The 107,052-nt window shown below is 67.2% G+C and carries 120 protein-coding genes, 1 tRNA gene and 3 pseudogenes (2 of these 124 cut by a window edge); 41 read left to right on the top strand and 83 right to left on the bottom strand.

Going from position 1 to position 107,052, the window contains the following annotated elements; genetic code table 11:
• Window positions 1-35 carry the 5' portion of a [protein-PII] uridylyltransferase family protein gene (locus tag JCM7685_RS04740; RefSeq protein WP_074965752.1) on the bottom strand. It extends 2,806 nt beyond the left edge of the window, so only the first 35 of its 2,841 coding nucleotides appear in the window; its start codon is at window positions 33-35; the stop codon falls past the left edge of the window.
• Between the two features lie 229 nt (window positions 36-264).
• Between JCM7685_RS04740 and JCM7685_RS04735 the strand changes: the two genes are divergently transcribed.
• The 3 genes from JCM7685_RS04735 (at window position 265) to ilvN (ending at window position 3,617) form a co-directional block, all read left to right on the top strand.
• On the top strand, window positions 265-1,107 hold the full coding sequence (locus JCM7685_RS04735) for an arginyltransferase (protein WP_074965751.1): 843 nt from the start codon (window positions 265-267) through the stop codon (window positions 1,105-1,107).
• A 172-nt stretch (window positions 1,108-1,279) separates the two neighbouring features.
• Window positions 1,280-3,034, top strand: coding sequence for an acetolactate synthase 3 large subunit (locus tag JCM7685_RS04730; protein WP_170848875.1), 1,755 nt, complete (start codon window positions 1,280-1,282; stop codon window positions 3,032-3,034).
• 22 nt (window positions 3,035-3,056) lie between these two features.
• Entirely contained in the window at window positions 3,057-3,617 is a 561-nt protein-coding gene (ilvN, locus tag JCM7685_RS04725) for an acetolactate synthase small subunit (RefSeq protein ID WP_074965749.1), read from the top strand.
• A 6-nt stretch (window positions 3,618-3,623) separates the two neighbouring features.
• Here the strand turns inward: ilvN and JCM7685_RS04720 are convergent, their stop codons facing one another.
• Both JCM7685_RS04720 and JCM7685_RS04715 read right to left on the bottom strand, forming a co-directional pair.
• Window positions 3,624-3,965, bottom strand: a complete 342-nt coding sequence (locus JCM7685_RS04720) for a hypothetical protein (protein ID WP_074965748.1) — start codon at window positions 3,963-3,965, stop codon at window positions 3,624-3,626.
• A gap of 253 nt (window positions 3,966-4,218) precedes the next feature.
• Window positions 4,219-4,962 (bottom strand): M48 family metalloprotease, encoded by a 744-nt coding sequence (locus JCM7685_RS04715; protein ID WP_074965984.1) that lies wholly within the window; start codon window positions 4,960-4,962, stop codon window positions 4,219-4,221.
• A 130-nt stretch (window positions 4,963-5,092) separates the two neighbouring features.
• Between JCM7685_RS04715 and JCM7685_RS04710 the strand changes: the two genes are divergently transcribed.
• Complete coding sequence (locus JCM7685_RS04710; protein WP_074965747.1) at window positions 5,093-5,344, top strand: hypothetical protein; 252 nt, start codon at window positions 5,093-5,095, stop codon at window positions 5,342-5,344.
• Here the strand turns inward: JCM7685_RS04710 and JCM7685_RS04705 are convergent.
• Window positions 5,323-5,589 (bottom strand): DUF167 domain-containing protein, encoded by a 267-nt coding sequence (locus JCM7685_RS04705; RefSeq protein WP_074965983.1) that lies wholly within the window; start codon window positions 5,587-5,589, stop codon window positions 5,323-5,325. The two genes, JCM7685_RS04710 and JCM7685_RS04705, sit on opposite strands and share 22 nt — an antisense overlap.
• Before the next feature lie 101 nt (window positions 5,590-5,690).
• On the opposite strand from JCM7685_RS04705, the gene JCM7685_RS04700 reads away from it, so the two are divergent.
• Together JCM7685_RS04700 and JCM7685_RS04695 are read left to right on the top strand one after the other, a co-directional pair.
• Entirely contained in the window at window positions 5,691-6,257 is a 567-nt protein-coding gene (locus JCM7685_RS04700) for a nitroreductase family protein (RefSeq protein ID WP_074965746.1), read from the top strand.
• Window positions 6,257-6,958 (top strand): EI24 domain-containing protein, encoded by a 702-nt coding sequence (locus JCM7685_RS04695; RefSeq protein WP_074965745.1) that lies wholly within the window; start codon window positions 6,257-6,259, stop codon window positions 6,956-6,958. Before JCM7685_RS04700 ends, JCM7685_RS04695 begins: the two co-directional genes overlap by 1 nt.
• On the opposite strand, the gene JCM7685_RS04690 is transcribed toward JCM7685_RS04695, so the two are convergent.
• Window positions 6,924-7,184: a DUF1467 family protein gene (locus JCM7685_RS04690; protein WP_074965744.1), complete on the bottom strand. Its 261-nt coding sequence runs from the start codon at window positions 7,182-7,184 to the stop codon at window positions 6,924-6,926. The genes JCM7685_RS04695 and JCM7685_RS04690 overlap by 35 nt on opposite strands.
• Window positions 7,184-7,588 (bottom strand): methylmalonyl-CoA epimerase, encoded by a 405-nt coding sequence (gene mce, locus JCM7685_RS04685; RefSeq protein WP_074965743.1) that lies wholly within the window; start codon window positions 7,586-7,588, stop codon window positions 7,184-7,186. The genes JCM7685_RS04690 and mce overlap by 1 nt, the downstream gene beginning before the upstream one ends.
• A 136-nt stretch (window positions 7,589-7,724) precedes the next feature.
• On the opposite strand from mce, the gene JCM7685_RS04680 reads away from it, so the two are divergent.
• On the top strand, window positions 7,725-8,456 hold the full coding sequence (locus JCM7685_RS04680; protein WP_170848874.1) for a response regulator: 732 nt from the start codon (window positions 7,725-7,727) through the stop codon (window positions 8,454-8,456).
• A 15-nt stretch (window positions 8,457-8,471) separates the two neighbouring features.
• Here the strand turns inward: JCM7685_RS04680 and JCM7685_RS04675 are convergent, their stop codons facing one another.
• From JCM7685_RS04675 to JCM7685_RS04650, 6 genes are all read right to left on the bottom strand, one after another.
• On the bottom strand, window positions 8,472-9,155 hold the full coding sequence (locus tag JCM7685_RS04675) for a GNAT family N-acetyltransferase (RefSeq protein ID WP_074965742.1): 684 nt from the start codon (window positions 9,153-9,155) through the stop codon (window positions 8,472-8,474).
• Window positions 9,156-9,173: 18 nt separating this feature from the next.
• The gene (locus JCM7685_RS04670; RefSeq protein WP_074965741.1) at window positions 9,174-10,355 is read right to left on the bottom strand and encodes a DUF1501 domain-containing protein; all 1,182 of its coding nucleotides are present in this window, start codon (window positions 10,353-10,355) and stop codon (window positions 9,174-9,176) included.
• Between the two features lie 3 nt (window positions 10,356-10,358).
• On the bottom strand, window positions 10,359-11,726 hold the full coding sequence (locus JCM7685_RS04665; RefSeq protein ID WP_074965740.1) for a DUF1800 domain-containing protein: 1,368 nt from the start codon (window positions 11,724-11,726) through the stop codon (window positions 10,359-10,361).
• A 131-nt stretch (window positions 11,727-11,857) separates the two neighbouring features.
• On the bottom strand, window positions 11,858-13,633 hold the full coding sequence (aspS, locus tag JCM7685_RS04660) for an aspartate--tRNA ligase (protein WP_074965739.1): 1,776 nt from the start codon (window positions 13,631-13,633) through the stop codon (window positions 11,858-11,860).
• 60 nt (window positions 13,634-13,693) lie between these two features.
• A complete protein-coding gene (locus tag JCM7685_RS04655; protein ID WP_074965738.1) occupies window positions 13,694-14,359 on the bottom strand; it encodes a CPBP family intramembrane glutamic endopeptidase in 666 nt (221 codons plus the stop codon).
• Entirely contained in the window at window positions 14,326-15,111 is a 786-nt protein-coding gene (locus JCM7685_RS04650) for a glycoside hydrolase family 25 protein (RefSeq protein WP_083412510.1), read from the bottom strand. Before JCM7685_RS04650 ends, JCM7685_RS04655 begins: the two co-directional genes overlap by 34 nt.
• A 335-nt stretch (window positions 15,112-15,446) precedes the next feature.
• Here JCM7685_RS04650 and JCM7685_RS04645 point away from each other — a divergent pair, with 335 nt between their 5' ends.
• Window positions 15,447-15,878: a PRC-barrel domain-containing protein gene (locus JCM7685_RS04645; protein WP_170848873.1), complete on the top strand. Its 432-nt coding sequence runs from the start codon at window positions 15,447-15,449 to the stop codon at window positions 15,876-15,878.
• Window positions 15,879-16,010: 132 nt separating this feature from the next.
• A complete protein-coding gene (locus JCM7685_RS04640; RefSeq protein ID WP_331716679.1) occupies window positions 16,011-16,688 on the top strand; it encodes a calcium-binding protein in 678 nt (225 codons plus the stop codon).
• On the opposite strand, the gene JCM7685_RS04635 is transcribed toward JCM7685_RS04640, so the two are convergent.
• Entirely contained in the window at window positions 16,651-18,030 is a 1,380-nt protein-coding gene (locus JCM7685_RS04635; RefSeq protein ID WP_074965736.1) for an FAD-binding oxidoreductase, read from the bottom strand. The genes JCM7685_RS04640 and JCM7685_RS04635 overlap by 38 nt on opposite strands.
• Window positions 18,031-18,092: 62 nt before the next feature.
• Entirely contained in the window at window positions 18,093-19,061 is a 969-nt protein-coding gene (locus tag JCM7685_RS04630) for a DUF808 domain-containing protein (RefSeq protein ID WP_074965735.1), read from the bottom strand.
• Between the two features lie 150 nt (window positions 19,062-19,211).
• Here JCM7685_RS04630 and cobS point away from each other — a divergent pair, with 150 nt between their 5' ends.
• The 5 genes from cobS (at window position 19,212) to JCM7685_RS04610 (ending at window position 25,787) form a co-directional block, all read left to right on the top strand.
• Window positions 19,212-20,186 carry a cobaltochelatase subunit CobS gene (gene cobS, locus JCM7685_RS04625; protein WP_074965734.1) on the top strand — a complete coding sequence of 325 codons (975 nt, stop codon included), beginning with the start codon at window positions 19,212-19,214 and terminating at the stop codon, window positions 20,184-20,186.
• Window positions 20,186-20,707 carry a hypothetical protein gene (locus tag JCM7685_RS19820; protein ID WP_139218055.1) on the top strand — a complete coding sequence of 174 codons (522 nt, stop codon included), beginning with the start codon at window positions 20,186-20,188 and terminating at the stop codon, window positions 20,705-20,707. The genes cobS and JCM7685_RS19820 overlap by 1 nt, the downstream gene beginning before the upstream one ends.
• Window positions 20,704-22,566 carry a cobaltochelatase subunit CobT gene (cobT, locus tag JCM7685_RS04620; RefSeq protein ID WP_074965733.1) on the top strand — a complete coding sequence of 621 codons (1,863 nt, stop codon included), beginning with the start codon at window positions 20,704-20,706 and terminating at the stop codon, window positions 22,564-22,566. Before JCM7685_RS19820 ends, cobT begins: the two co-directional genes overlap by 4 nt.
• A gap of 80 nt (window positions 22,567-22,646) precedes the next feature.
• Window positions 22,647-23,945 carry an exopolysaccharide biosynthesis GT4 family glycosyltransferase EpsE gene (gene epsE / locus JCM7685_RS20520; protein ID WP_074965732.1) on the top strand — a complete coding sequence of 433 codons (1,299 nt, stop codon included), beginning with the start codon at window positions 22,647-22,649 and terminating at the stop codon, window positions 23,943-23,945.
• 24 nt (window positions 23,946-23,969) lie between these two features.
• The gene (locus JCM7685_RS04610; RefSeq protein ID WP_074965731.1) at window positions 23,970-25,787 is read left to right on the top strand and encodes an aminopeptidase P family protein; all 1,818 of its coding nucleotides are present in this window, start codon (window positions 23,970-23,972) and stop codon (window positions 25,785-25,787) included.
• A 104-nt stretch (window positions 25,788-25,891) separates the two neighbouring features.
• Here JCM7685_RS04610 and JCM7685_RS04605 read toward each other — a convergent pair whose 3' ends face one another.
• Window positions 25,892-26,962 (bottom strand): DUF475 domain-containing protein, encoded by a 1,071-nt coding sequence (locus JCM7685_RS04605; RefSeq protein WP_074965730.1) that lies wholly within the window; start codon window positions 26,960-26,962, stop codon window positions 25,892-25,894.
• Between the two features lie 88 nt (window positions 26,963-27,050).
• On the opposite strand from JCM7685_RS04605, the gene JCM7685_RS04600 reads away from it, so the two are divergent.
• A complete protein-coding gene (locus tag JCM7685_RS04600; RefSeq protein WP_074965729.1) occupies window positions 27,051-27,725 on the top strand; it encodes a DUF1045 domain-containing protein in 675 nt (224 codons plus the stop codon).
• Here the strand turns inward: JCM7685_RS04600 and JCM7685_RS04595 are convergent.
• Genes JCM7685_RS04595 through JCM7685_RS04580 form a run of 4 tightly spaced genes read right to left on the bottom strand, consistent with a single transcriptional unit; the run spans window position 27,722 to window position 30,391 of the window.
• Entirely contained in the window at window positions 27,722-28,681 is a 960-nt protein-coding gene (locus tag JCM7685_RS04595; protein WP_074965728.1) for a magnesium transporter CorA family protein, read from the bottom strand. The genes JCM7685_RS04600 and JCM7685_RS04595 overlap by 4 nt on opposite strands.
• 52 nt (window positions 28,682-28,733) lie before the next feature.
• Window positions 28,734-29,066: a tRNA-binding protein gene (locus JCM7685_RS04590; RefSeq protein ID WP_074965727.1), complete on the bottom strand. Its 333-nt coding sequence runs from the start codon at window positions 29,064-29,066 to the stop codon at window positions 28,734-28,736.
• Window positions 29,063-29,866 carry a pyrroline-5-carboxylate reductase gene (proC, locus tag JCM7685_RS04585; RefSeq protein WP_074965726.1) on the bottom strand — a complete coding sequence of 268 codons (804 nt, stop codon included), beginning with the start codon at window positions 29,864-29,866 and terminating at the stop codon, window positions 29,063-29,065. Before proC ends, JCM7685_RS04590 begins: the two co-directional genes overlap by 4 nt.
• A 24-nt stretch (window positions 29,867-29,890) precedes the next feature.
• Complete coding sequence (locus JCM7685_RS04580) at window positions 29,891-30,391, bottom strand: type III secretion system chaperone family protein (protein WP_074965725.1); 501 nt, start codon at window positions 30,389-30,391, stop codon at window positions 29,891-29,893.
• Window positions 30,392-30,623: 232 nt separating this feature from the next.
• On the opposite strand from JCM7685_RS04580, the gene cobD reads away from it, so the two are divergent.
• Window positions 30,624-31,586 (top strand): threonine-phosphate decarboxylase CobD, encoded by a 963-nt coding sequence (cobD, locus tag JCM7685_RS04575; RefSeq protein WP_074965724.1) that lies wholly within the window; start codon window positions 30,624-30,626, stop codon window positions 31,584-31,586.
• On the opposite strand, the gene JCM7685_RS04570 is transcribed toward cobD, so the two are convergent.
• Genes JCM7685_RS04570 through JCM7685_RS04560 form a run of 3 tightly spaced genes read right to left on the bottom strand, consistent with a single transcriptional unit; the run spans window position 31,570 to window position 33,360 of the window.
• Window positions 31,570-32,613, bottom strand: coding sequence for a 5-(carboxyamino)imidazole ribonucleotide synthase (locus JCM7685_RS04570; protein ID WP_074965723.1), 1,044 nt, complete (start codon window positions 32,611-32,613; stop codon window positions 31,570-31,572). The two genes, cobD and JCM7685_RS04570, sit on opposite strands and share 17 nt — an antisense overlap.
• Window positions 32,606-33,091, bottom strand: a complete 486-nt coding sequence (gene purE / locus JCM7685_RS04565; RefSeq protein WP_074965722.1) for a 5-(carboxyamino)imidazole ribonucleotide mutase — start codon at window positions 33,089-33,091, stop codon at window positions 32,606-32,608. Before purE ends, JCM7685_RS04570 begins: the two co-directional genes overlap by 8 nt.
• A gap of 50 nt (window positions 33,092-33,141) precedes the next feature.
• Window positions 33,142-33,360, bottom strand: coding sequence for a YdcH family protein (locus JCM7685_RS04560; protein WP_074965980.1), 219 nt, complete (start codon window positions 33,358-33,360; stop codon window positions 33,142-33,144).
• Between the two features lie 157 nt (window positions 33,361-33,517).
• Between JCM7685_RS04560 and JCM7685_RS04555 the strand changes: the two genes are divergently transcribed.
• The 4 genes from JCM7685_RS04555 (at window position 33,518) to JCM7685_RS04540 (ending at window position 35,922) form a co-directional block, all read left to right on the top strand.
• A complete protein-coding gene (locus JCM7685_RS04555) occupies window positions 33,518-34,099 on the top strand; it encodes a hypothetical protein (protein ID WP_074965721.1) in 582 nt (193 codons plus the stop codon).
• Window positions 34,100-34,211: 112 nt separating this feature from the next.
• Window positions 34,212-34,622 carry an Hsp20 family protein gene (locus JCM7685_RS04550; RefSeq protein ID WP_074965720.1) on the top strand — a complete coding sequence of 137 codons (411 nt, stop codon included), beginning with the start codon at window positions 34,212-34,214 and terminating at the stop codon, window positions 34,620-34,622.
• Window positions 34,623-34,635: 13 nt separating this feature from the next.
• Window positions 34,636-34,872: a DUF1150 family protein gene (locus JCM7685_RS04545; RefSeq protein WP_074965719.1), complete on the top strand. Its 237-nt coding sequence runs from the start codon at window positions 34,636-34,638 to the stop codon at window positions 34,870-34,872.
• Between the two features lie 315 nt (window positions 34,873-35,187).
• Window positions 35,188-35,922, top strand: a complete 735-nt coding sequence (locus tag JCM7685_RS04540) for a Crp/Fnr family transcriptional regulator (protein ID WP_170848872.1) — start codon at window positions 35,188-35,190, stop codon at window positions 35,920-35,922.
• Window positions 35,923-35,925: 3 nt separating this feature from the next.
• Here JCM7685_RS04540 and JCM7685_RS04535 read toward each other — a convergent pair whose 3' ends face one another.
• The 4 genes from JCM7685_RS04535 to trxB all read right to left on the bottom strand — a co-directional run bounded on the left by JCM7685_RS04535 (window position 35,926) and on the right by trxB (window position 39,393).
• The gene (locus tag JCM7685_RS04535; RefSeq protein WP_074965717.1) at window positions 35,926-36,870 is read right to left on the bottom strand and encodes a glycosyltransferase family 8 protein; all 945 of its coding nucleotides are present in this window, start codon (window positions 36,868-36,870) and stop codon (window positions 35,926-35,928) included.
• A gap of 28 nt (window positions 36,871-36,898) precedes the next feature.
• The gene (locus JCM7685_RS04530) at window positions 36,899-37,621 is read right to left on the bottom strand and encodes a hypothetical protein (protein ID WP_231964686.1); all 723 of its coding nucleotides are present in this window, start codon (window positions 37,619-37,621) and stop codon (window positions 36,899-36,901) included.
• A 93-nt stretch (window positions 37,622-37,714) separates the two neighbouring features.
• Entirely contained in the window at window positions 37,715-38,374 is a 660-nt protein-coding gene (locus tag JCM7685_RS19815; RefSeq protein WP_074965715.1) for a bifunctional sulfate adenylyltransferase/adenylylsulfate kinase, read from the bottom strand.
• Window positions 38,371-39,393 (bottom strand): thioredoxin-disulfide reductase, encoded by a 1,023-nt coding sequence (trxB, locus tag JCM7685_RS04520; RefSeq protein WP_074965714.1) that lies wholly within the window; start codon window positions 39,391-39,393, stop codon window positions 38,371-38,373. The genes JCM7685_RS19815 and trxB overlap by 4 nt, the downstream gene beginning before the upstream one ends.
• A 161-nt stretch (window positions 39,394-39,554) precedes the next feature.
• Here trxB and JCM7685_RS04515 point away from each other — a divergent pair, with 161 nt between their 5' ends.
• A complete protein-coding gene (locus JCM7685_RS04515; RefSeq protein ID WP_074965713.1) occupies window positions 39,555-40,055 on the top strand; it encodes an Lrp/AsnC family transcriptional regulator in 501 nt (166 codons plus the stop codon).
• Window positions 40,056-40,146: 91 nt separating this feature from the next.
• On the top strand, window positions 40,147-40,566 hold the full coding sequence (locus JCM7685_RS04510; RefSeq protein WP_074965712.1) for a hypothetical protein: 420 nt from the start codon (window positions 40,147-40,149) through the stop codon (window positions 40,564-40,566).
• 157 nt (window positions 40,567-40,723) lie between these two features.
• On the opposite strand, the gene pgeF is transcribed toward JCM7685_RS04510, so the two are convergent.
• The 3 genes from pgeF to lgt are packed head-to-tail and all read right to left on the bottom strand — an operon-like array spanning window position 40,724 to window position 43,415.
• Window positions 40,724-41,488, bottom strand: a complete 765-nt coding sequence (gene pgeF, locus JCM7685_RS04505) for a peptidoglycan editing factor PgeF (RefSeq protein ID WP_074965711.1) — start codon at window positions 41,486-41,488, stop codon at window positions 40,724-40,726.
• Window positions 41,488-42,531 carry a class I SAM-dependent methyltransferase gene (locus tag JCM7685_RS04500; protein WP_074965710.1) on the bottom strand — a complete coding sequence of 348 codons (1,044 nt, stop codon included), beginning with the start codon at window positions 42,529-42,531 and terminating at the stop codon, window positions 41,488-41,490. Before JCM7685_RS04500 ends, pgeF begins: the two co-directional genes overlap by 1 nt.
• Window positions 42,528-43,415 carry a prolipoprotein diacylglyceryl transferase gene (lgt, locus tag JCM7685_RS04495; protein WP_074965709.1) on the bottom strand — a complete coding sequence of 296 codons (888 nt, stop codon included), beginning with the start codon at window positions 43,413-43,415 and terminating at the stop codon, window positions 42,528-42,530. The genes JCM7685_RS04500 and lgt overlap by 4 nt, the downstream gene beginning before the upstream one ends.
• A 130-nt stretch (window positions 43,416-43,545) precedes the next feature.
• Between lgt and JCM7685_RS04490 the strand changes: the two genes are divergently transcribed.
• Window positions 43,546-43,788 (top strand): accessory factor UbiK family protein, encoded by a 243-nt coding sequence (locus JCM7685_RS04490; protein WP_074965708.1) that lies wholly within the window; start codon window positions 43,546-43,548, stop codon window positions 43,786-43,788.
• On the opposite strand, the gene JCM7685_RS04485 is transcribed toward JCM7685_RS04490, so the two are convergent.
• Window positions 43,779-44,084, bottom strand: coding sequence for a DUF6476 family protein (locus JCM7685_RS04485; RefSeq protein ID WP_231964685.1), 306 nt, complete (start codon window positions 44,082-44,084; stop codon window positions 43,779-43,781). The two genes, JCM7685_RS04490 and JCM7685_RS04485, sit on opposite strands and share 10 nt — an antisense overlap.
• Here JCM7685_RS04485 and JCM7685_RS04480 point away from each other — a divergent pair.
• The 3 genes from JCM7685_RS04480 (at window position 44,083) to JCM7685_RS04470 (ending at window position 47,336) form a co-directional block, all read left to right on the top strand.
• Window positions 44,083-45,108, top strand: coding sequence for an RluA family pseudouridine synthase (locus JCM7685_RS04480; RefSeq protein WP_074965706.1), 1,026 nt, complete (start codon window positions 44,083-44,085; stop codon window positions 45,106-45,108). The genes JCM7685_RS04485 and JCM7685_RS04480 overlap by 2 nt on opposite strands.
• A 68-nt stretch (window positions 45,109-45,176) precedes the next feature.
• Complete coding sequence (gene rpoH, locus JCM7685_RS04475) at window positions 45,177-46,082, top strand: RNA polymerase sigma factor RpoH (RefSeq protein WP_074965705.1); 906 nt, start codon at window positions 45,177-45,179, stop codon at window positions 46,080-46,082.
• Window positions 46,083-46,316: 234 nt separating this feature from the next.
• The gene (locus JCM7685_RS04470; RefSeq protein WP_074965704.1) at window positions 46,317-47,336 is read left to right on the top strand and encodes a hypothetical protein; all 1,020 of its coding nucleotides are present in this window, start codon (window positions 46,317-46,319) and stop codon (window positions 47,334-47,336) included.
• A 4-nt stretch (window positions 47,337-47,340) separates the two neighbouring features.
• Here the strand turns inward: JCM7685_RS04470 and JCM7685_RS04465 are convergent, their stop codons facing one another.
• From JCM7685_RS04465 to JCM7685_RS04440, 6 genes are all read right to left on the bottom strand, one after another.
• Entirely contained in the window at window positions 47,341-48,522 is a 1,182-nt protein-coding gene (locus JCM7685_RS04465) for an SPOR domain-containing protein (protein WP_074965703.1), read from the bottom strand.
• 71 nt (window positions 48,523-48,593) lie between these two features.
• Window positions 48,594-49,226 (bottom strand): uracil phosphoribosyltransferase, encoded by a 633-nt coding sequence (upp, locus tag JCM7685_RS04460; protein ID WP_074965702.1) that lies wholly within the window; start codon window positions 49,224-49,226, stop codon window positions 48,594-48,596.
• Window positions 49,223-50,191 (bottom strand): adenosine deaminase, encoded by a 969-nt coding sequence (locus JCM7685_RS04455; protein ID WP_074965701.1) that lies wholly within the window; start codon window positions 50,189-50,191, stop codon window positions 49,223-49,225. The genes upp and JCM7685_RS04455 overlap by 4 nt, the downstream gene beginning before the upstream one ends.
• On the bottom strand, window positions 50,188-51,372 hold the full coding sequence (locus JCM7685_RS04450) for a phosphopentomutase (protein WP_074965700.1): 1,185 nt from the start codon (window positions 51,370-51,372) through the stop codon (window positions 50,188-50,190). Before JCM7685_RS04450 ends, JCM7685_RS04455 begins: the two co-directional genes overlap by 4 nt.
• Window positions 51,365-52,648, bottom strand: coding sequence for a thymidine phosphorylase (locus JCM7685_RS04445; RefSeq protein WP_074965699.1), 1,284 nt, complete (start codon window positions 52,646-52,648; stop codon window positions 51,365-51,367). The genes JCM7685_RS04450 and JCM7685_RS04445 overlap by 8 nt, the downstream gene beginning before the upstream one ends.
• Window positions 52,645-53,040 (bottom strand): cytidine deaminase, encoded by a 396-nt coding sequence (locus tag JCM7685_RS04440; RefSeq protein ID WP_074965698.1) that lies wholly within the window; start codon window positions 53,038-53,040, stop codon window positions 52,645-52,647. Before JCM7685_RS04440 ends, JCM7685_RS04445 begins: the two co-directional genes overlap by 4 nt.
• 161 nt (window positions 53,041-53,201) lie before the next feature.
• Between JCM7685_RS04440 and JCM7685_RS04435 the strand changes: the two genes are divergently transcribed.
• Both JCM7685_RS04435 and JCM7685_RS04430 read left to right on the top strand, forming a co-directional pair.
• The gene (locus JCM7685_RS04435) at window positions 53,202-55,481 is read left to right on the top strand and encodes an NADP-dependent malic enzyme (protein ID WP_074965697.1); all 2,280 of its coding nucleotides are present in this window, start codon (window positions 53,202-53,204) and stop codon (window positions 55,479-55,481) included.
• Between the two features lie 196 nt (window positions 55,482-55,677).
• Window positions 55,678-57,582: a propionyl-CoA synthetase gene (locus tag JCM7685_RS04430; RefSeq protein WP_074965696.1), complete on the top strand. Its 1,905-nt coding sequence runs from the start codon at window positions 55,678-55,680 to the stop codon at window positions 57,580-57,582.
• A gap of 130 nt (window positions 57,583-57,712) precedes the next feature.
• On the opposite strand, the gene aroA is transcribed toward JCM7685_RS04430, so the two are convergent.
• From aroA to uvrA, 30 genes are all read right to left on the bottom strand, one after another.
• A complete protein-coding gene (gene aroA / locus JCM7685_RS04425; RefSeq protein WP_074965695.1) occupies window positions 57,713-59,047 on the bottom strand; it encodes a 3-phosphoshikimate 1-carboxyvinyltransferase in 1,335 nt (444 codons plus the stop codon).
• A 57-nt stretch (window positions 59,048-59,104) separates the two neighbouring features.
• On the bottom strand, window positions 59,105-59,806 hold the full coding sequence (gene trmB, locus JCM7685_RS04420) for a tRNA (guanine(46)-N(7))-methyltransferase TrmB (protein ID WP_074965979.1): 702 nt from the start codon (window positions 59,804-59,806) through the stop codon (window positions 59,105-59,107).
• A 37-nt stretch (window positions 59,807-59,843) separates the two neighbouring features.
• A complete protein-coding gene (locus JCM7685_RS04415) occupies window positions 59,844-61,520 on the bottom strand; it encodes a ribonuclease J (protein WP_074965694.1) in 1,677 nt (558 codons plus the stop codon).
• Window positions 61,513-62,292, bottom strand: coding sequence for a type III pantothenate kinase (locus JCM7685_RS04410; RefSeq protein WP_074965693.1), 780 nt, complete (start codon window positions 62,290-62,292; stop codon window positions 61,513-61,515). The genes JCM7685_RS04415 and JCM7685_RS04410 overlap by 8 nt, the downstream gene beginning before the upstream one ends.
• A 4-nt stretch (window positions 62,293-62,296) precedes the next feature.
• On the bottom strand, window positions 62,297-63,055 hold the full coding sequence (locus JCM7685_RS04405) for a biotin--[acetyl-CoA-carboxylase] ligase (RefSeq protein ID WP_170848871.1): 759 nt from the start codon (window positions 63,053-63,055) through the stop codon (window positions 62,297-62,299).
• Window positions 63,048-64,550 carry an NADH-quinone oxidoreductase subunit NuoN gene (gene nuoN, locus JCM7685_RS04400; RefSeq protein ID WP_074965692.1) on the bottom strand — a complete coding sequence of 501 codons (1,503 nt, stop codon included), beginning with the start codon at window positions 64,548-64,550 and terminating at the stop codon, window positions 63,048-63,050. Before nuoN ends, JCM7685_RS04405 begins: the two co-directional genes overlap by 8 nt.
• Before the next feature lie 9 nt (window positions 64,551-64,559).
• Window positions 64,560-66,101, bottom strand: coding sequence for an NADH-quinone oxidoreductase subunit M (locus tag JCM7685_RS04395; RefSeq protein WP_074965691.1), 1,542 nt, complete (start codon window positions 66,099-66,101; stop codon window positions 64,560-64,562).
• Window position 66,102: 1 nt separating this feature from the next.
• A complete protein-coding gene (gene nuoL, locus JCM7685_RS04390) occupies window positions 66,103-68,232 on the bottom strand; it encodes an NADH-quinone oxidoreductase subunit L (protein ID WP_074965690.1) in 2,130 nt (709 codons plus the stop codon).
• Window positions 68,233-68,238: 6 nt separating this feature from the next.
• Window positions 68,239-68,544: an NADH-quinone oxidoreductase subunit NuoK gene (gene nuoK, locus JCM7685_RS04385; protein ID WP_018000823.1), complete on the bottom strand. Its 306-nt coding sequence runs from the start codon at window positions 68,542-68,544 to the stop codon at window positions 68,239-68,241.
• A gap of 75 nt (window positions 68,545-68,619) precedes the next feature.
• On the bottom strand, window positions 68,620-69,102 hold the full coding sequence (locus tag JCM7685_RS04380) for a hypothetical protein (protein ID WP_139218053.1): 483 nt from the start codon (window positions 69,100-69,102) through the stop codon (window positions 68,620-68,622).
• 17 nt (window positions 69,103-69,119) lie between these two features.
• On the bottom strand, window positions 69,120-69,722 hold the full coding sequence (locus JCM7685_RS04375; protein ID WP_074965687.1) for an NADH-quinone oxidoreductase subunit J: 603 nt from the start codon (window positions 69,720-69,722) through the stop codon (window positions 69,120-69,122).
• Window positions 69,719-70,123, bottom strand: coding sequence for a carboxymuconolactone decarboxylase family protein (locus tag JCM7685_RS04370; protein WP_074965686.1), 405 nt, complete (start codon window positions 70,121-70,123; stop codon window positions 69,719-69,721). The genes JCM7685_RS04375 and JCM7685_RS04370 overlap by 4 nt, the downstream gene beginning before the upstream one ends.
• The gene (gene nuoI / locus JCM7685_RS04365) at window positions 70,120-70,611 is read right to left on the bottom strand and encodes an NADH-quinone oxidoreductase subunit NuoI (protein WP_018000820.1); all 492 of its coding nucleotides are present in this window, start codon (window positions 70,609-70,611) and stop codon (window positions 70,120-70,122) included. Before nuoI ends, JCM7685_RS04370 begins: the two co-directional genes overlap by 4 nt.
• Window positions 70,611-70,793: a hypothetical protein gene (locus JCM7685_RS04360; protein ID WP_074965685.1), complete on the bottom strand. Its 183-nt coding sequence runs from the start codon at window positions 70,791-70,793 to the stop codon at window positions 70,611-70,613. The genes nuoI and JCM7685_RS04360 overlap by 1 nt, the downstream gene beginning before the upstream one ends.
• 3 nt (window positions 70,794-70,796) lie before the next feature.
• Window positions 70,797-71,834, bottom strand: coding sequence for an NADH-quinone oxidoreductase subunit NuoH (gene nuoH / locus JCM7685_RS04355; protein WP_062562597.1), 1,038 nt, complete (start codon window positions 71,832-71,834; stop codon window positions 70,797-70,799).
• 18 nt (window positions 71,835-71,852) lie between these two features.
• Window positions 71,853-72,629, bottom strand: coding sequence for a hypothetical protein (locus JCM7685_RS04350; RefSeq protein WP_074965684.1), 777 nt, complete (start codon window positions 72,627-72,629; stop codon window positions 71,853-71,855).
• 4 nt (window positions 72,630-72,633) lie between these two features.
• Window positions 72,634-74,652: an NADH-quinone oxidoreductase subunit NuoG gene (nuoG, locus tag JCM7685_RS04345; RefSeq protein ID WP_074965683.1), complete on the bottom strand. Its 2,019-nt coding sequence runs from the start codon at window positions 74,650-74,652 to the stop codon at window positions 72,634-72,636.
• An 87-nt stretch (window positions 74,653-74,739) separates the two neighbouring features.
• Window positions 74,740-75,201 (bottom strand): hypothetical protein, encoded by a 462-nt coding sequence (locus tag JCM7685_RS04340; RefSeq protein ID WP_231964684.1) that lies wholly within the window; start codon window positions 75,199-75,201, stop codon window positions 74,740-74,742.
• Window positions 75,198-75,596, bottom strand: a complete 399-nt coding sequence (locus JCM7685_RS04335; protein WP_083412501.1) for a DUF5333 domain-containing protein — start codon at window positions 75,594-75,596, stop codon at window positions 75,198-75,200. The genes JCM7685_RS04340 and JCM7685_RS04335 overlap by 4 nt, the downstream gene beginning before the upstream one ends.
• A 149-nt stretch (window positions 75,597-75,745) precedes the next feature.
• Complete coding sequence (nuoF, locus tag JCM7685_RS04330) at window positions 75,746-77,041, bottom strand: NADH-quinone oxidoreductase subunit NuoF (RefSeq protein WP_074965681.1); 1,296 nt, start codon at window positions 77,039-77,041, stop codon at window positions 75,746-75,748.
• A gap of 4 nt (window positions 77,042-77,045) precedes the next feature.
• Window positions 77,046-77,309: a DUF5337 domain-containing protein gene (locus JCM7685_RS04325; RefSeq protein ID WP_074965680.1), complete on the bottom strand. Its 264-nt coding sequence runs from the start codon at window positions 77,307-77,309 to the stop codon at window positions 77,046-77,048.
• Window positions 77,309-77,878 carry a hypothetical protein gene (locus tag JCM7685_RS04320; RefSeq protein WP_074965679.1) on the bottom strand — a complete coding sequence of 190 codons (570 nt, stop codon included), beginning with the start codon at window positions 77,876-77,878 and terminating at the stop codon, window positions 77,309-77,311. The genes JCM7685_RS04325 and JCM7685_RS04320 overlap by 1 nt, the downstream gene beginning before the upstream one ends.
• 32 nt (window positions 77,879-77,910) lie before the next feature.
• Window positions 77,911-78,630 carry an NADH-quinone oxidoreductase subunit NuoE gene (gene nuoE / locus JCM7685_RS04315; protein ID WP_074965678.1) on the bottom strand — a complete coding sequence of 240 codons (720 nt, stop codon included), beginning with the start codon at window positions 78,628-78,630 and terminating at the stop codon, window positions 77,911-77,913.
• Window positions 78,630-79,868 (bottom strand): NADH-quinone oxidoreductase subunit D, encoded by a 1,239-nt coding sequence (locus JCM7685_RS04310; RefSeq protein WP_074965677.1) that lies wholly within the window; start codon window positions 79,866-79,868, stop codon window positions 78,630-78,632. Before JCM7685_RS04310 ends, nuoE begins: the two co-directional genes overlap by 1 nt.
• 2 nt (window positions 79,869-79,870) lie before the next feature.
• Window positions 79,871-80,302: a thioesterase family protein gene (locus tag JCM7685_RS04305; RefSeq protein ID WP_074965676.1), complete on the bottom strand. Its 432-nt coding sequence runs from the start codon at window positions 80,300-80,302 to the stop codon at window positions 79,871-79,873.
• Window positions 80,299-80,913, bottom strand: a complete 615-nt coding sequence (locus tag JCM7685_RS04300) for an NADH-quinone oxidoreductase subunit C (protein ID WP_074965675.1) — start codon at window positions 80,911-80,913, stop codon at window positions 80,299-80,301. Before JCM7685_RS04300 ends, JCM7685_RS04305 begins: the two co-directional genes overlap by 4 nt.
• 4 nt (window positions 80,914-80,917) lie before the next feature.
• Window positions 80,918-81,451, bottom strand: coding sequence for a NuoB/complex I 20 kDa subunit family protein (locus tag JCM7685_RS04295; protein WP_074965674.1), 534 nt, complete (start codon window positions 81,449-81,451; stop codon window positions 80,918-80,920).
• Window positions 81,442-81,807, bottom strand: coding sequence for an NADH-quinone oxidoreductase subunit A (locus JCM7685_RS04290; RefSeq protein ID WP_074965673.1), 366 nt, complete (start codon window positions 81,805-81,807; stop codon window positions 81,442-81,444). The genes JCM7685_RS04295 and JCM7685_RS04290 overlap by 10 nt, the downstream gene beginning before the upstream one ends.
• Window positions 81,808-81,989: 182 nt before the next feature.
• Window positions 81,990-82,358, bottom strand: a complete 369-nt coding sequence (locus JCM7685_RS04285; RefSeq protein WP_074965672.1) for a DUF4260 domain-containing protein — start codon at window positions 82,356-82,358, stop codon at window positions 81,990-81,992.
• On the bottom strand, window positions 82,355-85,228 hold the full coding sequence (uvrA, locus tag JCM7685_RS04280) for an excinuclease ABC subunit UvrA (protein WP_074965671.1): 2,874 nt from the start codon (window positions 85,226-85,228) through the stop codon (window positions 82,355-82,357). Before uvrA ends, JCM7685_RS04285 begins: the two co-directional genes overlap by 4 nt.
• A gap of 138 nt (window positions 85,229-85,366) precedes the next feature.
• On the opposite strand from uvrA, the gene JCM7685_RS04275 reads away from it, so the two are divergent.
• Entirely contained in the window at window positions 85,367-85,720 is a 354-nt protein-coding gene (locus JCM7685_RS04275; protein WP_074965670.1) for a GFA family protein, read from the top strand.
• Here JCM7685_RS04275 and moaA read toward each other — a convergent pair.
• Complete coding sequence (moaA, locus tag JCM7685_RS04270; RefSeq protein WP_074965669.1) at window positions 85,717-86,751, bottom strand: GTP 3',8-cyclase MoaA; 1,035 nt, start codon at window positions 86,749-86,751, stop codon at window positions 85,717-85,719. The genes JCM7685_RS04275 and moaA overlap by 4 nt on opposite strands.
• Before the next feature lie 115 nt (window positions 86,752-86,866).
• Here moaA and JCM7685_RS04265 point away from each other — a divergent pair, with 115 nt between their 5' ends.
• A complete protein-coding gene (locus JCM7685_RS04265) occupies window positions 86,867-87,424 on the top strand; it encodes a hypothetical protein (RefSeq protein WP_074965668.1) in 558 nt (185 codons plus the stop codon).
• A 45-nt stretch (window positions 87,425-87,469) separates the two neighbouring features.
• Window positions 87,470-87,658, top strand: a complete 189-nt coding sequence (locus tag JCM7685_RS20695) for a transposase domain-containing protein (RefSeq protein ID WP_197701076.1) — start codon at window positions 87,470-87,472, stop codon at window positions 87,656-87,658.
• A gap of 32 nt (window positions 87,659-87,690) precedes the next feature.
• Here JCM7685_RS20695 and JCM7685_RS04255 read toward each other — a convergent pair.
• The 3 genes and pseudogenes from JCM7685_RS04255 to JCM7685_RS04245 all read right to left on the bottom strand — a co-directional run.
• A pseudogene (locus tag JCM7685_RS04255) lies at window positions 87,691-87,872 on the bottom strand (DDE-type integrase/transposase/recombinase); the annotation flags it as partial.
• 173 nt (window positions 87,873-88,045) lie between these two features.
• Window positions 88,046-88,327: pseudogene (locus JCM7685_RS20195) on the bottom strand (peptidoglycan-binding protein); the annotation flags it as partial.
• Between the two features lie 790 nt (window positions 88,328-89,117).
• Window positions 89,118-90,464 carry an IS5 family transposase gene (locus JCM7685_RS04245; protein WP_074968338.1) on the bottom strand — a complete coding sequence of 449 codons (1,347 nt, stop codon included), beginning with the start codon at window positions 90,462-90,464 and terminating at the stop codon, window positions 89,118-89,120.
• A gap of 327 nt (window positions 90,465-90,791) precedes the next feature.
• Here JCM7685_RS04245 and JCM7685_RS04240 point away from each other — a divergent pair, with 327 nt between their 5' ends.
• Entirely contained in the window at window positions 90,792-91,058 is a 267-nt protein-coding gene (locus JCM7685_RS04240; protein WP_074968340.1) for a hypothetical protein, read from the top strand.
• 14 nt (window positions 91,059-91,072) lie between these two features.
• On the opposite strand, the gene JCM7685_RS04235 is transcribed toward JCM7685_RS04240, so the two are convergent.
• The gene (locus JCM7685_RS04235) at window positions 91,073-91,342 is read right to left on the bottom strand and encodes a hypothetical protein (RefSeq protein WP_074968341.1); all 270 of its coding nucleotides are present in this window, start codon (window positions 91,340-91,342) and stop codon (window positions 91,073-91,075) included.
• 130 nt (window positions 91,343-91,472) lie between these two features.
• Between JCM7685_RS04235 and JCM7685_RS04230 the strand changes: the two genes are divergently transcribed.
• The 3 genes and pseudogenes from JCM7685_RS04230 (at window position 91,473) to JCM7685_RS20190 (ending at window position 92,997) form a co-directional block, all read left to right on the top strand.
• Complete coding sequence (locus tag JCM7685_RS04230; protein ID WP_074968343.1) at window positions 91,473-91,742, top strand: BrnT family toxin; 270 nt, start codon at window positions 91,473-91,475, stop codon at window positions 91,740-91,742.
• Window positions 91,720-91,974, top strand: coding sequence for a BrnA antitoxin family protein (locus tag JCM7685_RS04225; protein ID WP_074968345.1), 255 nt, complete (start codon window positions 91,720-91,722; stop codon window positions 91,972-91,974). The genes JCM7685_RS04230 and JCM7685_RS04225 overlap by 23 nt, the downstream gene beginning before the upstream one ends.
• Window positions 91,975-92,160: 186 nt before the next feature.
• Window positions 92,161-92,997: pseudogene (locus JCM7685_RS20190) on the top strand (glycosyltransferase).
• Window positions 92,998-93,511: 514 nt separating this feature from the next.
• Here JCM7685_RS20190 and JCM7685_RS04210 read toward each other — a convergent pair.
• The 3 genes from JCM7685_RS04210 to JCM7685_RS20185 all read right to left on the bottom strand — a co-directional run bounded on the left by JCM7685_RS04210 (window position 93,512) and on the right by JCM7685_RS20185 (window position 94,716).
• Window positions 93,512-93,712 (bottom strand): phage tail protein, encoded by a 201-nt coding sequence (locus JCM7685_RS04210; protein ID WP_074968351.1) that lies wholly within the window; start codon window positions 93,710-93,712, stop codon window positions 93,512-93,514.
• Window positions 93,713-93,955: 243 nt separating this feature from the next.
• On the bottom strand, window positions 93,956-94,420 hold the full coding sequence (locus JCM7685_RS04205) for a hypothetical protein (RefSeq protein ID WP_074968353.1): 465 nt from the start codon (window positions 94,418-94,420) through the stop codon (window positions 93,956-93,958).
• Entirely contained in the window at window positions 94,420-94,716 is a 297-nt protein-coding gene (locus JCM7685_RS20185; protein WP_231964727.1) for a hypothetical protein, read from the bottom strand. Before JCM7685_RS20185 ends, JCM7685_RS04205 begins: the two co-directional genes overlap by 1 nt.
• Here JCM7685_RS20185 and JCM7685_RS04200 point away from each other — a divergent pair.
• Entirely contained in the window at window positions 94,628-94,942 is a 315-nt protein-coding gene (locus tag JCM7685_RS04200; RefSeq protein ID WP_074968357.1) for a tyrosine-type recombinase/integrase, read from the top strand. The two genes, JCM7685_RS20185 and JCM7685_RS04200, sit on opposite strands and share 89 nt — an antisense overlap.
• Before the next feature lie 24 nt (window positions 94,943-94,966).
• Here JCM7685_RS04200 and JCM7685_RS04195 read toward each other — a convergent pair.
• Window positions 94,967-95,043: transfer RNA gene (locus JCM7685_RS04195), tRNA-Arg, on the bottom strand.
• A 95-nt stretch (window positions 95,044-95,138) separates the two neighbouring features.
• Here JCM7685_RS04195 and JCM7685_RS04190 point away from each other — a divergent pair.
• Window positions 95,139-96,158, top strand: coding sequence for a LacI family DNA-binding transcriptional regulator (locus tag JCM7685_RS04190; protein ID WP_074968359.1), 1,020 nt, complete (start codon window positions 95,139-95,141; stop codon window positions 96,156-96,158).
• A gap of 182 nt (window positions 96,159-96,340) precedes the next feature.
• Here JCM7685_RS04190 and map read toward each other — a convergent pair whose 3' ends face one another.
• Window positions 96,341-97,144, bottom strand: a complete 804-nt coding sequence (map, locus tag JCM7685_RS04185) for a type I methionyl aminopeptidase (RefSeq protein ID WP_074968361.1) — start codon at window positions 97,142-97,144, stop codon at window positions 96,341-96,343.
• Between the two features lie 108 nt (window positions 97,145-97,252).
• Between map and JCM7685_RS04180 the strand changes: the two genes are divergently transcribed.
• Together JCM7685_RS04180 and JCM7685_RS04175 are read left to right on the top strand one after the other, a co-directional pair.
• On the top strand, window positions 97,253-97,993 hold the full coding sequence (locus tag JCM7685_RS04180; RefSeq protein ID WP_074968364.1) for a competence/damage-inducible protein A: 741 nt from the start codon (window positions 97,253-97,255) through the stop codon (window positions 97,991-97,993).
• A complete protein-coding gene (locus JCM7685_RS04175; RefSeq protein WP_074968366.1) occupies window positions 97,990-98,712 on the top strand; it encodes a GNAT family N-acetyltransferase in 723 nt (240 codons plus the stop codon). Before JCM7685_RS04180 ends, JCM7685_RS04175 begins: the two co-directional genes overlap by 4 nt.
• A 4-nt stretch (window positions 98,713-98,716) precedes the next feature.
• Here JCM7685_RS04175 and JCM7685_RS04170 read toward each other — a convergent pair whose 3' ends face one another.
• The 4 genes from JCM7685_RS04170 to cls form a co-directional block, all read right to left on the bottom strand.
• Window positions 98,717-99,103: a hypothetical protein gene (locus tag JCM7685_RS04170; RefSeq protein ID WP_074968368.1), complete on the bottom strand. Its 387-nt coding sequence runs from the start codon at window positions 99,101-99,103 to the stop codon at window positions 98,717-98,719.
• A gap of 14 nt (window positions 99,104-99,117) precedes the next feature.
• Entirely contained in the window at window positions 99,118-99,903 is a 786-nt protein-coding gene (locus JCM7685_RS04165; protein ID WP_074968370.1) for a DUF6478 family protein, read from the bottom strand.
• 135 nt (window positions 99,904-100,038) lie between these two features.
• A complete protein-coding gene (locus tag JCM7685_RS04160) occupies window positions 100,039-100,362 on the bottom strand; it encodes a 4a-hydroxytetrahydrobiopterin dehydratase (protein WP_083412770.1) in 324 nt (107 codons plus the stop codon).
• Window positions 100,363-100,372: 10 nt separating this feature from the next.
• A complete protein-coding gene (gene cls, locus JCM7685_RS04155) occupies window positions 100,373-101,800 on the bottom strand; it encodes a cardiolipin synthase (protein ID WP_074968372.1) in 1,428 nt (475 codons plus the stop codon).
• An 87-nt stretch (window positions 101,801-101,887) separates the two neighbouring features.
• Here cls and accD point away from each other — a divergent pair, with 87 nt between their 5' ends.
• Together accD and JCM7685_RS04145 are read left to right on the top strand one after the other, a co-directional pair.
• The gene (gene accD, locus JCM7685_RS04150; protein WP_074968374.1) at window positions 101,888-102,823 is read left to right on the top strand and encodes an acetyl-CoA carboxylase, carboxyltransferase subunit beta; all 936 of its coding nucleotides are present in this window, start codon (window positions 101,888-101,890) and stop codon (window positions 102,821-102,823) included.
• Between the two features lie 10 nt (window positions 102,824-102,833).
• The gene (locus JCM7685_RS04145; RefSeq protein WP_074968376.1) at window positions 102,834-104,102 is read left to right on the top strand and encodes a bifunctional folylpolyglutamate synthase/dihydrofolate synthase; all 1,269 of its coding nucleotides are present in this window, start codon (window positions 102,834-102,836) and stop codon (window positions 104,100-104,102) included.
• 202 nt (window positions 104,103-104,304) lie between these two features.
• Here the strand turns inward: JCM7685_RS04145 and zapE are convergent, their stop codons facing one another.
• From zapE to JCM7685_RS04130, 3 genes are all read right to left on the bottom strand, one after another.
• Window positions 104,305-105,408 (bottom strand): cell division protein ZapE, encoded by a 1,104-nt coding sequence (zapE, locus tag JCM7685_RS04140; RefSeq protein WP_074968378.1) that lies wholly within the window; start codon window positions 105,406-105,408, stop codon window positions 104,305-104,307.
• Between the two features lie 71 nt (window positions 105,409-105,479).
• Window positions 105,480-106,088: a DUF6778 family protein gene (locus tag JCM7685_RS04135; protein ID WP_074968380.1), complete on the bottom strand. Its 609-nt coding sequence runs from the start codon at window positions 106,086-106,088 to the stop codon at window positions 105,480-105,482.
• Between the two features lie 244 nt (window positions 106,089-106,332).
• Window positions 106,333-107,052, bottom strand: the 3' portion of a protein-coding gene (locus tag JCM7685_RS04130; protein WP_074968382.1) for an MFS transporter. Its footprint extends 591 nt past the window's final position; 720 of the gene's 1,311 nt are visible here — the last part of the coding sequence; its start codon lies beyond the right edge, outside the window; it ends in the stop codon at window positions 106,333-106,335.

The raw sequence follows: 107,052 nt of genomic DNA, 5'->3' as shown, positions 1-107,052 counted from the left end.
ATCGGAAGGCGGGTGATGCGGGCGGCGAAATCCATGGCCGCAGCCTAGCCGCAGCCGGCGCCGCGTCAATGCCGCGCGGGCCGGGCCTCCGTGTCGAATCTTACGGTTTTCGGTGCTTGGCACGAGGGGGCATCTGTTGCTAGGCTCTGGCCCCAGTGCAACCAGAGATCAGGCCAGGCTGCCGCCCATGCGCGCCGAAACCGCAATGAACCGACCGCGTGCAGCCGCCAGCGCGCTGCGTCCGGGCCTCTGGGGGCGCGGCTGATGCGGCACAGCCTTCCCCATGCCCCGCAGTTCTATGTCACGGCGCCGCAGCCCTGCCCCTATCTGCACGGCCGGGCCGAGCGCAAGCTGTTCACCGCCCTGGCCGGCGATTCGGCCAACGAGTTGAACAACGCGCTGTCGCGGCAGGGTTTCCGCCGCTCGCAGAACGTGCTGTATCGGCCCAGCTGCGAAAGCTGCGTCGCCTGCATGTCGGCCCGGATCCGAGTCTCGGAATTCCAGCCCTCGCGCACGCAGCGCCGGGTGGCGCGCAAGAACGCGCATCTGCGCCGGCTGGCCACCAGCGCCTGGGCGACCGAGGAGCAATACGAGCTGTTCCGCGCCTATCTGGACGAACGCCACGCCGACGGCGGCATGGCCGACATGGACATCTTCGAATTCGCCGCGATGATCGAGGAAACCCCGGTCCGCACCCGCGTCATCGAATATCGCGCGCATGAGGGCGGGGGCCAGATGCCGCCGCCGCCCGGCGCGGACCGGCTGGTCGCGGTCTGCCTGACCGATGTGCTGGATGACGGGTTGAGCCTGGTCTACAGCTTCTACGATCCCGCGCACGAGGATCACAGCCTGGGCACCCATATCATCCTGGACCATATCGAACTGGCGCGCAGCGCCGGCTTGCCCTTCGTCTATCTGGGCTATTGGGTGCCGGGCAGCCGCAAGATGGATTACAAGGCGCGGTTTTCGGCGCTGGAGATCTACAAGGGCGGGGTCTGGCAGCCGATCGGCGACCCCGAGCAGCACAGTTCGGACATCCATCCGCTGTCCATCGACCCAATCGTCGAGCAAGTGGCGCGCATCACCCTGCCGCAAAATCCAAAATGATTGCTGAAAATCGGCCATTCCGGTAATTATATTTCAAGATCTGCCGGTGCCCGGTCATTTTCTTGGATAATCGGCATTGACCCTGCCGCGCCGCGCCCATAGTTTCCTGCGGCGCAGCATGGCCGGGTCGGCCCGGCCCCGTCTGCGCATGGCTTACAGATGGAGAATGGGCATGTCCCGACAAATGACCGGTGCAAGGATGGTTATCGAAGCTCTGCGCGATCAGGGCGTCGACACCGTATTCGGCTATCCGGGCGGGGCGGTGCTACCCATCTATGACGAGATCTTCCAGCAGAACGACATCAAGCACATCCTGGTCCGCCACGAGCAGGGCGCGGTGCATATGGCCGAGGGCTATGCCCGCTCGACCGGCAAGCCGGGGGTGGTGCTGGTCACCTCGGGACCCGGGGCGACCAATGCGGTCACCGGCCTGACCGACGCCCTGATGGATTCGATCCCGGTGGTGGTGCTGACCGGCCAGGTCCCGACATTCCTGATCGGCACCGACGGCTTCCAGGAGGCCGACACCATCGGCATCACCCGCCCCTGCACCAAGCACAACTGGCTGGTGAAGGAGACCGACCAGCTGGCGGCGACCATTCACAAGGCGTTCCATATCGCGACCTCGGGCCGTCCGGGGCCGGTGCTGATCGACATCCCCAAGGACGTGCAATTCGCCACCGGCGAATATGTCGGCCCGAAGCAGATCGAGACCCCCAGCTACCAGCCAGCGAAGAAGGGCGACCTGGCCACGATCACCCGGCTGGTCGAGCTGATGGAAACGGCCGAGCGGCCGATCCTCTATACCGGCGGCGGCGTCATCAACTCGGGCACCGGCGCCAGCCAGCTGCTGCGCGAACTGGCCGAGGCCACGGGCTTCCCGGTGACCTCGACGCTGATGGGCCTGGGCGCCTATCCGGCCTCGGGCGGGAAATGGATCGGCATGCTGGGCATGCACGGGCTCTACGAGGCCAACATGGCCATGCACGACTGCGACCTGATGATCGCGGTCGGCGCCCGCTTCGACGACCGCATCACCGGCCGGGTGGCGGATTTCAGCCCCGGCTCGGTCAAGGCGCAGATCGACATCGACCCCAGCTCGATCAACAAGGTGATCCATGTCGACCTGCCCATCGTCGGCGATGTCGGCCATGTGCTGGAGGACATGCTGAAGATCTGGAAGGCCCGCGGCCGCAAGACCAACGCGGCCGGCCTGCAGGCCTGGTGGGCGCAGATCGAGCAGTGGAAGGCCCGCGACTGCCTTGGCTATCGCAACTCGGACAAGGTCATCAAACCGCAATACGCCCTGCAGCGGCTGCAGGCGCTGACCGCGGCCCAGAAGCCCTATATCACCACCGAGGTCGGGCAGCACCAGATGTGGGCGGCGCAATTCCTGCATTTCGACGACCCGAATCACTGGATGACCTCGGGCGGGCTGGGCACGATGGGCTACGGCCTGCCGGCCTCGATCGGGGCGCAGGTCGCGCATCCCGAATCGCTGGTGATCAACGTCGCCGGCGAGGCGTCCTGGCTGATGAACATGCAGGAAATGGGCACCGCGGTGCAGTTCCGCGCCCCGGTCAAGCAGTTCATCCTGAACAACGAACGCCTGGGCATGGTCCGGCAGTGGCAGCAGCTGCTGCATGGCGAACGCTACAGCCAGAGCTGGTCGGAAAGCCTGCCCGATTTCGTGAAGCTGGCCGAGGCCTTCGGCTGCCGCGGGCGCACGGTTTCGGACCCGGTCGAGCTGGACGCGGCGATCCAGGAGATGATCGACTACGACGGCCCCTTCATCCTGGACGTGCTGGTCGAGAAGCACGAGAACTGCTTCCCGATGATCCCCTCGGGCAAGCCGCATAACGAGATGCTGCTGGGCGAGGCCGCGACCGAAGGCGCCATCACCGGCGCCGGCGGCGCCCTGGTCTGAGTTTTAGGAAAGCGAGAAGAACATGGCGGCACTGAACATCCAGAAGGGCGCGTCCAGCCATTCGGCCTATGACCTGCGCGACCCGAATGCCGAGATCATCGAATCCCACACCCTGGCCGTGCTGGTGGAGAACGAGCCCGGCGTTCTGGCACGCGTGATCGGGCTGTTTTCCGGACGCGGCTACAACATCGACAGCCTGACCGTGGCCGAGGTCGATCACTTGGGCCACCGCTCGCGCATCACCATCGTGACCCGGGGCACGCCCGCCGTGATCGAACAGATCAAGGCGCAGCTGGGCCGCATCGTGCCGGTGCACGAGGTCCACGACCTGACCGTCGAGGGCCGCAGCGTCGAGCGCGAGCTGGGGCTGTTCAAGGTCTCGGGCAAGGGCGACAAGCGGGTCGAAGCGCTGCGCATCGCGGAAATCTTTCGCGCCAGCGTGGTGGATTCGACCCTGGAAAGCTTCGTCTTCGAGATCACCGGCACATCCGAGAAACTGGACGCCTTCGCCGATCTGATGCGGCCCCTGGGCCTGTCCGACCAGGCCCGCACCGGGGTCGCCGCGCTGGCGCGCGGCGCCTGATTCGGTTCAGCGGGCGGCCGCGAGCTTCAGCGGCCGCTCTTGCGTCTCGCAATCGTGATTCGAGATCACCCGCAGCACCGGACGGGCCGGCGCGGGCTTTTCGCCCATGCCGCGCAGCAGGCCGGGCAATTCCGAGCGCCGGTTGCCGGAGACAAGGCTGACGCAGCGCGCATGGCGCAGTTCCTTCATGCTTTCGATCTCAAGCTCGACCAGATCGCCAGCCTCGGGCCAATCTCCTGGAAAAGCTAGATTTTCCCGCCCTTGCAGATAGGCCAGGGCGCCATGGTCCTCGCACCAGATCACCGCCTTTTCCTTGGCAGAACTGCTCCACAGAATGACCCCGATCATGAAAGCTCCTAAACACCAATCCGTCCGCCGACCGGGACGTTGCACAACCCAGGACGGAAACTATCGGCAGTTTCTCGCCTATAAAAGCAAATTTTTTCCGGCACCCCGAGGTCGTTTCCGCGCGCCTGGGCAAAACGACCAGTCATTGGGCAAATATGTCTGCCAAAAGCCCGAAAAGAACCGGCAAGATTGGTTAACCCACTGTTTTGGACAATCACGTTCCAGTGATGCAGGAATACCACAATCGCAGAATTTATCGGGTCCGTCCGGCGCGATAGTCCGACACCGCGCGGGCCACCTGCGCCATGCGGGCGGCGTTCGAGGGATGGGTGCCCAGAATCTTGTCACCCGGATCGGGGATTCGGGCAAAGAACTGCGCACCGTGCTGCGGGTTGAATCCGGCGTTCAGGGCGATGACCGCGCCCAGGTAGTCGGCCTCGAGCTCCCAATCCTTGGAATAGTAGCGGGCGCCGAACTGGGCGCCGAAGTCCTGCGCCGACTTGATGGCCTCGGAATTGCCGCCATAGGCGCTGGCCAGCCCGCCCAGGATCACGGCGCCGACCGAGGCGGCGCTGGTCTTGCGGTTGATATGGCCAAGGATGTGGTGGCTGGCCTCATGCCCGACGACGAAGGCCAGTTCGTCGGCGTTGCGCGCCTCGCCGATCAGCGCCAGCGTGAAGCCGATCACCGGCCGCCCGGTCGCATCCACGGTCTGGAAGGCGTTCGGCTCCAACCCCGGCCGGTCGTCGACGACGAACTGGAAATCGCAGTTGATCGGCTGCTTGCGGCGCGCGACGCATTCGCGTTCCACCGCCGGCTCCATCCGGTTGATCACCGAGATGAAGGCCCGGGCCGAGGCTTGCGCGCCCGCCGGCGTGTCGGGCGCGGTGGCCAGATCCGGCAGCGGCCGCGTGCCCCCGGGTTGCGGGACCGGGGCCGCGACGCAGCCCGCCAGGACCAGCAGGATCGCCGCCGCCGCTTGCCAGGTTCTGCCCATCTGCCGCCTCATACCCGCTTTTTTCATTCGCGCCACTTTAGCCGCGCCGCCGCCGCGCCGCCAAGCCCCGCTCTTGCCCTGCCAGCCTTATCACGCGATTGTTGAGAAAAGCTGAACCGGGAAGGGCCGCATGTTCACCATCGAGCACGATTTCGACGCCACCGTCATCACCCTGATCGACGAACTGCCCGAAGGCGCCGCCGGCTCGCGCCCGCTGAACGAGGACGTGGTGATCCAGAGCTTCGACGACCGCGTGGTGGTCGAGCAGTTCGACCCCGACACCGGCGAGCTGGCGCAGATCGTGCTGACCATCGAGCAGCTTGAGGAATTGCGCGCCGCGCTGAACCTGCCCGAAGGCAACTATCGGCTGGAACGCGGCTGATCCAGGCGGAACAGCTTGTCGCGCGAGGTGGCCCCGCGCACCAGCGCCAGCCGCGATTTCGTCACCCCCAGCGCCTTGGCCAGCAGCTTGACCACGGCGGCATTGGCCTTGCCGTCCTCGGGCACCACGGTGACGAGGACGCGGATGATCTCGCCGTCCAGCACCACCGCATTGCGCGAGGCGCGCGGCGTCACCCGCACGGCGATCTCGGCCCCGGGAAGGGCAAGGTGGCTGAGGTCGGTCATGCGCCCGTTGAAGCGCCGCGCGGCGAAAAAGGCAATCCCGGCTGGCATCCCCCGTCGCCCGTGTCTATCTGATGGGCAACAGCGCGAACCGGAGACGACCGATGCAGCACACCGACCCCGCCACCCTGGCCTTCCTGCGCCATCGCCGTTCGCATCCGCCGAAGCTGCTGTCCGGCCCGCCGCCCGAGCGTCAGGAACTGATGAACCTGCTGGAACTCGGCGCCCGCGTTCCCGACCACGGCAAGCTGGAGCCCTGGCGCTTCCTGGTGCTGGAGCGCGCGACGCTGGACCGGCTGGCGCCGCTGCTGGCCGCACAGGTGCGCGCCGCGGGCGGGGACGAGGCGGCGGCGGAAAAGGCGCGCTCGGCCTTCGATTCCCCGCTGATCGTGGCCGTGGTTTCGGCCCCGGTCGCCAGCCCCAAGGTGCCGGAATGGGAACAGTTCCTCTCGGCCGGCGCGGTCTGCCTGGAACTGCTGAACGCCGCGTTGGCGGCGGGCTATGGCGCGGCCTGGCTGACCGGACCCGCGGCCGAGCCGGAATTCGCCCGCGCGCATCTGGGCCTTGCCGAGGGCGAGCGCGTCGTCGGCCTGATCCATATCGGCCAGCGCGGCGCCGCGCCTCCTGAACGCCCCCGCCCCGACGTCGCGGCCAAGACCCAGTTCCTGTAATGGTGCTGAAGGCGCTGTTCCTCGCCTGGGGCGACCTTCTGCGCCCGCGCATCTTCGGGGTGGTGGCGCTTGGCGTCGGGCTGACGCTGCTGCTCTTCGTCGCGCTGCAGGCGCTGGTTTTCTGGGCGGCCGGCCATTTCGCGCCCGAGAGCCTGACCCTGCCCTGGATCGGCGCCGTGCCGCTGGCCCCTGCCCTGTCCTGGAGCTCGCTCTTGCTGTTTCCGCTGATGAGCATCTTCCTGATGGCGCCGGTCGCGGCGGGCTTCTCGGGGCTGTTCACCGACCGGGTCGCGGATGCGGTGGAAGAGATCCACTATCCCCAAGCCAAGGGCCTGCCGGTCGATTTCTGGGACGGGCTGTGGGAATCGCTGGCGGTGATGGGGGCGGTGATCCTGGTTACGCTGGTCACGCTGCTGCTGACGCCCTTCCTGGGGCCGCTGGCCTCGGTGCTGTTCTATGGCGGCAACGGCTGGCTGCTGGGGCGCGAGTTCTTCCAGATGGCCGCGCGCCGCCACCTGCACGAACCGCAGGCGACCGAACTGCGCCGCAATCTGGCGGTGCAGGCCACGGCGCTAGGGGTGCTGATCGCGCTGCTGCTGACGGTGCCGGTGCTGAACGTGGTGGTGCCGGTGCTTGCGGCGGCGGGTTTCACCCACCTCTATCAGATCAGCGCGTCCAGGCCTCGAGATCGGCGCGGGTGATGACGCCGGCGATGATCACATAGGCGATCGCGGCCCAGATCAGCGCCGCGATCACGGTCGCCCACAGCATCTTCTTCTTCAGCTTCGGTTCATGCGGGGCGCCGGCCGGGGTACCGGGGGTCACCTGCCCGACATCGGCCTGGCTTTGCTGGCCGAAGGGCAGCAGCACGAACAGCACCAGGAACCACAGCACGGAATAAAGGACGATGGCTCCGGTCAGGCTCATCAGACCTGCTCCAACTCGATCAGGCAGCCATTGAAGTCCTTGGGATGCAGGAACAGCACCGGCTTGCCATGGGCGCCGATCTTGGGTTCGCCATTGCCCAGCACGCGGGCGCCCTCGGATTTCAGCTTGTCGCGGGCGGCGAGGATGTCCTCGACCTCGAAGCACATGTGATGGATGCCGCCCGAGGGGTTCTTGTCCAGGAAACCCTGGATCGGGCTGTTCTCGCCCAGGGGGTACAGCAGCTCGATCTTGGTGTTCGGCAATTCGATGAAAATAACGGTGACGCCGTGGTCGGGCTCGTCCTGGGGCGCGCCGACTCTGGCGCCCAGGCTGTTTTCATATTGCGCCGCCGCCGCCTGCAGGTCCGGCACGGCGATGGCGACATGGTTCAGGCGTCCGATCATCTGGTCCTCCGTCGTTTCCCGCCCTTCTAGGCCGGACCGGCGACAGGGGAAAGGAAAACACGCGGGCGTTAACCCCTTCTTAGGACAATCGCGCAATCCTGAACCGGCAAGACGATTCCCGGTAAGGATTTTAGCGATGACGGAACAGGATAGAATCGGTGAGGAAGAATTCCCCACCTGGCGGGTCACCCTGCCCAACCGCCCGCTGACCGGCCTGACGGTGCTGGTGGTCGAGGATTCGCGGATCGCCTCCGAGGCGGTGCGCCTGCTGTGCCTGCGCTCGGGCGCACGCATCCGTCGGGCCGACAGCATCCGCGCGGCCCTGCGGCATCTCCAGACCTACCGTCCGGGTGCGGTCATCATCGACATGGGCCTGCCCGACGGCGACGGCGCCCAGATGATCGCGACCATTGCCCGCGCCATGCCCCGGGTGCCGGTGGTCCTGGGCATCTCGGGCGACCCCGACAACCGCGCGGCGGCCATGCGGGCCGGCGCCGACGGCTTTCTGGTCAAGCCCATCGAAAGCCTGGCGGTGTTCCAGCAGGCGATCCTGTCCGCGCTGCCGGCCGAGGCCCGCCCGCAGGGCCTGCGGCTCTTGCCCGACGATGTGATCGCGGCGGATCCGGCCGCGCTGCGCGACGACCTGACCCAGGTCGCGGATGCGCTGTCCCAGGCCGACGATACCGAGGCCATCGAATATATCGCCCGCTTCCTGGCCGGGGTGGCGCGTTCGGCGCATGACCGCATGCTTGAGGACGCGGCGACGGCGCTCGCGCGCGACCATGCCCACGGCCGGGCGCTGGCCACGGACCTGGCCCGGATCAGCGGGCTGGTGCAGGACCGGCTGGCCGCGGTGCGCGTGTCCTGAGGGGGCCGGCCCGTCTCAAGACCCGGTCAGCGCCGACAGGCTTTGCCGCTGGCGGCCCTGGTCGTCGAAGTTCTGGGGCGAAAGCCAGGCCCGATGCGCCTCGGCCAGTCGCGGCCAGTCGCGGTCGATGATCGCATACCAGGCGGTGTCGCGGTTGCGTCCCTTGGTGAGCATGTGCTGGCGGAAGATGCCTTCGTAGGCAAAGCCGTAGCGCTGCGCCGCCCGGCGCGACGGCGCGTTCAGCGCATCGCATTTCCATTCGACGCGGCGATAGCCCGCCGCGAAGGCCCAGCCGATCATCAGCGAGATGGCTTCGGTCGCGGCAGGGGTCTGCTGCATCGGCGGCGCGATCTCGATATGACCGATCTCGATCACGCCATTGGCGCGGTCGATGCGCATGAAGGACGCCACGCCCCCGACCCTGCCGCCGGCGCGGTCGCGCAGCGCATAGAACACCGGATCGGTGCTGGCCGCCATGCGCGCCTGCCAGTCGCGATAATCGGCCAAAGCGGCGAAGGGGCCATAGCCCAGATAGTCCCAGACCCAGTCCTGCCCCTGGTTCGCCGCGAACAGATCCTCGGCATGGCGCGCCGGGTCCAGCCGCTCAAGATCGACGAAACGGCCCTCGATCCGCGGCAGGTCGGGGGCGGGGGGCGGAGCGAATCCGGTGACGACCGGGCCGGTCGGACGTTCTGACATGCTGCTCTCCCTGAAACCTCAGGCGAGCATCTTCGGATCGCCGCCCAGGTCAAGCCCCGGAAACACCGCGCGTTCCAAGACCCCGGGCTCGATCCCGAACAGCCCGCGCATCGCCCAGGCGGCATAGGCGCGGATGTCGCGCAGGGGCATCAGGTCGCGGTCGGCGTAAAGCTGGCCCTCGCCCAGGCCCGGCCAGTCGCCGTAGGCGCGGCCGCCCTTGATCGCGCCGCCGGCCATGATCAGCGCGCCGCCGGTGCCGTGGTCGGTGCCGCCCGAGCCGTTCTCGCGCACGGTGCGGCCGAATTCGGTCATCGCCAGCACCGTCGTCCGCTGCCAGTTCGCGCCCAGCCCGTCGCGCAACGCCAGGATCGCGGCGGCCAGCCGGTCCAGCCCGCGGCCGATCACCGGCCCCTGATTGGCGTGGCTGTCCCAGCCCGGGATCGAAAAGGCGGCGATGCGGCTTTCCGCGTTCAGCCGGTTGGCGGCAAAGGCGCCCAGCGACTGCGCGTCGCCGGTCGGGCCGGTGGTCTTTTCCATGGCCGGGCTCTCGGCGCCGATGTGCACCGCGTCGCGGGCGGCATCGCGGAACAGCGGGTCGTCGTGATAGACATGCTCCAGCAGCAGCTGCGCCTGCGGCGACAGGCTCAGCGCGGCGCGCGGCGCCCAGCTCATATGCGCGGCCTTGCCTTCCAGGATCTTCATCTGCTCGATCCCGACCGCATAAGCGGTTTCCGAGGTGGCGCCCGGCACCGCCTGCAACAGCCGGTTCAGCCAGCCGCCCAGGCGCCGGTCCACCGGCAGGTCGTTGCCGGTCCCGGCCTCCAGCACGTCCTGGCCGTCGAAATGGCTGCGCTTGTCGCGATAGGGGGTCGAGACGGCATGGGCAAAGGCCAGCTCGCCCTTTTGCCAAAGGGGCAGCAGCGGCCCCAGCCGCGGATGCAGCGCATAAAAGCCGTCGAGGTCCAGCGCCCCCGCCTCCGGCCCCAGCGACAGGTCGCGGCGCAGCTTGCGCAGCATCGGATCGCCATAAGGCTGGATCGCGTCCAGCCCGTCCATGGCGCCGCGCAGGATGATCACCACCAGCCGGTTGTCCGAGGGCAACGCGGCAAAGGTCATGCTGTTCATCAGGGGATGCGCCGCGGCCGAGCAGCCGAGCAGCGCCGCGCTTTTCAGAAACAGCCTGCGGTCCAGGTGCAGCATCGCCTACCTCCGGTTGAAGTCGCCCGAGGCGAGGATCAGCACCACGCCCTCGGCCGCGCTTTCGGCCTTGGGCACCGCCCAGGCGAGTTGTTCGGATTGCGTGCCGCCGAAGGCCGAGACCAGCATCTCGCGCGGGTCGGGCAGTTCCGGCAGCATCAGGCGCGGCATGCGCAGCGCCCAGTTGATGCGCGCGGCCATGGTCTGGGGCGCGATCCAGGCCTCGGCATCCTCGGGCCAGCCGTCCGGGCCTTTCGGCTGGTTCCAGGGCTGGCCCATCAGCGGCAGATGGTTCCAGACCGCGCGGCGAAAGGTCTGGTCGTCCAGCGCCGCGATCTGCTGTCCGGTCACCCCCAGCGCGCGCAGCCCCGTCACCGTCAGGTCGAACGGCTGGCGCACCTTGGCGCGCAGGGTCGAGGCCAGCGCCGGATGCGTCACCAGCACGCGATAGACCTGCGGCAGATCGCCGTCGGTGTCGCGCCAGACATCGGCCATGGCCTGCACCAGGTCCTGCGGCGGGTCGTCCGAGACGAAATGCACCGCCAGCTTGCCCGAGACGTAAAGCGCCGTCTCGGGCCGGCGCGCGAGGTCGCGAAAGGCGGCGCGGATGTCCTCGAGCCCGCCGCGGCGGTTGCCGCCGTAGCTCTTGCCTAGCACCGTCTCGGCGCCCGGCTCGGCGATGACCTGCTTGAAGGAAAACCCCTCGGCATGCGAGAAGCTGAGCCCGGTCAGCAGCTCTGCCAGCTGGCGCACGTCCTTCTGGCTGTAGCTGGCGCCGACGCCCAGCGTATGCAGCTCCATCGCCTCGCGCGCCAGGTTCTCGTTCAGGCCCAGGGTGCGCTCGGGCCGGCGCTTGACGAAGGGCGAGTTCGGACCGCGGCTGGAAATCTGGTCGAGATAGACCAGCATCATCGGATGCGTCTCGGCCGCGAAGAGCATGTCCTCGAAGCGGCCGTTCACATGCGGGCGGATCGCCTCGTCCTGATAGGCCAGCGCCAGGCCGGTATTGACCTTGTTGACGGCGCGGGCGGTGAAATGGTCGCACCAGAATTGCACCAGCCGCTCGCCGAAGCCTGCGGGATCGTCCACGGCGCGGATCACGCGGCGGCGCAGGTCCTCGGCCGGCAGCGCGCCCAGCCGGCGATCGGCCTCGACGGATTCGGACGACTCGGGGCGGCCTTCGCGGCGGGCCTTGACCCCTTCGCGAGAGGCGAGGGCCAGGCGGCTGGCCTCGGCCGTGGTCCAGGCCTCGGGCCCCGGGCCGGCATGGACGGGACCGGCCAGCACCGCCGCGGCATCGGCGGGCGGCGGCATCAGCGGCGACAGGCCGAAGCCCAGCCGGATCGCCGCCAGTTCAGGAAAGCCAAAACTCATGCATGTCTTCCTTGGCGGGGGATCGTCCCCCGCAGCGGTTATGACATGCCCGGCGCGAAAGGTCAGTTCACGCTTTCTTCAAATTGCGGCGTTGCGGCAAAGGCCCGCGCATCGCCGCCGTCCCGTCGCGCCTATTCCCGCGGCAGGACGCGCAGCCGCAATTCGCGCAGCTGCTCGTTCGTGGGTTCGCTGGGCGCGCCCATCATCAGGTCCTCGGCGCGCTGGTTCATCGGGAACATGATGACCTCGCGGATGTTCTGCTCGTCGGCCAGCAGCATGACGATGCGGTCGATGCCGGCCGCGCAGCCGCCGTGCGGCGGCGCACCGTAGCGAAAGGCCTTGACCATGCCGCCGAAGCGCTTTTCCACCTCGTCATGGCCATAGCCGGCCAGTTCGAAGGCCCTGAACATGATCTCGGGGCGGTGGTTGCGGATCGCGCCCGAGATAAGCTCGTAGCCGTTGCAGGCCAGGTCGTATTGATAGCCCTTGACCGCCAGCGGATCGCCCGATAGCGCCTCTAGCCCGCCCTGCGGCATGGAAAACGGGTTGTGGCTGAAGTCGATGCGGCCGTCCTCGCCCTTCTCATACATCGGGAAATCGACGATCCAGGCGAATTTGAACTGGTTCTCGTCGGTCAGGCCCAATTCGCGGCCGATCTCGTTGCGGGCACGGCCGGCGACGGCCTCGAAGGCCTCGGGCTTGCCGCCGAGGAAGAAGGCTGCGTCGCCCTCGCCCAGGCCCAGCTGCAGGCGGATCGCCTCGGTCTTTTCCGGGCCGAGCGCCTTGGCGATGGGACCGGCGGGTTCGGTCGAGCCGTCCTCGGCCTTGCGCCAGAAGATATAGCCCATTCCGGGCAGGCCCTGGCTCTGGGCAAAGGCGTTCATGCGGTCGGCGAACTTGCGCGAGCCGCCGGTGGGCGCGGGAATGGCGCGGACCTCGGTGCCCTCCTGCTCCAGCAGCTTGGCAAAGATCGCGAAGCCCGAGCCGCGGAAATGGTCGCTGACCACCTGCATCTCGATCGGGTTGCGCAGGTCGGGCTTGTCGCTGCCGTATTTCAGCATCGACTCGGCATAGGGGATGCGCGGCCAGACGGCATCGACCGGGCGGCCATTGCCGAATTCCTCGAACAGGCCCTGGATCACCGGCTGGATGGCGGCAAAGACGTCCTCCTGTTCGACGAAGGACATTTCCAGGTCGAGCTGGTAGAAATCGGTGGGCGAACGGTCGGCGCGCGGGTCTTCGTCGCGGAAGCAGGGCGCGATCTGGAAATACTTGTCGAAGCCCGCGACCATGATCAGCTGCTTGAACTGCTGCGGCGCCTGCGGCAGGGCGTAGAACTTGCCCGGATGCAGCCGCGAGGGCACCAGGAAGTCGCGCGCGCCCTCGGGGCTGGACGCGGTGATGATCGGGGTCTGGAACTCGGTGAAGCCCTGGTTCCACATCGCGTCCCGCAGCCATTTGACGACGCGCGAACGCAGCATGATGTTCTGATGCAGCGACTCGCGGCGCAGGTCGAGGAAGCGATAGGCCAGCCGCGTCTCTTCGGGATAGTCCTGGTCGCCGAAGACCGGCAGCGGCAGGTCGTCCGAGGGGCCGAGGATCTCCATCGCGGTGGCATAGACCTCGATCTCGCCGGTGGGCAGCTTGGGGTTCACCAGGCTGGCGTCGCGCAGCTTCACCTTGCCGTCGATGCGGATCACGGTTTCGGCGCGCAGCTTTTCCAGGGCGGAAAAGGCCGGGCTGTCGCTGTCGGCGATGACCTGGGTGATGCCGTAATGGTCGCGCAGGTCGATGAACAGGACGCCGCCGTGATCTCGGACCCGGTGCACCCAGCCCGACAGGCGGATGGTTTCACCGGCATTGACGGCCGTCAGCTGGCCGCAGGTGTGGCTGCGATAGGCGCTCATCACTTTTCCCCTTGCGTATCGGCCACGCATGAACCGCGTGATCCGGGGGAAGTCAAGCGATCAGAACGGCCGCACCACGCCGCCGGACCAGAAATAGGCCCCCATCCCCACCGTGAACAGCACGTTGCCGGCGATGGCGTGCAGCAGCCAGGCCGAGGGGAAGCCGCGCAGCAGGTAGGCGCGGGCGAAGATCCAGCCGCCGACGAAGGTCAGCACCGCCACCACCAGCGACCAATACATCAGATGCGCGAAGGAAAAGACCGCCGCATTCGCCAACACCGCCGTCGCCCGGTCCGGGAACAGGCTGGAAAAGCGGTGGAAGAACAGCGCCCGGAAGATCAGCTCTTGCGGCAGGGCCGAAAGCAGCGGGTAGAGCAGCCAGATCACGGCCAGGAAACGCAACCGCTCGGGCGTCAGCGGGCGGAAATATTCGGGGCGGGCAAGCTGGACGATGCTCCAGCCGATCAGCGCCACGACCAGGCCGAAGGCCAGGATCTGCCAGGGCGGCACCGCGCGCCAGCCGCGGATCAGCCCGTGCCACTCGAACCCGCCGGTGCGCCACAGCAGCGCCAGCCCGGCCAGCGAGAACACGAAAAGCGCCGGGAACAGCAGGCGCGGCGGCATGAAGACGGCAATGGCCAGCGGCGCCCCGACATAGAGCGCCGCGAATTCGGCCCAAAGCAGGCCGCGGCCTATTGCAGCCTCCGGTTCAGCCACATGCGCCATTGCGCGGGCGAGCCGGAAAAGACGTTCAGGTCCACGTTGCCGCCGATGCCGGGCACCACGCCGGTCCCGGTATATTGCCAGAAGGTATAGGGCTGGCCGGGATAGACGATGCGCGGATGGCCGGCGACCGAGCGCAGCCAGAACTCCTCGCGCCAGCTGGCGAGGTTGTTGTCGCGGTAGAAGTCCACCGTCGTATAGATGATCGGGCGCTGGCCGTAATATTGCTGCAGGATGTCCTTGAAGATCCTGGCCTCGCGCAGGACCTCGTCGGCCGGCGGGCGGCGCGGGCAGGTCTTGGAGGGCGTCCATTCCAGATCGATGACCGGCGGCATGGCGCCGCGTTCGCGCGGCACGTTCTGGATGAACCAGGCCGCCTGCTGCGTGCCCGAGCGGCAGAAGTAGAAATAGTGATAGGCGCCGCGGGGAACGCGGGCCTGCGCCGCCTCGGCCCAGTAGCGGCGGAAGTTGGGGTCGGCATGGTCGCCGCCCTCGGTCGCCTTGATGAAGGCGAAGCTGACGCCCGATCCGCGCACCGCGTTCCAGTCGATATTGCCCTGGTAGCGGGAAATGTCGATGCCGTGCACCGGGTGGTCGTAGGGATGCCCGCCGACCCAGGCGTGGGGGGCGGAGTCCCCGAACTTGGGACCGACGCCCTGCCCCGCCATGACCGCGCGGCTCTGCGACGGCCCCCGCCCGCAGGCCGCCACCGCGACCAGCAACAAAACCGTCAATATCCTGCCCAGGAGTTTCATCTTTGCCCTCTGCCCCATGCGCCTGTCCTCGGCGCTTTGCCCTCTTATCGCAAAGGTCGCGCGCACTGTCACGATGGCGTGACAGTCACGAGTTTGTGCAAGCGGCCCTTCAGGCCTCCAAGTCGATGGAAAGGCGCGGAAATGCCTCGCATCCGCGGTGCCTTTTGCCTGCGCGGCGCGCGAACGGACAGGTCCCGGGCGCGCCGCGCCGACGGCTCCGGGCGCCGCGCACGCCGCCATCACGCGGCGCGCGCAGGAAGGTGATGAGCATCGCCGGCAACCGCGGATCGGGCCGGCGGGTTCTTCCGGCAGCATTCAGCCAAGGAGGCAACAAGATGCGCAAACACGTGAAATTCGCCCTGCTCAGCGCCGCCATGCTCGCAACGGCGCCCGCGATGCTGACCCCGGCCCTGGCCCAGACGACGGAATCGCCCGCCGCCCCGGTCGCGGTCGTCGGCCTGCCCGAGGGGTTCGTCTATGTCGAGAGCAGCGCGGTCACGGGCGACGAGATGAAGGGCATCCATCTCTACGACCTCGCCGGCGACAAGATCGCCAAGGTCGAGGACATCGTGATCGGCCCCGACGACAAGGTCGCTGGCGTTCTGGTCGACGTGGGCGGCTTCCTTGGCCTGGGCGCGCACAAGGTCGAGCTGAAGCCCGACCAGCTGCAGGTCTACAAGAACGCCAACAAGAAGGAGTTCCGCGCCTATACACCGCTGACCAAGGACGAGCTGAAGGCGCTGCCCGAATACAAGGGCGCGCAGTAACGACCGCAAGCAAGGCGGACAGCCAACAGGGGTCCGGCGCGATGCCGGGCCCTTTTTCCGGCCACCCCGGGGGCACGTCTTTCGACCGAAGGCTTTCCATCCGGCCCGCGGCCGGATCGCCGCACCGCCGGCCTGTCCGCCTGGTATCGGGCAGAGAGGGGCACGGGATCCAGCGAAGCCGGGTCGACCGCGGGCGGTTCTCTTGGTCAAACTTGGGGTGGCTCTGGAAATGGCACGATCAAACGCTTCGATTTTTCCTGGCATAGCGACACGATTACCGGCGGCAGCGGCAACGACTCGATCAATGGCATGGGCGGGAATGATTATCTCTTCGGCATGGCCGGAGACGATACGCTGTCGGGCGATGCCGGTAATGATACGCTGACTGGATATACCGGCAGCGACGTTTTCCAGTTCAGTTACAGCCTGAACCAAGGCTCCGACCGGATTCAGGATTACAGCGACGGCAATGACAAGATCCGATTCACCAATTCCGGCGGCGCGGGGTTCGGCGATCTGGTGTTGACCGATATCGGTGCCGATTGCCGGATCAGTCTGGCGAGCGGGGGCGAAATCCTGCTGGCGGGCGTCAGCGCGGCCACGCTGGGCGCAGGCGATTTTCGTCTTTGCCTGAGCGGATGTCTCAGCGCGGTTCAGCGCCGCAGGGCGGATGGCCAAGGCCGCGCGTCAGGCAATGCGGGCGCCGCCCGGCGCGACGGGCAGGCCGCACTGCCTGACGCGCGGGCATGCTCCCATGCCGGGCAGGGCCGGCTCAGTTCACCCCCGGCACCAGCTTGCCGGGGTTCATGATCCCCTGCGGATCCAGCGCCTGCTTGATCGCAGCCATCACCGCGACCGCCTCGCCATGCTGGGCGCGCATCAGGGGAAGCTTGCCGATGCCCACGCCATGCTCGCCGGTGATGGTGCCGCCGACGGCGATGGCGCGCTCGGCCATGCGGGTGGCGACGCGCTTGGCGGCGGCCAGCTCGGCCTCGTCGCCGGGCATGACCAGGATCTGGGCATGGAAATTGCCGTCGCCGACATGGCCGACCATGGGACCCAACAGGCCCTCGGCGCGGATGTCAGCCGCGGCGTCGGCCACCGCCGCCGGCAGGTGCGACATGGGCACGCAGACATCGGTCACCACCGCGGTCGCGCCCGGCCGCAGCGCCAGGCAGGAGCGATAGGCGTTGTGGCGCATCTTCCACAGCGCGGCGCGGGCCTCGGGCGTGGTGGCCCAGTCGAAGCCGGTGCCGCCGAAGTCCGCGGCGAGCGCGCCGAAGGCCTCGGCGTCGCTCTGAACCGAGGCGGGGGCGCCGTGGAACTCGACCATCAGGTGCGGGCCCTCGTGCATCTGGGTGCCCGAGAAGCGGTTGAAGGCGCGCACCACGTCGGCGTCGATGAACTCGATCCGCGCCATGGGGATGCCGGACTGGATGGTCGCGGTCACGCATTCCACCGCCTGCTCCAGCGTCGGAAAGCCGCAGACCGCGGCGGCGACCTCTTCGGGCTGGCCGTGCAGGCGCAGGGTCAGTTCGGTGATGATGCCGAGCGTGCCCTCGGCGCCGACGAAAAGCCCGGTCAGGTCGTAGCCGGCCGAGGATTTCGCGGCACGGGTGCCGGTGCGGATCACGCGGCCGTCGGCCAGCACGACCTCAAGCGCCAGCACGTTGTCGCGCATGGTGCCGTAGCGGACGGCCGTGGTGCCCGAGGCGCGGGTCGAGGCCATGCCCCCCAGACTGGCATTGGCGCCGGGATCGACCGGGAAGAACAGGCCGGTGGCGCGCAGCTCCTGGTTCAGCGCCTCGCGCGTGCAGCCGGGCTGGACGGTCGTCTGCAGGTCGCCGGCACGGATCTCCAGCACCCGGTCCATGCGCAGCATGTCAAGGACCAGCCCGCCCTGCGTGGCCAGAGCCTGCGCCTCGAGCGAGGTGCCGGTGCCCCAGCCGATCAGCGGCACGCGATGGCGCTGGCAGATCGCAGCGATCTGCGCGACCTCTTCGGTGGTCTCGGGCCAGGCCACGGCATCGGGCGGCGGCGCGCGGTGCCAGGATTCGGACTGGCCATGCAACTCGCGGTCGGCGCCGCTGGTCGAGAAGCGGCGACCGAGCAGCGCGGCAAGCGCCTCGGCGGCAGCGGCGGGAATCGGCATCGGCTCCTCCTGGCTTGGTATGGCAGTTCTAGGACCCCCCGCCCGCCGCCCGCAAGTCGGGTTCAGGCCCGGGCGCCGAACAGCCCCTTGACCGCCCCTATCGCGGGCGAGACGACGTAATGCACGACCGGGATCAGGATCATGCCCAGGATCACCCCGAAGATGCCGTCGAAAAAGGCCGTGGTCGCCCAGGCGGCGGCGCCGGGTGCGGCGGGCACGGCCTGGGCTGCGGATTCGGCCATATGGTGGATCCACTCATAGGGCTGATGCTGGCCCAGGACGTGCAACCCGTGGACGACGATCTGCCCGCCGACCCAGATCATCGCGGCGGTGCCGACCACGGTCAGCACCTTCATGAAGCCCGGCATCACATGCACGATGCCCCGCCCCAGCGCCGCCGTGGCGCCGCCCCGCCGCGCCAGGTGCAGCCCAAAGTCGTCGGCCTTCACGATCAGCGCCACGAAGCCATAGACCGCGACAGTGATGCCCACCGCCACCACGGCGAGGATCAGCGCCTTCATCCAGATCGCGTCGCCGGTAGGGATCGCGGCCAGGGCGATGGTCATGATCTCGGCCGAGAGGATGAAATCGGTCTTGATCGCGCCCTTGACGCGTTCTTCCTCAAGGCCGGCCGCGCCCCCGGCGGTCACCTGCAGATGCGGGTCGTTGCCATGGTCGTGGGCCAGGGCGTGAAAGATCTTCTCGGCGCCCTCGAAGCAAAGGTAGCTGCCGCCCAGCATCAACAGCGGCGTGATCAGCCACGGCGCAAAGGCGGAAAGCAGCAGCGCGATCGGCAGCAGGATCACCAGCTTGTTGAACAGCGAGCCGCGGGCGATCTTCAGCACGATCGGCACCTCGCGCGCGGCCGAAAAGCCGTGCACGTATTTCGGCGTCACCGCCGCGTCGTCGATCACCGCGCCCGCGGCCTTGGCGCCGGCCTTGGCCGCCTGCCCGGCCACGTCGTCGACCGAAGCCGCCGCGATCTTGGCGATTCCCGCCACGTCGTCCAGCAGCGCCAGAAGTCCGCTCATGCAACACCGTCCTTTTGCCCAGATGCAGCACTCTAGGCGGCGCCGCGCGACAGCGCAATTCGCCGGCGCGGCATTGGTTCCCGGCCACGCGGCTTGCGCCCGCCTGCCGAATCATTCATCAAGCGTGGAACAAACGAAAGGGCCGCGCCGATGCTGGATCAGAACGCAAAACCGACCGAGGAAATCGACCTGCGCGAGACCTTCGGCCTTGACAGCGACATGAAGGTCAAGGGCTTTGCCGAGCGCAGCGACCGCGTGCCCGACATCGATTCCACCTACAAATTCGACCCGGACACCACGCTGGCGATCTTGGCGGGCTTTGCCTACAACCGCCGGGTGATGATCCAGGGCTATCACGGCACCGGGAAATCCACCCATATCGAGCAGATCGCCGCGCGGCTGAACTGGCCCTGCGTGCGGGTGAACCTGGACAGCCACGTCAGCCGCATCGACCTGATCGGCAAGGACGCGATCAAGCTGGTGGACGGCAAGCAGGTCACGGTCTTCCACGAAGGCATCCTGCCCTGGGCGCTGCGCAACCCGACCGCCATCGTCTTCGACGAATACGACGCCGGCCGTGCGGACGTGATGTTCGTGATCCAGCGCGTGCTGGAGGCCGACGGCAAGCTGACCCTTCTGGACCAGAACGAGGTCATCACCCCGAACCCCTATTTCCGCCTGTTCGCCACCGCGAACACCGTGGGTCTGGGCGACACCACCGGCCTCTATCACGGCACGCAGCAGATCAACCAGGGCCAGATGGACCGCTGGTCGCTGGTCTCGACCCTGAACTACCTCAGCCATGACGCCGAGGCCGCCATCGTGCTGGCCAAGAACCCGACCTACAACACCGAAAAGGGCCGCAAGATCATCAACCAGATGGTGACGCTGGCCGACCTGACCCGCACCGCCTTCATGCAGGGCGACCTGTCCACGGTCATGTCGCCGCGCACTGTGATCGCCTGGGCGCAGAACGCCCGCATCTTCGGCGACAATGTGGGCTATGCGTTCCGGCTGACCTTCCTGAACAAATGCGACGAGTTGGAGCGCCAGACCGTGGCCGAGTTCTATCAGCGCCTGTTCGACGAGGAACTGCCGGAGAGTGCGGCGGTCAAGGCGGGGTGATGGGGACAGGCTGGACCACGGCTGATTATGCTCTGATAATTAGTCTTTGTTCAGCAGCCATTTCTTTGGCTTCGTTCCTATGGAACATCTGGTCCAAATTCATTTTCCCCAAGCCAAAAGTGACAGTAGGCTTTGCGAACATGATATCGTTTCCGGTTCATGACCGTGAGAGTCCTGCCTTGCAAGCTCTAGGAATGACTGCCATCAATCATGGTCCTGGGCCAGTCATTCTCAGCTCGGCTGTTGGTCGCTTTAAGCGGAAGAAGCTCTGGAAAAAGCCGATGGAAGCTGTCCTAAAGAGCTACACAAATTGGCCGTACGACCTGGACGGCTACTGCATCGGCGGAGAGGGCCTGCCAAGAAAGCTTGAGGTTGGCGAGGTGTATCAGATGTTCTTACGCCCATCTCCGAATAACTATTCGGAACTAAAACTATTCGGCTTCTCCGACACGTTTGGTCACACACATTGGGCAGATAGACGTGCAGTTGTCCGAGCTCTGAGGAGCCTCAATAAACCATGAAAAAATCCGACAACCCCGCCGATCCGTTCAAGAAGGCCCTGACCGAGGCCACCCGCGCCATGGCCGAGGATCACGAGCTGAACGTGACCTTCAGCGCCGATCCCTCGGGCGTCTCGGGCGACACCATGCGCCTGCCCCAGGTCAGCCGCCGCATGACCCGCGACGAGGTGCTGATGGCGCGCGGCACCGCCGATGCGCTGGCGATGAAGCTGCGCCACCACGACGCCGCCACCCATGCGAAATACGTCCCCGCCGGGCCGATGGCGCGCGACCTCTACGAGGCGATGGAGACCGCGCGCTGCGAGGCTCTGGGGGCGCGCGACATGCCCGGGGCGCTGTCGAACATCGACGCCAAGCTGGGGCAAGAGGCCGAGCGCAAGGGTTACGGCCAGATCAAGTCCCCCGCCGACGCGCCCCTGGCCGTCGCGGCGGGCTATATCGTGCGCCAGATGGCCTCGGGCCGCGCCCTGCCCGGCCCGGCGCAGCATGTCGCCGACCTGTGGCGGCCCTTCGTCGAGGAACAGGCCGGCGCCGATCTGGACGAGGTCAAGGCGGTGCTGGACGACCAGGCGGCCTTTGCCCGGCTGGCGCGCAAGGTGATCTCGGACCTCGGCTACGGCGACCAGCTGGGCGAGGACCCCGACCAGCCCGCCGAGGACGAATCCGAGGAGAACGCCGAACAGGACGAGGAAGCCGGCGACAACCAGTCCCGCGACCAGAGCCCCGACGAGGATGCCGAGGCCTCGCCCGAACGCAGCCAGGAGCAGACCGAGGAGCAGCGCCAGGCCCAGGTCAGCATGGACGACCAGTCCGACGAGGAGCTGGCCGACCAGGCCGAGACCACCGAGGCCGACAGCCCGCAGGAGCTGCCGCCGCAGGTCAGCGAGGCCAGCCCCGACTACAAGGTCTATACCCAGGAATTCGACGAGGAGATCCGCGCCGAGGACCTCGCCGACCCGGCCGAGCTGGAACGCCTGCGCGCCTATCTGGACAAGCAGCTGGAACCGCTGCGCGGCGCTGTCTCGCGCCTGGCCAACAAGCTGCAACGGCGGTTGCAGGCGCAGCAGAACCGCAGCTGGGAATTCGACAAGGAAGAGGGCGTGCTGGACGCCGGCCGCCTGGCCCGCGTGGTCGCGAACCCGACGACGCCGCTGTCCTTCAAGGTCGAGAAGGATACCGAGTTCCGCGACACCGTGGTGACGCTGCTTCTGGACAATTCCGGCTCGATGCGCGGCCGGCCGATCTCGATCGCCGCGATCTGCGCCGACGTGCTGGCGCGCACGCTGGAACGCAGCCAGGTCAAGGTCGAGATCCTGGGCTTCACCACCCGCGCCTGGAAGGGCGGCCAGAGCCGCGAGAAATGGCTGGCCGAGGGCCGCCCGGCGCAACCGGGCCGGCTGAACGACCTGCGCCACATCATCTACAAGGGGGCCGACGCGCCCTGGCGCCGGGTGCGGCCGAACCTGGGCCTGATGATGAAGGAAGGTCTGCTCAAGGAAAACATCGACGGCGAGGCGCTGGAATGGGCGCATCGGCGGCTGACCCGCCGGCCCGAGCAGCGCCGCATCCTGATGGTGATCTCGGACGGGGCGCCCGTCGATGACAGCACGCTGTCGGTCAACCCGGCGAATTTCCTGGAAAAGCACCTGCGCGACGTGATCGCCATGATCGAGCGCAAGAAGCAGGTCGAACTGCTGGCCATCGGCATCGGCCACGACGTCACGCGCTATTACCAGCGTGCGGTGACGATCACCGACGCCGAACAGCTGGCCGGTGCCATGACCGAGCAACTGGCGGCGCTGTTCGAATCCGACCCCCGCAAGCGCGCCCGGGCGATGAACCAGCGCCGGGCCGGCTGAGATGGTCCCTGCCCCGCGGCGGGATCGCTTGATTTGCGGCCCCGCCTCGTGCGACCAAGGCGGCAACGCCGGAGGTTGACGTGTTGCGCATTGGTTTCTTCATTCCCGAATTTCCCGGGCAGACCCATATCTTCCTGTGGCGCGAGCGGCAGGCCCTGGCCGAGCTGGGCGTCGAGGCGCAGCTGGTCTCGACCCGGCGCCCGCCCCGCGCCATCGCCTCGCACAGCTGGGCGGCCGAGGCGCAGGGGCAGACGCGCTACCTGATGCCGGTCTCGGGCCCGGCCCTGGCGGGCATCCTGGCCGAGCTGCTGCGCGCCCCGGCGGGGACCCTGCGCGCGCTGGGTGCGCTGCTGCGGGCCGAGGCCCCGGGCGGACCCAAGCAGCGGCTGCGGCTGCTGGCGCTGCTGGCCATGGGCGCGCAGCTCAAGCGCATCGCGCGCGAAGGCGGCTGGACGCATGTGCACGTGCATTCCTGCGCCGACAGCGCCAATATCGCCATGTTCGCCGAGCGGCTGGGCGGCCCCGGCTACAGCCTGACCCTGCACGGGCCGACTCTGGACGGCTACGGCCCGAACCAGCGCCAGAAATGGCGGCATGCGCGCTTCGCCACCATCATCTCGCGCCTGCTGATGGGCGTGGCGCAGCGCGACATCGGCGACGACCTGCCGCCGGTGGTCAATATCGCGCCGATGGGCGTTGATCTGGCCCAGATCCGGCGCAGCACACCCTGGCAGCCGCCCGCCCCCGGCGAGCCGCTGCGGATCTTCAGCTGCGGCCGGCTGAACGCGGTCAAGGGCCACGACCACCTGATCGAGACGGTGCGGCTGCTGCGCGCGCAGGGCATCGACGCCCGGCTGGAGATCGCCGGCGAGGACGAACAGGGCGGCAGCGGCTATCACCGCCAGATCGACGCGCTGATCGCCGAAAAGGGCCTGGGCGACGCCGTGACCCTGCTGGGCGCGGTCGGCGAGGCGCGGGTGCGCGAGGGGCTGGAAAATGCCCATGTCTTCGCGCTGGCCAGCCTGAACGAAGGCATCGCGGTCGCCATCATGGAAGCCATGGCGATGGAGATGCCGGTGGTCGTGACCGATGTCGGCGGCAACCACGAGCTGATCACCTCGGGGCGCGACGCGATCCTGGTCCCGGCCGAGGCCCCCGCGGCCATGGCGGCCGAGATCGCCCGGCTCCATGCCGACCCCGAAGAGGCGCGGCGGCTGGCCCAGGCCTCGCGCGCCCGGGTGGCAGCCGATTTCCACCACCGCCGCAGCGCTCAGGCGGTGGCCGACGGGCTTGCGCGCACCGTGCCCGGCGCGGCCGAGGCGATGGGGGCGGCGCGCCCCACCGCCGCCCCGGCCTCCGCGGCCGCCGCCGGCGCCTGATCGGGCAGCAAGGACAAGAGGACCATGTTCCAGGATTACGACAGCGATTCCGACCCGACCCGCCACCCGCCGCGGCTGGCCGCGCTGCGGCGCGAGCTGGCGGCGCGCGATCTGGACGGCTTCCTGGTGCCCCGGGCCGACGCGCATCAGGGCGAATATGTCGCGGACCGGGACGCGCGGCTGGCCTGGCTGACCGGCTTCACCGGCAGCGCCGGCTTCTGCATCGTCGCCCCGGACCGCGCCGGCGTCTTCATCGACGGCCGCTACCGCGTCCAGGTCAAAGCAGAGGTCGACACGTCGACCTTCACCCCGGTGCCCTGGCCCGAGGTCAAACCCGCCGCCTGGCTGCGCGACGCCCTGCCCGAGGGCGGCCGCATCGGCTATGACCCCTGGCTGCATACGCGGGCCGAGATCCGCATACTGGAACAGGGCCTGACCGGCTCGGGCATCGCGCTGATCGCGGTCGAGCATAATCCGGTCGATGCGATCTGGCCCGACCAGCCCGAACCTCCGGCGGGCGCGGTGCGGCTGTGGCCCGATGCGGTGGCCGGCGAAAGCGCCGCCGACAAGCGCGCCCGCATCGCCGCCGGCCTGCGCGCGGCGGGCCAGCGCGCGGCGGTGCTGACCCTGCCCGATTCGCTGAGTTGGCTTCTGAACATCCGCGGCGCCGACGTGCCCCGGAACCCGGTGGTGCAGGGCTTCGCCATCATCGAGGACAACGGCCATGTCGCGGTCTTCGCCAATCCGGCGAAATTCGACGCCGAGGTGCGGGCGGCGCTCGGCAACGCGGTCTCGGTCCTGCCGCCCGAGGCGCTGATCCCGGCGCTGACCAATCTCTCCGGTCCGGTGCGGGTCGACCCGGCCAGCGCGCCGGATCAGGTCTTCACGCTGATCGAAAGCATGAACACCCCCATCGCCGAGGGCCCCGACCCGGTGATCCTGCCGAAGGCGCAGAAGAACCCGGCCGAGGTCGCCGGCATGCGCGAGGCGCATCTGCTGGACGGCGCGGCGGCGACCGAACTGCTGCACTGGCTCGACGCCCGCGCCCCGCAGCTGGACGAGCAGCCGCTGACCGAGATCGACGTCGCCGAAAAGCTCGAGGAACTGCGCCGGGCGCGCGGCATCCTCGACATCAGCTTCGACACCATCGCGGCCACCGGCCCGCATGCGGCGATCCCGCATTACCACGTCAGTCGCGCCAGCGACCTGCGCATCCTGCCCGGCCAGGTGCTGCTGGTCGATTCCGGCGGCCAATATGCCATGGGCACGACCGACATCACCCGCACCCTGCCGATGGGCCCGGTCGATGCCGCCGTGCGCCGCCCCTATACCCGGGTGCTGCAAGGCATGATCGCGGTGTCGCGGGTGCAATTCCCGCAAGGGGTCGCGGGCTGCCACATCGACGCGCTGGCGCGGGCGCCGCTCTGGTCCGAGGGCATGGACTACGACCACGGTACCGGCCACGGCGTCGGCGCGGGCCTGTCGGTGCACGAAGGGCCGGTGCGGATCTCGCGCATCTCCGAGATCCCGCTGGCCCCCGGCATGATCCTGTCGAACGAACCCGGCTATTACCGCGAGGGCGCATTCGGCATCCGCATCGAGAACCTGATCGTGGTCGAACCGCGCGAAGGCGCCGACGGCCGCGCCATGCTGGGCTTCGAGACCCTGACCTTCGCCCCCATCGACCGTCGGCTAATCGACCCCGCGCTGCTGTCGCAGGACGAGCGCGACTGGCTCGACGCCTATCACGCCGAGGTCTGGCAAAAGATCGCGCCCCTGGTCACGGTCGAGGCGCGCGACTGGCTGTTCCTGGCGACGCGACCCCTGGGCGGGGTCGCCTGACGACGGCCCCGTCGCAGGGCTTCTCTGTTCCCCAAATACTCCTGTGGCCGTGCCCGGATGCGCGGCCAAGGGAGTATTTTGGGAACGAAGAAACCGAGGCCGGTTCAGTCTTCGTCGATGGTTTCCTCGGCCGCCTCGGGGTGGCGGCGGCGCCAGGCCAGCGAACTGAGGAAGGCCATGCCGATGAAGCAGGCGCCCAGAAGGCCGGTCACGGCCTCGGGGATCGGGCGCAGGGTCTGGACGAACATCAGCACCGACAGCACCAGGATCGACCAGAAGGCGCCATGCTCGAGGTAGCGAAAGGCGGCCAGCGTGCCGCGCTCGACCAGCATCACCGTCATCGAGCGCACATACATCGCGCCGATGCCCAGGCCGATGGCGATCAGGAACAGGTTTTGCGTCAGGGCGAAGGCGCCGATCACGCCGTCGAAGCTGAAGGAGGCGTCCAGCACCTCGAGATAGAGGAAGGCGCCGAGGCCGCCGCGCGCCATATCGCCCGAGGTCGGCCCGCCGCCCCAGCGGTCCAGCACATGGCCCAGCATGTCGACGCCGAGATAGGTGATCACGCCCCAAATCGCCGCGATGATGAAGGTATGTTCGCTGGCATCCGGCAGCCAGTGCAGGATCGCCAGCATGCAGACCAGCACGAAGCCGATCTCCATGCCGCGGATCTCGCCCAGGCGGCGCAGGAAGGATTCGACGCCCTTGATCCAGTCGACATCCTTGGCCTCGTCGAAGAAATAGTTCAGCGCCACCAGCATCAGGAAGGCACCACCGAAGGCCGCGATGGGCAGATGCGCCTGGTGGATGATCTCGGAATATTCCTGCGGCCGGGTCGCGGCCAGGCGCAGCGCCTCCCACGGCGCGAGCCGGGCGGCGATCACCACCACCAGCAGCGGAAAGATCACCCGCATCCCGAAGACCGCGATGACGATGCCCCAGGTCAGGAAGCGGTGCTGCCATTTCGGCGTCATCTGCTTCAGCTTCTGCGCATTCACGATGGCATTGTCGAAGGAGAGCGAGATTTCCAGCACCGCGAGGATGGCCGCGATCAGGAAAAAGCCCAGCGCGCCCGAGCCGGTGCCGCTGTATTGCCAGCCCAGAGCAGCTGCCAGCCCGAGGCCGAGGCCGGTGACGATGAAGGGCCAGGTCATATAGCTGAGGGTCGATCTCATGCGCCGTCCTTGTGCCGCTGCTTCCCCGGTCATAGGCTTTGCCGGCAAGACGGGCAAGGCAAGCCTTTCAGGGGCGGAAAGAGGGTTCATGCGGTTCCGGCGCTATGCGGTCTATCACCTGCCCCAGGGACCCTTGGGCGATTTCGGCAGCGCCTGGCTGGGCTGGGACGCGCGGCACGGGCTGGTCCATCTGCGCCCCGAGGGCCTGCCCCCCGACGTCGAGACCGTCACCACCGTGCCGCGCCGCTACGGCTTCCACGCCACGCTGAAGGCCCCTTTTCATCTCGCCGAAGGCCGCACGCCCGAGGACCTGGCCCGCCGCCTGCGGCTGGTCTGCGACCATCTGGCGCCCTTCGCGCTGGACCTGGAGCCGCGCTGCGACTGGGGCTTCCTGGCGCTGCGCCCACTCCATCAGCCGACGGAACTGCTGGCGCTGGAATCGGCGCTGGTCACGCGGCTCGACGATCTGCGCGCGCCGCTGACCGGGGCCGAGCGCGACCGCCGCAACCCCGACGCCCTTCCCCCGCAGGCCCGCGCGCATCTGGACCACTGGGGCTATCCCTTCGTGCTGGACCTGTTCCAGTATCACCTGACCCTCTCCGGCCAACTGCCCCCGCCCCGGGCCGAGGCGCTGCGGCAGGCGCTCGCGCCGCATCTGGCGCCGCTGGTCGCGGCACCCATGCCCGTCGCCGCCGTGGCACTGATGGGCGAGGACGAGGACGGCTTCTTGCGCATGATCGAAGAGGTGCCCCTGCGCGGCTAGAGCCAGTTCTTCCATTTCAGCACCAGGAAGGTGACGACGGCCGAGCCGACCATCAGCCCCAGCGCCATGGGGAATCCCCAGGTCAGCTCCAGCTCCGGCATATGAGAGAAGTTCATGCCGTAGATGCTGGCGATCAGCGTCGGCGGCAGGAACAGCGCCGCCACCACCGACAGGATGCGCACCCGGTCGTTCTGCTGCAATCCGATCATGCCCATGGTCGCATCCACCGTCATGGCGATGCGCGAGCCCAGGAAATCGGCATGCACCTCCAGCGCCTGGATGTCGCGTTGCAGCGCGCCGTGCAGCGGGCGCAGCACGGAACTGTCGGGCTGATGCGCGGAATTGGCGGCGTGATAGGCCAGGATGCGCTCCATCGACAACAGCCCCATGCGCACCCGGCTCATCAGTTCGGCCTGCCGGCCCACCGTCACCAGCGAGACCTGCAACGAGCCCGCGTCCCGGGCCGAGCTCATGGTCAGAACCTTTGCCGCCGTCGCGTCCAGCGCCCGGGCGACGCCCTCGGAAAGGTCGGCGAGCCGGCCGACGATGTCCTCGATCAGCCCCAGGAACACCCGGGCGGGCGAGCCGCAGCCGCTGCTCGAACGGTCGGCGCGGGGCGGGAAGGTCTCGAAGGGACGGGGCGCGTGGTGGCGCACGGTGACCAGCCGGTGCTGGTCCAGGATGAAGGTCACCGGCATGGCGACCTGGGTGCCGTCGGGCAATTGCCCCGGCAGCACGGCGGTCATGTAGATCCGGCCGTTGTCGGTATAAAGCCGGCTCGAGATCTCGATCTCTTCCATGTCGGCCAGCGTCGGCACGTCGTAGCCCAGCGCCGAGACCGCCCGCACCTGCGACTCCAGCGGGCGATAGAGGTCGATCCAGATCGCATCGGCCAGCACCGCGCCCTGCGGCTGCGGCACAAGCCCCAAACCCTGGCTGACATAGCTGTAAAGCATCCCGCCCCCATCCGGTCCCGGCGCCTGCGCACCGGCCCGGCAATCCCGCGCCTCAATACATCCGGCCGCCCAGCGGCACCTCGCGTTCGGGCGCGATCAGCACCACATCGCCCGCCGCATCGGGCAGGCCCAGCACCAGCACCTCGGATCGCACCGGGCCTATCTGGCGCGGCGGAAAGTTCACCACCCCCAGCACCTGCCGGCCCACCAGCGTCTCGGGCGTGTAATGCGCGGTCAGCTGGGCCGAAGAGCGCCGCTCGCCGATCTCGGGGCCGAAATCCACCCACAGCTTGAAGGCGGGCTTCCTCGCCTCGGGAAAGGACTCGGCCCGGATGATGCGGCCGACGCGGATATCGACCTTGGCGAAATCCTCGTAGCCGATCATTTCCCCAACTCGCGCCCGCGCGCGGCCGCCGCGGCGATGGTGCGCCGCATCAGCGGCGGCAGGCCGCTGTCGGGGTCCATCAACGCGCGCAGCCCCGCCGCCGTGGTTCCGCCCGGAGAGGTGACGGCCTCGCGCAGCCTCGCCGGATCCTCGTCCTCGGCCACCGCCAGGGCGCCGGCGCCGGCCACGGTGGCGCGCGCCAGGGCCAGCGACAGCGCGGGCGCCAGCCCCTCGGCGACGCCCGCCGCGGCCATGGCCTCGATCATATGAAAGACATAGGCGGGACCCGAGCCGGACAGCGCCGTCACCGCGTCCATCTGATCCTCGCGTTCCAGCCGCACGACGCGGCCGATGGCGGACATCAGCGCCTCGGCCAGCGCCATCTCGGCCGCGCCGGTGCGGGCGTTGCCGATGATCGCGGTGATGCCCTGCCCGATGGCCGCCGGCGTGTTCGGCATGGTCCGCACGATCGGCGCGGCCGGAAAGGCGGCCTCATAGGCGCCCAGCGTCACCCCCGCCGCGACCGAGACCACCAGCGTCTCCGCCCCGACCGACAGCCGCGGCAGGACATCGGCCATCATCTGCGGCTTCACGGCAATGACCAGCACGGCCGGGTCCGCCGGCAACTTTCCGTTTACTGAAATACCCAGATCCGACAGTTCGGCCCGGGGATGCGGGTCCAGCACATGCACCGCCCGCGCCGCCAGCCCGCCCTTCAGCCAGCCGTCCAGCAGCGCGCCGCCCATGCGCCCGCAGCCGACCAGCACCAGCCCGCGCGCGTTCACATCCGAGAAATCCATGTCCTTGCCCCGTGTCCTGGCCTTTCAGGCGCGACCGTAGGCTTCGGCCATGGCGATGTCCATGGCGGCGGCGGGCGTGGCATCGCCCCAGCAGGCCAGCTGGAAGCAGGGATAAAAGCGTTCCGCGTTCTCGACCGCGCTGCGGATCATCTGGTCGATCTGCGCCGGCGCGGCCATGGCGTCGCCCGCCAGAACCAGGCCATAGCGCCAGACCATCAGCTTCTGCGGCGCCCAGAAGGTGAAGCCGCCGTCCCAGACCTGGTCGTTGGCCAGGTTCAGCACCTCGTAGAGCGCCGGCAGCCGCTCGGACGGAGGGTCCATGTCGAAGGTGCAGATCAACCGCAGCACCTCTTCGCCCGGCGACCAGGCCAGCGTGATGGAATAGCTGCGCCACTGGCCCTCGACCACCATGGCGATCTGGTCCTCGGCCAGGCGGTCGAAGTCCCATGCGTGATGCGCGGCGACCGTCTCGACGATGTCGATGGGATGGATGTCGTCGCTGTGGATGAAGTCCATCTGTGCCATGCCTGTCCCCCTGCCTGCCTGCGCTTGGATCGAAGTTATCCCCAATCCGTTGTGGCGCGGACTACACCCGGCGTGACCCGCCCGGTGCGCCTACCATATATCGTGGAACCGTTCCATGAGGGTGTAAAGCGAAAATTCCGTTACTGCCGGCACCCGACCCGGCGGCGGACGCTTGACCCGGCCGGGCCGGCAGGCTTCAACCGCCGGGCAACAGGCGGCAGGAGAAACCGGGATGCGCGACCATGGCGGCGATACGGACTGGGCGGCGGGACGCTTCGGTCGCGGCGACTGGATCGACCTCTCGACCGGGATCAACCGCCGGGCCTGGGTGCCGGCGCCGCTCTCGGCCCATGCGCTGGCGGACCTGCCCACGGGTGCGGATCAGGCGCGGCTGCGCGCCGCCGCCGCCCGCCGCTTCGGCTGCCCCCAGGACCAGGTGCTGCCGCTGGCCGGGGCCTCGGCCGCGATCCAGCTGCTGCCGCATGTGCTGACCGGCTATCACGCGGCGGTGCTGTCGCCGACCTATAACGAACACGCGGCCAGCCTTTCCGCCGCCGGCTGGCAGGTACAGCAGGTGACCGACCCGCTGCGGCTGGCCGCGGCCGATCTGGCGGTGATCGTGAACCCGAACAACCCGGACGGGCGCAGCTTCACGCCTTCCGAGATCGCGGACCTGGCCGGCATGGTCACGCATCTGGTGGTGGACGAAAGCTTTGCCGATGCCCGCCCCGACCTGTCGGTGGCGGCGCGGCGGCCGGACAATGTCACCGTGCTGCGCAGCTTCGGCAAGTTCTGGGGCCTCGCCGGTCTGCGGCTGGGCTTCGCACTGGGCGCCCCCGACCTGCTGGCCCGGCTGGCCGAGCGCGCCGGACCCTGGCCGGTCGCCGGCCCGGCGCTGGAAATCGGCGCGGCGGCGCTGGCCGACGACGCCTGGCATGCCGACACCGTGGTCTGGCTGTCCGAGGCGGCGCTGCATCTCGACCAGATCGTGACCCCGCATTGGCCGCTGATCGGCGGCACGCATCTGTTCCGGCTCTACGACACGCCGGACGCGGAAACGGCGCGGGACAGTCTTGCCCGCGCCGGGATCTGGAGCCGCGCCTTTCCCTGGCACAAGCATTGGCTGCGCCTGGGCATCCCGGGCCATCGCGACGAGTTCGACCGGGTGAAGGCCGCGTTTACGGCAGCCGGTTGACGTGACCCATCTTGCGGCCAGGGCGGGCCTCGCCCTTGCCATAGATGTGAACCTGGGTGCGCGGCTGCCGCAGAAGCTCGGGCAGGCGCAGGATGTCGTCGCCGATCAGGTTCTCCATCTCGACATCGGCGTAGCGCTGGCCGTCGCCCAGGGGCAGGCCGGCGACGGCGCGGATGTGCTGCTCGAACTGGTCCACGGCGCAGCCCGCCTGGGTCCAGTGGCCCGAGTTGTGCACCCGCGGCGCGATCTCGTTCACCACAAGCCCGTTGCGGGTCACGAACAGCTCGACCCCCATGACGCCGACATAGTCAAGCGCATTGACGATCCGCGCCGCGATCAGCACCGCGTCGGTCAAGAGGCCGGCCGGCAGCCCGCAAGGCACGGTGGTGGTGCGCAGGATGCCCTCGCGATGCACGTTCAGCCCGGGGTCATAGGCCGCGACCTGGCCGTCGGCGCCGCGGGCGACGATGACGCTGACCTCGGCCGAGAAGGTCACGAAACCCTCCAGCACCGAGGGAGCGCCGGTCCAGTCCCGCTGGCCCGTGTCCGAAAACCGGATCTGGCCCTTGCCGTCATAGCCCAGCCGCCGCGTCTTCAGGATCGCGGGCGTCCCCAGCGCCGCCAGCGCGGCCGGCAGGTCGGATTCGGTTTCCACGTCGCGATAGGGAGCGGTGGCCAGGCCGATTCCGGTCAGGAAATCCTTTTCGGTCAGCCGGTCCTGCGACACCGCCAGCGCGCGGCGGTTGGGGCGGATCGGGCGAATCGATTCCAGCAGGTCCAGCGCCGAGGTCGGCACGTTCTCGAATTCATAGGTGATCACATCGACCGATTCGGCGAAGGCGCGCAGCGCCGCCGCGTCCTCATAGGGCGCATTCGTCACCGCATGGGCGACGTCGCCGGCCGGCGCCGCGCCGGGCTCGTAGATATGCGTGCGATAGCCCAGCCGGCTGGCCGCGACCGAGAGCATCCGCCCCAGCTGCCCGCCGCCCAGGATTCCGATCACCGAACCGGGGGCAAGTTCACTCATCTTTCGGCTCCTCGGGGATGGAATCGGACAGGGCCTGCCGCCAGGCGTCCAGGCGCGCGGCCAGATCGGGATCGGAGATCGCGAGGATGCCCGCCGCCATCAGCCCGGCATTGGCGGCCCCCGCCGAACCGATGGCCATGGTCGCGACCGGATAGCCCTTGGGCATCTGCAGGATGGAATAAAGCGAATCGACGCCCGACAGCGCCTTGGTCTGCACCGGCACGCCGATGACCGGCACCCGGGTCTTGCTGGCCATCATGCCCGGCAGATGCGCCGCGCCGCCGGCGCCGGCGATGATCACCTTCAGGCCGCGGGCCACGGCGGTCTTGCCATAGTCCCACAGCCGGTCGGGGGTGCGATGGGCACTGACGATCCGCGCCTCGTAGCCCACGCCCAATTCGTCGAGGATCGCGGCGGCCTCGCGCATGGTCGGCCAGTCGGACTGGCTGCCCATGATGATTCCAACGGGTTTTTCCATCCAGTGCCCCCTTTTCGCCCCGCCCTAGCGCGGCGGCGGCGGCGATGCAATCAGGCGATGATGTCGGGCGTCAGCTCGTCTTCCAGCTTGGCGATGCGGTCCTTCAGCGCCAGCTTCTGCTTCTTCAGCCGCTGCAAGGTCAGCGAATGGGTCAGGGACTGGCTGGTCAGCGCCGCGATCGCCTCGTCCAGGTCGCGATGTTCGCGCCGCAGCACCTCGAGCCGGGCGCGCGCGATCTCTTCCTGCGACATTTCGTATTCGGCGTTCATCATCGGGCCTCGGGCTGGACTGCGCCGGTTATACCGCAGCGATTCCGGCTTGTTAATGGGCTTGCCGCATGACGCGGGCCCGGCCGCGGCGAAAAGGCTTGCCAGTACGCGGCGGCGCAGCGGAAGCTGGCCCGGCCTCCGAACAAAAGGATCGACCATGCCGCTTTCATTCCGCCCCGGCCGCGCCCTGATGGCGCTGCTTCTGGTCCTGCCGTCGGCCGCGGCGGCGCAGCAGGACCCGATGCAGCTTTGCGTCAATTCCTGCCTGTTCCACCACGGCCCGGCGACGAACCCCGCCTATGAGGCCTGCGTCGCCCGGCAGTGCGTCGAGGCCCCGGCCCCACCCCGCGCCGCGCAGCCAGCGAAACCGCAGGCGCAGGGCTGGACGACCGGCACGGCGGACGGCGGGAAGACGCATCTGGCCCGGGTGCGATCCGGGCGGCTGGAGCTGCTCTACATGTGCCAGCGGGGCAGCCAGGGCCTGGTCGCGGTGCGGGGCATGGCGGGCTCGACCGGCTCGATGCGGATCGGCATCGACGGGCGGCGCATCCCGCAGCCCTTCGCGGCGAAAGACGGCCTGCGGGCGACGCCGGCGCCTTCGGGCTCGGCGCTGCTCGGCGGGCTGCTGACCGGCGGCCGGGTCGAGCTTGCCGACGACCGCGGCCAGGGCGTCCTGCCGCTGGCGGGCTCGGGCCAGGCGATCCGCGCCGCGCTGGCCGCCTGCGGCCTGCGGCCCTGATCCTGGGCGGCCGGCCTCTTGTTTCCGGGTCGCCGCGTTCACATATTGGTCCTGCCGGATCGCCGTTCCGGGGTCCGGCCGACAGTCGCTTTAGATGTAAAGGGCTTGGCGAATGACCAAGATCAGTCTGGCCGCTCATCCGTTCCTGCTGGGGTTCGACCAGCTGGAACGCCTGGTCGAACGCGCCGCCAAGGGCGCCGAGGGCTACCCGCCCTACAATATCGAACACCAGGGCCCGAACGGGTTCCGCATCACCCTGGCCGTGGCCGGCTTCTCGGAAGACGACCTCGCCATCACGCTGGAAGACCGCCAGCTGGTGATTCGCGGCCGCCAGGCCGAGGTGGACGAGGAGCGGGTCTTCCTGCACCGCGGCATCGCCGCCCGCGCCTTCCAGCGCAGCTTCGTGCTGGCGGAAGGGGTCGAGGTCGTCGCCGCGCGGCTGGAAAACGGCCTGCTGGACATCGACCTGCGCCGTTCGGTGCCCGACGGCATCGTACAGACCATACCGATCAGCCGAAAGTGAAAGGGGATCGCAGATGAACGAGAAATTCGACTTCGGACCGCAACAGAACGACAGCGCGGGCAACATCGTCTATATCCGCCGCGTCGCCATGGAGACGCTGCCCGACGAGGTGCGCCGCCAGGTGCCCGGCGTCGAGGCGCTCTATGCCGTGCATGGCGTTGACGGCGAACGGCTGGCGCTGGTCCGCGACCGCAGCCTGGCCTTTCTGCTGGCGCGCCAGAACGAACTGACCCCGGTCAGCGTGCACTAAGGCCCCCACGCATCCCGCCCCAGCGCCTGCCGGGACGGGCAAAAGCGATAGACAAAAGCATCAGCCGCGCCCGAGTTGCAAAAATATTTTGCATCATATGTCGGCTAGCCGACACAAGACTCGGCAACAATCCGCTAGTTATTCGTAACGTCTGGGGATCCAAGTGCCAGTACGTGTTTAACCAGTGACGGATCCCCTGGCGCGTTGCTCCGCCCGGACGGGGGGCTTACCCGCCTTCAGGTGGGCTTTTTTTCGTTCCGTTTTGCCCCATTTCATGCGATACCAAGCGTATATTCTGGGCAGGCGAGAGACATCTTGAACGACGCAATCCGGCTCGACCGCGCTTCGCGTGGGTCTGAAGGGCGCGGCTCTGCACCCGCGCTGCCCTGGTTTCCGCTGTCGCGCTGGGACGGCCTGAAACCCGCGTTGCTGGAAGGGCTGACCGTCGAGCGGCGGCGCGCCTTCTATGCGCAATGCACGCCGCGGGCGTTTTCCACCGCGACCGAGATCCTGTCGCAGGACGAAGAGACCCCTTGCGCCTTCCTGATCGTCGAGGGCCGGGTCGAAGTCACCTTCGTCGACGTGGACGGCAACACCGTCATCGCCCATATCGCCGGAGCGGGCGAGGTCATGGGCGAGGTCGAGTTGCTGTCGGGCAAGACCTGCGCCGCCACCTGCCGGGCGATGCCGAACAGCCGGCTGCTGGGCTTCAGCAGCACGCTGCTGATGGAATTCGTCCCGACCGAGGTGATCCTGCGCAATTTCGCCGGCATCCTGCACGGCCGGCTGGTCCGCGACCAGCGCCAGCTGGCCATCGCGCAATTCTATCCGGCCGAGGCGCGGATCTGCCTGCACCTGCTGCGCCTGTCCACCGGTGCACGAAGCGAATTGCACATCAGCCAGGCGCAGCTTGCGCTGCTGGCCGGCTGCTCGCGCCAGACCGTGAACAGCACCCTGGCCGCGTTGCGGGCCCAGGGCATCATCGAGCTGGGTCGCGGCATAGTGCGCGTGCTGCAACCGGGCCGGCTGAGCTACAAGCGGCTGCTTTGAGAACTATTCAGTCGGCCGTTCCTTTTGTGCTTGAAGGTAAGGCAGAACGATATTTTCTCGGATTGCCCGCCGAACCTTGAGCCGCTGCCAATGTTTCTTGCGTCCCATTGCAAGACCGAAGACCATCCGTCGATGGGACTCAATTCTTGTCGCCAGCTGGAAAAAATTCTTTCGTCTCCGTGGCGGCAACAGATCCGATATACGATCGGCGTGAAAATCCCATATTTCTCCAAAAGAGACATTCCACATCCACGGCTTGACATTCACAACATAGTGCAGCACTGTTATTTTTTTTGGCAGGCTTTCTGGCGACATATAAGTCGGCTCGTTTGCATAAATATTATAGCATGGATCCAATAGCTTGACGCGTCCGCGACATACAATATTTATCGCCGATTGATCCTCACACAGTCGCGGGCAGCTCGGGTCGGAAAGGGCCCTTTCACAAGCCTCTGCGATATTCTCATTTCTCCAAAGGGGCAAGTTCATGACAAGTAGTCCAGAATTCACATATTCTCCAAGCTTGGTCTCAGTCGCAGCGAGTTCCCTGGGGTCTGGCGAGGGACAGGCGACTGCCGCAATCGGGTATGCTTCTAGAGGAACTTGATCCAACGCCTCCAAGCGACCCGTCACAACCATATCGCAATCCATATATATGACACGATCGCTATCAGGTAGAAGTTCAGGAATAAGCAACCGAAGGTAGGCGCTTCGCTTGAGATGGGCGCGTCGAATAAATAGATTATTAAACCGGTCCTCCGCAACTTCAATTCTATGAATTATCGCGCCCAATCTCTCTCCTAGAAGATCTATTCTAGCGCGATTCTCTCGAGAAATTCCCATATCCAGAATAGTAAAATGCGCCCCAGGATTGTGCCATAGTGTCGATGCAATCAGCACCATAACGCCTGGAACATAATTATCATCCGATCCGGTAACGATGTGCATCCCAGTTTCTCCGTTACGCTGCACGCTTTCAATCAGCGGTCCAAGCAGTGCGAAGCCATTCGATATCTCCAATTCGGCGATACCACTTGTTTCCACGTCCCGAGAACACATCATCCATCTTCGGAGCCCCCGCAAACAACACGATTCTGGCGCCCATAGGAAGCACCGGATTACGGAAATAACTTCGAAAATTGCGCGGCACGCAATCATTCTTGAAACTAACACAAAGCCCCTTAGGCCAATACTGCATAAGGCCGCGTTTCAGGAGCTCACCGCTCAGGAATTGCTGCTCGTGCTCGTAACCTTCAGCGGCCGCCGCGGGATCGGCCAGATAGGCGTCCAGGACATAGGAATGCGCCCCGACCCGATAGCGGAAGACCGAGGAGTTCCCGACCGAATGCAGGAAGCGGTCCCGCGTCGGATTGACCTTGCGCAGCGGCTTCGGCCGGAACAGGTCATCGTCGCGGATGATGAAGAATTCGCCGGGCAGGTCGAAGAACGGCTCCAGGTCGTCCACCACCACCAGGTCCAGGTCCAGAAACAGCGCCGTCATGCCCGCGAAACCGCCCAGGTCGCGGCGAAACAGCGCCAGCTTGCGCCAGCGGGTGTCGCCGTGGCCCTTGGGCAGGCCGAGCTCGGGCAGCGGCAGCGCCTCGACGCCGGGGTCGAGCCCCTGGGCGTCGTCGGTGAAGCAGACGAAGCGATGCGGCCGCGCCAGGTGGCGGCGCACCTGACGGAACAGCCGGTTCACGTCGTCGGCCCCATAGAGGGTGCCCCATTTCATGGTCAGGATCAGGACAGGCTCGGTCATCTGCGCTTTCCTTTCATCGCGCCCAACGCGGATTCAGCCCAGCGGTTCAAGGCCGACCTCGGCGGCCAGGGCCCGCAAAGCGGCGTCGCCGCCGGTGTCCAGATGCGTGGCGCCATGGTTGCGCGCCGCGATCGCCTGCCAGGCGGCCTCGCCCGCCAGCGGCAGCACCACCGCCGCACCGGCGTCCGGACGCAGCGTCACGGCGGTGCCCAGCTCAGCCACCACCCGGGTGCAGCCCGCGGCGCGGAACCACGCCCGCAGCGCGTTCGGGGTCAGATCGGCCGCGCGGCCCGGCGGGGGCGCCAGCCCCTTCACCCGCCCGCCCAGCAGCAGCGGATCGCCGCCCCAGCGATCGGTCACCGACAGGATCGCCAGCACCGCGCCGTCGGGGGCGCAAAGCGCGATGTCCTCGCCGGGTTCCAGGGTGGCGGCGAAGCCGGCCGAGACCTCAAGCGCCAGCGGCAACGGCCAGAACGCGCCCGAGGCCAGCCGGCCGCCCGCGGCGACCGCGGCATGATCGGCCTGTGCCAGATAGCCGCGCAACGGGAACATCGCCCCGTCCATCAGCAGAGCCAGGTCGCGCATCTGCTCCGGCGACAGCACCCATTGCAGCCGTCGCGCCGCCTCGTCCCGCAGCCCCTGCGCGGCCGAGGGCGTGACGTAAAGCTCGGGCAGCGCCGGGAAGCCGCTCACGCGGGGATCTCGGCGCCATGGGTGTCGGGGGCGCCGGCCATGTCGTGTTCGGCCAGCCAGCGCTCGGCGTCCAGCGCCGCCATGCAGCCCATGCCGGCGCTGGTCACCGCCTGGCGATAGATGTGGTCGGTCAGATCGCCGGCCGCGAACACGCCGGGGATCGAGGTGCGGGTGCTGCCCGGCTCGACCTTGACATAGCCGCCGTTGTGCAGCTCCAGCTGGCCCGCGACCAGCTCCGAGGCCGGCGCATGGCCGATGGCGATAAAGACCCCGTCGGCGGGGATCACCTGCTCGGTCCCCTGGGCGACATGCCGGACCCGGACCCCGGTCACGCCCAGGGGCGCCTCGGTCCCCTCGACCTCGACCAGGCCGTGGTCCCACAGCACCGAGACCTTGGGATTGCGGAACAGCCGCTCTTGCAGGATCTTTTCCGCCCGCAGGCTGTCGCGGCGATGCACCAGCGTCACCTTGCTGGCGAAATTGGTCAGGAACAACGCCTCCTCGACCGCGGTATTGCCGCCGCCGATCACAACCACCTCGCGGCCGCGATAGAAGAAGCCGTCGCAGGTCGCGCAGGCCGAAACGCCGAAGCCCTTGAACTTCTCTTCGCTCTGCAGCCCCAGCCAGCGCGCCTGCGCGCCGGTAGCCAGGATGACCGCATCGGCGGTGATCCGGGCGCCGCTGTCCAGTTCCGCGACGAAGGGCCGCGCCTTCAGGTCCAGCGTCGTCACCGTGTCGACAAAGATGCGCGCGCCCATGGCCCGGGCATGGGCCTCCATTTTGACCATCAGGTCGGGGCCCTGGATCTCGGTCTCGCCGGGCCAGTTCTCGACCTCGGTGGTGATGGTCAGCTGGCCGCCGGGTTGCAAGCCCTGGATCAGCACCGGATGCAGCATGGCGCGCGACGCATAGACGGCGGCGGTATAACCCGCCGGACCCGAGCCCACGATCAGCACGCGGGTATGGGCGGGCAGGACGGCGCCCGCGGTTTCGGCGGCGGTTTCGGCGGCATGGGACATGGACTGGACCTTTCGCGTTGCGCCGCCTAGGTAATCACCCCCGCCAGCGCATGCAATCCACCCCGCGCGCGGGCGCCGGCACGGAAAGAATATTGCGCACAACGACCCGGCGGGGTAGCTTCCCGCATGATTTCGGCCGGCAGACCGGCCAAGAGGAACAGATGAGCGGCGCCAGACTGGACGAGATCGACCGAAAAATCCTGGCAGAACTTCAGGGCGACGGCCGCATGACCAATGTCGAGCTGGCGCGGCGGGTGGGCATCTCGGCCCCGCCCTGCCTGCGCCGCGTGCGCGCGCTTGAGGAAATGGGCTATATCCGCGGCTATCACGCCGAGATCGATCCCCGCGAACTGGGCTTCGAGGTGCAGGTCTTTGCCATGGTCCGCCTGCTGAGTCAGTCCGAACGCGACCTTTCGGCCTTCGAAGCGCTGTGCCGCGACTGGCCCTTGGTGCGCGAGTGCCACATGCTGAACGGCGAGATCGACTTCATCCTGAAATGCGTCTCGCCCGACCTGCCGAGCTTCCAGCGCTTCCTGACGGAAAGCCTGACCTCGGCGCCGAACGTGGCCTCGGTCAAGACCTCGCTGGTGATCCGCTGCGCCAAGGACGAGCCGGGCGTGCCCTTCGAGGTGGTCGAGGCGCGCGCGGCGGCGGTGGGGTAAGGGGTGAGCCGTTAGCGGACGATAATGGTAAGCACTATTGTCATTGCGATGTAGCGGCATAGCGTCTCACCTTAGCGGAGTTTCCAAAGACATGATGGAATTCGAGGCATCCGAGCATGGCCACGATCTTGAGTTGCAGCTTGGCCAGATGATTGAGATAGCACGCGCGCTGCCGCACCAAATAATCCCCTCGAAACAAATAGAGGTTTGGGCTGGCGGTCTAAAATATCATCAGTTCTTCAACCTGATTGGGTTGATGATTGCTGAGCGCTATGCCGCTAACATGCTTAGCTATCAGATCTGTGACTCCATCATGAACTATCTGTGGAGGGCCTGGCTCGATGGCGTTGAGGACGGCGGACACGTCCCACAACCATTCTACGAAATATATGAGGCATTCGACGCCGGAGAGTATCCTCGAACCCCTGATGGAAGCGATGACCCAGTGAAGGATCATACTGATCCGTGGATTGCCGACATCCTGTCTAGGCCAGCGCACCCGATGCTATGATCAGCGTGCCAACGGCAGCAATGTCCGCGAAGCAGTCATCGCACCCCGCCTTCGGAGGGCCTGACAGCAACTCAGGACCCGTGCGCCCATCCCGTCTCGTTTCCGGCAAGATCAACGCCCGGCGACCCTGGTCGCGCACTTCAGGCATCCCGTCGCATCACAGCGCAATCGCCGAGATCAACCGCCCGTAGTCCGCCTCATGCTGATGCGTGCTGCGGCGATAGGAGAAGAAGCGGTCCGGGTCGGAATAGGTGCAATGCCGGGTCCATTCCGCCTCGACCCCGGCGTCGCGCAGCCGCATCAGGCCGAAGGACGGCAGGTCGAACATCGGCCGCCCGTTCGGTCCGCCGGAGAAGAAGCGGTGGTAGTCGGGATCCTCGACCAGGAATTCCTCCATGAACTCCTCGCTGACCTCATAGGCCCGCTGGCTGATGGTCGGGCCGATCACCGCGCGGATGCGGTCGGCGCCCAGGTCCTGCATCGCCGAGACGGCGGCCTCGATCACCCCCGCCAGCGCCCCCCGCCAACCGGCATGGACGGCGCCGATCACGCCCGCTTGCGGGTCGGCCAGCAGGATCGGCTGGCAATCGGCGGTCAGCACCGCCAGGGCCACCCCCGGCTGGTCGGTGACGATGCCGTCGGCGCGGAGCTGCGTGAAACCGGCGGGGTCGTCGCCCGCGCGCAGCACGGCGACCTCGGCCGAATGCACCTGGTGCACGGTCGCCAGCCGGCCGGGCGGCACGCCCATCGCCTCGGCCACGCGGGCGCGGTTGATGGCCACGATCTCGGCCTGATCGCTGGAGCCGAAGCCGCAGTTCAGCCCGGAAAACAGCCCCGAGGAGGCGCCGCCGCGGCGGGTGAAAAAGCCGTGCCGCACCGTGTCGAGCAGAGGATGGGTCAGGATTTCCAGCGTGGTCTGCATCAGTTTTCCAAGGGTTCGAAACCGGGCGGCACGGGCGCGCCGGGCGCCCAGAAGGCCAGAACTTTGAACAGGTGACCCATTTCCCCCGGCGCGGTCAAGCGATGAAACGCGGCCATGGCGCCGGCGTCCCCGGCCGCGGCCAGCCGCTCGGCCCGCGGCGCGATTCCCAGCCGCAGCAGCCAATCGCCCTGCGTGATCCTGCGCGAGGCGCGGACCCCTGCCGCCCGCGCCGCCGCGGCCAGGGGCGCGAAATCGACATGGGCGGTCAGGTCGGCCTCGCCGGGATGGGCCAGCGGATCCTCGGGGCGGTGGCGGCGCAGGGCCTGGAAGGTGTCGCCCTGCCCGTCCCAATCGCCGTAGTCGATGACGATGGCCAAGCCGCCATGCCCGGCGATGCGGGCGGCGATGGCCGAGACGACGGGGCCGGCATCGGGGCAGGTTTCGCGGATCTGCCCCTCGGGCGCGGCGGGACCCGGCAGGGCGGGCCCAAGCCCCAGGGCAAGCGCGCCGCTGTCGTCCAGCGTCACCATGCGCTCGGCCCAACCGTCGGCGCTGCGCTGGAACTGCCGGATCGGCAGCGCGTCGAAGAACTCGTTCGCGACCAGAAACAGCGGCATCTCGGGCAGTTCGGCGACATCGTCCAGATGCGCGACCGCGCCCAGCCGCGCGCGCTGGATCTGGCGCAGATGGGCTGAGGCCTCGACCAGATGCACCCGAGCCGCCTCGGCCATGCCGGGGACGACGCGGATCGCGCGCAGGATGTCGGCCATCAGCGTGCCCCGGCCCGGCCCGATCTCGGCCAGCGCAAAGGGTGCTGGTCTGCCCTGGTCCAGCCAGGCCTGCGCCAGGGCGAGGCCGATCATCTCGCCGAACATCTGGCTGATCTCGGGCGCGGTGGTGAAATCGCCGGCCGCCCCGAAGGGATCGCGCGTCGCGTAATAGCCGTGCCGGGGATGCAGCAGGCACAGCCGCATGTAGTCGTCCAGCCGCATCGGCCCCGACATGCGGATCCGCGCCGCGATCATGCCGGCCAGGGGCGTCATGCGGGTTCAGGCACGGCCGGCCGCGCCCGCGCCCGCAGCAGGAACGCCAGCCCGATCAGGACCATGGGCAGCGACAGCAGCTGCCCCATGCTGACGCCCCAGACCGGCCCGCCCAGCACGTGGCCCAGCGGGTTGTCGGGGGTGATGAATTGCGCGTCCGCCTGGCGGAAGAACTCGACCACGAAGCGCGACAGGCCGTAGCCCATGACGAAGACCCCCAACGCCTGCCCGGGCCGCCGCAAGCCGCCGGCGCGGACCAGCAGGAACAGGACCAGCGCCAGCAGGATGCCCTCCAGCCCGGCCTCGTAAAGCTGGCTGGGGTGACGGGCGCAGGGCCCGGTGACGCCGGGGCAGCTTTGCGCCGCCTCGCCCGGGAAGATCACCCCCCAGGGCGCGTCGGTCGGCCGGCCCCACAGCTCGGCATTGATGAAATTCGCGATCCGGCCCAGCCCCAGCCCGATGGGCGTCGCCACCGACAGCGCGTCGGCCAGCCGCAGCGCCGGGATGCCGTGGCGCCGGCAGAACCACCACGAGGCCAGCACCACGCCCAGGAAACCGCCGTGGAAGGACATGCCGCCATGCCACAGCACCGGGATCATGCCGGGGTTGGCCAGGTAATAGGCCGGCTCATAGAACAGCACGAAGCCCAGCCTGCCGCCCAGCACCACGCCCAGGATCACCCAGGTCAGCAGCTCCTCGACCTGTTCCGGCCGCATCGGCGCGGCGTCGCCCCACAGCCGCGGGCGCCGCATCAGCGCCACCACGATCCGCCAGCCGACCAGCAGCCCCACCAGATAGGCCAGCGCATACCAGCGCAGCGAGAACTCCATGCCGAAAAGATGGATGGTAAAGATCTCGGGCGAAATGTTCGGGAAAGGGATCATGGGCTCCTCGACGGGTTCGGCGCGCAGGCTACGCGGGGGGCGGCGGGTGTCAACCGCCCCGCCCAAGGCCGATTGAACAGCCGCGCCCCCGGGGCCATATAGGGGGCAACGCTGAACCGAAAGGCCCGCCATGACCGCGAACAACCGCTTTCTCGACGATCTCTCGAAATTGATGACCAATGCCATGGGCGTGGCCCAGGGCGCCAAGGACGAGGCGCAGGCCGCCTTCAACGGCTGGATCGACCGCTGGCTGGCCGAGCGCGACTTCGTGACGCGCGAGGAATTCGAGGCCGTGCGCGAGATGGCGATCAAGGCCCGGGCCGAGAATGCCGAGCTGCGGGCCGAGATCGAGGCGCTGAAGGCTCAGGGCTGAACCCGTTCGCGCAGCCGGCCCTGCCTGTCGTAAAGCAGCACCTCGCCGCCTTCCGTCACCACGACCAGCCAGTCGCGGGCGAAGGTGACGGCGGCGGGCTTGGCGCCCTCGGGCAGGGCGACGCTGTCGGGCAGTTCCGGCAACGGCGCCTCGGAGAGCCGCAGCCACAAGAGCGCCGCGATCACCAGCACGCCCAGACCCATCACCGCCGCCAGCGCGGTCACCAGGAAGCGCAGCCAGCGCAGCATCGGCAGCGCTTCCTCTGGCCCCGCATCCGCCCTATCATCCCGCGCCATGGCCGACATCCTCATCACCATTCCCGAAGGTCTTTCCGACCGGCTTGATAAGGCGCTTGCACTTTGCGCGCCAGAGCAGGCGGCGCTGTCGCGCTCGCGCCTGGCGAAACTGATCGCCGAGGGCGCGGTGCGCGGCCCCTCGGGTCCGGTGACCGACGGCAAGGCCCGGGCCGAGACCGGCGACTATCTGGTCGAGATCGGCGCACCCGAGACGCTGGACGCCCGCCCCGAGGCGATCCCGCTGGCGATCGCCTATGAGGACGACGAGTTGATCGTCGTGGACAAGCCTGCCGGCATGGTGGTCCATCCCGCGCCCGGCGCGCCCTCGGGCACGCTGGTCAACGCGCTGCTGCACCATTGCGCGGACAGCCTGTCGGGCATCGGCGGCGCCGCGCGGCCCGGCATCGTGCACCGCATCGACAAGGAGACCTCGGGCCTTCTGGTCGTGGCCAAGACCGACCGCGCCCACCAGGGGCTGGCCCGGCAATTCGCCGACCATTCCGCGCATCGGCGCTATCTGGCGCTGGCGCATGGGCTGATCGACCCGGCCGACGCCCGGCTGCGCGGCCTGCCCGGCCTCGCGTTCGAACCGGGGAGAGTGCTGCGCATCACCACCCTGCTGGGCCGGCACCCGACCGACCGCCAGCGGCAGGCGGTCAGCTTTCAGAACGGCCGCCATGCGGTGACGCGGGCGCGGCTGCTGGAGACATTCGGCACGCCGCCCGCCGTGATGCTGGTGGAATGCCGGTTGGAAACCGGCCGCACGCATCAAATCCGCGTGCATATGGCCCATGCCGGGCTGGGGCTGGTCGGCGATCCGGTCTATGGTGGCAACAGGCGCGCCTCGGCCCGCGCGCTGGGGGATGAGGTCGCCGCGGCGGTCGCGGCTTTCCCCCGCCAGGCGCTGCACGCGGCCGAGCTGGGCTTTCAGCATCCGGTCAGCGGCGAAGCGCTGGCCTTTTCCAGCCTGCCGCCGCCGGACATGGCCGGGCTGCTGGCGAAATTGCGCGGAGACGCCGCCTGACGGAACCCGCGCCGGCATGATAGCGTTCATAATGAACCCGCCTGTGCGCGGGACAGGGAAAATTTCAGATGGCGAACTACACCCAACTTCCGGCACCCAGCCCCGAACAGGGGTTGAACCGCTACCTGCAGGAGATCCGCAAGTTTCCCCTGCTGGAGCCGGAGGAGGAATACATGCTGGCCAAGCGCTGGACGGATCACGAGGATCCCGAGGCGGCGCAGAAGCTGGTCACCTCGCACCTGCGGCTGGCCGCCAAGATCGCCATGGGCTACCGCGGCTATGGCCTGCCCCAGGCCGAGGTGATCTCGGAAGCGAACGTCGGCCTGATGCAGGCGGTCAAGCGCTTCGACCCGGAAAAGGGTTTTCGCCTCGCCACCTACGCGATGTGGTGGATTCGCGCCTCGATCCAGGAATACATCCTGCGGTCTTGGTCGCTGGTGAAGATGGGCACGACCAGCGCGCAAAAGAAGCTGTTCTTCAACCTGCGCAAGGCCAAGTCCAAGCTGGGTGCGCTGGAGGAGGGGGACCTGCGGCCGGAAAACGTCGCCCAGATCGCCCATGACCTGAACGTGTCGGAACAGGAAGTCATCGACATGAACCGCCGGCTGTCCGGCGGCGATGCATCGCTGAACGCGACCGTGGGCTCGGGCGACGGCGAATCGACCTCGCAATGGCAGGACTGGCTCGAGGACGACAGCGCCAACCAGGCCGAAGCCTTCGCCGAGGCCGATGAACTGTCGGCGCGGCGCGAGATGCTGATCGCGGCCATGGACGTGTTGAACGACCGCGAAAAGGACATCCTGATGGAGCGCCGGCTGCGCGACGATCCGATGACGCTCGAGGACCTGTCTTCGCGCTATGATGTCTCGCGCGAGCGCATCCGCCAGATCGAGGTCCGTGCCTTCGAGAAATTGCAGAACCGCATCCGGGACCTGGCCCGCGAACGCGGCATGGCCGTGCCCGAAAGCGTCTGAGACATGCGGAACGCCGGGGTCCGGGCACGGACGGGTGCGGATCCCATCCCGGCCAAATCCGCGCGGGGCCGTTTCGGACGGGGGCGGCGTTCGATGCCCCGGCATCCGCCCGGTCGCCCTCCGGCATTTCCCCCTCTGGCGCCGGTCGGGAATTTCCTTGAAAAGCGGGCTGGTTGACCGGCGCCGGGCTTGGCTTATGGTCGGGACAGGGCAGCGGAGGCCGATGGCGCAGGAATGACAGCGCTGAACCAGTATCAAAGGCTCGAGGCCGCCGGCGTCTGGCGCGAGACGCCGAAATCGCAGCTGCGCGATGTCATCGTCTCGTTCGGCGATGCGACGCTGGTGCTGACCGATCCGCGCTCCGAGGTGCCGCTGGCGCATTGGTCGCTGCCGGCGGTCACGCGGCTGAACCCCGGCAAGATGCCCGCCCGCTATGCGCCCGGCGGCCCCGAAGCCGGCGAAGAGGTCGAGATCGAGGACGAGCTGATGATCTCGGCCATCTCGAAGGTGCATCGCGCCATCGAGGCCAGCAAGCCGCATCCCGGACGCCTGCGCAGCGGGATGATGCTGGGCGCCGCGGCGGTGATGACCATCCTGGCGGTGTTCTGGGTGCCTCCGGCGCTGGTGCGCCACGCCGCCGATATCGCGCCCCCCGCCCAGCGGGCCGAGATCGGGCGGATCATCCTGTCCGAGATCGCCAAGACCACCGGCAACCCCTGCTCGCGCCCCGCGGGCGACATGGTGCGCCAGAAACTGGCGCTGCGGCTGATCGGCCCCGAGGCGCAGATCGCCGTAGTCCCCGCCACCCTGCGCGGCGCGATCCGCCTGCCCGGCCCGATCACGGTGGTCGGCGAGGACCTGATCGAGGGCCAGCTTTCCCCCGAGGTCGCCGCCGGCCATATCCTGGCCGCCCAGGCCGCGGCGGTCGAGAACGACCCGATGCTGGCCGCGCTGCGCTATGCCGGGCCGCGCGCCACCTTCCACCTGCTCACCGCCGGCACCCTGCCCCGAAAATCGCTGTCGGGCTATGGCGAGACGCTGCTGGCCGATCCGGTGCCGCGTCCCGACGACGAGCAGCTGCTGGCCTATTTCACCCGCGCCGGCATTTCCAGCGAACCCTATGCCCGCTCGCTGGATCCGACCGGAGAGGCGGTGCTGGGGCTGATCGAGGCCGATCCCTTCCGCACCGCCGTTCCGAAGCCGGTGCTGAGCGACCGCGAATGGATCGCGCTGCAGGAAATCTGCGACCAATAGCGCCTTAACGCGCAAAGGCGTCGCGGAACCCGGCACGGCGGATGGCATCCAGCGCCCGCACGATGCTTTCGCGATCCGTGAACGGGCCGGCCATGATGACCTGCATCTCGCGCCCGCCAACCCTGTCCTTGCCGCGCAGGACCGGATAGCCCAACGCCGCCACCCGCTGCATCGCGCGATCGGCATTGCCGGGGTTGCCGAAGGTCCCCAGCTGCACATAGCGCGCCCCGGCCGGGATCATGCCCGCCGAACCCGGCGTCTGCGTTTTAGGCGTATTCGCGACCGTGGCGACAGCGCTCTTTGCAGGCGCATCCGCGCCTTTGGCCACAGGGTCCTTCGCATCCGCCTGGGCGGTTCGCGCCGAGGCTGGGGAGGCTTGGTCTCTGGTCTTTGCCGGCTTGGCCGTAATCCGGTCGGATTTGGAAGGCGACGCGTCCATCGGTTTCGCCGCCGCTTCGACTGCCGGGGGCGAGGCTTTTTTCTCGACCTGCTTGCCCGAAGCGGGCGGTGCCGCCGCCGTGGCTTCGGTTTGCGCTGTGGCCGCGGGTGACAGCGCCGGATCGGTGCCGCTGCCGATGGGACGCATGAAGCTCAGCCGCGACAGATCCGCATCGGGCAGCGAGTCGCAATAGCCCTGGGACGGGTCGCTGCCCAGCCGGGCAGGCCCGACCTTGCCGTCGTAGCCCAGCAGTTCGCAAAGCCGCAGGTTCGGCTTCAGCCCGCCGCCCATACCCTGGCGCACCGACGGCGCGGCGGCGACGGCGGCGCGCAAATCCTCGGCTGGGCCCGAGGCCATGGGTTCCGGCCCCAGGTCAGGCAGTTTCTCCATCGGTTGCGGGTCGCTGGCCAGCTCGCCCGGGCGGACCTGGGTGATGACGGTCTGCGACAGCGCCTCTTCCAGCAGTTCGGCCCGGCTGCGGCCGGCATTCGGGTCCAGCGCGCGCAACCTCGGCTTGCCGTCCAGCCCGCGCGCGGACAGCGTCGGCGGATAGCCGCAGATCGGCGTGCCGTCGCGCGAGACGCGGGGCTGCCATCCGCCGCCCTCATCGCGCAGGAAGACGCAGCCCTTGCTGTCGATATACTGGCGCGCAAAGAAATCCGCCGGCGGCTCTTCGGCCGGGCGCAGGTCCTGGGCCAGCGCAAGCCCCGGCAGCAAGACCAGCATCACCCGCAGAATCCACAGCATCGTCCCGTCCCCGAATCGGCCCTTCGGGACGGTGATAGACCCAAAGCCCTGAAGGCCCGGTTAACGCCGGCCTATTTCGTGCCGAACATGCGGTCGCCGGCATCGCCCAGGCCGGGCACGATATAGCCGTGATCGTCCAGCCGCTGGTCCAGCGCGGCGGTGAAGATCGGCACGTCGGGATGGGCCTGCCGCATCCGCTCGACCCCCTCGGGCGCGGCCAGAAGGCACAAGAATCGCAGGTTTTTCGCGCCGCGTTCCTTGAGCATGTCGATGGCCGCGACCGAGGAGTTGCCGGTGGCCAGCATCGGATCGACCACGATGGTCATGCGCGCGTCCAGTTCCTTCGGCACCTTGCAGTAATATTCGACCGGCCGCAGCGTCTCGGGGTCGCGGTAAAGCCCGACGAAGCCCACCCGCGCGCCGGGAATCAGTTCCAGGATGCCGTCCAGAAGCCCGTTCCCGGCCCGCAGGATCGAGATCAGCGCCAGTTTCTTGCCCTCCAGCGTCGGGGCCTGCATCTTGCACAGCGGGGTCTCGATGGTGATCTCGGTCAGTTCCAGCTCGCGCGTGACCTCATAGGCCAGCAGCAGGCTGATCTCGCGCAGCAGGCGGCGGAAGCCGGCGGTCGAGACCTCCTTCTGGCGCATGATCGTCAGCTTGTGCTGGACCAGGGGGTGGGTGACGATGGTCAGATGCTGGCTCATGTCAGTTCCTTTCGCAGGCGTGTCTTGGTGGTCTCGTCGCAGAAGGCCGCATCGACGGCCCAGAGGTTCATCTGCCGGAATTCGGCCTCGGCCCAGCCGAAAGCGTCGGCAAGCCTCTGATATTCATGCGACAAGCTGGTGCGGAAAAACGGCGGATCGTCGGTCGAGACGGTGACCCGCACCCCCGCGTCGGCCAGCCGGGCGATGGGATGGGCGGACCACGACGGCACGATGCCCAGCGCCACGTTGGAGCCGGGGCAGATTTCCAGCGTGATGCCGCGCTCGGCGAGGTCGCGGACCAGCTGCGGGTCCTCGACGGCGCGGATGCCGTGGCCGATGCGGGTCACGCCCAGGGCCAGCGCGTCGCGGATGCTTTCGGGACCGCGCCATTCGCCGGCATGGGCGGTCAGGCCCAGCCCGGCCTCGCGCGCGCAGTCGAAGGACCAGGCGAAATCCGGCAGTTCGCCCGCGTCCTCGCCGCCGCCGATGCCGAAACCCGCGACCCATGGGCCCATGGTCTCGGCGGCGCAAAGCGCGGTTTTCCGCGCGCGATCCGGGCCGAGATGCCGGATCGCGGTCAGCACGGCGCGGCTGGAGATGCCTTGCCGTTCGGCGACCCCGGCCACCTCTTCCATCGCGGCCAGATAGTCGCGCCACGCCGACAGGTCCGCGCCGCCGCAGAACTCGGGCGAGACGAAAAGCTCGACATGGATCGCGCCCTGTTCCGCGCATTCGGCCAATACGTCGGACACCAGCCGCGCATAGTCGCGCGGTGTGGTCAGGACCGAGCAGGCGGCTTCATAGACGCGCAGGAAATCCTTGAAACCCTTGTAGGAATAGCCGCCGCGCTCATCGAAGATGCCGCCAAGGTCCTGGTGCTTTTCCGCCGCCAGCGCGCGGATCAGCCCCGGCGGCGCGGCGCCTTCGACATGCAGGTGCAGTTCGACCTTCTTGACGGATTTCACAGAAACGACCTCCCCGGCCCGACCGGCGGCAGGTCCAGATGCGCCGCGACCGAGGCGCCGATGTCGGCATAGCCGACCAGCCCGACCGCGCGGGCGCCATAGCCCCAGCCCAGCACCGGCACCCGCTCACGCGTGTGGTCGGTGCCGTGCCAGGTCGGGTCGTTGCCGTGGTCGGCGGTAAAGATCGCCAGGTCGCCAGGCCGCAGCCGCGCCAGCACCCGTCCCGCCACGCCGTCGAACCATTCCAGCGCCACCGCATAGCCCGCCACGTCGCGCCGATGGCCGAAGGCGCTGTCGAATTCGACCAGATTGGCAAAGGTCAGGCTGCCCGGCTCGGCCCGATCCGCCAGCCGGACCAGATGCTCGGCCAAGTCGGCGTCGGACTGGCCCTTGTGCAGATGCGAAATGCCACGATGCGAGAAGATGTCGCCGATCTTGCCGACGGCATGGGTCACGCGCCCCGCCCCGTGCGCGACGTCGAGCAGCGTCCGGCCGGGCGGCGCGATGGCATAGTCGCGGCGGTTGGGCGTGCGGCGGAAATCGCCCGGCGTACCGGTGAAGGGCCGGGCGATGACCCGGCCCAGGCGCATCGGATGCACCATGGCCGCGACCTCCTCGCAAAGCCGATACAGGCGCTCCAGGCCGAACGCCTCTTCATGCGCGGCGATCTGCAGCACGCTGTCGACCGAAGTATAGCAGATCGGCCGGCCGCTGCGCAGATGCTCGGCCCCCAGGCGGTCGATGATCTCGGTCCCCGAGGCGTATTCGTCGCCGAGGATGCCGCCGGTGCCCGCGGCGCGGGCGATGCGGGCACTCAGGTCGGGCGGAAAGGCGGGACGGGTGTCCGGAAAGTAATGCCATTCCCACGGCACCGGGACGCCGGCGATCTCCCAATGGCCCGAGGGGGTGTCCTTGCCGCGCGAGATCTCGGTCGCGGCGCCCCAGAGCCCCTGCGGCGGGGCGCCGAGGCCGGGCGCATCCTCGCCGCTGGCCAGCCGGATGGCGGCACCCAGGCCCAGCGCGTCCAGGTTCGGCATGTGCAAGGGCCGCGCCTGCGCGATATGGGCCAGCGTATTGGCGCCGGTATCGGGGCGGCCTTCGTTGAAATATTCCGCCGCGTCGGGCGCGCCGCCGATCCCCACGGAATCCATCACGATCAGGAAGGCGCGTCTGTCAGTCATCGGGCGAAACCTCACAGCGGATCAGGGGGCCGGGCGCGGCACCGTCGCCGATCAGATAGGCGGCCTGGACGGTGGCGACCGCCGCCCGCGCCGCCGCATCCGAGGCGGCATGGACAAAGCCCAGCGGACGGTCGGGGCCCGCCTCTTCGCCGATGCGCAACAGATCCGCAAGCCCTACGCGCGGGTCGATCCGGTCGCCCGAATACAGCCGGCCACCGCCCAATGCGACGACGGCATGGCCCAGCGCCTCGGTGTCGATGGCGGCGACGCGGCCCCGTGCCGGGATCGGCAGCACCACGGGCGCCGACGGCAGATAGCGGTCGGGGTGTTCCAGCAGGTCGGCCGGCCCGCCCTGGGCCGCGACCATGCGGGCGAAGCGCTCGGCGGCATGGCCGCCGGCCAGCGCCTCGGCCGCACCGGATAGGCCCACAAGGCCGAGGCCGGCCTCGGACAGCGCCAGCGACAGGTCGCGCAGCGCGCCGGTGCCACCGGTCAGCACGGCGATGGCCTCGCGCAGTTCCAGCGCATTGCCGGCGGCGCGCGCCAGCGGCTGGTCCATGTCGGTCACATAGGCGCGCACCCGGCAGCCGGCGCCATGGGCCGCGCCGACCAGCGCCCGGGCCAGCGCCAGGCCCGCATCCGGACCGCGCAGGAAGGCGCCCGAGCCCTGCTTCACGTCCAGCACCAGCGCGTCCAGCCCCGCCGCCAGCTTCTTGGACAGGATCGAGGCGGTGATCAGGTCGATCGACCCCACCGTCGCGCTTTCGTCGCGAATCGCATAGAGCCGGGCATCGGCCGGCGCCAACTCGGGCCCCGCGGCGACGATGGCGCAGCCGACCTCGGCCACCACGCGGCGGAACGCCTGCCGGTCCAGCGCGCAGCGAAAGCCGGGGATCGCCTCCAGCTTGTCCAGCGTGCCGCCGGTATGGCCCAGCCCGCGCCCCGAGATCATCGGCACGAATGCGCCGCAAGCGGCGACCACCGGCGCCAGCACCAGGCTGACCGTGTCGCCGATGCCGCCGGTCGAATGCTTGTCCACCGCCGGCCCGGGCAGGTCCCAGCGCAGCACCGTGCCGGAATCGCGCATGGCCCGGGTCAGCGCCACCCGGCCGCGCGCGTCCAGCCCCTGCAGCAGCACCGCCATGGCAAAGGCGGCGGCCTGGGCGTCGCTGACCGAACCGTCCGCCAGCCCGCGCGCGATCAGCGCCGCGCCCGCCTCGTCCAGCCCGCGCCCGTCGCGGACGGCGGCGATCACCGGACGAGGATCGGGGCTCATTCCGTGCCCGACAGATGCGAGATGTCGAAGCGCCCGGGCAGCAGCTCGCCGATGGTGGTGGCCAGCCGGGCGCCCTGCACCGTCGCCAGCAGCACCGGCGTATCGGCGCGGCCGAATTCGGCCAGTTTCTGCCGGCAGCCGCCGCAGGGCGGCACCGGGGTCGGGCTGTCGGCGATCACCGCGACCTCGACCAGCTCGGTCTCGCCCGAGGCGACCATCAGCGCGATGGCGCCGGCCTCGGCGCAGGTGCCCTCGGGATAGGCGACGTTCTCGACGTTGCAGCCCTGATAGACCGCGCCCGAGGCGCCGCGCACCGCCGCGCCCACCTTGAACCGGGAATAGGGCGCATAGGCCCTTTCCCGCACCTCGCGCGCCGCATCCAGAAGCGTCATTGCCCGTGCCTTTCCGCTGTCTCGACCCCGTTTCGGACTTTGCGCCCGCGTCCTTCGCGATGCAAGTCCGGCACGGCGCCGCCCCTTGCCGCAATGCCCCCTGTTCGTCGCGGAAAAAATAGTTTAACGCTGAACCATCTTGCAGAGGGAGGGGTCTGGCCATGGAAGAACGCCGGCAGGACAACGCCAGACAGGCGGCACTTGAGTATCACGAATTCCCGCGACCGGGTAAGCTCGAGGTGCGGGCGACGAAACCGCTTGCCAACGGCCGCGACCTGAGCCGCGCCTATTCGCCCGGCGTGGCCGAGGCCTGCCTGGAAATCAAGGCCGACCCCGCCACCGCCGCCCGCTATACCGCGCGCGGCAACCTGGTCGCCGTAGTCTCGAACGGCACCGCCGTGCTGGGGCTGGGCAATATCGGCGCCATCGCCTCGAAGCCGGTGATGGAGGGCAAGGCGGTCCTGTTCAAGAAATTCGCCAATATCGACTGTTTCGACATCGAGGTGAACGAGGCCGACCCCGAAAGGCTGGCCGAGATCGTCTGCGCGCTGGAGCCGACCTTCGGCGCCATCAACCTGGAAGACATCAAGGCCCCCGACTGCTTCGTGGTGGAAAAGATCTGCCGCGAGCGGATGAACATCCCGGTCTTTCACGACGACCAGCACGGCACCGCCATCGTGGTCGGCGCCGCCGCGACCAACGCGCTGCATATCGCCGGCAAGAAGTTCGAGGACATCAAGGTCGTCTCGACCGGCGGCGGCGCGGCCGGCATCGCCTGCCTGAACATGCTGCTGAAGCTGGGCGTCCGGCGCGAGAACGTCTGGCTTTGCGACATCGACGGCCTGGTCTATCAGGGCCGCGAAACCCAGATGACGCCGCAAAAGGCCGAATACGCGCAGAAATCCGACCTGCGCACGCTGGATCAGGCGATCGAGGGCGCCGACCTGTTCCTGGGCCTTTCGGGTCCCGGGGTGCTCAAGCCCGAGATGGTGGCGAAGATGGCCGCGCGCCCCATCGTCTTCGCGCTCGCCAACCCCACGCCCGAAATCCTGCCCGAGGACGTCCGCGCCGTGGCACCGCAGGCGATCATCGCCACCGGCCGCTCGGACTATCCGAACCAGGTCAACAACGTGCTGTGCTTCCCCTTCATCTTCCGGGGCGCACTGGACGTGGGCGCGACCACGATCAACGACGAGATGCAGCTGGCCTGCATCGAGGGCATCGCGGCGCTGGCCCGTGCCACCACCTCGGCCGAGGCCGCCATGGCCTATCGCGGCGAGACGCTGAGCTTCGGCGCCGAATACCTGATCCCGAAGCCCTTCGACCCGCGGCTGATCGGCGTGGTCTCGACCGCCGTCGCCAAGGCCGCGATGGAAACCGGCGTCGCCACCCGGCCGCTGGACGACATCGCCGCCTACAAGCGCAAGCTGGACGGCTCGGTCTTCCGCTCGGCGATGATCATGCGGCCGATCTTCGAGGCGGCGGCGACCGCCAACCGCCGCATCGTCTTTGCCGAGGGCGAGGATGAGCGCGTGCTGCGCGCCGCGAACGCCATGCTGGAAGAAACCACCGACGCGCCGATCCTGATCGGCCGGCCCGAGGTGATCGAGATGCGCGCCGAACGCGCCGGCCTGCCGATCCGGCCCGGCCGCGACTTCGAGATCGTGAACCCCGAAAACGACCCGCGCTATCGCGATTACTGGGAAACCTATCACCAGCTGATGGCGCGCCAGGGCGTCACCCCCGACATCGCCCGGGCGATCATGCGCACCAACACCACCGCCATCGGCGCGGTCATGGTGCACCGGGACGAGGCGGACAGCCTGATCTGCGGCACCTTCGGCCAATACAGCTGGCACCTGAACTACATCACCCAGATCCTGGCCCGCGACGGGCTGCGCCCGCATGGCGCGCTGTCGCTGCTGATCCTGGAAGACGGGCCGCTGTTCATCGCCGACACCCAGGTGCATGCGAACCCGACGCCCGAGCAGGTGGCCGAAACCGTCATTGGCGCCGCCCGCCACGTCCGCCGCTTCGGCGTGACGCCCAAGGTGGCGCTGTGCAGCCAGTCGCAGTTCGGCAATCTCGATTCCACCTCCGGCCAGAAGATGCGCGAGGCGATGGCGATCCTGGACGCTCGCGGCGTCGATTTCACCTTCGACGGCGAGATGCAGGTCGATTCGGCGCTGGATCCGGCGATCCGCGAACGGCTGCTGCCGGATTCGCGCATCGACGGCGCGGCGAACGTGCTGATCTTTTCCAGCACCGACTCGGCCTCGGGGGTGCGGAACGCGTTGAAGATGAAGGCGAACGGGCTGGAGGTGGGGCCGATCCTGATGGGCATGGGCAACCGCGCCCATATCGTGACCCCGTCGATCACCACCCGCGGCCTCTTGAACATGAGCGCCATCGCCGGCACCCCGGTCGGCCATTACCGCTGATTCGGACCGGTATGCGCGGCATTTGCAAAATGCCGCGCATTTTTCCTGCCGACGCAAAGAATGGTCCGCTTTGCAAACCAAAGCTCGATTCCGAGACAGTTTCTGCAAAATTCTGCGCCAGTTTCGCCGTTAACAGCCTTGCCGCTTCGCCTGCCCCGCGCCTAGATCGCGGCTGAATTGGGCAGGAGGAGCAGTTATGGGCTATCGCGAGATCTATGCCGGCTGGCAGGCCGATCCCGACGGATTCTGGATGCAGGCGGCCGAGGCCATCGACTGGGACCGCAAGCCCTCGAAGGCGCTGTTCGACGACCAGGCCCCGATCTACGAATGGTTCTCGGACGGCATGGTCAACACCTGCTGGAACGCGGTGGACCGCCACGTGCTGGCCGGGCGCGGCGACCAGATCGCCATCCAGCACGAAAGCCCGATCACCCTGTCCTCCAAGGGCATCACCTACAAGCAGCTGCAGGACCGCGTCGCCTCGCTGGCCGGCGCGCTGCGGATGCGCGGCGTCGAAAAGGGCGACCGCGTCATCATCTACATGCCGATGATCCCCGAGGCGCTGGAGGCGATGCTGGCCTGCGCCCGCCTGGGCGCCATCCACTCGGTCGTCTTCGGCGGCTTCGCGGCCAGCGAGCTGGCGGTGCGCATCGACGATTGCCGGCCCAAGGCGATCATCGCCGCCTCCTGCGGGCTCGAACCCAACCGGGTGGTGCATTACAAGCCGCTGCTGGACGCCGCCATCGACATGGCCGAGCACAAGCCCGAGTTTTGCGTGATATTCCAGCGCGAGCAAGAGGTCGCCAAGCTGGTCGAGGGCCGCGACTTCAGCTGGCACGGCTTCCAATACGGCGTGAAACCTGTCGACTGCGTGCCGGTCGAGGGCAACCACCCGGCCTATATCCTCTATACCTCGGGCACCACCGGCCAGCCCAAGGGGGTGGTGCGCCATACCGCCGGCCATCTGGTGGCGCTGCAATGGTCGATGACCAATATCTACAACATCGGCCCCGGCGACCGCTTCTGGGCCGCCTCGGACGTGGGCTGGGTCGTCGGCCACAGCTATATCTGCTATGGCCCGCTGATCGCCGGCGCGACCACCCTGGTCTTCGAGGGCAAGCCGGTCGGCACGCCGCACCCGGGCGTCTTCTGGCGCATCATCCAGAACCAGCGCATCAAGAGCTTCTTCACAGCCCCCACCGCCCTGCGTGCCATCCGCCGCGAGGATCCGAACGGCGAATGGATCCGCCGCTACAAGCTGCACGACCTGCAGGCGCTGTTCCTGGCCGGCGAGCGCGCCGACCCCGACACGGTGAAATGGGCGCAGGAGCACCTGGGCGTGCCGGTGGTCGACCACTGGTGGCAGACCGAGACCGGCTGGGCCATCGCCGCCAATCCCATCGGCATCGAGACCCTGCCCACCAAGCCCGGCAGCCCCTCGGTGCCCATGCCGGGCTATGACGTGCAGGTGCTGGACGAGGGCGGCAATCCGGTCCCGGCCGGCACGCTCGGCGCCATCGCCATCACGCTGCCGCTGCCGCCCGGCACCTTGCCGACCCTGTGGAACGCGGAAGGCCGCTTCCGCAAAAGCTACCTCGACCATTTCCCGGGCTATTACGAGACCGGCGACGCTGGCTATATCGACGAGGACGGCTATCTCTACATCATGGCCCGCACCGACGACGTGATCAACGTCGCCGGTCACCGCTTGTCCACCGGGGCGATGGAGGAGGTGCTGGCCTCGCATCCCGACGTGGCGGAATGCGCCGTGATCGGCGTGGCGGACAGTCTCAAGGGCCAGGCACCCGTTGGCTTCCTGTGCCTCAAGGCCGGCGTGGCGACGCCCCATGACAAGGTGGTCTCGGATGTCGTGCGGCTGGTGCGCGACAAGATCGGCCCGGTCGCGGCCTTCAAATCGGCCTGCGTGGTCGATCGGCTGCCCAAGACCCGCTCGGGCAAGATCCTGCGCGCGACCATGGCCAAGATCGCCGACGGGCAGCCGTTCAAGGCACCGGCGACCATCGACGACCCGGCCATCCTGGACGAGATCCGCGATGCCCTGGCCGGAATTGGCTATCCGGAAGCCGAGAAAAAGGGCTGAGGCCGCATCGGCTTCTCGCTCAGCATGGGTATTTGAAAAACGGAAAGACGCACTCGACGCGCCTCCCCGCTTCTTTTGTGGAAAAATATCCTCGGGGGTCCGGGGGCAGACAGCCCCCGGCCACGGCGGATCAATCGATCCGGGCGCCGAGGCCCTGCATCAGCGGCAGGAAGTCCGGGAAGGACGTGGCAATAGGGCTGGCGTCGTCGACGCTGATCGGCTGCTCCGACGCAAGGCCGGCGACTAGGAAGGACATGGCGATGCGATGGTCGAGATGGGTCGCGGCCGGCGCTCCGCCGCCGGCAAGCCCGCCGCTGCCATGCACCGTCATGCTGTCCTCGGTCGATCTCACGCGGGCGCCGTTGGCGATCAGCCCGGCCTCCATCGCCGCGATGCGGTCGCTTTCCTTGACCCGCAGCTCATGGACGCCCTGCATGACGGTCGGCCCTTCGGCGAAGCAGGCGACGACCGAGAGGATCGGGAATTCGTCGATCATGCTGGCGGCGCGTGCGGGCGGCACCGTCACGCCCTTCAGCGCGGAATGGCGCACCAGCAGGTCGGCGACCGGCTCGCCGCCTTCTTCGCGCGGGTTCTCGAAACCGATGTCGGCGCCCATTTCCAGAAGCGTGACGTAAAGCCCGTCGCGGGTCGGGTTGCGGCTGACGCCCGGCACCCGAACCTCGGATCCCGGCACGATCAGCGCCGCCACCACCGGGAAGGCGGCGCTGGACGGGTCGCGCGGCACCGCGACCGGCTGCGGCCTCAGTTCGGGGCGGCCTTGCAGGGTGATGACGCGGCCCTCGTCGGTGATCTCGGTCGTGATAGTCGCGCCGAAGCCCGTCAGCATCCGCTCGGTATGGTCCCGGGTCGGCTCGGATTCGATCACTACGGTCTCGCCCGGTGCGTTGAGGCCGGCGAGCAGCACCGCCGACTTGATCTGCGCCGAAGCCACGGGCGTCTTGTAGCGCACCGGCACCGGCTCGGCGGCGCCCTTGATGGTGACCGGCAGGCGCTTGCCCTCGCGCGCGGTGATCTGCGCGCCGAAAAGCTCCAGCGGGTCGGTGATGCGCCCCATCGGCCGGCGCGACAGGCTGGCGTCGCCGGTGAAGGTCGCCGTGATCGGCGTCGTCGCCATGGCGCCCATGATCAGCCGCACACCGGTGCCCGAGTTGCCGCAGTCGATCACGCCCTCGGGCTCGGCAAAGCCGCCGACGCCGATGCCGTTGACCTTCCATTCGCCGATCCCCAGCCGCTCGACCTGGGCGCCGAAGGCCTGCATCGCCTTTGCGGTGTCCAGCACGTCCTGGCCCTCCAGCAGGCCGGTGATATGGGTCTCGCCCACCGACAGCGCGCCCAGGATCAGCGCGCGATGGCTGATCGACTTGTCGCCCGGCACCTGCGCCTCGCCCCGCAGCGGGCCCGAGGCGCGGGCAGTCATCGGCAGCGGTTCGGCGGAATGTGACATGGCGGACCCCCTTGGCTTCACGCGCAAGGTGATAGCGGTCGCGGCGTGCGGGCGCAATCAGCCTTGGCGGCGGAAGGTGACGTAATGCGGCGCCCGGCCCTCGCGCAGGGCCTTCTGCTCATAGCGGGTGGACAGCCAGTCCTCCCAGGGCTGCGGCCCCTCATGCACCAGATCGAAGCCGGCGGGCGGCACTTCTTCCAGCGTCTGGCGGACATAGTCGGGGATGTCGGTCGCGACCCGGAACTCGGCGCCGGGCTTCATCACCCGCGCCAGCGGCAGCAGATGCTCGGGCGTGACGAAGCGGCGGCGGTGGTGGCGCGCCTTGGGCCAGGGATCGGGATAATTCAGGAACGCCTTGCTGATCGAGGCCTCGGGCAGCACGTCCATCAGGTCTCGGGCGTCGCCGGGATGGACGCTGACGTTCCGCACCCCCGCCGCACGGATCTTGCCCAAGAGCATGGCGACGCCGTTGATGAAGGGCTCGCAGCCGATGATGCCGATCTGCGGATAGCGGGCCGCCATGTGCACCATGTGCTCGCCGCCGCCGAAGCCGACCTCCAGCCAGACCGGGCGGTCGTCGCCGAAGATCGTGGCCGGGCCCAGCGGCTTGCGTTCCGGGTTCTCGGCATGGGTGATGCCGCGCGGGCGCAACTCGCCCAGGTCCTCGGACAGATAGCCCTTCTGCGACTGGCGCAGGGTCTTACCGTGGCGGCGGCCGTAGAAGTTGCGGCGCGGAGGGGTCGGGTCGAATTCGCTCATGCCCGCGCCCATGCCTTGGGCGCGGGGCGAGGTCAAGTCATTCCGCCGCCAGGCGCGAGATCACCACCGTCACCTCGGGCTTCTTGCCGATCTCTTCCATCGAGACCTGGCGGGTGATCTTGCGGATCGCCTCTTCCAGCCGGTCGTCGTTCATCACGATGCGGTCGTCGGCGCGTTCCAGAAAGCTCGCCAAGTCCGATTCGATGCTGCGGGCCAGCGGCACGCCGGCGCGGCCGGTCTCGGGCAGGCCGGAAAGCTCGACCCAGGCGTCGGGCAGCGGGCTGTCGTCCTCGTCGATGATGATCGAGACCATGGCATGGCCGTTCAGCGCCATGCGGATGCGGTCGCGCACCACCCCGTCCATAGCGCCGATCAGCACGGTGCCGTCCAGATACAGCCGGCCGGTGTCGACCTGGTCCACCACGCGCGGCGCGTCGCCGGTCAGGTCCAGCATGGTGCCGTTGGTCGCCACGACCGAATGGATGCCGCGCGCCTCGGCCAGCTTGGCATGTTCGCGCAGGTGCATGTGCTCGCCATGCATCGGGATGACGATCTGGGGCTTCAAGAGTTCATGCACCGCCTCGATGTCCGGCCGGTTGGCATGGCCCGAGACGTGATAGGTGCCGTCGTCGGCGTCGAACAGGTCCACGCCCATTTCCGACAGCGCGTTCTGAATGCGGATCACGCCGCGCTCGTTGCCCGGGATGGTGCGCGAGGAAAACAGGAAGCTGTCGCCTTCGCGCAGCTGGATGCCCAGGTAACGGCCGCGCGACAGTTGCGCGCTGGCGGCGCGACGCTCGCCCTGGCTGCCGGTGACGATCAGCAGCACCTTGTCGCGCGGCAGTTCCGAGGCTTCCTCGGGGCCGATCACCGCCGGGAAATTGGTCAGGATGCCGGTCTCGACCCCCACGGTGACCATGCGGCGCATGGCCCGGCCCAGCAGGCAGACCTTGCGGCCGGCGGCGATGCCGGCCTCGGCCAGGGTGCGCAGGCGGGCGATGTTGCTGGCGAAGGTCGTCGCCACCACCATCTGCTTCTGCGTGGTGACGAAATCCAGCAGCGGATTGGCCAGAATCGCCTCGGACCGGCCGGGATGGGGCACGAAGACGTTGGTGGAATCGCAGGTCAGCACCTTGACCCCCTGCCCCTCGCCCGCGATCTCGTGCCACAGGATCGGATCGAAGGCCTCGCCCACCACCGGGGTGCCATCCAGCTTGAAGTCGCCGGTATGCACGATCCGCCCCGCCGGCGTGTCGATGATCAGCGCCGAGCTTTCCGGGATCGAATGGCTGACCGGGACGAACTGCACCTGGAACGGACCCGCCGTCACCACCTCGGGGCGGGGGGCGTGGATATGCAGCTGGTCGACCGGCTGGCCCATCTCTTCCAGCTTCAGCCGGGCCAGCGCGCCGGTGAAGCGGCGGCAATGTACCGGCTTTTGCAGCTTGGGCCACAGCAGGCCAAGCGCGCCGACGTGATCTTCATGCCCATGGGTGATGAAGATGGCGTCGATGCGGTCGCGGTTCGCCTCGAGCCAGGCCACGTCGGCCATGATCAGGTCGATGCCCGGCGCCGAGTCCATGTCGCCGAAGGTCACGCCCAGGTCGACGACGATCAGCCGCTCTCGCCCCGGCTCGCCATATCCGTAGACATAGGCGTTCATGCCGATTTCGCCCGCGCCGCCCAGCGGCAGATAGATCAGGCGCTCAGACATTGCCCATCTCCTTGTTGTAATCGTGGATCAGGCGCAGGCCGTGCATGGTCAGATCGTCCTCGATCGCGTCGAACAGATCAAAGCCCTGATCGAACAGGGGCGCAAGCCCGCCGGTCGCGATCACCTTCATCGGCCGGCCGCGCTCCTCACGGATCTTTTCGACGATGCCTTGCACGAGGCCGATATAGCCCCAGAAAATGCCCGACTGGATGCAGGCGACGGTATTGGTGCCGATCACGCGGGCCGGCATGGTCACATCGACATGCGGCAGGCTGGCCGCGCCCATGTGCAGCGCCTCGAGCGACAGGTTCACGCCGGGCGCGATGACGCCGCCGACATAAGCGCCGTCTGTATCGACCACGTCGAAGGTGGTCGCGGTGCCGAAATCGACCACGATCAGGTCGGGCCCGTGGCGCTGGAAGGCGCCCCAGGTGTTGACCAGCCGGTCGGGGCCGACGACGGTGCCGAAATCGACGCGCGGCGCCACCGGCAGCAGGCAGTCGGGCTTGCCGACGACCAGCGGCCTCGTGTCGAAATAGCGGTTGCAGAGCACGCGCAGGTTGAACACCACCCGCGGCGCGGTCGAGCTGATGATGCAGTCGGTGATGTTCAGGTCCAGCTTCTGCAAGGCGATCAGCGTCGAGAGCCAGACGAAATATTCGTCCGCGGTGCGGCGGTGGTCGGTCGAGATCCGCCACAGCCCGGCGAATTTCTCGCCGTCCCAGACCGAGAAGACGGTATTCGTGTTGCCGGTGTCGATGCAAAGCAGCATGTTCTCAGCCCCCGAAATACACGTCGGCGGCGGGGATGGCCTGGCGACCGGCGGGCGTGCGCAACAGGAGCGCGCCGCTGTCGTCGATGCCCTCGAAGACGCCCCGGCTTTCGCTACGGCCGGTGCGGGCGATGATCGGCTCGCCCAGCTTCGCGGCGCGCGCCAGCCAGGCATTGCGGATCGGCGCGAAGCCGAAACTGTCGAGCTGCGCCTGCCAGCGCGCGAAGGCGGTGGCGAGCAGGTCCAGGAAATCCTCGGGATCGATGGCATGGCCGGTCTCGGCCAGGACGGAAACCGGCTGCATCGCCCCGGGTTCGACCGCGCCCGCTTCGGGCGCCGCGGCCAGATTGACGCCGATGCCCACCGCGACCGCCTGCACCTGGCCGCCCTGCCCCGCGCTTTCCAGCAGGATGCCCGCAACCTTGCCGCCGTTCAGCAGCACGTCGTTTGGCCATTTGATCGCCAGCCGCGCCGAAGGGCCGCAGGCGTCGCCGAGCGCATCGTAAAGCGCCAGAGCCGCGACGAAGGACAGCTGCGCCGCGCCCGCCGGCCCGCCCTGCGGCCGCGCGACCAGCGTGCCGGCGAAGTTCCCCGCCGGCATCACCCAGTCACGCCCGCGACGGCCGCGGCCCGCGAATTGCTCGCGCGTCATCACCCAGGCCGGACCGGAAAGGCCGGGCGCCAGACGCAGCGCCTCGGCATTGGTGCTGTCGGTGCGGGCCAGCACATGGCGGGCCACGCCCTGCGGCCAGGGATCACTCACCTTGTTCGGACTCGGCGACCGGGGCCGGGGCGGCAGGCTGTTCGGTCGCCAGCACCGGGGCGACCAGGGTATCCGCGGCGCGGCCGGCGGCGGCATCGACGCCGAACATGTTGATCGCGCCGACCAGCATCGTCAGGGCCGGCACGACCAGCCCCAGGTATTGCACCGCGCCCATGCGCGAGGTGATGCCTTCGCTGTCGCCGCCGAAATACATGTAATAGACGATGCGCAGATAATAGAAGGCACCGATGACCGAGGCGATCACGCCCGCGACCGCCAGCCAGCCCATGCCGGCATCGACCGCCGCCGTCAGCACGCCGAACTTGGCGAAGAAGCCTAGCGTCGGTGGCACGCCGGCCAGGCTGAACAGCAGGACCAGCATGGCCAGCGCCTTGACCGGCTCGTTCCAGGCAAAGCGGTTCAGCGCGGTCAGGTCGGTGACCGGCACGCCGTCCCGCTCCATCGACAGGATGAAGGCGAAGGTGCCGACGTTCATCACCGCATAGATGGTCATGTAGATCAGCATCGCCTGCACGCCCAGGCTGGTGCCGGCGGCCAGGCCGACCAGCGCGAAGCCCATATGCGCGATCGAGGAATAGGCCATCAGCCGCTTGATGTTGGTCTGGCCGATCCCGGCGATCGAGCCCAGGAACATCGACATGACCGCCAGCGCGGCGACGATCTGGCTCCAGTCGGCGATGACATGGCCGAATGCGTCGAAGACCAGCCGCGCGATCAGCGCCATGGCCGCGACCTTGGGCGCGGTGGCGAAGAAGGCCGTCACCGGCGTCGGCGCGCCTTCGTAGACATCGGGCGTCCACATGTGGAAGGGCACGGCCGAGACCTTGAAGGACAGGCCGACCAGCATGAACACCAGCCCGAAGAGCACGCCCAGCGACAGGTGCCCGCCCTCGATCACCGTGACGATGCCCGCGAAATTCGTGGTGCCGGCAAAGCCGTAGACCAGCGAGGCGCCATAGAGCAGCAGGCCCGAGCTGAGCGAGCCCAGCACGAAATACTTCAGCCCCGCCTCGGACGAGCGCGCCGAGTCGCGGCGCATGGCGGCGACGACGTAAAGCGCCAGCGATTGCAGCTCCAGCCCCATGTAGAGCGTCAGCAGGTCGCCGGCCGAGACCATGAACATCATGCCGATGACCGCCAGCGCGACGATGATCGGGAACTCGAAGCGCAGCATGTTGCGACGCGCCAGGTAATCGGCGCTCATCGCCAGCACGGCGGCGGCGGCGACCAGCATCACCACCTTGGCGAAGCGCGAGAAGCCGTCGTCGATGAACATGCCGTAGAAGGCGGTCTGTTCGGGCCGGTTGCCCAGGCCCAGCATGGCGGCGACGACCAGGAAAGCCGCGACCGTGGTCCAGAGCAGCGTCCGCGCCAGGTTGTCCTTGCCGAGATAGGCCCCCGCCATCAGCGCGGCAAGAGCGTAAGCGGCCAGCACCACCTCGGGCAGAATGGTCGAGAAATCGAGCGAGGTCATGTCTGTCCCCTAGTGGCTGGTCGTCGCCGCGGCGGTTTCCACCACCGGCTGGCTTTGATGATAGTGAGAAAGCAGGCTCTCCACCGCCGGTCCGGTCACGTCGGTGACCAGGCGCGGATAGACGCCCAGGATCAGCGTCATGGCGATCAGCGGCACGAAGATCCAGCGCTCGCGCGGGGTCATGTCGGTGATCGACTTGAGGCTTTCCTTGATCAGCTGGCCCAGCGTGACGCGACGATACAGCCACAGCGCATAGGCGGCCGACAGGATCACGCCCGAGGTCGCGACCAGCGCCACCCAGGTGTTTTCGCGGAACACGCCCATCAGCGTCAGGAACTCGCCCACGAAGCCCGAGGTGCCGGGCAGGCCGACGTTGGCCATGGTGAAGAACATGAACACCATGGCATATTTCGGCATCCGGTTCACCAGGCCGCCATAGGCGTCGATCTCGCGCGTGTGCATGCGGTCGTAGATCACGCCGACGCAGAGGAACAGCGCGCCCGAGATGAAGCCGTGCGACAGCATCTGGAAGATGGCGCCGTCGACGCCGATCTGGTTCGCCGCGAAGATGCCCATGGTCACGTAGCCCATGTGCGCGACCGAGGAATAGGCGATGACCTTCTTCATGTCCGACTGCGCCAGTGCCACCAGCGAGGTGTAGACGATGGCGATGGCCGACAGCCAGAAGACATAGGGCTGGGCCACGCCGCTGGCGACCGGGAACATCGGCAGGCTGAAGCGCAGGAAGCCGTAGCCGCCCATCTTCAGCAGAACCGCCGCCAGCAGGACCGAGCCGGCCGTCGGCGCCTGGACGTGCGCGTCGGGCAGCCAGGTATGGACCGGCCACATCGGCATCTTGACCGCGAAGCTGGCGAAGAAGGCCAGGAACAGCAGCATCTGCGTGCCGCCGACCACGGTCACGCCCAGCAGGCGATAGGTCTCGGACGGGAAGTCGAAGGTCAAGAGCGTCGGGATGTCGGTGGTGCCCGCCATGCGATACATGGCGATCATCGCGACCAGCATCAGCACCGAGCCGAGGAAGGTGTAGAGGAAGAACTTGAAGCTGGCATAGATCCGGTCCTTGCCGCCCCAGATGCCGATGATCAGGAACATCGGGATCAGCCCGGCCTCGAAGAACAGATAGAACAGCACCAGGTCCAGCGCGGTGAAGACGCCGATCATCAGCCCTTCCAGCACCAGGAAGGCGATCATGTATTCCTTGACCTTCACCTCGACCTCCCAGGTCGAGAGGATGGTCAGCGGCATCATGAAGGTGGTCAGCAGCACGAACAGCACCGAGATGCCGTCCACCCCCATCTTGTAGCGCAGGCCCATGATCCAGGCGTGATCCTCGACGAACTGGAAGCCGGTGTTGGCCGGGTCGAAGCGGAACAGCACGAAGAGCGAGATCACGAAGGTCGCCGTCGTGGTCAGCAGCGCCAGCCATTTGGCATTGCGCGCCGCGGCCACGTCCTGGCCGCGCAGGAACAGCGCCATGATGATCGCGGCGATGATCGGCAGGAAGGTGATGATGGAAAGTAGGTTCGTCATGTCAGTGCGCGCCCCGCATCATCACCCAGATCAGCAAGCCTACGATGCCGAGGACCATCGCGAAGGCATAGTGGAACAGATAGCCCGACTGCACGCGGACTGCCGCGCGCGTCAGCCTGGGGATCAGCCCCATGGCGACCCCGTTGATCGTGCCGTCGATCACCTCGCCATCGCCCTTCTTCCACAGGAAGCGGCCGATCCACAGCGCGGGACGCACGAAGATGAAGTTGTAGATCTCGTCGAAATACCACTTGTTCAGCAGGAACTGATACAGTGCCGGCTGCTGCGCCGCCAGCCGGCGCGGCAGCGTCGGATTGACGATGTAGAACAGCCAGGACACCAGCAGCCCCAGGACCATGGCGATGAAGGGCGAGACCTTGACCCATGCCGGCGCATGGTGCGCCTTGTCCATGATATGATTGTCGGGATGCATGTAGATCGCACCGCCGACCGGCGCGGCGACCTCGGCATGGGCCTCGGGCGCGGCTTCGGGGGCTGCGGCATGCTCGCCTTCGGCGGCCGGAGCGGCGGCATCGGCGGCGACATGCTCGACCGGAGCCTCGGCCGTGGCATGGCCTTCGGCGGCCTCGCCCTGGGCTTCATGCGCGCCGGCCATGTGGAAGAACTCGGTCACCTTGTGGTGGTCGCCGAAGAAGGGACCATACCAGACCATGCCCGAGAAGATCGCGCCGATGGCCAGCACGCCCAGCGGAATGGTCATCACCGGCGGGCTTTCATGCGCATGGTCATGGGCATGATGGTCGCCGCGCGGCTTGCCGTAGAAGGTCAGGAAGATCAGCCGCCAGGAATAGAAGCTGGTGAAGCAGGCCGCGATCACCAGCATCCAGAAGGCGTAGGCATTCCCCGCCCAGGCGCTCTCGATCACCGCGTCCTTGGACAGGTAGCCGGCGAAGCCGATATGGGTCAGCGGGATGCCGACGCCGGTGATGGCGAAGGTGCCGATCATCATCGCCCAGAAGGTCAGCGGGATCTTTTTCCGCAGCCCGCCATAGTTCCGCATGTCCTGTTCGTGATGCATGGCATGGATGACCGAGCCCGCGCCCAAAAACAGCATGGCCTTGAAGAAGGCGTGGGTCAGCAGGTGGAACATGGCGACCGAATAGACGCCGACGCCCGCCGCCACGAACATGTAGCCAAGCTGCGAGCAGGTCGAATAGGCGATCACCCGCTTGATGTCGTTCTGCACCAGGCCCACGGTCGCGGCAAAGAAGGCGGTCGTGGCGCCGATGATGACGATGAAGTTCTTGGTGTCCGGCGCGAATTCGTAAAGCGGCGACATGCGGCAGACCAGGAACACCCCGGCGGTCACCATGGTCGCGGCGTGGATCAGGGCAGAGACCGGGGTCGGACCCTCCATCGCGTCGGGCAGCCAGGTGTGCAGCAGAAGCTGCGCCGACTTGCCCATGGCGCCGACGAACAGCAGAAAGGCCAGCAGGTTCGCGGCATTCCAGTCGCGCCACAGGAAATGCAGGTTGGTCTGCGCGATCTCGGGCACCTGGCGGAAGATCTCGTCGAACTGGATCGTGCCGGTCAGCCAGTAGATGCCGAAGATGCCCAGCAGGAAGCCGAAGTCGCCGACCCGGTTGACGATGAAAGCCTTCATCGCCGCCGCGTTCGCGCTGGGTTTCTTGTAATAGAAGCCGATCAGCAGATACGAGGCGACGCCCACGCCCTCCCAGCCGAAGAACATCTGCAGCAGGTTGTCGGCCGTCACCAGCATCAGCATGGCGAAGGTGAAGAACGACAGATAGGCGAAGAACCGGGCCTTGTAGTGCTCGTCATGCGTCCAGTTGTCGTCATGGGCCATGTAGCCCATCGAATACATGTGCACCAAGGCCGAGACCGTGTTCACCACGATCAGCATGATCGCGGTCAGCCGGTCCAGCCGGATGCCCCATTCGGCGTGGAAGTCGCCGGCGACGACCCAGTCCAGCACCGGGATGTGCCGGGTCACGCCGTCGAAGCTGAGGAACAGGTACCAGCTGAGCAGGCAGCACAGGAACAGGATGCCGGTGGTCAGGTATTGCGCGGCCTTCTCGCCGATCAGGCGCCAGCCGAAACCGGCGATCAGCGACCCCAGCAGGGGCGCAAAGAGGACGATCTTTTCCATGCCGCCTTAACCCTTCATCACGTTCACGTCTTCCACCGCGATGGTGCCGCGGTTGCGGAAGAAGACCACCAGGATCGCCAGGCCGATGGCGGCCTCGGCCGCGGCCACGGTCAGCACGAACATGGTGAAGACCTGCCCCGCCAGGTCGCCCAGATGGGTCGAGAAGGCGACGAAGTTGATGTTGACCGAAAGCAGGATAAGCTCGATCGACATCAGGATGACGATGACGTTCTTTCGGTTCACGAAGATGCCGAAAATGCCGGTGACGAACAGTATCGCCCCCACGACAAGGTAATGTGTCAATCCGATCATCATCTCATGTCCCTCCGGGCTGTCGCCGGTTTGTCCTCGGGTTCCGGCGCTGCCGGAAAGTCGGTTGTCGTCGCTCTAGTGCAGGTAACAGCTGCACGAGAGATCAAAATCGAAGCCGTTGACGGCAAAGGTCCGCGAATGAAGCGTTCCCGATTGTCTGGCACCAAACTCCCGGCGCACGGTATTCCCAAGCTCCGACAGGTCGATATTAGGCGTTCCCCTGATGGTACCCATCAGCCTCTCGAAGCGATCCGTACTTCTGCCGATCATGCCTAGCTCTGGCGGCAGCACGTCCGAAAACCAGACCCCCCGGTTCTGCTCGCAGTCGAACACGATTGCCATCTCCTCGGTCCGGGTGCCGTCTCCGACCACAATCTGCTGACTGATCTTTCCATCATTCAGCCTCTGAAGCATCTGCATATTTCCGAATGGATTTCCGCCCGGCATTCCAGAGTTGTAGTAGACTGCACATTCTTCGCCGCGCTCGAACGTATGGACGACCGGCGCAGCAACCTTCTCTGCCAAGGCAGCAGTCCCCGACAATGTCGCCAAAGCCATGATGCACGGCACCTTCATCACAGCCCTTGCCCCGGCTTCACGTCCTTCAGCTCCATCGCCTTGGCCGGGTCGCGCCACATCTGCTCCAGCACGTTCTGGCGCTTGATGTCCCGGCGGTGGCGCATGGTCAGCACGATGGCGCCGATCATCGCGACCAGCAGGATCAGGCCGGCCAGCTGGAACATCAGCGCATAGCGGTCATAGAGCACCATGCCCAGGCCCCGCGTGTTCTGCACCCCCTCGACGATGGGCGCGGCGCGCAGCGACTCGGCATGTTCGGACGGCGTCCAGCCGGAAAAGGCGATGCCCAGCTGCGCCAGCAGCACCAGCCCGATCAGCAGCGCCAGCGGCAGATAGCGCGCCAGCTCACCCTTGAGCTCGGCGAAATCCACGTCGAGCATCATCACCACGAACAGGAACAGCACCGCCACGGCGCCGACATAGACCACGACCAGCAGCATGGCGACGAATTCCGCCCCCTGCAGCACGAACAGCCCGGCAGCCGAAAAGAAGGCAAGGATCAGCCACAGCACCGAATGCACCGGGTTGCGGCTCATCACGACCATGAAGCCCGCGACGCAGGCGCAGATCGCGAACAGGTAGAAAGCGAAGGTCATCATTCCTGGTCCTCCTCGGCATAGACGCTCTGGGCGATCTCAAGCGCCTTCTGCATCGCAGGCAGCCCGCCGAACATGCTCATCTGAAAGATCGTCTCGGCGATCTCGCGTTTCGTGGCGCCGGCAGCGATGGCCTGGCGGATGGTCATGCGCAGCTGCGGCTCGGCCATGGCGCCCTGGACGGTGATCGCACCGATGGTCAGCAGCAGGCGCGTCTTGGCGTCCAGCCCCTCGCGGTTGAAGGTCTTGCCGAACCACATCTCCAGCATGTCCGACGGCATCGTCGGCACCAGCTTTTCCATGGCGCGCATATCGAAATGTTCCAGCGCCGGGTTGAAGGCGCGGGCCATCTCCTGGCCGGAAGCCATCATCTGCGCGAAAAGCTTGGTGAACGCATCGGTCATCGGTAGGGCGCATCCATCTGGAGGTTGCGGGCGATCTCGGCTTCCCAGCGCTCGCCGTTCGCAAGCAGCTTCTGCTTGTCGTAGAACAGCTCCTCGCGGGTCTCGGTGGCATATTCGAAGTTCGGGCCTTCGACGATGGCATCGACCGGGCAGGCTTCCTGGCAGAAGCCGCAATAGATGCATTTCGTCATGTCGATGTCGTAGCGCGTGGTGCGGCGGCTGCCGTCCTCGCGCGGTTCGGCGTCGATGGTGATGGCCTGGGCCGGGCAGATCGCCTCGCACAATTTGCAGGCGATGCAGCGTTCCTCGCCGTTGGGATAGCGGCGCAACGCGTGCTCGCCCCGGAAGCGCGGCGACAGCGGGCCCTTTTCATGCGGGTAGTTCAGCGTGGGCTTGGGCGAGACGAAATAGCGCATCCCCAGGCCGAAGCCCTTGATGAAGTCCCACATCAGGAAATATTTGGTCGCCCGCGCGAAATCGAAGGCCATCAGAAACGCTCCCCTTCCCTGGGGGCCGCGAAACGGTCGAACGCGGCGACATAGTCCCGCACCCGGGCGCTGTCACGCGCATGTTCCGCGGTGTCGAGATTGTTGGCGAGGAAATGCGCCAATTCTACCTTGTCGGTCTCACTGGCTGCCGCAAATGCCTCGGCTAGCTTGTTGGAATACATGGCTTATCCTCCGACCGCGAAACGGGCCCAGAAACCGCCCAGCACTTCGTAGCGGGCAAGGATGGCGACCAGGACGACCCAGCCCAGCGACAGGGGCAGGAACACCTTCCAGCCGATCCGCATGAGCTGGTCGTAGCGATAGCGGGGCACGATCGCCTTGACCATGGCGAACATGTAGAACCAGAACCACATCTTGATGACCATCCACCACCAGCCGTCGGCGATGAACGGCACCGGCGAAAGCCAGCCGCCGAAGAACAGCAGGGATAGCAACGCGCACATCAGGTAGATGGCGATATATTCGCCGGCCATGAACAAAAGGTAGGGCGTGGACGAATATTCGACCATGTGGCCGGCGACCAGCTCCGATTCCGCCTCGGCCAGGTCGAAGGGCGGGCGGTTGGTCTCGGCCAGCGCCGAGACGAAGAACAGCACGACCATCGGCAGGTGCGGCAGCCAGTACCAGTTCAACAGGCCATAGCTGCCCTTCTGCGCCAGCACGATCTCGGTCAGGTTCATCGAGCCCGAGGAGATGATGATGCCGATGATGATCAGCCCCATCGACACCTCGTAGGAGATCATCTGCGAGGCCGAGCGCAGCGAGGCCAGGAACGGGTATTTCGAGTTCGAGGCCCAGCCGCCCATGATCGAGCCATAGACCTCCAGCGAGGACGCCGCAAAGACGAAGAGGATGCCGACGTTGATGTTCGCCATGACCCAGCCTTCGTCGAAGGGGATTACGACAAAGGCGAACAGCGCCAGCATCATCGACAGGAAGGGCGCCAGGAAGAAGATGAACTTGTCGGCGCCGGCCGGGATGACGATTTCCTTGACGATGTATTTCAGCGCATCGGCAAAGGTCTGCAGCAGGCCCCAGGGACCGACGACGTTCGGGCCGCGGCGCATCTGCACCGCCGCCCAGATCTTGCGGTCGCCATAGACCATGAAGATCAGCGAGCCCATGACAAAGGCGATGACCGCCAGACCCTGCAAGAGCAGGCTGAGCGCGAAACCATAGGGCGAGGCCCAGAATTCAGCCATGATCAGTCGTCCCTCTCATCACGCCGCGGGAATGCCGCGCGCCTTGCATTCCTGCAAGGTCTCTTTCGTTGTCATCACCGTCAGGCCCATCGGTTTCTTCTCGGACAAGGTAAAGACCGAACCGACGATCATCTTGCCATCGCGCTTGTCGCTGAGCGTGCGGATGTGGCGGGCATAGGCCGAGCCTTTCGAATCCGCCCAACTGGCCAGCGCGCATGTGGCATAGGCGAAGGCGGTATCGGCGTCCACCCCGCCCCGCAGGTTGGCGCTGACTTCCACCAGGCTGTCGGCACCCTTGCGCGAGTTCGCCAGGCCGGTGATGCGCGCCCCCAGGAAGTCCTTGGGCTCGGCGGCAAAGCTTTTCGGCAGCTTCAGCCGCATCGGCTGGGTGCGGGCGGCGAAATCCGCCAGCGCCTTTTCCTGCGCCGTCGGCGCGCGGCGTTTAACCGGCCCCAGATTCGGCATGCCCGACAGGTCCAGGTCCAGGTTGGCGTTCAGCGCCATCAGGTCGGCCTCGGTCACGGCAAAGGCGTCGCGGCCAGCGTTGCTGTCCAGCTTCATCTCGCTGACCGAGCCGTCGGGCTCCAGAATCAGGATGTCGCCGGACTTGGTCGAGATGCGGCCGCGCGACAGCACCTTCTTGTCGGGGGCGCCGGCATCGCTTTGCAACACGCTGACCGCCAACTCGGCCGGCTTTTGGCGCGGCCGGCCGTCGTCGGCCTTTTCCTCGGCACAGCCGGCCAGCAGCGCCGCCGCCAGCCCCAGGCCGATCATGTTGCAAAGCGCTTTGCTCATCGCGTCACTCCGCTGCAAGCGCGGGCGCCCTGCGCGCCGCCGCCATGGCCGAAAGCTCGCCCATCAGCGGCGAAGAGCGCGCGATGGGGTTGGTCAGGTAGAAATCCTTGACGGCATAGCGGAAAGCGGCCTGGCCCATGTCGAGCCGTTCCAGCGGCTGCCATTCGTTTTCCGGCACCTGGTCGATCAGCGCCAGATGCGGCACCGCCTCGACCAGTTGGCGGCGCAGGCCGGCCAGGCTGTCCCAGGGCTGGGTCTTGCCCAGCTCGGCCGAAAGCGCGCGCAGAATCGCCCAGTTCTCCTTGCCCTCGCCAGGCGCGAAATTGGCGCGCATGGCCAGCTGCGGCCGGCCCTCGGTGTTGACGAACAGCCCGTTTTCCTCGGTGTAGCAGGCACCGGGCAGGATGATGTCGGCGCGATGCGCGCCGCGGTCGCCATGGCTGCCCTGATAGATCACCACCGGGCCGGCGGCGATGTCGACCTCGTCGGCGCCGAGGTTATAGACCACTTCCGCGCCCTCGATGGCGGCCAGCAGGCCGCCCTCGGTCACCGCGCCGACGTCCAGCGCGCCGACGCGGCTGGCGGCGGTGTGCAGCACCAGAAGCTTGCAGTCGCCCAGCTCGCAGATGCGCATGGCATTGGCCAGAACCGCCTCGCCATCGGCCTCGCGCAGCGCGCCCTGGCCGACGATGACGATGCCGGGCGTGCCGTCCTTGTTCGCCAGATCCTCGTCCAGCAGCTTGGCCAGCGCGGCCCGGTCACTGCCGAAATGGTGGTAGTCATAGGTCAGGTCCGCCGCCTCGCCCACCAGCGCGACCTGCGCGCCATGCGCCCAGGCCTTGCGGATGCGGGCGTTCAGCACCGGCGCCTCGTCGCGCGGGTTGGTGCCGATCAGCAGGATGCGTTTCGCGTGGTCGATGTCCTCGATCCGCGCCGAGCCGACATAGGCCGAGCGGTTGCCGGCCGGCAGCCGCGCGCCGTCGGTGCGACATTCCACCTTGCCGCCCAGACCCTCGACCAGTTGCCTGAGGCTGAACGCCGCCTCGACCGGCACCAGATCGCCGATCAGCCCGGCAACCCGCTTGCCCTGCATCGCCCGCGCTGCCGCCTCCAGCGCCTCGGGCCAGGAGGCCGGGCGCAGCTTGCCGTTCTCGCGGATATAGGGCCGGTCGAGGCGCTGGCGACGCAGCCCGTCCCAGATGAAGCGGGTCTTGTCGCTGATCCATTCCTCGTTCACGCCGTCGTGGTTGCGCGGCAGGATGCGCATGACCTCGCGGCCCTTGGTATCGACGCGGATGTTGCTGCCCAGCGCGTCCATCACGTCGATGGATTCGGTCTTGGTCAGTTCCCAGGGCCGGGCGGTGAAGGCATAGGGTTTCGACACCAGCGCGCCGACCGGGCACAGGTCGATGATATTGCCCTGCAGGTTCGAGGCCAGCGTCTCGTTCAGATAGCTGGTGATCTCGCTGTCCTCGCCGCGGCCGGTCTGGCCCATCTGGGTGATGCCGGCGACCTCGGTGGTGAAGCGCACGCAGCGGGTGCAAGAGATGCAGCGCGTCATATGCGTCTCGACCAGCGGGCCCAGGTTCAGATCCTCGCTGGCACGCTTCGGCTCGCGGTAGCGGCTGAAATCGACGCCATAGGCCACGGCCTGGTCCTGCAGGTCGCATTCGCCGCCCTGGTCGCAGATCGGGCAATCCAGCGGGTGGTTGATGAGCAGGAACTCCATCACCCCCTCGCGGGCCTTCTTGACCATGGGGCTGTTGGTCTTGATCTCGGAGGGCGCGCCGTCCGGGCCGGGGCGCAGGTCCTTGACCTGCATGGCGCAGGAGGCGGCGGGCTTGGGCGGGCCGCCCACCACCTCGACCAGGCACATGCGGCAGTTGCCGGCGATGGACAGCCGCTCGTGATAGCAGAAGCGCGGCACCTCGATCCCGGCCTGTTCGCAGGCCTGGATCAGGGTCAGGTTCGGATCGACCTCGATCACCACATCGTCGATCTTGATCTTGCGAAGATCTGCCATCTTTCGTCTTCCCTCATGCCCCGCGGCGGCCGTCGGCCGATGCGGGTTTCAAATGCGGGCCCAAGGCTGGCCCGGTTTCGTGCGCCGTCATTCCTGCACCTTCACGAAGGCGCGGGGATAGACGGTCGGCACCAATCTGTCGTTTTCGCCGTCCCGCTGGACCAGGACGCTGCCGGTGTCCTGCCCGGGCTGAAAGGTCACCGTCGCCCGGATCGCGCCGCTGGTGTTATAGCGCAGCGTGCGGTTCAGGTCGGTGGTGTAGCGGCTGCCGTCCGGGCGCGAGCACAGGATCCGCGCCTGGTCGGCATTGCCGGTGATGCGCAGAAGCGGCGCCCCGGTAATCCCGCGCGACAGCTTGGTGCGCACGCCCGGCCCGGTCGCGTCGCAGGTCAGGTCGCCCGGCGCGAAGATCGAGAATTGCAGATAGAACTTCTGCGCCGTCGGCTCCCATCCCCGCGAGGGCTCGCCGGCCATGGCGTCGGCGGCGATCATCGAGGCGGCGGCCGCCGCCATCAGTCCCAGGCCGATCCAGTTCAACCATTTTCTCATTTCGCCACCAGAAGGCTGCCGATGATGGTCTTGTTCGCGATCTCCTGCCGGCCGATGGCGCAGAAGCTTTGCGGATCGCCCGATTTGGCGCCCTTGCGCTTCAGATAGTCCTCGGCCACGGCATAGATGCGCTTCTTGTCGTCCTTGCTGTCCAGGAAGGCGTCGATCTGGGCATTGGAATAGCCCTGCCTGCGGGCATAGGCCTTGAGCTTGCGCGCCTCGCCATAGGCGTAAAGGATGCGCCCGTCGATGCTGGGGCAGGTGCGGCGGACGCGGTCGGCGATGCGCGCGGCGATCAGCCGGTCGTTGATGTATTTTTCCTTGGAGAGCGGCTCCAGCGCGGCGGCGGGCGTCGCCAGCAGCGCGGCGATCAGGGCAAGCGGCATAAGTTTCATGGCTTTGGCCTTTCTGTCATGACACCTGGTCATAACACGGCACCTGCCTGCAGGTTCGACACCTTGTCTTGAGCGCCGCCTGGACAGCCGGGTGCGATCCCCCGCGAGGGTCGGTCGTCCCGGATTGTCGCGGACGGGAACCACCGCCGTTACTCCGCCGCCATGGCGCCCATGCGCCCGGTGCGTTTGGCCTTGATGCGGTCCTCGATTTCCTCGCGGAAGTTGCGGATCAGGCCCTGGATCGGCCAGGCGGCCGCATCGCCCAGCGCGCAGATGGTGTGACCCTCGACCTGCTTGGTCACGTCGAAGAGCATGTCGATTTCCTCGACCTCGGCCTCGCCGCGCACCAGCCGGTCCATGACCCGCATCATCCAGCCCGTGCCCTCGCGGCAGGGCGTGCACTGGCCGCAGCTTTCGTGCTTGAAGAAGGCCGAAAGCCGCCAGATCGCCTTGATGATGTCGGTGGACTGATCCATCACGATCATGCAGGCGGTGCCGAAGCTGGATTTCAGCTCGCGCATGCCGTCGTAATCCATGATGGCGTTTTCGCATTGCTCCGCCGTCAGCACCGGGCAGGAGGCGCCGCCGGGGATCACCGCCTTGAGGTTCTTCCAGCCGCCGCGCACGCCGCCGCCGTGCTTCTCGATCAGCTCGCGCATCGGGATCGACATGGCCTCTTCGACCACGCAGGGCGTGTTGATGTGGCCGGTCAGGCCGAACAGCTTGACGCCGGCGTTGTTCGGCCGGCCGAAACTTGCGAACCACTCGGCACCGCGGCGCAGGATGGTCGGGACCACGGCGATCGACTCGACGTTGTTCACCGTGGTCGGGCAGCCATAGAGGCCGGCGCCGGCCGGGAACGGCGGTTTCATCCGCGGCATGCCCTTCTTGCCTTCCAGGCTTTCCAGCAGCGCGGTTTCCTCGCCGCAGATATAGGCGCCGGCACCGTGGTGCAGATAAAGGTCGAAGTCCCAGTCCGAGCCGGCGGCATTGCGACCCAAAAGGCCCGCGTCATAGCATTCGTCGATGGCGGCCTGCAGCGCCTCGCGCTCGCGGATGAATTCGCCGCGGATATAGATATAGGCGGCATGGGCGCCCATGGCGAAGCTGGCGATCAGCGCGCCCTCGATCAGCGTATGCGGATCGTGGCGCATGATCTCGCGGTCCTTGCAGGTCGCGGGCTCGGATTCGTCGGCGTTGATGACCAGATAGGACGGGCGGCCGTCGGATTCCTTGGGCATGAAGGACCATTTCATGCCGGTCGGGAAGCCCGCGCCGCCGCGGCCGCGCAGGCCCGAGGCCTTCATTTCGTTGACGATGCCGTCGCGACCCTTGGCGATGATCGCGGCGGTGCCGTCCCAGCAGCCGCGCTTCTTCGCGCCGGCCAGGCTGCGGTCGCCCATGCCGTAGATATTGGTAAAGATCCGGTCCTGATCGTTCAGCATCGTCTTATCCTTGTCCCTGCGACAGCGCCTTGCGCCGCCGCCAGATCCGAAAGGTCACCATCAGCGACCAGATCAAGGCCCCCATCGCCATCAGATCGGCGAGAAAGGCGTATTTCGCGGGCCAGCCCTGCCGGCCCCCCAGCCATTGCACCCCGAGCCAGGCCACCATGGTCGCGGCGATCACCACCGCCACCAGGCGCATCTGTCTCGCATCCGCCGCGGCGGCCCTTGCCGCCTGCGCCGGATCCTGTTTCGCGGGGCGCGACATCAGCCCGGCTCGCCCTTGTCCACGCGGCGGGAATGGTCGGTCGCACCGCCCGCCGCCAGCAGTTTCGCCTGGCCGACCCAGTCGTCGGCCTCGATCCGGCTGCCCATGCGCCCCATGCGCTGGACGTAATCCGCCACCGCCGCCGCGTCCCAGGCGGCGATCTGGTCATAGCGCGTCACGCCATGCGCGCCGAGCCAGTCCGCGATCTTGGGCCCGATGCCCTTGATCCGCCGCAGGTCGTCCGACCCGGTCACCGCCCGGATCGGCATCTGCACCGCCGTCGGCTGCTCGGGCAGCGTGGCGGCAAGCAGCAGCGCCTGGGGCTGGCTGTCGGCCTGGCGGCGGCGCCAATCCTCGGGTGGCACCGTTTCCAGCGAGGGCAGCGGCGCCGGCATCTCGTGGCAGACCAGCCAGACCATCAGCGATCCGAACAGCAGGCAGGTGACGGCGGCCAGGAACAGCCCGCCCAGCCAGTGCAGCTCGCCGACGCCCGATGCGAACAACAGCACCAGGACCCCGGCGATGGCCGCCGAGATCCAGCAGTTCCTGTTGCACTCTGCCCGTTTCATGGCGATCCGAACTCTTTACCGTTCCCCTGGAATTAAGCGCTTTTTTCCGTGGCAAGCCAAGGCGTCGTGATCGGGACCTCGGTGCCGTCGATGCGCTTGATCGTGTCGCCCAGGGAGACCGCAAGCGCGACGCTGGCGTTATATTGCTCGCCACCCTTCAGCTCGGCCAGCGCGGTCGGTCCCCCCAGCGCCTCGGCCGAGAAGCGGCCGTTCTGCGGCCCGGGCAGCGGAACCTCGCCCCCGGCGAAGCTGTCGATCAGCGCCGAGAGCTTCTCGACGGTCAGGTCCTCGTAGAAATCCTTGCCGATCTGGACCATGGGCGCATTGGTGCAGGCGCCCAGGCATTCGACCTCTTCCCAGCTGAAGCGGCCATCGGCGGAAACCTCATGCGCGTGCGGCGCGATCTTTTCCTTGCAGACGCGGATCAGATCCTCGGCGCCGCAGATCATGCAGGTCGTGGTGCCGCAGATCTGGATATGGGCCACGCTGCCGACGGGCTGCAGCTGGAACATGAAATAGAAGGTCGCCACTTCCAGCACGCGGATATAGGGCATGCCCAGCAGGTTGCCGACATATTCGATGGCCGGGCGGGACAGCCAGCCCTCTTGTTCCTGCGCCCGCCACAGGATCGGGATGACCGCCGATTGCTGGCGCCCCTCGGGGTATTTGGTCATCTGGGCGCGGGCCCAATCCAGGTTGGCGGCGGTGAACTCGAACGAGTCCGGCTGGATGGGGGACAGACGGCGCAGCATCAGCGGTCAACCTCTCCGAAAACGATGTCGAGCGTGGCGATGATCGCCGGGACGTCGGCCAGCATGTGGCCCTTGGACATCCAGTCGATGGATTGCAGATGCGCGAAGCCCGGCGCCCGCAGCTTGGCGCGCCACGGCTTGTTGGTGCCGTCCGCGACCAGATAGACGCCGAATTCGCCCTTGGGCGCCTCGACACAGGCATAGACCTCGCCGGCGGGGACATGGAAGCCCTCGGTATAGAGCTTGAAGTGATGGATCAGGCTTTCCATGTCGCGCTTCATCTCGACGCGGCGGGGCGGGGTCAGCTTGCCGCGCGCCAGCACGTCGCCGGCCGGCTCGGCCCGCAGCTTGCGCACCGCCTGCTGCATGATCTTGCAGGATTCGCGCATCTCGGCCATCCGGCACAGGTAGCGGTCATAGCAGTCGCCATTGGTGCCGACCGGGATCTGGAAGTCGAATTCGTCATAGCATTCATAGGGCTGCGCCCGCCGCAGGTCCCAGGCCAGGCCCGAACCGCGCACCATGACGCCGGTATAGCCCCAGTCCAGCGCATCCTGTTCCTTGACGATGCCGATATTGACCAAGCGCTGCTTGAAGATGCGGTTTTCCGTCAGCAGCGTGTCGAGGTCGTCGACCAGCCTCGGGAACCGCTCGCACCATTCCTCGATGTCGTCCAAGAGGTCCGGCGGCAGGTCCTGGTGCACCCCGCCGGGGCGGAAATAGGCCGCGTGCAGCCGCGCCCCGCAGGCGCGCTCGTAGAAGATCATCAGCTCTTCGCGGGCCTCGAACCCCCACAGCGGCGGGGTCAACGCGCCCACGTCCATGGCCCCGGTGGTGATGCCCATCAGGTGGTTCAGGATGCGGCCGATCTCGGAATAGAGCACCCGGATCAAGCTGGCCCGGCGCGGGATCGTGGTGCCGGTCAGCCGCTCGATCGCCAGGCACCAGGCGTGTTCCTGGTTCATCGGCGCGACGTAGTCCAGCCGGTCCAGATAGGGCAGGTTCTGCAGATAGGTGCGGCTTTCCATCAGCTTTTCGGTGCCGCGATGCAAGAGGCCGATATGCGGGTCGGCGCGTTCGACGATCTCGCCGTCCAGCTCCAGCACCATGCGCAGCACGCCGTGGGCGGCCGGGTGCTGCGGGCCGAAGTTGATGTTGAAGTTGCGGATGCTCTGTTCGCCGGTCAGGGCGTCGACCGAGCCGTCGTCATAGCTGTTCTTGCGGATGTCGCCGTCCATGGTCAGCCCTCCAGCCCGGCCGTGGCGCGCTTGGCGGCCAGCCGGTCGTTGAATTTCGCCGTCTGGATCAACGCGCGGCGGTGCCGTCCTGCGCCGATCCGGTCGATACCGTCATGCGCCTCGACCCGGAACCAGATGAAGCGGCCGTCGATCTCTTCGATCTCGGTCTCGACCGTAACCACCTGCCCGGGCAGCGTCGGCGCGGTATGGTCCACATCGACATGCACGCCCAGCGAATCCTCGCCCGGCTCGTAATGCGGGCGCAGCTGCTCGACGCAGGCCCATTCCATCAGCCCGATCATCTTGGCGGTGGCGAAGACGGCCGGCATCTCGGGGAAGGCGCCGCGATCCGCAAACAGCGCGCGCACGGTATCCTGCCCCTGCACCGCCATGCTGAAGCGGGCGCGGTCGCCGGGTTTCAGTCCGGGCTTCACTTCTTGGCCTCCGGCGCCTTCTCGTCGCCGGGCAGCACGTATTTCGCGCCCTCCCAGGGGGACAGGAAGTCGAACTGCCGGTATTCCTGAACCAGCTTCACCGGCTCATAGACCACGCGCTTCTCGATATCGTTCCAGCGCACCTCGACATAGCCCGTGGTGGGGAAGTCCTTGCGCAGCGGATAGCCGCGGAAGCCGTAGTCGGTGATGATGCGGCGCAGGTCGGGGTGGCCCGAGAACAGGATCCCGAACATGTCGAAGACCTCGCGCTCGTACCAGTTGGCGCCGGGGAAGATGCCGACCAGGCTGGGCGCCAGCTCGTCCTCGCGGACCTGGGCCTTGACGCGGATGCGCTGGTTCCGGTGCATCGACAGCAGGTGATAGACCAGGTCGAAACGCGCCGGGCGGGCCGGATGGTCGACGGCGGTGATGTCGATCAGCGTGGAAAAGCGGCAGTTCGGGTCGCTGCGCAGGAACTCGATCAGCCCGGGCAGGCCCGAGACCGTCGCGGTCACCGTCAGCTCGCCATAGGCGACCTCGGTCGAGACCACGTCGTTCTCGCGGCGCAGCGCGATATGTTCGGCCAGTTCCAGCAGGGTGTCGTCGGACATGGCCTTACCTCACCAGCGTGCCGGTGCGCCGGATGCGGCGCTGAAGTTGCAGGATGCCGTAGAGCAGCGCCTCGGCGGTCGGGGGGCAGCCCGGGACATAGATGTCCACCGGCACGATGCGGTCGCAGCCGCGCACCACCGAATAGGAATAATGGTAATAGCCTCCGCCATTGGCGCAACTGCCCATGCTGATGACATAACGCGGCTCGGGCATCTGGTCATAGACCTTGCGCAGCGCCGGCGCCATCTTGTTGGTCAGGGTGCCGGCGACGATCATCAGGTCCGACTGCCGCGGGCTGGCGCGCGGCGCGGTGCCGAAGCGTTCCAGGTCGTAGCGCGGCATCGAGGTCTGCATCATCTCAACCGCGCAGCAGGCCAGGCCGAAGGTCATCCAGTGCAACGAGCCGTTGCGCGCCCAGTTGATGATGTCCTCGGTCGTGGTCAGCAGGAAGCCCTTGTCCTGCAATTCGCGGTTCAGCTCGGCCGTGGCGAAGTCGCGGTCGGGGCCGGCGGTGTTCAGTCCGGTCATCACGCCCATTCCAGCGCCCCCTTCTTCCATTCATAGGCAAAGCCCACGGTCAGCACGCCCAGGAACAGGATCATGCCCCAGAAGGCCACGTCCGTCAGCCCGGCAAAGCTGACCGCCCAGGGGAACAGGAAGGCCACTTCCAGGTCGAAGATGATGAACAGGATCGACACCAGGTAGAAGCGCACGTCGAATTTCATCCGCGCGTCGTCGAAGGCGTTGAAGCCGCATTCATAGGCGCTGACCTTTTCCGGGTCGGGATTGCGGATCGCGACGATCAGCGCCGCGAGAATCAGCACGATGGCCAGAGCCGAGGCCATCCCCAGAAAGACCAGGATGGGCAGGTATTCTTGCAGCAGGTATTCCACTGGGTTGGGCTCCCTTTCGCTCGCAGGAACCCGACTGGCGCCCCGCGATGGGTTTGGCTTCCGTCCGTTTAGCCCCGGTCGTCGGCAGGGTCAACGGCCCGCCCCTGCGTCACGGGGCCTTTGCGCCACGCCAGAGGCAACAAAATCGCAGGCTTTCGCCGCATATTTTCAAGGCGTTTTACTCAGCTTTCGCGGCCGATCCGGCCCAGATGGGTGTCGCGAAAGCCCGAAGGCAGCTTCAGCCCATATCCCAGCGCCCGGTCGATGCCGATATGCGCCAGCCACAGCCCGCCCCCGGCGATCAGCCCGGTCAAACCCAGCGCCACCCCCGCCGCCGCCAGCAGGAAGGGCAGCGCATAGAGATGGACGAGGTTGTAGAGCGCCGCCCCTGCCCGCGGCCCGGCCAGATAGCCGAGCATCGCCAGGTCCGGCGCCAGCAGGATCGCCAGCCAGAGGAGCACGCCCCAGCCCGGCGCGGCCAGCGCGGCGATCAGCAGCCCGCCCAGCGCCAGCCCCGCCCCCTCGGTCCGCTGCCAGAGAACCGCGCTCATTCCGCCGCCCGCGCGGCGGCAGCCTCCAGCATCGGCGCCAGATAGCGGCCGGTATGGCTTTCCGACACCTTGGCCACCTGTTCGGGCGTGCCGGTGGCGACGATGCGGCCGCCGCCGTCGCCGCCCTCGGGGCCGATGTCGATGATCCAGTCGGCGGTCTTGATGACGTCGAGGTTATGCTCGATCACCACCACCGTATTGCCCTGATCGACCAGGGAATGCAGCACTTCCAATAGCTTGCGGACATCCTCGAAATGCAGGCCGGTGGTCGGCTCGTCGAGAATATACAGCGTCTTGCCGGTCGCCCGACGCGACAGTTCCTTGGACAGCTTGACCCGCTGCGCCTCGCCGCCCGACAGGGTCGTGGCCTGCTGGCCGACCTTGATATAGCCCAGGCCGACCTCGACCAGCGCATCCATCTTGTCGCGGATCGAGGGCACCGCCTTGAAGAATTCCTGCGCGTCCTCGACGGTCATGTCCAGCACGTCGGCGATGGACTTGCCCTTGAAGGTGACCTCCAGCGTCTCGCGGTTGTAGCGCTTGCCCTTGCAGGTCTCGCAGGTGACATAAACGTCGGGCAGGAAATGCATCTCGATCTTGATGACGCCGTCGCCCTGGCAGGCCTCGCAGCGGCCGCCCTTGACGTTGAAGCTGAAGCGGCCGGGCTTGTAGCCCCGCGCCTTCGACTCGGGCAGGCCGGCATACCAGTCGCGGATATGGGTATAGGCGCCGGTATAGGTCGCGGGGTTGGACCGCGGAGTCCGCCCGATGGGGCGCTGGTCGATGTCGATGACCTTGTCCAGCAGTTCCAGCCCCTTGATCGTCTCGCAGGGCGCGGGCGTCTGGCGGGCGCCGTTCAGCCGCAGGCTGGCGGTCTTGAACAGCGTCTCGATGGTCAGCGTCGATTTGCCGCCCCCCGACACGCCGGTCACGCAGACGAACTTGCCCAGCGGGAACTCGGCGGTGACGTTCTTGAGGTTGTTGCCGGTGGCACCGACCACCTTGATCGCCTTGCCCTTGCCCTTGCGGCGCTGGTCCGGAACATGGATCTCGCGCGCGCCGGACAGATATTGCCCGGTCAGGCTGTCGGCATTGGCGGCGATCTCGGCCGGCGTGCCCTTGGCGACGACCGCGCCGCCATGCACCCCCGCCCCCGGCCCCATGTCGAAGACGTAATCGGCGTGGCGGATCGCGTCCTCGTCATGCTCGACCACGATCACGGAATTGCCCTGGTCGCGCAGGCCCTTGAGCGTGTCCAACAGCCGGTCGTTGTCGCGCTGGTGCAGGCCGATGCTGGGCTCGTCCAGCACATAGAGCACCCCGGTCAGGCCCGAGCCGATCTGGCTCGCCAGCCGGATCCTCTGGCTTTCGCCGCCCGAAAGCGTGCCCGCCGCACGGGACAGCGTCAGGTAGTCCAGGCCCACGTTCACCAGGAAGCCCAGCCGCTCGCGGATCTCCTTGAGGATCGCGGCCGCGATCTCGTTCTTCTGCTTGGTCAGGTGGCCCGGCGCGGCTTCGACCCAGGCCAGCGCCTCGCGGATCGAAAGCTGCGTGACCTCGCCGATATGGTTGCCGGCGATCTTGACCGCCAGCGCCTCGGGTTTCAACCGATAGCCGTGGCAGGCGCCGCAGGGGCGGTTGTTCTGGTATTTCTCGAACTCCTCGCGCACCCAGGCCGAATCGCTTTCGCGCAGCCGGCGCTCCATGTTCGGAATGATGCCCTCGAAGGTCCGGGCGATTTCATAGACCCGGCCGGCGTCGTCGAAGCGGAAGGGGATTTCCTCGGCCCCCGAGCCGTGCAGGAACATTCGCCGCATGTCCTCGGGCAGGTCTTTCCACGGCGTCTTCTTGTCGAAACCGTAATGCTTGGCCAAGGCATTGACGGTCTGGGTCAGATAGGCCGATTTCGACTTGGCCCAGGGGGCCAGCGCACCCTGCGCGATGGAAAGCCCCTGGTCGGGGACGATCAGCCGCTCGTCGAAGAACAGCTCGACCCCCAGCCCGTCGCATTCCGGGCAGGCGCCGAACGGCGCGTTGAACGAGAAGAGCCGCGGCTCGATCTCGGGGATGGTAAAGCCGCTGACGGGGCAGGCGAAATTCTCGCTGAAGGTGATCCGCTCCGGCTCGCCCGAGCCATTTTCCGCCCCTGCATCCGCGGTTTCCAGCAGCGCGATGCCGTCGGCCAGGTCCAGCGCGGTGCGGAAACTGTCGGCCAGCCGCGTCTCCATGCCCTCGCGCACCACGATGCGGTCCACCACCACGTCGATGTTGTGGCGGAACTTCTTGTCGAGGGTCGGCGGCTCGTCCAATTCGTAGAACTGGCCGTTCACCTTGACGCGCTGGAAGCCCTGCTTGCGAAGCTCCAGGAACTCCTTCCTGTATTCGCCCTTGCGGTCGCGGACGATGGGCGCCAGCAGATAGGCGCGGGTGCCCTCGGGCAGCTCCATCACCCGGTCCACCATGTCCTGCACCTGCTGCGCCTCGATGGGCAGGCCGGTCGCCGGCGAATAGGGCGTGCCGGCGCGGGCGAACAGCAGCCGCAGGTAGTCGTAGATTTCCGTGACGGTGCCGACGGTCGAGCGCGGGTTCTTGCTGGTCGTCTTCTGCTCGATCGAGATCGCCGGGGACAGGCCGGTGATATGGTCCACGTCCGGCTTGCCCATCATGTCGAGGAACTGCCGGGCATAGGCCGACAGGCTTTCGACATAGCGGCGCTGACCCTCGGCATAGATGGTGTCGAAAGCCAGGCTGGACTTGCCCGAGCCCGACAGGCCGGTGATCACCACCAGCTGGTCGCGCGGAATGTCCATATCCACGTTCTTCAGATTGTGCTCGCGCGCGCCGCGAACCTCGATGAACTTCTGTTCCATCGTGCCGTCCTGATTCCGCCAAGCGCATCAGATAGGCATGATCGCGGAAATGGCAACCGCTAACGGAACATCACGGGAACATTTCCGCTTGCGCTGGCAGCCGCCCTGCCCCACCATGACCGAAACCCGGAGGGAAGCATGGCGAGACAACATTACAAGGGAAGCTGCCAATGCGGCGCCGTCGCCTATGAGGTCGATGCCGATCTGGACCAGACCGTGACCTGCAACTGCTCGCGCTGCAAGCGGCTGGGATCGGTGCTGACCTTCGTGCCGGCGGCGGATTTCCGGCTGACCGCCGAAGGGCCGGTGACGGAATACCTGTTCAATCGCAAGGCGATCCACCACCTGTTCTGCCCGACCTGCGGCATCGAATCCTATGCGCGCGGCACCAGCCCGGACGGCACCGAGGTGGTCGCGGTCAACGTCAATTGCCTAGAAGGCGTCGATGCCCGCGCCCTGCCCAGCCAGGCGGTGGACGGCGCCAGCTTCTAGCCGCCGGTATGGCTCATGTAGCGGGGCATCTGCCCGGTCACATGCCGGCGCGAATAGTCGAAATCGTGGCCCTTGGGCTTGCGGGCGATGGCCTCGTGGATGGCGGCGCGCAGCGGTGCGTCGTCGGGGCTGGCGCGCAAAGCGGCGCGCAGGTCGGCGCGATCCTCCTGCCCCAGGCACATGAACAGCTCGCCGGTGCAGGTCAGCCGCACCCGGTTGCAGCTTTCGCAGAAATTATGCGTCAGCGGCGTAATGAAGCCGATCTTCTGGCCGGTTTCCTCGATGCGGACATAGCGCGCGGGGCCGCCGCTGCGCTCTGCCAGCGGAGTCAGGGTAAAACGCTGCTCCAGCCGCCTGCGCAGGTCGGACAGCGCCCAATACTGGTCCAGCCGCTGCTCCTCGCCCATGTCGCCCATGGGCATGACCTCGATGAAGGTCAGGTCGTGGCCTTCGCCCGCGCACCAGTCGAGCAGCGGGAAAAGCTCGTCCTCGTTGAAGCCTTTCAGCGCCACGGTATTGATCTTGACCCGCAGCCCGGCCCGCTTCGCCGCCGCGATTCCCTCCAGCACCTGCGGCAGCCGGCCCCAGCGGGTGACTTCGGCAAAGCGCGCCGCATCCAGCGTGTCCAGAGAGACGTTGACCCTCCTGACGCCGCAATCCGCCAGTTCGTCGGCGAACCTGGCCAGCTGGCTGCCGTTGGTGGTCAGGGTCAGCTCGTCCAGCCCCTGACCCAGATGCCGCGACATAGCGCGGAAGAATTCCATGATGTTGCGCCGCACCAGCGGCTCGCCGCCCGTGATCCGCAGCTTGCGCACGCCCAGGCCGACGAAGGTCGAACACAGCCGGTCCAGTTCCTCGAGCGTCAGCAGATCCTTCTTGGGCAGGAACTGCATATGTTCGGCCATGCAATAGGTGCAGCGGAAATCGCAACGATCCGTGACCGAGACCCGCAGATAGCTGATCGGCCGGGCGAAGGGATCGACAAGAGGGGCGCGCGCTTCCATGCCGTCAAGATAGGGGCCCGCCGCCATCGGCACAAGCCGGCCGATCGGTTGATGGTCTCGTAACCAAGAAAGCGGGTAGCGGTGGACAGGCGGGCGCGCGGGGGTCTAGCCTTGCCGCAACCGCCAGAGAGATGAGGCTTTCATGACGAAAACGCTTTGCCGCCTGCTGGGCGCCCTGTTCCTTCCGGCGCTGGCCGCCTGCACGCAGCCGGACAATTCGCCGCAGGCCGCGGCGCGGCTGCCCGGCGCGCCGCTGGACACGATGACCGACCCCGCCACCGGCCAGCCGGTGATCCGCGGCCCGGTCCTGACCGGAACGGCGCCGCGCACCCCCGGCAAAAGCAGCACGGCCTCCTCCATCGGGGAGCCGGCCTCGCAAAGCGCCGAGGCGCTGAACACCGCGACCCGCGGCGAGCGCGCCCAAGCGGCCTCGGCCCCGACGGGGGGCGAGCGCAGGCTGGGCACGACCGTCGCCTCGCTGGGCGATCCGTCGCAGCCGGGGTTCTGGGTCAGGACGCCGCTGGTCAAGTCGGAAACCGCGGGGCGCATCGTCAACCCGGCCAATGGCAAATCCGCCAAGGTGCGGCTGATCCCGCTGGGCGGGCCGGCCGGCGGGGGCAGCCAGGTGTCGCTGCCCGCGCTGCAGTTGATCGGCGTCAGCCTGACCGACCTGCCGACGGTCGAGGTCTTTGCCGGCTGACCGGAGCCGCCCTTTCGCTTTTTTCAAGCTCGCGCGCCTGGAGGCCTGCGGGTTTCGGTTGTTCAACTCCTGGGCTCTCGGGCCTTCCACGAGCTCGCGCTCGGCAAGATCCTGCCCCTTCGCCCCCGCTATCTCGCCGATGTTCTCCAGCGCATGGTCGGCGACCATCCCGTCAACCGCCTCGATGAACTCCTGCCGTGGAGCTGGAAAGCCGGAAATCCCGTCAAGAACTGACATCAGTGCGGCCTCCGGACGCATACGGTTGAGAAGCTCTCGGCGACCGCATTGTCGTGACAATTGCCACGACGGCTCATGGAATGCTCAAGATTGTGGGCGCGCAGAAATGCAGCCCAGCCCATGCTGGTGAACTGGCTGCCCTGATCCGAATGAATCAGCCTTTTCCCTCGGCTTGCGCCGCCAGAGCCATGAGCAGGGCTTGCAGAGATAGGCCGCGTTCTGGCGCTGCGCCTCCTGCCCAATCAAGGCTTGCACGACAGGACCGTATTCCTTCATCACCCACGGGTTCGCCATGCCCTCACCCGGCGCAGTGGCGGCGTCGGCGACGGGGATGCGGCCGAACTGCACTGGCGGCAGCCCCTTGAGCCATTGATGCAGCGCGGCGATGGTGCGGGGACCGGCAATGCCATCGGCGGGCAGGCCCGCTTCTGCCTGGAACCGCCTGACCTCGTTCGGGCCGTAGCCGGCCAGCACCAGCGCGGCCCGGACATATTTGGTCTGACGATCAGCAAGGCCGTTCGTGCCGCCGTTGATCCGTCTCGTGATCGTGCCCAGGTCGTTGGCATCGGCATAGCCGTTGAGGCTGATCCCGGTCGGGTTGCCACTGGACCAATACCAGATCGGCCCCAGCCCCTCCCATGGGTCGGTGTTGACCGCGTCGGGCATCACCTCGAAGTCGGGCGCGGCCGGGTCCAGCTTGCGCGCCCAGGCGGCAAACTTGCTGTAATTGGCCCTGCCGATGATCTGCATCGGGCCTCGGCCCCGGAAGCGCGAGCCGTCGCCCGGCTGGGTGTTGCCCAGATCGGCACGGCCCTCGTAGCGCTTTTGCGCCGCCGTCGGCCCCCATATCTCGCGGTCGTAGCGCCAGCCGCCGCTCTCGTGACCCAGCTGGCCGAGGTAATGCGCCAGTCGATGCGGCCGCTCAAGCCCAGCACCGACGCCGGCTTTCGCCAGCCCCGCGACGGTTGATCGCATGTTGTCGTTCACCCCGCCACCGGCGATGGCGGACAGGTGGTCAGCCGTTAGCTGCATGCACGTCTCCATGAAAAGCCCCGCGCGATGGCGGGGCGGATGCGTCGGGGTACGACATGCGACGGCACGCCGCGTCACATATTCCAGTGCGCGGCAACTCGCTGTATCCGCGCCGGCTTCCGGTCAGCTCAACGGCTCTGGTCGGAAAGGTCCTCAGGGCGTGCCCGCTCTGAGGGCCGCCAAAGCCATTGCAGCAGCGTTCCGAGTATAGAGGCCGACGCGGCGTGAGCACGCCGGCAGGGTCCCGCTAGAGAGGAAGAAACCTGACGGCACTGAGGGCACTTTCTCTCCTGGAGCCGAGGCAAGTATGGCGGCGGCGGCATCTGCCGATGTTCTCCACCTGATCCGCTTTCGTTCTCAAAACTAAACCAATCGGTGTGGAAATGTTCTGAACACGTTCTTTAGTCGGCTCTGAACAACCGTGTCAGGCCGCCAATACTTTCCTATGAAGGGCCCTTTCGCGCCAGATGATCGCCGCAATCAGGTGGAGTAACAGGACCCAAAGAGCCCTGAGATGGGCGAGGATCTGGCGGATGTTTTGACCGCAGGCGCAGAGGATGGCAAAGACCGCGTCGCCGATGCGGCCCTTCAGCGGGCATCTGGCAAGGCGCCCGTCGGACTGCATGTGCCCGATCTCGGGCTCGATGGCACTTCGGCGCCTGAGGAGCTTTGCCAACAGCGGGCTGATGCCGCGCCTCATGCCGCTGATCAGGACCCTGGTGGTCTCCACACCATGGCCGCGATAGCCGCGGTCGACCACAACCAGAGCCGGCACCTGGTCGGCTAGGATGGCGACCTGCTCCAGTGCTGACGCCAGGGTATGGCCGTCGTAGGGGTTTCCAGGAAAGCTGCGGGCGCCGACAACGAAACCGCCGTCGAGAGTGGTGGCGAGACTGACCTTGGTGCCGAACTCGTAACGGATGCGGGCCTTGCCCTTGGAGATGCAGTCGACCTCGGGCTCGTGCAGGGAATAGATCTTGTCCTTGCTCTTCGGGGTCTGTTCGAGCAGGCAGCCGACCAGCCAGAGCGCTTCCAGCACCTTCTCACGCAGCGCACCTTCGGGAATGTCCTGCAAATGGCGGCGCAGGTCCCGGCGCACCCGGCCAACATAGCCCTTGAGCTGGCGCAGGGCCTTGCGCATGCGCTTGAACTGCCGGGCATGGGCATAGCGTCCGACCTGGACGGCCAGCCGCGGGGCAAGCCGCGCATAGCTCTGGCGCAGATCGATCCCAGCTTCTTTCGCCAGGTCCACCAGCAGCACACGCGCCCGCTCGTAAAGCCGGGCGTCCGTCGGATGGGCGATGGTCTTTTCCATCACAGTTGTATCGACAGCCACCCGCTTCAGGCTCCTTTCTGTAACGGCGCCAGAAGCCCGACCTGCCTCGATCGTCTTGGTCAGCAGCCACTCCACTCCTTCTTCGCCGATGCGCTTGCGCCAGCGGGTCAGAGATGACGGGTCGATCGGCGGGTGGTGCTGAAAGAATGTCTCGCCGGTGAAGTGCTGGTAATACGGGTTCTCGACCCACCGGGCCAAGACCGCCTCGTCCGACAGCTTGAAGGCATGCTGGAGATACATCAGCCCGGCGACCAGGCGTGGCGATGTCGCCGGACGCCCCTGATGCGAAGGGAAGAAGGTTGCCCATTCCCGTTCGAAAAACTCCCAGTCGATCAGTGCCGCAAGCTTCACCAGCTCGTGGCGCGCATCAATCATATCGACCAGTCGTGGACGGAGCAGGTCATCCTGTTCAGGGACGCGGGAATGGGGCTTCATAGGCGACCGGAAATTGCAGAGCTTCTCGCGGAAGCATACGAAACCCTGCAATTCAAAGCGAACAAAACCGCAAATTCAGAACCCAAAATCAACGTGGTAGAGGTTGTTCAGATCGGACTCTTTAGCGTGCTCCAAGGCTTGCCCCAAAAGGCAGGTTCAAAGGCTGGCCACATTGTCACAACCTGCAACTGTTACGAGTGCTATGTTGCGACGGTCAGCCTGTTTTGCTGGCCGTCGTTATAGTTCGCGAGGCCGGGTTGCGCTGCAGCCCGATTCGCCTTTTGCGAGTAGTGTTTTTCATCCCCCTTCAGAACCGGAGATTGCTTGATGAAATTGCCGACGATGTTGATGGCCGTGCTGATGATTGCCGCCTGCGCCGACGCCAAACAGCCTTGGGAGAGCGCACCCGTAACGGTGGATACGGATCAAGGCCCGGTGACGTGCCAACTCTATACCGACAAGGCCGTCCTGTGGGACCGTGCGACCGCGCGTCCTGCCGGCATGACCGACGACACCGCCAACCGTGTCTGCCGTGCAGAGGGTGAAATGCGCAGAGGCGGATCGACCCAGAAGCCCGCCGCCGAAGCGCTCTGATCCGCTGGCTTCGGTCAGGGATGCCTGCCCGTATCGAGCCTGGCCTCGATCTTGCGCAGGCTGTCGAGGATCAGCACCATCCGCTCGTCCTGCCGGGCGGTCGTCGTTTCCATGGCACGGATCCGGGCCTCATGCGCTGACAGAGATGCCGCGTGATCGGCAAGCTTGGCCGCCAGCGAACTGGTCGTCGTGGTCCACGTCCCCCAGGCTACCGCGACCCCGACGACCATGGAGCCGAGGACGAGGATGTTGCCGTGGCTGATCCGGTTGTCGATTTGGGTCATCGTCTCTCCTTCTGCATGAAAAAAGCCCGCCGGAATGGGTCGATATGAAAAAGCCGCCCTGAGGACGGCCAGTTGCATTTTGCATATACGATCTGCTTGACTAAGCGCGCATCAAATCGTATATACAACCATGCGGATCGAGTTCGACCCCGCGAAAGACGAAATCAACATCGCCAAGCACGGCGTGTCCCTTGTCCGCGCGGCTGAACTCGAAATCCTCGCCTTCATCGAGGATGACCGCAACGACTACGGCGAGACACGCTACCGTGCGTGGGGCCTGATCGACGGAAAGGCCCATTGCCTCGCCTTCACCGACCGAAACGGCACCCTGCGCGCAATCAGCCTGCGTCGGGCGCACAAGAAGGAGATGGACCGCTATGCCCCGCTCGAAAGCGATTGATCACGACAACCCGGAATGGACGAAGGAGGACTTCGCCAAGGCCCGCCCGGCCAGCGAGCTTCCTGCTCATATCCGTGCGGCCTTTCCCCGCACCAGGGGGCCGCAGAAGGCCGCGAAGAAAACTCCGGTCTCCATCCGCCTCAGCCCCGAGGTGATCGAATATTTCAAGGCCGGAGGCCCTGGCTGGCAGAGCCGGATTGATGAGGTGTTGCGCAAGGCGGCTGGGGTTTGATGCGAGCGCCCCGTAAAGCCCGCAGTGTCGCCTATGTGACAGTGCGGGCCATTGCTCATCGGTAGGCTAGTGAGGTGGTGAGGGAGGGCGTGTGGTGGCGCCCGTCCGCTTTCGTCAGGCGAACACCGCCCTCATCCGACTTGCAGTCCGGGCTCGATCTTGGCATCCAGAGGCGGATTGTCGTCGATGGAGTTCATCATGCAGGTTGTAGGCATTTGTCGTTTTTCTTTGCTGGGCCGTGGCGACTGGCGACCCTATCGCGGGAAACCCGACGACGAGGTGGGGCGCATCGCAAACGAGCAGGCCGCCAAGCTGTTTGCCCCCGACCGAATGGAGCGCCGACTGGCAACTTTTGAACACATCACCCTCCCGTCCCTCAAGGCACAGACCGATCAGAATTTCATCTTTCTCGTCGCCGCGTCGGAACTGATTCCGGAAGAGTATAAGGCCAGGCTTCAAAAAATATGTGATGAAGTCCCGCAAGTGGTTCTCCGGTTTTTTCCACTCATCAATGTTGGAAAAGCGTAAATCGAGATGTTCGATCAGATCGGTCTGCAATATAAGGACGTATTGCAGTTCCGACTGGACGATGATGACGCTCTTACCGTCGATTTCATCCGCAAGATGCGCTCTACAGTCGATCGATTAATCCCAGGAAGTTTTCCGTTTTCGGTCAGTTTCCGCAACGTGATGTTCTGCGCCAAAGGTGGACCACATTCGGGGATATATAGTTGGAGCGCACCTTTCTTGGGCGTCGGGGTCTCGCTCTGGCATCCGCGACACAGCATATTTGCTTTTGGTCATTTCGCTCTGGCGCGGCGTTTTACCAGCATCATTATCCCCGGCGGAATGGCGATGGTTACACATAATGGCGGGTTGAATGACACCCTATTTGATGCCCAAAGGATACGCCGGCAAGGCATGAAAAAAATGGATGATGCCACCATTGCAACATCGTGCGCGGCCCACTTTCCCTTCTTGACGGACAAATCCCGGGAAATCGCTGGGCTACCCGCGGCGTAGGCTCAGTAAACAGCCGCGCGAGATGTGACGAGAATCTCACGATCCAGTGCGTGCCATGCCGCAGAACGCTAACCGACTCGTGCCTCAGCGATGTTTGAAGAAATATGATCCAACACCCTTTTATAAATCCACGGCTTTATGCGCGGCATAGCCCCGGTCACCATACGGGGCATAACCAAAGATAGAACGCCCGCCTGTCGCATCGTTTCAAGAACAGTATGCCCTGCCCCTGGAAGGGCGGACAATGCCAATTTCTTGTAGCAAGGTCCGGCGTATTGAAACAGAAAGCGAGAATCCTGAATAATCAACGGATCGTATATTATGGACGGAATAATTGACGGATCGATGCAGGTAAGACGTTCGTCATGGGAGAATTCTCGCGGTCGGCCATCCTCTCTTAGGGAAACAGTTTTTCCAAAATGCCCTCTCAAAATCGGATGGTTACTGAGTCTTGGGCTTGCCGCAACGATCTGCGATCCGATGGCGCTCCCGAAGTAAAGAGCCGCATATCCACCTAGACTTGCGGGGTGCGCCGAAGGCCGCCGACATTGAACTCGACCAGCACGTCTTCCTTCTCACCGATCTCGGTCAGGGTCGCCAGATCGTCCAGCATCACCTGCGATGCGTGCGTCAGCCAGTATTGCAGATCCTGCGACCAATCCGCAGCCGACATCAGGCCCGGAATCGTCTCGCGGTTTCGCCCCGGCGACTGCATGTGTGTCACGTCGATATCATCGGGCGTCCGCTCGGGGGTATTCAGTTCCTCGATGCCGTAGATCTGGGTCTAGGCGGTGACGGTTTGGCAAGAGAGACTCGGAAAGTGGCGCGCTCAGGTTCGTGTCGGCGGAAAGGCCATCTCCATCGGGAGTTTTTCCGATGAAATCGAGGCCGCAAAGGCCCGCGACATTGCTGCGCGGCGCTATTATGGTGACTTTGCTCGGCTCAACTTTGCCTGACCTCAGGCAATCTCCTTGTCAAAGTGCAGGAACCGATGTCCCCGCAGATCCACGGCGCGCCCGTCGAAGCGGAACCCGAGCCAGCGCAGCCAGCGAATCGCGACGGCGTTTTCCTCCGCCACAAGGTTCCACAGCCGCCGGAAATCCTGCCCCAGCCACTCCAGCCCGACGCGGGAATCGGCGATGAACTCGCGCCGGAACTCGCGCCGATCCACCGCCCGCGTCATCAGCGCCCAGGGGCATCCGACATCGGCAAGCATCGTGGACGCGCTCACCCCGAAGATACAGACCAGCTCGCCGTCGATGTATGCCGCCCGGCAGCGCCGCGCGCGGGAAACCATGGACCGCAGATCGGCCTCGGTCTCGCCCATAGCCATGCAATCCAGCTCCAACCGATCCACAGGCCGCAGGCGCGGCAACAGTTCGGTGACAACTTCCGGCGTGACGGGACCGACCGTGACCCGCATCAATTCCGCCCGATACTGATGCCGATGGCGATACCGAGGACCGTCATAGGCAGCGGGTAATCCTGCCTCAGCGTCACGGTGCCGTCACGGTTCCACTGCGCAGGGACAGTCAGCTCATCCATGCCGGTCCAGAGCGGAATTTCATCGTATAGATCGCCGCCCGTCTGCACCAGCTCGCTTTCGCGCCCATCCTCGGTCACGACCTTGATGCCGCGGGTGGTCACGACGCACGGCAAGCCGCGCTCGGAAAAGGCGTTCAGCAGTTGGTTCGCCGAGGCAGCGGTGGCCGCTGGCATCGCCGGAAAGTCCGCTCACGGGCTGAGGAAGTCCCGCGCCATGGCGCTGGCCGAAGCGGGCGCAACAGCGCACCAGATCGCCGCTTGGACCGGCCATGAGAGCCTGTCCGAGGTCCAGCGATACAGCAAAGCGGCAGACCGCAAGCGCATCCTGTCCAGCACGGATCAGGAACAGAAATTGGAAACCAGCAAGACCCAGAATGGAAACCGAGGCGCTAATGCCTGATTATACAACACTATTTTCATGGGATGGTGACCCCGGCAGGACTTGAACCTGCAACCTGCCCCTTAGGAGGGGGCTGCTCTATCCAGTTGAGCCACGGGGCCGCCGGGTTCTTTTGCCCGCAGATCACGGAAATGGCAAGGTTGCCGTCGCCCTCCGGACACGATAACGGTAACATGATTGCGTTCCGGTAATTGCCATGAATACGAAGCGACCCCGCCGTCCCCTGACCCTGCGCGACGTGTCCGAAGCCTCGGGCGTTTCGGAAATGACGGTCAGCCGCGTGCTGCGCAATCGCGGCGACGTCTCGGCCGCCACGCGCGAGAAGGTGCTGACCGCCGCCCGCACCCTCGGTTACGTTCCCAACAAGATCGCCGGCGGCCTGGCCAGCCAGCGCGTCAATCTGGTCGCCGTGGTCATCCCCTCACTCTCGAACATGGTGTTTCCCGACGTTTTGGGCGGCATCTCGGCCGAACTCGACGACACCGGCCTGCAGCCGGTCGTGGGGGTGACCAACTACAGCCCCTCGCGCGAGGATTCCGTGCTTTACGACATGCTGAGCTGGCGGCCTTCGGGCGTGATCCTGGCCGGGCTCGAGCACAGCCGGGCCGCGCGGGCCATGCTGGACAATGCCGGACTGCCGGTGGTCGAGATCATGGACGTGGACGGCGAACCCATCGATACGGCAGTCGGAATATCGCAGCGCCGGGCGGGGGCCGAGATGGCCGGGGAAATCCTGGCGGCAGGCTATCGCCGCATCGGCTTCATCGGCACGCATATGCCCGAGGACCATCGTGCCCGCAAACGCCTGGCCGGCTTCGAGGAACGGCTCGCCCAGGAAGGGGTGCAACTGGCGGCCCGGGAATACTATCAGGGCGGCTCGTCCCTGCATAAGGGCCGCGAGTTGACCGAGCGCATCCTGACGCGCGAACCGGGTCTGGATTTCCTGTATTTCTCCAACGACATGATCGGCGCCGGCGGCCTCCTGTGGTGCCTCGAGAAGGGCTATGACATTCCCGGCAAGCTGGGCCTGGCCGGGTTCAACGGCGTCGAATTGCTGGACGGGCTGCCGATGCGGCTGACCACCACCGATGCACGGCGCATCGACATCGGCCGACGCGCCGCCCGCATCGTCGCCGGCAAGGAGCCGAGGCCCGAAAGCGGCGTCATCGCGCTGGCGCCGACGATCATGCCCGGCGAGACCATCCGCAAGCGTTGAGGCTGCTACCCGCGCGCCGCGTTGCCGGGATAGCTGAAAGAGGGCGAAAACGGGCGCAGGCCTGGGCACCCACGCAATATGCTTCTGCGCTCCGCAAATACCCCATGCAACAGCGACGGTTGCACTGCCGTATGGGGTATTTGAGGAGCAAAGAAGCCAAGGCCGCACCGGCCCGCCTCGTCTCAGTCGAAGCCGGGGAAGAACAGGTTGGCCGGGGACAGGGTAAAGATCTCGGCCCCGCTGGCGGTGACGCCGATCGAATGCTCGAACTGGGCCGAGAGCAACTTGTCGCGGGTGACCGCGGTCCAGTCGTCGGCCAGGATCTTGGTCTCGGGGCGGCCCAGGTTCACCATGGGCTCGATGGTGAAGAACATGCCCTCTTCCAGCACCGGGCCCTTGCCGGGGCGGCCGAAGTGCAGCACGTTCGGCGGCGCGTGGAAGGTGCGGCCCAGGCCGTGGCCGCAGAAGTCGCGCACCACCGACATGCGGTTCGATTCGACATAGGACTGGATCGCCCAGCCGATGTCGCCGAAAGTGGCGCCGGGGCGGACGGCCTCGATGCCCTTCATCAGGCTGTCATGGGTGACCTGGATCAGGCGCTTGGCCTTCACGCTGGGCTTGCCCGCGACATACATGCGCGAGCTGTCGCCGTACCAGCCGTCCAGGATCACCGTCACGTCGATGTTCAGGATGTCGCCATCGGCCAGGATCTTGTCGCCGGGGATGCCGTGGCAGACGACGTGGTTCACGCTGATGCAGCTGGCGTGCTGGTAGCCGCGATAGCCGATGGTGGCGCTGACCGTGCCGAGCTCGGTCACGCGGTTGCGGATGAAGTCGTCCAGCGCGGCGGTGGTGGTGCCGGGCTGGACCAGCGGGCCGACCTCGTCCAGGATCTGCGCCGCGATCCGGCCCGCCGCATGCATGCCGGCGAAATCCTGCTGGTCGTGGATGCGGATCCCCTCGCGGGTCTGGCGTGCGTCGTTCATGGCGTCCTCGTCCTGTGCTGCCCCACAGATAGTCCCAAGGCGCCACTTGTTCCAGCCCCGTGCGCGGACCTATACATTTCCCGACAGCCGAAACGCGAGGAACGCGAGATGCAATCCGACAATCCCACCGCCGCCATCCTGGTCATCGGGGACGAGATCCTGTCCGGCCGCACGCGCGAGGGCAACGCCCATTACCTGTCGCAGGTGCTGAACAGCATCGGCGTCGACCTGCGCGAGGTGCGCATCGTCGGCGACGACCACGACCAGATCGTGGCCTCGATCCGGGCGCTGGACAAGGCGTTGGGCGGGGCCTGGGACATGCTCTTCACCAGTGGCGGCATCGGCCCGACGCATGACGACATCACCGCCGACGCGGTGGCGGATGCCTTTGGCGTCGGCATCGAGATCAACGAGGAGGCCCGCCGCGTCATGGTCGAGCGCTGGGAGGCGCGCGGGGTCGAGGTCACCGGCAACCGGCTGCGCATGGCCCGCATCCCGCTGGGCGCGGCACTGATCCCCAACGCCCATTCCGCCGCGCCCGGCTTTCGCATCGGCAACACCCATGTCATGGCCGGCGTGCCCGAGGTGTTCCGGGCCATGGTCGAGGCCATCGTGGACAAGCTGCCGACCGGCCGTCCCTCGGTCAGCGAGGCGCTGGAGGTGCTGCGCCCGGAATCCGATGTGGCGGACGAGCTGCGGGCGGTGGCCGACGCCTTCCCCGACCTGTCGCTGGGGTCCTATCCGTTCCAACGCGGCCAGCGCTACGGCACCAGCCTGGTGATCCGCGGCCTCGACGCCCGGCGCGTCGCCGATGCCATGACCCTGCTGCGCGAAAGGCTGGCCCTATGATCGCCGATACCGAAATCGCCCGCGCCTTCGAGAGCACCTGGCCCGCGGCCGATTATGCCGGTGTGGGCGGGTTCCGCGTCGGCCGCGGCGCCGGGGGCGGCAGCCGGGTCAGCTCGGCCCGGGCCGTGGCGCCGGGCTGGGACGCGGATGCCATCGCCGAGGTTGCCGAGATCCAGCGCCGCTGGAACGAGCCGGCGATGTTCCGCGTGGCCGAAACCGATGCGGCGCTGCAGGAGGCGCTGGCGGCGCGCGGCTTCCGGCACGACCGCCCGACCGTGGTCATGGCCGCCGATTGCGCCGCGCTGGCGGCCGAGCCGCTGCCGCGACTGAGCACGTTCGACATCTGGTCGCCGCTGGCGGTCCAGCGCGAGATCTGGGCGGCGGGCAATGTCAGCCCCGGCCGGCAGGCGGCGATGGCGCGGGTGCGCCAGCCCAAGACCGCGCTGCTGGGCCGGGTGCAGGACCGCGCCGCCGGGGCCGCCTTCGTGGCGGTGGACGGGCCGGTCGCCATGATCCACGCCATCGAGGTGGTGCCGGCGCTGCGCCGGCTGGGCGTGGCGGGCTGGCTGCTGCGCCGGGCGGCGCAATGGGGGCAGGAGCAGGGGGCGACCCGGCTGGCGCTGGCGGTCACCCGGGCGAATACCGGCGCGCGCGCGCTTTACGACCGCTTGGGCTTTGCCGAACTGGAGGGTTACGGCTACTGGACCCGCGACGACTAAGGCCTCAGCCGATCGCGGCAGCCAGGCGGCGCAGTTCCTTTTTCAGCAATTCCAGCTCGGCCCGCATCAGCGTCATCTCGGCCAGCAGGTCGTCGTCCAGCAGCGCGCCAGCGATCAGCGTCAGGCTGCCCAGGGAATGGGCGCCGGCCTGCAGAGGCTCGGCCGCGGCGCCCCGGTCCTCGACCAGCAGGAAGCTCTGCACCCCGTCCGACAGAAGCTCGGGCGGGATGGCGGCGGCGACGCGCCAGCCGCCCTCGGGCTCGGCGGTGGCCAGGGCCTCGGCGACGGGGCTGCCCATATGCACCAGCAGCAGCCGGCCCGGGGGCGTCTCGCGCCGCAGGATGCCCTGCCAGATTCCGCTTTTCAGGCCCAGGGATTCGAATTCGCTCATCTCGCTTCCTCGCTTCAGAGTTCGGCCCGCAGGTGGCGCGAGAAGAACAGGTCGCGGATCTCGACCGCATTCATCCGCGGCGATTCGAAGATCAGGTCCAGCCAGATCTTTTCCAGCCGCTTCTCGTTCATCTGGGTATAGGCCAGGTCGAACTCGGTCACCTGCTGGACGGGCTGGCCGGGCTCGAACCGGTGCAGCTGCAGGGTCATCTCTTCGATATTGGGGCCGTGGCCGATGTTGAGCCGGGCATAGACGTTCAGCGCCCGCTCGGCCAGGATGCCGGTTTCCAGCCGCAGGACGTGGCTGCGCGTCAGCCCCTGCAGGGCGCTGGTCGGCAGGTCGATGGACAGCGACAGGAAGCTGCCGGAAAAGCCGAAGACCTCCAGCCGGATGCCGAAGGGCGACAGGTCGGTGGCGCCCAGATTGGCGACCTGTTCCAGGATCAGCGCCCGCTCGGGGCAATCGTGCCAGATCGCGGCGCCGTCGCCCAGCGTGCCGCCCGGCTCGGGCCCCGCCACGCCGCGGGGCGAGATCTGCGCGGCCATGAAACCCGGCCGCCAGCGCCAGTCGGTGCCGCCGGGCAGATGCAGCGCGTCCAGCGCAGCGCGCGAGCGCACGGCGCGGCGGTCGGCGCGGATCAGGAAGCGGTCGAGGCTGGCGCGCAGGCCCAGCGCCTCGTCGCGCAGGCTGCGCAGCCGGCCGGGACCCAGCGCCTCGGCGGTTTCGGCCAGGTCCGCCCAGTGGCGCAGGGCCCGTTCGCGGGTTTTGCGTTCGATCCACTTGCGAGGCCGCATTGCCATGCCGTTCTGCCCTGTCCCTGATCGCTGCGAGGTCGGTTTCCGCGCCGCCCCGGCGAAGCGGACGGCGCGCCTTGGATAGGGCCCGGCGCCGGCGGGGGCAAGGCCGGGCGCGGCCGAATCACGGCAAGGTTGTGCCTAATCGGCCACCGCGTCCAGCCGCGCGGCCATGACCAGGTCGTTCATCGTCACCCCACCCGCGGAATGGGTCGAAAAGGTGACGCCGGCGAAACCCCAGCCGAAGGCGATGTCGGGATGGTGGTTCGCCGCCTCGGCCTGCCAGGCGGCCAGGTTGGCCAGCTGCGCCGCGGCCTTGAAGCTCTTGAAGCGCCATTCGCGCCGGATGGACTTGCCGTCCGCGGCCAGCGACCATCCGGGCAGCGCCGCGAGCCTGGTCCGCAGCTCGGCCTCGGGCAGCGCCGGGGCGCCGTCGACGATCTTTCCTCGTGCCAGTTCGGTCATCGGGCTCTCCTCACAGGATCGGCGTCGCCAGCGCCAGAAGGTTGTTGCGCAGCCGCCGCCACAGCGACCAGCGGCGGATCTCATCGAGCGCGACCGGATGCGCGCGGTCGACATAGCTTTGCTGGCGCTGGTCCAGCGTGGCGGTGACGTCGGCGCCGACCAGCAGCATGTTCATCTCGTAATTCAACTGGAAGCTGCGGCGGTCCATGTTGGCGCTGCCGATCATCGCCATCTGGCCGTCGGCGGTGATGATCTTGGCATGCAGAAGCCCGCCCCGGAACAGCATCAGCTTCACCCCGGCCGAGACGAGGCCGTAGTAGAACCCCTCGGATGTCGCCTGCACCACCAGCGAATCGTTGCGCTCGGGCAGGATCACGGTCACGTCCACGCCGCGCCGCGCCGCCGTGCGGATCGCCGAATCGAGCGAGCTGTCGGGGACGTAATAGGGCGTGGTGATCACCAGCCGCTCGCGCGCGGCATAGATCATCGTCGCCATACAATCCGACAGCGAGCCCTGGCGGTCGTCCGGCCCGGTCGCCACCACCTGCCCGATGTCGCCCGGCGCCATGACCGGCGGCACCATGCGCAGCATGTCGCCCAGGTCCTCGCCGGTGTAGCTCATCCAGTCCTGAAGGAAGACCGCCTGCATCTGCCGCACCACCGGCCCCTCCAGCCGCAGGAACACGTCGATCCAGGGGGCGAAGCGCGGCTTGACCGCAAAGGCCTTGTCCGAGCAGTTGCGGCTGCCGGTAAAGCCCAGCACATGGTCGATGACCACGATCTTGCGGTGGTTGCGCAGGTCCATGCGCTGGAACAGCGCGCCGACGACCGGCAGACCCATGGGCAGCGCCTCGACGCATTCGCAGCCCGCCGCCTTCATCGCCGCCCAGGATTGCGAGCGGCCGAAGGCGCGCGAGCCGAAGGCGTCGATCACCGCCCGCACCTTGACGCCGCGTTCCGCCGCCCGCATCGCCGCCCGCGCCACCGCCCGGCCCGAGGGATCGTCCAGCCAGATGTAGAACAGCATGTGGACATGCTCGCGCGCGCCGTCGATGGCGGCGACCAGGTCGTCGATGGCGCTGTCGTCCTCGGCCAGCAGCGTGGCGCGGTTGCCGGCGACGGCGCCGAAGCCGGTGGTGGCGCGATTCGCGGCGATCACCGGCGCGGCGAATTTCGGCGGCTGCCGGACCGCCTCGGGGCTGGGCTGCCACAGGCCCGACAGGCGCGAGCGCACGCTGGCCATGGTCTCGACCTCGGCGCCGCGCATGCGGATCTCGCCGAACAGGACATAGGCGATGATGCCGACCAGCGGCACCAGCTCGATCACCAGGATCCAGGACAGGCGCACCGTCGGCTCAAGCCGGGGACGCAAGAGCACCCGCACGGACACCGCCAGCGCGACTGCGTAGTGAAGAAAGACGGCGAACTGGGTCCACATGGCCGCATGAAAGCCCGGCCAGCCCGGAATTGCAATTCCGCCCGGTTTTGCCTAAGTCACCCCAGACCGCAGCGTAAGGACCCGCCGATGAACTGGATCACCAATTATGTGCGTCCGCGCATCAATTCGTTGTTCTCGCGGCGCGAGGTGCCCGAGAACCTTTGGACCAAATGCCCGGAATGCGGCACCATGCTGTTCCACCGGGAACTGGCCGAGAACCTGAACGTCTGCACCAGTTGCGACCATCACCTGGCGATCAGCCCCCGCACCCGCTTCGCGGCGCTGTTCGACGGCGGCGTCTTCGTCGAGGTCAAGGTGCCCGAGCCGCTGGCCGATCCGCTGGGGTTCCGCGACCAGAAGAAATACCCCGACCGCATGAAGGCGGCGCAGAAAGCCACCGGCGAGAAAGAAGCGATGCTGGTCGCCGAGGGCGAGATCGGCCGCACCCCCATCGTCGCCGCCGCGCAGGACTTTTCCTTCATGGCCGGGTCGATGGGCATGTATGTCGGCAACGCGATCATCGCCGCCGCCGAACGCGCGGTGAAACTGAAACGCCCGCTGGTGCTGTTCTCGGCGGCCGGCGGCGCGCGCATGCAGGAAGGCATCCTGTCGCTGATGCAGATGCCGCGCACCACCGTCGCGGTCGAGATGCTGAAAGAGGCGCGGCTGCCCTATATCGTCGTGCTGACCCATCCCACGACCGGCGGCGTGACCGCCAGCTACGCCATGCTGGGCGACATCCAGATCGCCGAGCCGAACGCGCTGATCTGCTTCGCCGGCCCGCGCGTCATCGAGCAGACCATCCGCGAAAAGCTGCCCGAGGGCTTCCAGCGCGCCGAATACCTGCTGGAACACGGCATGCTGGACCGCGTGACGCATCGCAAGAAGCTGCGCGAGGAGCTGGTCTCGATCCTGCGCATGTTGGGCGGCCTGCCGGCCCCGGTCGCGGGCGACCTGCCTGCCCCCGGCCCCATCGCCCCGGCCCCGGCCGACAAACCCGAAGCCGAAGCGAAACCGGCCTGAGTCCCCGACCATGACCTCCTCCGACGCCATCCTCGCGCGGCTCATGCAGCTGCATCCCAAGGTGATCGACCTGTCGCTGGACCGGATGCACCGCATCCTGGCCGCGCTGGGCAACCCCGAACGCCGCATCCCGCCCGCGATCCATATCGCCGGCACCAACGGCAAGGGCTCGACCCAGGCCATGATCCGCGCCGGGCTGGAATCGGCCGGCCTGCGCGTCCACGCCTATACCTCGCCGCATCTGGCGCAGTTCCACGAACGCATCCGGCTGGCGGGCGAGCTGATCCCCGAGACCGAACTGGCGGCGGTGCTGGAGGAATGCGAGGCCGCGAACGGCGGCGCGCCGATCACCTTCTTCGAGATCACCACCGCGGCGGCCTTCCTGGCCTTCTCGCGCGCGCCCGCCGACTACACGCTGCTGGAAGTCGGCCTCGGCGGCCGGCTGGATGCGACCAACGTGATCGACAGCCCGGCCCTGACCGTGATCACGCCCATCAGCATCGACCACACGCAATACCTGGGCGAGACGCTGGAACAGATCGCCGGCGAAAAGGCCGGCATCCTCAAGCGCCGCGTGCCCTGCATCGTCGCCCCGCAGGAACCCGCCGCCCGCGCGGTGATCGAAGAGAAGGCCGAGCGGCTTTTCGCGCCGCTGCGCATCGCCCGCCAGGACTGGGACAGCCGGCGCGAGGGCGACGCGCTGATCTACCAGGACGACCACGGGCTGATGGACCTGCCGCTGCCGGTGCTGCCCGGTCCGCACCAGATCGTGAACGCCGGCACCGCCATCGCCGCGTTGCGCGAACTGGGCTTCGGCCGCATCGAGGCCCGCGCCGCGGTGACCGAGGGCGAATGGCCGGCCCGGATGCAGCGCCTGACCCACGGCCCCCTGGTCGCGGCGGCGGGCGATTGCGAACTCTGGCTGGACGGCGGCCACAACCCCGCGGGCGGCGCGGCGGTGGCGGCAACGCTGTCGGCCATGGCGAAAAAGCCCACGCATCTGGTCTGCGGCATGCTGAACACCAAGGACGTCGCCGGCTACATGCGCCCGCTGACCAGCGTGGCGCAAAGCCTGACCGCCGTGGCGATCCCGGGCGAGCCGAATACGCTCCCGGCCGAGGACACCGCCGCGGCCGCCGCCTCGGTGGGACTTGCAGCGACCACGGCCCCCGACGCGCTGACGGCGGTGCGGCGCATCGCCGCCGACCATCCCGGCGCGCGCATCCTGGTCTGCGGCTCGCTCTACCTCGCGGGACAGGTGCTGCGCGAGAACGGCTGACGGCGCATTTTCACCGTTTTCCCAATGCTCTGCGACCGTGCCTTCGCGTGCGGCAGCTGGGGCTCCGCCCCGTCCCTTCGGGACTCCCCGGAGTATTTTTCGGAACGAAGAAAGCCCATCTCCGCGACTCGATGGACAAGCCCCGCATCTTCTTTGCTTCACGAATACCCCGGGGGAGGCCGCAGGCCGGGGGCGGAGCCCCTTATACCCTTCCCCAATCCGCGTCGCGCATCTCGCGCAACCGGCTCGCCGTGCGCTCGAATTCGAAGGCGCCCTCGCCCTCGGCGTAAAGCCGCTCGGGCTCGTCGGCGGCGCTGGCGATCAGCCTGATCCGAGCCTCGTAAAGTGCGTCGATCAGGGTCACGAAGCGCTTGGCCTCGTTGTAGTTCGATTGCGACAGGCGCGGGATGGCGTCGATGAACAGCAGGTCCAGCGCCTCGGCGATGGCCAGATAGTCGCCCGGACCCAGCGGCCGGCCGCAGAGTTCCCAGAAGTTGGCGCGGCCGATGCGGCCGACATGCTCCGGGATCTCGACCTGGCGGCCCTTGATGTCCAGCACCAGCGGCGGCGTCTCGGCGCCGCCGGTCTCGGCCCGCCACAGCGCGTCCATCTGCTGATGCGCCGCGGTATCGGCAGGAACGAACCAGACCTGCCCGCCCTCGTCGCGGTTCTGGCGGTGGTCGGTGGCGCTGGCCAGTTCGACCACCTCCAGCCGTTCCCGGATCAGCGCGATGAAGGGCAGGAAGAGCTGGCGGTTGAGGCCGTTCTTGTAAAGCTCTTCGGGCACCCGGTTCGAGGTGGTGACCACGGTCACGCCTTCCTCGAACAGCACCTGGAACAGGCGGCCGACGATCATCGCGTCGGCGATGTCGGTGATCTGCATCTCGTCGAAGCAGAGCAGCCTGACCTGCCGTGCCACTTCCAGCGCGACCGGGCGGACGGCGTCCTGCTGACCGGTCTTGCGCACCGCCTCGAGCCCGGCCTGGATGTCCTGCATGAACTCGTGGAAATGCACCCGGCGCTTGGCGTCGGTCGGCGCCGCCTCCATCACCAGATCCATCAGCATGGACTTGCCGCGCCCGACCCCGCCCCAGAGGTAAAGCCCCTTGACCGAAGGGGCGGGCGCCGCCGATGCCGCGCCGCGCAGCCGCGACAGCCAGCCGTTCTTTTGCGGCGCGGGCGGCGGTGCTGCCGCCAGGTCCCGCACCACCCGGTCGAGCACCGGCAACACGCCGCGCTGCGCCGCATCGGGCGACAGCCGGCCCTCGGCCACCCGGGCCTCGTAGAGTTCGGATACGCTTGCCATCTTTGCCCCCTGCCAAAGAAAAGGCCGGCTCGCAAGAGCCGGCCTCGCCATTCCCACTATTTTCCTGAAGTTCAGCGCCCGCGACGCTGGAAGGTGCCGCGCGGGTCCGCTCCCCGGCCCAGCCAGTTCTGCGTGACTGCCGCGATCTGGTTCACGATCTGCACGCGCTGCGTCAGGCCCTTGGCGTCGGCTTCGTCCCCGGCGCGGCCGACCAAGGCGGGGAATTCGGCCTTGATGGTCTGCGGCTCGGTCAGCGCCGCGCCGCTGCGGGCGTCGAAGACCTGCACGCTGTACTGGATGTTATGCACGCCCGAATTCTGCAGTTTCTCGCGCACCACCGGCGTGATGGCATGGAACTGGCCCAGCGTGGCGACGATGCGCACGCGGGTCTTGCCATGCAGGCCGGCGGCCCCCTTCTCGATCCCTTCCTTGACGATGGCGGCGGCCTGGGCGCGGCGATCGCCGGCCGGCTCGCCATGCCAGACGATGTCGAAATCGGGGGTATAGCTGTTTTCTTCGCTGGTGGTCAGGGTCTCGGGCGCCGCGACCTCGACCGAGGCGACGCGCCAGTGCGCGGTCTGCGCGGTGTCGAGCTGATCATAGGCGGTTTCCCAGGTCGAGCTGGCGCAGCCGGCAAGCCCCAGGGTCAGGCCAATGGCCAGAAGGGCGGGTTTCAGCATGTGGTGGTCCCTCGTTCGGAAAATGCGATGAAGTAAGGCGCCGGCGCCATCGCCGGCCGTTTTCGGAAATTGCACCGGAATCCGCGGGTTGACCAGATTTTCATACAAATTGGACAAATATAGCAGCGCCTCCCGGCGGTTGAGAGCCCCGCTCTGCAACCACAAAGCGAATCACCCCGACCGTCGGCAAGAATAATCGTGGATTTCCAAGGCGCAACCGAATCACGCCCCCGGCCGCGTCGGTTCAGCCGATGGGCTGGTTGCGCGTCTCGGCCCGGATGAAGAGCGTGCAGAGCGCCGCCAGCAGCAGAAGCGCCGCGAAGACGCCGATGGCGGTGCCCAGGCCGCGCGCCACCACATAGCCAAGCGCCGAGGGCGCCAGCAGACCGCCCACCCGCGCCACCGCGCTGGCCGTGCCCATGCCGGTGCCGCGCAGCCCGGTCGGGTAGAGCTCGGGCGTAAAGGCATAGAGCGCGCCCCAGGTGCCCAGCAACGCGAAGCTCATCACCAGCAGCGACCCCGCGACCAGCCAGGGACTGGAAGCGATGGTGAACAGGAAGCAGCCGGCGGCGCTGAGGACCAGGAAGGTCTGCAGCGTCGGCTTTCGGCCCCAGCTTTCGACGCCATGCGCGGCCAGGGCATAGCCGGGCAGCTGCGCCAGCGCCATCAGCACCAGGAAGCCGTAGCCGCGCACGAAGCCGAAGCCGCCCTTGGCCAGTTCCGCCGGCAGCCAGACGAAGACGCCGTAATAGGACAGCGAAACCAGGAACCAGGCGGCAAAGATGCCCAGGCTGCTGTTGCGCAGCTCGGGCCCGAAAAGCCGCGCCTGGGCGGGGGCGGGCGGCGCGGTCAGGCGGATGTGCCCGGCCAGCGCTCGGGCGCCGTTCGCGGTCAGCACCCGGTCGACGACCGCCCGCGCACCGGCCTCGTCGCCCTTGCGCAGCAGATACATCGGCGATTCCGG

It is taken from the genome of Paracoccus aminovorans, from assembly GCF_900005615.1.
GTDB lineage: Bacteria > Pseudomonadota > Alphaproteobacteria > Rhodobacterales > Rhodobacteraceae > Paracoccus > Paracoccus aminovorans.
The sequence above is the reverse complement of the archived record's forward strand: the minus strand, read 5'-3'. Positions and strand labels throughout refer to the sequence as shown.

Excerpts from the sequence above, each read along its gene's own strand:
- JCM7685_RS04715 (WP_074965984.1), bottom strand. The coding sequence starts at position 4,962 with ATGGGCAGAACCTGGCAAGCGGCGGCGGCGATCCTGCTGGTCCTGGCG.
- JCM7685_RS20185 (WP_231964727.1), bottom strand. The coding sequence starts at position 94,716 with ATGCCAGCGGCCACCGCTGCCTCGGCGAACCAACTGCTGAACGCCTTT.
- nuoE (WP_074965678.1), bottom strand. The coding sequence starts at position 78,630 with ATGCTGCGCCGTCTGTCCCCCATCCAGCCGGACTCGTTCGAGTTCACC.
- JCM7685_RS04370 (WP_074965686.1), bottom strand. The coding sequence starts at position 70,123 with ATGACCGATGCGTTCACCAAGCTTTTCGCGCAGATGATGGCTTCCGGC.
- map (WP_074968361.1), bottom strand. The coding sequence starts at position 97,144 with ATGAACGACGCACGCCAGACCCGCGAGGGGATCCGCATCCACGACCAG.
- JCM7685_RS04485 (WP_231964685.1), bottom strand. The coding sequence starts at position 44,084 with ATGGCGCGGGATGATAGGGCGGATGCGGGGCCAGAGGAAGCGCTGCCG.
- JCM7685_RS04590 (WP_074965727.1), bottom strand. The coding sequence starts at position 29,066 with ATGATCGGCTACGAGGATTTCGCCAAGGTCGATATCCGCGTCGGCCGC.
- JCM7685_RS04610 (WP_074965731.1), top strand. The coding sequence starts at position 23,970 with ATGTTCCAGGATTACGACAGCGATTCCGACCCGACCCGCCACCCGCCG.
- JCM7685_RS04375 (WP_074965687.1), bottom strand. The coding sequence starts at position 69,722 with ATGATGACCTTCGCTTTCTACCTGTTCGCGATCTGCGCCTGCGTCGCG.
- JCM7685_RS04295 (WP_074965674.1), bottom strand. The coding sequence starts at position 81,451 with ATGGGCGTGATGACCGGACTGAACACCGCCGGCCCCGACCGCGACTTC.
- JCM7685_RS04510 (WP_074965712.1), top strand. The coding sequence starts at position 40,147 with ATGATGGAATTCGAGGCATCCGAGCATGGCCACGATCTTGAGTTGCAG.
- upp (WP_074965702.1), bottom strand. The coding sequence starts at position 49,226 with ATGAGCCAGCATCTGACCATCGTCACCCACCCCCTGGTCCAGCACAAG.
- JCM7685_RS04560 (WP_074965980.1), bottom strand. The coding sequence starts at position 33,360 with ATGAACGCCGAATACGAAATGTCGCAGGAAGAGATCGCGCGCGCCCGG.
- JCM7685_RS04175 (WP_074968366.1), top strand. The coding sequence starts at position 97,990 with ATGATCGCCGATACCGAAATCGCCCGCGCCTTCGAGAGCACCTGGCCC.
- JCM7685_RS04595 (WP_074965728.1), bottom strand. The coding sequence starts at position 28,681 with ATGCTTTACAGCTATGTCAGCCAGGGTTTGGGGCTTGTGCCGCAGCCG.
- JCM7685_RS04605 (WP_074965730.1), bottom strand. The coding sequence starts at position 26,962 with ATGAGATCGACCCTCAGCTATATGACCTGGCCCTTCATCGTCACCGGC.
- JCM7685_RS04630 (WP_074965735.1), bottom strand. The coding sequence starts at position 19,061 with ATGAGCGGACTTCTGGCGCTGCTGGACGACGTGGCGGGAATCGCCAAG.
- JCM7685_RS04675 (WP_074965742.1), bottom strand. The coding sequence starts at position 9,155 with ATGTCAGAACGTCCGACCGGCCCGGTCGTCACCGGATTCGCTCCGCCC.
- JCM7685_RS04135 (WP_074968380.1), bottom strand. The coding sequence starts at position 106,088 with ATGCTGAAACCCGCCCTTCTGGCCATTGGCCTGACCCTGGGGCTTGCC.
- JCM7685_RS04645 (WP_170848873.1), top strand. The coding sequence starts at position 15,447 with ATGCGCAAACACGTGAAATTCGCCCTGCTCAGCGCCGCCATGCTCGCA.
- JCM7685_RS04145 (WP_074968376.1), top strand. The coding sequence starts at position 102,834 with ATGACCTCCTCCGACGCCATCCTCGCGCGGCTCATGCAGCTGCATCCC.
- nuoG (WP_074965683.1), bottom strand. The coding sequence starts at position 74,652 with ATGGCAGATCTTCGCAAGATCAAGATCGACGATGTGGTGATCGAGGTC.
- JCM7685_RS04500 (WP_074965710.1), bottom strand. The coding sequence starts at position 42,531 with ATGACGCCCCTGGCCGGCATGATCGCGGCGCGGATCCGCATGTCGGGG.
- JCM7685_RS04310 (WP_074965677.1), bottom strand. The coding sequence starts at position 79,868 with ATGGACGGCGACATCCGCAAGAACAGCTATGACGACGGCTCGGTCGAC.
- JCM7685_RS04325 (WP_074965680.1), bottom strand. The coding sequence starts at position 77,309 with ATGTCGCGCCCCGCGAAACAGGATCCGGCGCAGGCGGCAAGGGCCGCC.
- accD (WP_074968374.1), top strand. The coding sequence starts at position 101,888 with ATGAACTGGATCACCAATTATGTGCGTCCGCGCATCAATTCGTTGTTC.
- JCM7685_RS04300 (WP_074965675.1), bottom strand. The coding sequence starts at position 80,913 with ATGTCCGACGACACCCTGCTGGAACTGGCCGAACATATCGCGCTGCGC.
- nuoL (WP_074965690.1), bottom strand. The coding sequence starts at position 68,232 with ATGGAAAAGATCGTCCTCTTTGCGCCCCTGCTGGGGTCGCTGATCGCC.
- JCM7685_RS04265 (WP_074965668.1), top strand. The coding sequence starts at position 86,867 with ATGACGAAAACGCTTTGCCGCCTGCTGGGCGCCCTGTTCCTTCCGGCG.
- JCM7685_RS04225 (WP_074968345.1), top strand. The coding sequence starts at position 91,720 with ATGCCCCGCTCGAAAGCGATTGATCACGACAACCCGGAATGGACGAAG.
- moaA (WP_074965669.1), bottom strand. The coding sequence starts at position 86,751 with ATGGCGGCGGGCCCCTATCTTGACGGCATGGAAGCGCGCGCCCCTCTT.
- proC (WP_074965726.1), bottom strand. The coding sequence starts at position 29,866 with ATGGATTTCTCGGATGTGAACGCGCGCGGGCTGGTGCTGGTCGGCTGC.
- JCM7685_RS04415 (WP_074965694.1), bottom strand. The coding sequence starts at position 61,520 with ATGTCTGAGCGCCTGATCTATCTGCCGCTGGGCGGCGCGGGCGAAATC.
- lgt (WP_074965709.1), bottom strand. The coding sequence starts at position 43,415 with ATGATCCCTTTCCCGAACATTTCGCCCGAGATCTTTACCATCCATCTT.
- uvrA (WP_074965671.1), bottom strand. The coding sequence starts at position 85,228 with ATGGAACAGAAGTTCATCGAGGTTCGCGGCGCGCGCGAGCACAATCTG.
- JCM7685_RS04165 (WP_074968370.1), bottom strand. The coding sequence starts at position 99,903 with ATGGCAATGCGGCCTCGCAAGTGGATCGAACGCAAAACCCGCGAACGG.
- JCM7685_RS04285 (WP_074965672.1), bottom strand. The coding sequence starts at position 82,358 with ATGAGCGCGGTTCTCTGGCAGCGGACCGAGGGGGCGGGGCTGGCGCTG.
- JCM7685_RS04550 (WP_074965720.1), top strand. The coding sequence starts at position 34,212 with ATGACCAAGATCAGTCTGGCCGCTCATCCGTTCCTGCTGGGGTTCGAC.
- aroA (WP_074965695.1), bottom strand. The coding sequence starts at position 59,047 with ATGTCACATTCCGCCGAACCGCTGCCGATGACTGCCCGCGCCTCGGGC.
- JCM7685_RS19820 (WP_139218055.1), top strand. The coding sequence starts at position 20,186 with ATGGGGACAGGCTGGACCACGGCTGATTATGCTCTGATAATTAGTCTT.
- JCM7685_RS04470 (WP_074965704.1), top strand. The coding sequence starts at position 46,317 with ATGACAGCGCTGAACCAGTATCAAAGGCTCGAGGCCGCCGGCGTCTGG.
- JCM7685_RS04650 (WP_083412510.1), bottom strand. The coding sequence starts at position 15,111 with ATGAAACTCCTGGGCAGGATATTGACGGTTTTGTTGCTGGTCGCGGTG.
- cls (WP_074968372.1), bottom strand. The coding sequence starts at position 101,800 with ATGTGGACCCAGTTCGCCGTCTTTCTTCACTACGCAGTCGCGCTGGCG.
- nuoN (WP_074965692.1), bottom strand. The coding sequence starts at position 64,550 with ATGACCTCGCTCGATTTCTCGACCATTCTGCCCGAGGTGGTGCTGGCC.
- JCM7685_RS04465 (WP_074965703.1), bottom strand. The coding sequence starts at position 48,522 with ATGCTGTGGATTCTGCGGGTGATGCTGGTCTTGCTGCCGGGGCTTGCG.
- nuoH (WP_062562597.1), bottom strand. The coding sequence starts at position 71,834 with ATGGCTGAATTCTGGGCCTCGCCCTATGGTTTCGCGCTCAGCCTGCTC.
- JCM7685_RS04340 (WP_231964684.1), bottom strand. The coding sequence starts at position 75,201 with ATGAGAAAATGGTTGAACTGGATCGGCCTGGGACTGATGGCGGCGGCC.
- JCM7685_RS04240 (WP_074968340.1), top strand. The coding sequence starts at position 90,792 with ATGAAATTGCCGACGATGTTGATGGCCGTGCTGATGATTGCCGCCTGC.
- ilvN (WP_074965749.1), top strand. The coding sequence starts at position 3,057 with ATGGCGGCACTGAACATCCAGAAGGGCGCGTCCAGCCATTCGGCCTAT.
- JCM7685_RS04670 (WP_074965741.1), bottom strand. The coding sequence starts at position 10,355 with ATGCTGCACCTGGACCGCAGGCTGTTTCTGAAAAGCGCGGCGCTGCTC.
- JCM7685_RS04335 (WP_083412501.1), bottom strand. The coding sequence starts at position 75,596 with ATGAAACTTATGCCGCTTGCCCTGATCGCCGCGCTGCTGGCGACGCCC.
- JCM7685_RS04720 (WP_074965748.1), bottom strand. The coding sequence starts at position 3,965 with ATGATCGGGGTCATTCTGTGGAGCAGTTCTGCCAAGGAAAAGGCGGTG.
- JCM7685_RS04205 (WP_074968353.1), bottom strand. The coding sequence starts at position 94,420 with ATGCGGGTCACGGTCGGTCCCGTCACGCCGGAAGTTGTCACCGAACTG.
- JCM7685_RS04210 (WP_074968351.1), bottom strand. The coding sequence starts at position 93,712 with ATGCAGTCGCCGGGGCGAAACCGCGAGACGATTCCGGGCCTGATGTCG.
- JCM7685_RS04680 (WP_170848874.1), top strand. The coding sequence starts at position 7,725 with ATGACGGAACAGGATAGAATCGGTGAGGAAGAATTCCCCACCTGGCGG.
- JCM7685_RS04320 (WP_074965679.1), bottom strand. The coding sequence starts at position 77,878 with ATGAAACGGGCAGAGTGCAACAGGAACTGCTGGATCTCGGCGGCCATC.
- JCM7685_RS04410 (WP_074965693.1), bottom strand. The coding sequence starts at position 62,292 with ATGCTGCTTTGCATCGACACCGGCAACACGAATACCGTCTTCTCGGTC.
- JCM7685_RS04395 (WP_074965691.1), bottom strand. The coding sequence starts at position 66,101 with ATGACGAACCTACTTTCCATCATCACCTTCCTGCCGATCATCGCCGCG.
- JCM7685_RS04730 (WP_170848875.1), top strand. The coding sequence starts at position 1,280 with ATGTCCCGACAAATGACCGGTGCAAGGATGGTTATCGAAGCTCTGCGC.
- JCM7685_RS04350 (WP_074965684.1), bottom strand. The coding sequence starts at position 72,629 with ATGAGCAAAGCGCTTTGCAACATGATCGGCCTGGGGCTGGCGGCGGCG.
- trxB (WP_074965714.1), bottom strand. The coding sequence starts at position 39,393 with ATGTCCCATGCCGCCGAAACCGCCGCCGAAACCGCGGGCGCCGTCCTG.
- trmB (WP_074965979.1), bottom strand. The coding sequence starts at position 59,806 with ATGAGCGAATTCGACCCGACCCCTCCGCGCCGCAACTTCTACGGCCGC.
- JCM7685_RS04275 (WP_074965670.1), top strand. The coding sequence starts at position 85,367 with ATGGCGAGACAACATTACAAGGGAAGCTGCCAATGCGGCGCCGTCGCC.
- JCM7685_RS04190 (WP_074968359.1), top strand. The coding sequence starts at position 95,139 with ATGAATACGAAGCGACCCCGCCGTCCCCTGACCCTGCGCGACGTGTCC.
- cobD (WP_074965724.1), top strand. The coding sequence starts at position 30,624 with ATGCGCGACCATGGCGGCGATACGGACTGGGCGGCGGGACGCTTCGGT.
- JCM7685_RS04700 (WP_074965746.1), top strand. The coding sequence starts at position 5,691 with ATGCAGCACACCGACCCCGCCACCCTGGCCTTCCTGCGCCATCGCCGT.
- pgeF (WP_074965711.1), bottom strand. The coding sequence starts at position 41,488 with ATGCAGACCACGCTGGAAATCCTGACCCATCCTCTGCTCGACACGGTG.
- JCM7685_RS04430 (WP_074965696.1), top strand. The coding sequence starts at position 55,678 with ATGGGCTATCGCGAGATCTATGCCGGCTGGCAGGCCGATCCCGACGGA.
- rpoH (WP_074965705.1), top strand. The coding sequence starts at position 45,177 with ATGGCGAACTACACCCAACTTCCGGCACCCAGCCCCGAACAGGGGTTG.
- JCM7685_RS04200 (WP_074968357.1), top strand. The coding sequence starts at position 94,628 with ATGCCGCGGGTGGTCACGACGCACGGCAAGCCGCGCTCGGAAAAGGCG.
- JCM7685_RS04580 (WP_074965725.1), bottom strand. The coding sequence starts at position 30,391 with ATGGCACAGATGGACTTCATCCACAGCGACGACATCCATCCCATCGAC.
- JCM7685_RS04170 (WP_074968368.1), bottom strand. The coding sequence starts at position 99,103 with ATGAGCGAATTCGAATCCCTGGGCCTGAAAAGCGGAATCTGGCAGGGC.
- JCM7685_RS04570 (WP_074965723.1), bottom strand. The coding sequence starts at position 32,613 with ATGAGTGAACTTGCCCCCGGTTCGGTGATCGGAATCCTGGGCGGCGGG.
- cobT (WP_074965733.1), top strand. The coding sequence starts at position 20,704 with ATGAAAAAATCCGACAACCCCGCCGATCCGTTCAAGAAGGCCCTGACC.
- mce (WP_074965743.1), bottom strand. The coding sequence starts at position 7,588 with ATGATCGGACGCCTGAACCATGTCGCCATCGCCGTGCCGGACCTGCAG.
- JCM7685_RS04435 (WP_074965697.1), top strand. The coding sequence starts at position 53,202 with ATGGAAGAACGCCGGCAGGACAACGCCAGACAGGCGGCACTTGAGTAT.
- JCM7685_RS04450 (WP_074965700.1), bottom strand. The coding sequence starts at position 51,372 with ATGACTGACAGACGCGCCTTCCTGATCGTGATGGATTCCGTGGGGATC.
- nuoK (WP_018000823.1), bottom strand. The coding sequence starts at position 68,544 with ATGATCGGATTGACACATTACCTTGTCGTGGGGGCGATACTGTTCGTC.
- nuoF (WP_074965681.1), bottom strand. The coding sequence starts at position 77,041 with ATGCTGAACGATCAGGACCGGATCTTTACCAATATCTACGGCATGGGC.
- JCM7685_RS04360 (WP_074965685.1), bottom strand. The coding sequence starts at position 70,793 with ATGTATTCCAACAAGCTAGCCGAGGCATTTGCGGCAGCCAGTGAGACC.
- JCM7685_RS04440 (WP_074965698.1), bottom strand. The coding sequence starts at position 53,040 with ATGACGCTTCTGGATGCGGCGCGCGAGGTGCGGGAAAGGGCCTATGCG.
- JCM7685_RS04230 (WP_074968343.1), top strand. The coding sequence starts at position 91,473 with ATGCGGATCGAGTTCGACCCCGCGAAAGACGAAATCAACATCGCCAAG.
- JCM7685_RS04235 (WP_074968341.1), bottom strand. The coding sequence starts at position 91,342 with ATGACCCAAATCGACAACCGGATCAGCCACGGCAACATCCTCGTCCTC.
- nuoI (WP_018000820.1), bottom strand. The coding sequence starts at position 70,611 with ATGGCCTTCGATTTCGCGCGGGCGACCAAATATTTCCTGATGTGGGAC.
- JCM7685_RS04380 (WP_139218053.1), bottom strand. The coding sequence starts at position 69,102 with ATGGCTTTGGCGACATTGTCGGGGACTGCTGCCTTGGCAGAGAAGGTT.
- JCM7685_RS04545 (WP_074965719.1), top strand. The coding sequence starts at position 34,636 with ATGAACGAGAAATTCGACTTCGGACCGCAACAGAACGACAGCGCGGGC.
- cobS (WP_074965734.1), top strand. The coding sequence starts at position 19,212 with ATGCTGGATCAGAACGCAAAACCGACCGAGGAAATCGACCTGCGCGAG.
- JCM7685_RS04245 (WP_074968338.1), bottom strand. The coding sequence starts at position 90,464 with ATGAAGCCCCATTCCCGCGTCCCTGAACAGGATGACCTGCTCCGTCCA.
- JCM7685_RS04445 (WP_074965699.1), bottom strand. The coding sequence starts at position 52,648 with ATGAGCCCCGATCCTCGTCCGGTGATCGCCGCCGTCCGCGACGGGCGC.
- JCM7685_RS04180 (WP_074968364.1), top strand. The coding sequence starts at position 97,253 with ATGCAATCCGACAATCCCACCGCCGCCATCCTGGTCATCGGGGACGAG.
- JCM7685_RS04555 (WP_074965721.1), top strand. The coding sequence starts at position 33,518 with ATGCCGCTTTCATTCCGCCCCGGCCGCGCCCTGATGGCGCTGCTTCTG.
- JCM7685_RS04695 (WP_074965745.1), top strand. The coding sequence starts at position 6,257 with ATGGTGCTGAAGGCGCTGTTCCTCGCCTGGGGCGACCTTCTGCGCCCG.
- JCM7685_RS04665 (WP_074965740.1), bottom strand. The coding sequence starts at position 11,726 with ATGAGTTTTGGCTTTCCTGAACTGGCGGCGATCCGGCTGGGCTTCGGC.
- purE (WP_074965722.1), bottom strand. The coding sequence starts at position 33,091 with ATGGAAAAACCCGTTGGAATCATCATGGGCAGCCAGTCCGACTGGCCG.
- JCM7685_RS04515 (WP_074965713.1), top strand. The coding sequence starts at position 39,555 with ATGAGCGGCGCCAGACTGGACGAGATCGACCGAAAAATCCTGGCAGAA.
- JCM7685_RS04480 (WP_074965706.1), top strand. The coding sequence starts at position 44,083 with ATGGCCGACATCCTCATCACCATTCCCGAAGGTCTTTCCGACCGGCTT.
- aspS (WP_074965739.1), bottom strand. The coding sequence starts at position 13,633 with ATGAGCGCCTATCGCAGCCACACCTGCGGCCAGCTGACGGCCGTCAAT.
- JCM7685_RS04600 (WP_074965729.1), top strand. The coding sequence starts at position 27,051 with ATGCGGTTCCGGCGCTATGCGGTCTATCACCTGCCCCAGGGACCCTTG.
- zapE (WP_074968378.1), bottom strand. The coding sequence starts at position 105,408 with ATGGCAAGCGTATCCGAACTCTACGAGGCCCGGGTGGCCGAGGGCCGG.
- JCM7685_RS04690 (WP_074965744.1), bottom strand. The coding sequence starts at position 7,184 with ATGAGCCTGACCGGAGCCATCGTCCTTTATTCCGTGCTGTGGTTCCTG.
- JCM7685_RS04535 (WP_074965717.1), bottom strand. The coding sequence starts at position 36,870 with ATGCACATCGTTACCGGATCGGATGATAATTATGTTCCAGGCGTTATG.
- JCM7685_RS04655 (WP_074965738.1), bottom strand. The coding sequence starts at position 14,359 with ATGGCGCATGTGGCTGAACCGGAGGCTGCAATAGGCCGCGGCCTGCTT.
- JCM7685_RS04160 (WP_083412770.1), bottom strand. The coding sequence starts at position 100,362 with ATGACCGAACTGGCACGAGGAAAGATCGTCGACGGCGCCCCGGCGCTG.
- JCM7685_RS04635 (WP_074965736.1), bottom strand. The coding sequence starts at position 18,030 with ATGCCGATTCCCGCCGCTGCCGCCGAGGCGCTTGCCGCGCTGCTCGGT.
- JCM7685_RS04705 (WP_074965983.1), bottom strand. The coding sequence starts at position 5,589 with ATGACCGACCTCAGCCACCTTGCCCTTCCCGGGGCCGAGATCGCCGTG.
- JCM7685_RS04490 (WP_074965708.1), top strand. The coding sequence starts at position 43,546 with ATGACCGCGAACAACCGCTTTCTCGACGATCTCTCGAAATTGATGACC.
- JCM7685_RS04710 (WP_074965747.1), top strand. The coding sequence starts at position 5,093 with ATGTTCACCATCGAGCACGATTTCGACGCCACCGTCATCACCCTGATC.
- JCM7685_RS04735 (WP_074965751.1), top strand. The coding sequence starts at position 265 with ATGCGGCACAGCCTTCCCCATGCCCCGCAGTTCTATGTCACGGCGCCG.